Genomic DNA, 114,229 nt, shown 5'->3' with positions numbered 1-114,229 from the left:
GATGATCTTCCTCGCTGTGAGCGGCGCCGCCGGCGCCGGCAAGTCGACCCTTGGACGGGCGCTCGCGCGCCGCCTTCGACTCCCCCTGCTCGACCTCGACACCCTGACCAACCCGCTGCTGGAGGAGGTCGTCACCCCCCACCTCGGCGGCGCGCACTGGAACGATCCCGCGTTGCGCGACACGGTGCGCCCGGCCCGCTATCGCGTGCTCCTGGACGCGCTGGCCGACCAGCGCGAGAGCGGCGTGGGCGCCGTGGCCGTGGCGCCGTTCACGGCCGAACTGGGCGGTGGCGACCACTGGCGCCGGCTCGTGGCAGCGTGCGGTCAGGAGCCGGTGGTGGTGTGGATGACGGGGAGCCGCGAGACGCTCGCGTCCCGCCGCGCCCAGCGTTCGGCCGACCGCGATGCCCACGCGATGGCGGCCCCGGATGAACCGCCCGCGGTGCCGCACGTGCGGATCGACGCCGCTCTCTCCACAGCCCAGCAGGTCACGCGCGTGCTCCGCGCCCTGGGCATCCACCGCGAGGTCGACCGCCATGCTCCGCTGTGGTCGCGCCCGTTCGACGCCGGGCTGTTCGACCTCGACGGCACGCTGATCGACTCCACGCCCGCGGTCCTGCGCTCCTGGAGCATGCTGGCGGCGGAGTACGGCGTCGCCCTCGACCCCCTCGCATCCGGTCACGGTCAGCCGGCGGCGCACCTGATCGCGCAGATGTTCCCGCCCGAGCGAGCGGCCGAGGCACTCGCGCGCATCTCGGCGATTGAGGAGGCGGAGACGGCGGACGTGGTCGCGATTCCCGGGTCGGCGGAGTTCTTCGCCACGACGCCGCACCGCGCCATCGTCACGAGCGGCACCCGTCTCATCGCGGGCAACCGGCTCGAGGCGGCGGGGCTCCCGCGCCCGGACGTCGTGGTGACCTTCGACGACGTGACCCGCGGGAAGCCCGATCCCGAACCCTTCGCCCTCGCCGCCGAGCGCCTGGGCGTCGACCCCCGCCGATGCGTCGCGTTCGAGGACGCACCGGCGGGCATCACGGCCGCCCGCGCAGCCGGCTGCGCGGTGGTCGCGATCACCGGCACGCACGACGCCGCCGAGCTCGCCGATGCCGACGTCGTCGTCGACCGGCTGGACCAGCTCGAAGTCGTGCTCGACGGTGAGGGCTTCCACCTGCGCGTGCGCGACTGACGCCTGCGCGGCGCTGACGCCTGCGCGGGGCTGAGGCCTGCGCGGCGCTGACGCCTGCGCGGCGCTGACGCCTGCGCGGGGCTGAGGCCTGCGCGGCGCTGACGCCTGCGCGGGCGGGACCGACGGCCCGCCCGCGCGGTCGCGTCAGCGTGCGGTGTAGCCGCCGTCGATGGGCAGCGAGACCGCGCTGATCATGCTGGCCGCGTCGCTGAGGAGGAACACGATCGGGCCTGCGATGTCATCCTCGGTCGCCCACCGGCCCAACGGCATCTGCTCCAGGAAGGGCCCCTCGATGTCTGCGCGACCCCAGTACCACGCCGACATCGGGGTCATCACGACCGTCGGGTTGACGCTGTTGACGCGGATGCCGTGACGCCCGAGTTCGAGCGCCGAGACGCGGGTGATGTTGTCCAGCGCGGCCTTGGACGATCCGTAGGACACATGGCCGGTGAGGGCGACCAGGCCGGCCTGGCTGGAGACGTTCACGATCGCGCCCCCGCGACCGATTCGGATCATCTCCCGAGCGGTGTACTTCGTCACCAGCAGCGCTCCGCGGGCGTTCACCGACATCACCTTGTCGAAGATCGCGATGTCGGTGTCTTGCGGCGTGGCGATCTCGCCGCCGAATCCGGCGCAGTTGACCACGCCCCAGACATCCATGCCCTCGAGCGCTTCGCGGACGGAGTCTTCCGACTCCAGGTCGAAGGCCAGCGGGCGCGCGCCGGTCTCCTGGACGATCACCTCGAGCGACTCCGCCGTGCGACCTGCGGCGACGACGTCCGCTCCCTGGGCGACGAGCTGGCGGACGGTTGCGCCGCCGATGCCCCCCGCCGCTCCCGTGACCAGAACGGTTCGACCATCGAAGTCTCCCATTGCGTGTGATTCCTTCCTCGTTAGACTCTCGGCCGTGACCGACTTGAAAAGCTCGACGCTGAGTAACGCAAACGACAACGTTGTCATCCCACCGTACGATCGAGACGGAACTCTATCCGGCATCGTGCACTTCGGTCTAGGCGGGTTCAGCCGAGCCCACCTGGCGATGTACCTGGATACCCTGCTCAGCGAAGGCGGCTCGCGGGAATGGGCGCTGTGCGGCGTCGGCCTCCTCCCCGGCGACGCGCGCATGCGCGATGTCCTCGCCGCGCAGGACCGGCTCTACACCCTCGTGACCCGCGCGCCGGATGCAACGGCGACGGCCCGGGTCATCGGGTCGGTCGCGGAGTACCTGTTCGCACCCGACGACCGCGAGGCCGTGATCGCCAAGCTCGCCTCCCCGGACGTGCGGATCGTTTCGCTGACGGTGACCGAGGCCGGCTACGGGGTGGACGACGTCACGGGAAGATTCGATCTGGACCGCGCAGGCGCCCGCGCCGACACCGTGCCCGGCGCGGTGCCGACCACCGTGTGGGGCTTCCTCGCCGCCGGCCTCGCGCGGCGTCGCGCGCAGGGCGTGCCCCCGTTCACCGTGCTCTCCTGCGACAACATCCAGGGCAACGGCGCGGTCGCGCGCGAGGCGCTCGTCTCGTTCACCACCTCGGTCGACCCAGGGTTGGCCGAGTGGATCGCCGCAGAGGTGTCGTTCCCCAACTCGATGGTCGACCGCATCACGCCGGCGACCACGCCGGGCGACATCGACGCGGTCGAGCAGCTCACGGGGCTTCGCGACGCGTGGCCGGTGAGCTCGGAGGCGTTCGCGCAGTGGGTGATCGAAGACCGCTTTCCCGCCGGCCGGCCCGACCTGGGGGTGGTGGGTGCGCAATTCGTGGACGACGTCGCCCCGTACGAGAAGATGAAGCTCCGTCTCCTCAACGCCTCGCATCAAGCGATGTCCTACGTCGGGCTCCTCGAGGGGTTCTCGTTCGTGCACGACGTGGTCGATGACCCCGACTTCGCGGCGTTCCTCGCGGGCTACATGCGGGAGGAGGCCGCACCGACGCTGGATCCGGTACCCGGCATCGACCTCGCGTCCTACCAGGCCGAGCTCCTCGCTCGATTCTCCAATCGCGCCATCCAGGACACCCTCGCCCGTCAGGTCGTGGACGGCTCCGACCGCATCCCGAAGTTCCTGGTCCCCGTCATCGAGGATCGCCTTGCCGCCGGCGAATCGGTGACGCGGTGCGCGCTCGTGCTGGCCGCGTGGCAGGCATGCCTGGCCCGCGGGGCCCGTGACCACGACCGGCGGCTCATCACCAGCGACGTGCGCCTGGACGCCCTGGAAGCCGCCGCCCTCGCCGACGACGAGCGGCCCGGCGCGTTCCTGACCCTCGTCCCCACCCTCGGCGTGGACGACCCGCGCCTGCACGCGGCGTACGTGCGGGCTCGGGATTTGCTCGCCGAGCGCGGGGCGCGGGGAGCGGTGCGCGCCCTCGCGTGACCCGTCGCGGCGGGCACCGCCGCTACCCCAACGAGCCGGTCGCCTCGATCTCCACGCCCAGCGTCAGGGACGCCCCCGGGGCGAGCGGACGCAGCAGCCCCTCTTCCCGGGCGGCGGTCCGCCCGAGGATGGTGGGAACCAACGCCGGCTCGATGCCGAGGACGACCATCCCCGGCTCGGCCACGCGCCATTGGAACATCCCCGGCAGCTGGGCGGTGTCGAACCGCACCGCGACGCTGAGCCCCCTCGGGTTCGTGACCTCGACGGCGACGGAGCGGCCGGCGGGAAGGTGGTGCGCGAAGACCTGCTCCGGGTACGGATGCTGCGGGGCCGGGAACGTGTCCCACGTGGCGGCGCCGGCCGCGGCATCCGCGTCCCGGGGCTCCACCGCGGTCGCGGGGCTGTGCACCCGGGTGCCCTCATCGATCAGCGGCCAGCCGAAGTTGAGGTGGTAGAGCACCATGGGCTCGACCGGATCGGGACCGCGGTTGGTCAGGATGTCGGCCACCCGGATACTCCGGCGGTGGAGCGGCACGGTGATGCGGCGGCGGAGCTCGAGGTGCTCGCCGAATACCGCGGCCTCCCGCACCACGCCCTCCACGACCACCTCCTCCTCGGTCGCCTCCGCCCGCACGACCGTGGCCGGCAGCGTCGTGTAGCGCCCGTGCATCGGATGATCCGTGCCCCCGTCGCTCGAGGCCGGCCCGACATTCAGCAGACCACAGGTGGTGAGCAGGCCCCCACCGAAGGCGCGTGCCCACCCCTGCCCGTCGGCGTCGTACGCGTTCACCCGGGGGAAACCGGTCGGTGAGATCCACGCCAGCGGGACTCCGCCCACCCGGACCTGGCCGATGTCGAGGCCGCGGTCAGGGAGCAGGTCGACGTCGACGTCTCCGGCGACGAGGCGGATGCGGCGCGTCCCGGCCGCGGGACCGTCGGTGATCAGCGACGACTCCACCGAGGCCGTCTGGGCGAGTGACCCCCGGCGCTCGCGCGCCCGGTCGATCGGCATCCCGAAGAGTTCCGCCGCCATGTTTTCCTCCTCCGTCGATGCGTCACGGTAGCAGCGGGCACGCCGCGCCACGCGCGACCCTGCACTCCCCACCGCCCCGCCGCCCCGCGGCCGGCCCGCGCGGCCCGGGCGCCGCCGCCCCGCCGAACCGTACTCAGTCTGCGCGGCCGGCGCCGTCCCCGACATCCGCGTGAATACGCCGCGCGCGCATCCGGGACTATTCATCGAGACTGAGTTCGGTCCGGGTCGCGCCCGGTACGGCTCGGTTGACAACGTTGTCTCAGCCTGCTCATACTGTGAGGGCCGCCGCATCGGTGCGGCTCCCGCATCCAGCTCTCGGAGAACGACCTCCCATGACGAAGCACCGGCTCAACCGCCTCTTCCACCCGCGATCCGGGCGCGCCCTCGACGTCGCCGTCGACCACGGCGCGTTCCACGAACACGCGTTCCTCTCCGGCATCGAAGACATGCGCGCGACGGTCGCCACCCTCGTCGACGCGGGCCCCGACGCGATCCAGCTGACACTCGGCCAGGCGCCGCTCCTGCAGTCCGTGCCAGGGAAGCACAAGCCCGGGCTGGTGCTGCGCACCGACATCGCGAACGTCTACAACAGCCCGTTGGAGTCGCCGCTGCACAGCATCCACGTGCCCGACGCGATCGAGGTCGCGGTGCGCCTGGACGCCGTCGCAGTGTGCGTGAACCTTCTCGACCTTCCCGGGCACCCCGAGGTGCGCGAGCAGTGCATCCGCTCGATCCTCGCCCTCCGCACCGATGCGGAGCGGTACGGGATGCCGCTCATGATCGAGCCGCTGGTGATGCAGACCAACTCCGACAAGGGGGGCTACACCGTCGACGGCGACACGCGCAAGATCGTCACCCTCGTGCGCCAGGCCCGCGAGCTCGGCGCCGACCTGATCAAGGCCGACCCGACCGACGACATCGACGACTACCACCTCGTCGTGCAGGCCGCCGCCGACACCCCCGTGCTCGTGCGCGGCGGCGGACGGGTGGATGACCGCACACTCCTCGAGCGCACCCAAGCGGTTCTCGCCCAGGGCGCGCGCGGCATCGTCTACGGCCGCAACGTCATCCAGCATCCGCATCCCGCGGGCATCACCGCGGCGCTCATGGCCGTGGTGCACGACGACGTCTCCGTGGACGAGGCGCTCGCGCTGATCGGGGCAGAGCGATGACCGCGGAGCGGCGCGTGAACGTCGGCATCATCGGCGGCGGCCTCATGGGCCGCGAGATCGCGGCGGCACTGCGACGGTGGCCCGCACTCCTGGACCATCCCGCCGATCCGCAGCTGGTGGCGATCTGCGACATCAACCCCGCCGCGATGGAGTGGTTCGACGCCATCGACACCGTGCGTCTGAAGACGACGGACTACCGCGAGCTTCTCGCCGATCCCGACATCGACGTCGTGTACATCGCCGTGCGGCACGACCTGCACGAGCAGCTCTACGTCGACACCATCCGCTCGGGCAAGGCGCTGCTCGCCGAGAAGCCGTTCGGGATCGACGGGGCGGCAGCGGATGCGGTACTCCGCGCGATCGACGAAACCCCGGGGTCGTTCGTCCGCGTCTCGAGCGAGATGCCGTTCTTCCCGGGAGCGCAGGCGGCCGTCGACTACGTCCGCAGCGGCGCACTCGGCCGCGTCATCGAGGCGAAATGCACCTTCCTGCACTCCAGCGACCTCGACACCGCCAAGCCGCTCAACTGGAAGCGGCAGAAGCAGTTCTGCGGCGAGGCCGGCGTCATGAACGACCTGGGGATGCACACGTGGCACGTGCCGCTGCGCCTGGGCTGGGCACCCGACCGGGTCGTCGGCATCCTGCAGGACATCGTCACCGAGCGTCCGGGACCCGACGGCACCCTGCTCCCCTGCGACACCTGGGACAACGCGGTCATCCACAGCTGGACCACCCACGAGGGTGCTCCCTTCGTGCTGTCCACCGAGACCAAGCGCATCGCGCCGGGCGAGAAGAACACGTGGGAGTTCGAAGCGATCGGCATGGACGGCGGGGTGCGGTTCAGCACGAAGAACCCGAAGTCGGTCGAGGTGTTCGCCGTCATCGACGTCCCCGGCGGTGGCCGTGAGCAGAGCTGGCAGCGCATCGACGCCGGCAGCCAGTCGGTGTGGCCGACGGTCACCGGCGCGAACTTTGAATCGGGATTCAGCGATGCCATCCTGCAGATGTGGGCGGCCTTCCTCGCCGAGTACACCGGCGACCTCGGCGACCGGTTCGGGACGGTGCGCCCCGACGAGGCGGCGCTGACCCACCACATCTTCGCCGCGGCGATCGCCTCCTCCGAGCAGGGCGCGCTCGTGCCGGTCATCCGCTGATCCGCGCCGCGGGCGTGGCGGATCCCTAGGATCGATCCGGAACGTCGCAGGAAGGACTGGATGCGCAAGAGCGGTCGACCCACGATGGTGGACGTGGCAGCCGACGCCGGGGTGAGCCTGAAGACCGTCTCCCGCGTGATCAACGGCCAGCCCAACGTCGACGCCGCGCTGATCGAGCGGGTCAACGCATCCATCGCCCACCTCGGCTTCCACCGCAATGCCCTCGCGGCGAGCCTGCGCTCGGGAAGCCGCGACACGATCGGCTTCCTCGCCGCCGACCTGTCCAACACCTTCTACACGACCATCGCCGCGGCGGTGTCGACGATCGCGGTGTCGCGGCGGATGCAGGTGATCATGGCCTCGAGCGAAGAGGATGCCGCGGCCGAACGTACGCTCGCTCTCGACCTGTGCCAGCGCCGCGTCGGCGGGCTCCTCCTCGTTCCCGCCGGCCACGACCAGTCATACCTGGCGGGCGAAGTGGCCGCCGGAACGCCCGTGGTGTTCCTCGACCGCCCGGGCGCGGGCCTGGCCGGAGACGCCGTGCTCATCGACAATCGCGGGGGCGCGCGGGATGCTGTCGCCGAGCTGCTGAACGATGGGCACGAGCGGATCGCCGTGCTGCTGGACTCGCCGTCCATCTTCACGATGGCCGAGCGGAGGGAGGGCGCCCTCGACGCTTTCGCGCGGGCCGGCCGGACGCCCGACCCGGCGCTGGTCGTCACGGGCCTGCACACCCCGGCTGCCGCGCGCGACGCCATGGAGCGCCTCCTCGGCTCCGATCGACCCCCCACGGCCGTCTTCTGCGGCAACAACCGCTCGACCATCGGCGCCCTCGAGGCGATCCTCCCCCGCGATGCGGATGTCGCGATCAGCGGGTTCGACGACTTCGAACTGGCGGAGGTGCTGCCCCGCCGCATCCGCATCGTCGACTACGACGCGGAGCACCTCGGACGGGCCGCGGCCGAGATGCTCTTCGCCCGCATCGACGGCTCCGCCGACTCCGAGCCCTCCCGCTTCCTCCTGCCCACCCGCCTCGTCACGCGCGGCGGCTACGCCCGCTGACCCGCCCGCGCCCGCGCCTGCGCCGCGCCGCGCCGCCCATGCGCGAGAAACGACGAACGGGTTGAGACGCCCCGCGGCGCGGGCTTTCTCGTCCGGGATGTCGTTTCTCGCGAAGGAGCGGGAGGAGCGGGAGGGGCGTGCGGGGGCGTTACGCCTCGCGGGTGATCGTCACCTTCACGCGCAGCTGCGACTTGAACGGGCCGGCGTAGACGCCGCGCAGCGGGGGGACGTCGTTGTAGTCGCGGCCCCGGCCCACCAGCACGTGCCGGTCGCCGATCTCGATGTTGTTGGTCGGATCGAAGCCCTGCCAGTCGCCGGCGAACCATTCGATCCACGCGTGGGACTCCCCGGTCACGGCGACGCCCACCTCGGCGCTGGGGCGCGGATGCAGGTAGCCCGACACATAACGGGCGGGGATGCCGACCTCCCGCAGCGCCCCGAGGGTGATGTGCGCGATGTCCTGACACACGCCCTTGCGCGCCTCCCACGCTTCCGACGCCGTCGAGTGGACGCCGGTGATGCCGTGCATGTACTCCACCGCATCCCCGATCGCCTCGGCGATCGCGTGTGCCGCGCGCCCGGGATGATCGTGCTGCGCCGCGATCGTGCGGGCGATGTCGGCGACCTCGGGGTGGGCCCGCGTGCGCGGGGACTGCACGAGCTGCTCGACCGTGCCCATCGATCGCGCCGCCTCCGTGGCGAGCCCGTCCCATGTGAGGTCGAGATGCTGGATGGGGCGGGGCCGCACCTCGACGAGCGAGCGGGCCGTGATCGCCAGTGACGCGTGCGGGGAGAGCACGTCGAACGCGCTGACGCGCGTGCCGAAGTAGTCCACGTACGTGTTCACCGTCGTGGACGGCTCGATCTCCAGCGCGGAGCTGAGGACGAACTGGCTGTCGGTCGAACCGGGCAGCATCCGGGCCTCGTTGTACGACGCCGAGACATCGCCCTGGTACGAGAAGCCCGTCGAGTGTTCGATGCGGAGTCGCTTCATGCCTGCCACCTGCGCGTACGGGGGTGGACCCCCGCTGGGTGAGAGTGTCGAACCATCACGAGATCTCTCCGATCCAGCTGGGCTCGGCCTGGGCCGGGAAGAACCGCGAGCGGATGGCTTCGGATGCTTCGCGCGTGACCTTCTGCACACGCTGCATGTGCAGCGGCAGCTCACCGAGGATGTCGCTGATCGGCCGGTACTCGAGGTCGTTGCGGATCTGTCCGAGCGCCCGCAGCACCGTGTTGGAGTGACCGACACGATCGGCCCGCGGGTCGATGGCGCTCATGCACTCCTCGGCACGCTGGATCGAGTAGATGATCGAGCGGGGGAAGAGGCGGTCCAGCAGCAGGAACTCCGCCGCATTACGGGCGCTGGGCATGCCGCGGTACGTCCGCAGGTACGCCTCGTACGCGCCGCACGAGCGCAGGATAGTCGTCCACGACGGGCCCGACGCTTGCGTGAGCGAGCGGGTGGCCAGGAGCCGCGCGGTCATGTCGGCGCGCTCGATGCTGCGCCCCAGCGTGAAGAACTGCCACGCCTCATCCCGGCTCGTCGACGAGTCGACGATGCCCACCGCGAGCGCAGAGCGTTCGCGCACCCACCCGAAGAACTCGTGCACCTTGTCGGTCTGCAGGCGCCGCGGCATCCGCGAGTTCGTCGTGTTCAGCGTCTCCCACAGCTCACTGGACACGATCTCGCGGGCACGGCGGGCGTTCTCGCGCGCGGCGGTCAGGGCATACGCGATGCTCGCCGGGTTCATGCGATCCACGGCCAGGCGCTGCAGCACCTCGCCGCGCCGCACCTTGTCGTCGCCTTCGGGGACGACCGACCCCATGACGCTCAGCAGCGAACGGCACGCGGTGTCTTCGTCGATCCAAGGATCTTCGAGCAGCAGCTGCAGGTGGATGTCGAGGATGCGTGCCGTGCCGTCGCTGCGCTCGATGTAGCGCCCGATCCAGAACAAGCTTTCCGCAATGCGGCTCAGCATGAGCCGTCCTCCCTGGTCCCTCGCCCGCGTGTCTCACCTTCCGCAGACCGTGTCTCAGCATCTGCAGAATGGGGCACTGATTCCTGCAGAATGTGAGACACGGTGCGGGCGGGGCGGGCGGGGCGGGCGGCGGGAACTTGACGGGCCTGCTGCTGTTGCTCGTGCTGTGGACCGTGCTCGGATGCGGCCGGCTCGGCCTGTTGCTGCTGCTCCTGCTGCTCCGTGCGGCTGCGGGGGCGGTCGTGCGGCGAGTGCGTCACCTCGGGCTGCCCGTCGTAGACGATCGGGATCGAGGCGGTGATCGTCGCCGCCTGATCGGCCACGAGTCCGGCGAGGCCGATGCCCTGGCCGTACTCGACGTGGGTGGGAGCCGACCCGCCGACGATCCACGTGTCCTTGGATCCGCCGCCCTGGCTGGAGTTGACGACGAGCTGCCCCTCGGGAAGCGCCACGCGCGTGAGCCCGCCGGGAAGCACCCAGACGTCGTCGCCGTCGTTCACGGCGAAGGGGCGCAGATCGGCGTGACGCGGCCGCATCCCGTCTTCCACCAGCGTGGGGATGGTGGACAGCATCACCACCGGCTGAGCGATCCACCCGCGCGGGTCGGCGATCAGGCGCTGCCGGAGCTGTTCCAGCTCCGACGGGGAGGCGTCGGGACCGACGACCAGGCCCTTGCCGCCCGACCCGTCGACGGGTTTGACGACGAGTTCGTCGAGTCGGTCGAGCACCTCTTCCAGCGAACCCGGGTCTTCCAGGCGCCACGTGTCGACGTTGCGGAGGATCGGCTCTTCCGCGAGGTAGTAGCGGATGAGCTCGGGCACGTAGGTGTAGAGGAGCTTGTCATCGGCCACGCCGTTGCCCACGGCGTTGGCGATGGTCACATTGCCCAGACGGGCGGCGAGCATCAATCCCGGGGCACCGAGCATCGAGTCGGCACGGAACTGGAGCGGGTCGAGGAATTCGTCGTCGACCCGGCGGTAGATGACGTCGACGCGCTTGGGTCCGCGCGTCGTGCGCATGAACACCTTGCCCCCCACGCACAGCAGGTCGCGTCCCTCGACCAGTTCCACGCCCATGAGCCGGGCGAGGAGCGTGTGCTCGAAGTATGCGGAGTTGTACACCCCGGGGGTGAGCACGACCACGTTCGGGTCGTCGATCCCGCCCGGGGCGGAGGCGCGGAGCGCGGCGAGAAGCTTGTTCGGGTAGTCGCCGACCGGGCGGACGCGCAGGGAGGTGAACAGCTCGGGCAGGGTCTGCGCCATGACGCGGCGGTTCGAGATGACGTAGCTGACGCCGCTGGGCACGCGCACGTTGTCTTCGAGCACGCGCATCTCGCCGTGCTCGTCGCGGATGAGGTCGATTCCGGCGACCTGGATGCGGACGCCGTTGGCGCTGCGGATGCCGGCCGCGTGGCGGTAGAAGTATTGCGACGACGCGATCAGCTGCGCGGGGACGACGCCGTCGCGCACGCAGTGCTGGCTGCCGTAAGCGTCGTCGAGGAACGCCTCGAGCGCGCGGACGCGCTGCTTGACCCCCGACTCGATCCGCGACCACTCGTCGTAGTCGATGATCCGCGGTACCGCGTCGAGCGGGAAGGGTCGCTCCTCCCCGGCGAAGTCGAAGGTCACACCCTGCGCAAGGTAGGAACTGGCGAGCGACTCGGTGCGTCCGCGCAGCTCGTCCTGCGTCATCTGGGCGAGTGCCCGATAGAGCTCGCGATACGCCTCGCGGGATTCCGTGTGCGCCCCAGGATGCGCCGGATCACCGAACATCTCGTCGAAGGGCGGGATGCCGGACGGGGTCTTGCGTGGGGCCAACGTGGCGCCGTAGCCGTCGAACAGGTCACCCATGTCATGAGCCTATCCGGGGCCGTGTTGCCGAAATGTTTCCGACCCAGGGGCTTGCGCGCCGCCCTCTCGCCGCCCAGGGTTCCCGACCGCTCGCCCCCTCGCGGACCCGGGGTCGACACCCCCTGCCGCAGTCCACTTCCCCCGCGGAGGTGGCGCACGTGCGTCACGGCGCATTTGCGGCACCCGCGGCGCACATCGACTGGCCACACTGAAGGCACCCCCTGGTCACCACACGTTCGGAGACGCATGTCCGCTCGTCCCATCCGCATCCCCTGGCGAGGCACTCTCGCTGCCGCCCTGTCGACCGCGCTCGTCCTGACGGGTGCGACCGCGTCCCTGGGCGCCGCATCCCCGCCTGCGCCGTCGCCCGATCTCGCCGCGTCGGCGGGCGCCGGCGAGAAAAGCGTGACGCTCGTCACCGGCGACGTCGTCACCGTCGGCGACGCGGCCGCGGGACGCAAGACCGTCTCGGTCGCCCCGGCCGAGGGGCGCGAAAGCGTGACCTTCCAGACGACCGAGGTCGACGGAAGGTTCCTCGTCATCCCCAGCGACACCGTTCCCTATCTGGCCGCGTCGCTCCTGGACCGGCGACTGTTCGACATCACCGGGCTCATCGAGGACGGCTACGCCGAGCGTGATGCGCTTCCCCTCATCGCGACCTACGCCGACCCCGAGGCCGTCCGCACCCAGTCCTTCCCGGAGGCGACGGCCACCCGCCCGCTCCCCTCGATCGACGGCACGGCCCTCGAGACGGGAACCGATTCCCTGGCCGAGCTCTGGCGCACCCTGACACCCGGCGAGACCGGAGTGGCCGACACATCCAGCAGCGTCTCCCTCGGCAACGGCATGTCGGGTCTGTGGCTGGACGGGATCGTGCGCCCGACGCTGGAGCAGAGCGTGGGCCAGATCGGCGCACCCGACGGCTGGGCGGCGGGCTACACCGGCGACGGCGTCAAGGTCGCGGTGTTGGACACGGGTGTGGATGCCACGCACCCCGATCTCGCCGACCGGGTGGCGGCGGCGGAGGACTTCTCCGAGAGCGCGACGGGAACCAGCGACCTCTTCGGCCACGGCACTCACGTGGCCTCGACGATCGCAGGAACGGGGGCGGGCAGCGAGGGCCGCGAGCGCGGCGTCGCCTACGATGCCGACCTCCTCATCGGGAAGGTGTTGGCCGACGACGGGTTCGGCCAGTTCTCCTGGGTGATCGCCGGCATGGAGTGGGCAGCGGCCGAAGGCGCCGACATCGTCAACATGAGTCTGGGTGGCGGACCGACGGACGGCACCGACCCGCTGAGCGTCGCGCTCGACCGCCTCGCGGCCGAGACCGGCACGCTGTTCGTCGTCGCTGCCGGGAACGAAGGCGGTGTCGAGACCGTCGGTGCCCCCGGTACCGCGGCCCGTGCACTCACAGTCGCCGCCGTGGACGCCGAGGGCGCGATGGCCGACTTCTCCAGCCGTGGACCGCGCTATGGAGACGGAGCCCTCAAGCCCGACATCTCGGCGCCGGGAGTGGACATCGTCGCCGCCCGAGCGGCGGGCACCGACATGGGCGACGCGGTGAACGACCTCTACACAGCGGCCTCCGGCACCTCGATGGCGACCCCGCACGTCGCCGGGGCAGCAGCGCTTCTGGCCCAGCAGCGGCCCGAACTGACCGGCGCCGAGCTGAAGGAACTGCTGATGAGCTCGGCCACCTCCGCTCCCGACGCGTCGGTGTGGGAGCAGGGCGCGGGCGAGGTCGACGTGACCCGCGCCATCGGCCAGCAGGTGCGCGCCAGCGGGTCGGTCGACTTCGCGCACGTGAGCGAGGATGCACCCGTCACCCGGACGATCAGCTACCGCAATGACTCGTCCGACGCCGTCCGGCTGGCCCTCGCACTGGACGTGCGCAACGCGGATGATCGCAGCGTGACGTCGGACGCGTTCACGGCGCCTGAGAGCGTCGATATCCCCGCCAAGGGGTCGGCGGACGTCACGGTGACCCTCGATTCGGGCCTCCTGCCCCACGCCAACTGGTCGGGCGCCCTGACGGCCACCTCGGCCGACGGCGAAGTCAGCGTGCAGACCGCCGTGGGCGCGATCCGCACCGGGCCCAAGCACCGCGTCACGGTCACCGCCGTCGGTTTCGAGGGTGAGCCGGTGACCGCTCCCGTCGACTTCTTCGGCGAGCGCCTGGGGACCGATGTGTTCGATTGGGTGGGCGAGAACGAGGGGCCACGGCAGATCTTCCTCGAGGAGGGCTCCTACCTCCTCAGCGGTCTCATCACCAACGGAGGCGGACAGCACCCGCGCACGGCGGCGATCGTCGATCCCAACGTGGAGGTCACCGGCGACATGTCGATCGTGCTCGACGCTCGGAAGACGCGTGAGGTGACCGTGCGCACCCCGCAGCTCGCCCAGCAGCAGACGGTGCACAGCTTCTACGCCTACCGGAAATTCGCGAGTGGTCGCGCCGTCAGCGCCGGAGTCCGCGAGTTCGGCGAGACCGGCGTGTGGGTCACCCCCACGAAGGAGGTCACCGACGGCGCGTTCGAATTCTCCTCACGTCGGCAGATGGTGCGCCCCTCCGCCGTCCTCGAGACCCGCGGTTTCGACGGGGTCCCCGTGATGAACCTGATCGCGACGTCTCCCCAGTGGGATCGTCCGCGGACGCTGGGGCTCGTGGCCCCGGGACCCGACTTCGCCGGCGTACGCGGGCGAATCGCCGTCATCGAGGCAACCGACGCCAGCGAGCAGGACGACCTGGTCGCCCGTGCGGCCGCGGCGGGTGCGGCAGCGGTCATCCTCGTCTTCCCCGAGGAATTCTCCATCCGCGACGTCTTCGACCCGAGTGCCGAACGAGATCCCATCCCGGGGATGGTGACGAACGCCCGCGACGGCGAGAAGCTCCTCGCGCTCGCTCGAAAGCGCGGCGCGACGGCGAAGCTCGAGGTCAGTCGGTCGAGCCCCTACCTCTACGACATCCAGCACTCCGTCTCGGGGAGCATCCCGGACGGGATCGAGATCGAGGTGACGAAGGCGAACACTCACCGCGTCCGCACCACCTACTCCGACACCGGCGGCTTCCCGTGGACGGATGAGCAGCGATTCAGCTGGCGGCCGTGGCAAGAGTATGCGCTGAACGACACGTCGCGGATCGTGGCGACACCCTCGACGCGGGAGGAGTGGGTCACGGCGGATGACTCGCTGTGGCAGCACAGAGTCCTCGCATCGCGCTTCGACCTCAACTGGGGGGCTCTGCAGGGCGGGGTGGCGGGGCTGCCCCGGACGTATGAACCCGGACACTCCGAGGAGACCTGGTACGGCACCGTGATGCGCTCAGCCGCCGTGGCGGGCGTGCCCTCCACGCGCACCGACGATGTGATGTCGCTGCGGATCCCGGAGTACGTGGATGCGGAGGGCCACTTCTCGATCGGCGAGACATCGAGCACGGCGGCGCGGCTCTTCCGCGACGACACCCTGGTCGCCGAGACGACCTCGGGCGTGGCAGACGTCGACGTGCCGGGCGGGGCGGGCCGTTACCGGCTCGAGCTCTCGGCACGGCGGGATACCCCCGAGTGGCGCTGGTCGCCCGCGGTCGATACGGCGTGGACCTTCCGCTCGGATCGCCCGGCGGGCGGGAAGACGGTGGAACTGTCGCTCATCCACGTCTCGTACGAGCCTCCGGTCGACGACACCGGAACAGCATCCCGGCGCTCGCACACGCTGCCGATCCGCATCACGGATGCAGCCGGCGCGACGGTCCGCGATGCGAAGGTGGAGGTGTGGCTCTCCTCCGACGCGGGTGCGACGTGGAAGCCCGCACGCGTGAGCGGCCGCAAGGGCGACGTGAAGGTCGAGGTGCCGCGCGGAGACGCGCCCGTGTCCGTCCGGGTCGTCGCGTCCGCCGGCAAGGATCGCCAGGTCGAGCAGACCGTCATCGGCGCCTACGGGCGAGGCTGACACCGGAGGCTTGACACCGGAGGGGCGGGCTCGGATCAGAGCCAGCCCCTCCGTGCCGCCTGATAGGCCAGCGCGGGCCGACTGTCTACACCGGCGAGAGCCATGAGGCGCATGAGGCGGCGCTGGACGGTGCGCCGGCTGATGTCGAGCAGGGTGCTGATCGACTTGTCCGGCATGCCGGCCACGAGAAGCGAGAGAAGAGCCTGATCCTCCTCCGTCACATCCGGAGACTCGGTGCGGTCGTCCTCCGCGGCACCGGCCAGGCGGAGCGGGGTCGCGCCCTCCCACACACTGTCGAAGAGGGCGAGGAGGGCGTCGAGGAGCTGCCCGGGACCGATCACCGCGGCCGTCGGCTCGGCCACCCCGCGGTCGGCGTCCGGAAGCAGAGGGCAGAGCGCGGTGGTGCGGTCAACGATCGCCAGCCGGACGGGGAGGGTAGGCACCACCCGGCTCTCCTCACCCCACCCCATCGCCTGGGCGACCCCGTCCATCTCGCCCGGCATCTCCAGCAGTGCCCGCTCGTACACGGCTCGATAGCGCACGCCGCGCTCCAGGGCCGCACGCTCCTCGCCGTTCTCGGTACCGGCCATCGCCAGCGGGTTGGCCCGGCAGAACCAGAGGATCTCCTGCCGCGCGGAGGACTGCAGCGCGCGCAGGGTCTCGCGCAGCGGCTGCGCGCCCGTGACCACCTCGACCACGAAGCGCGGGTCGCGGCGCCGGTTCGCAGTCCGGTAGGTCTCGCTCAGCGAGGCGACCAGAAGCCGCGACGCATCCAGCGCCTGCTGGTGACGAGCCAGCGGGGCGGCGAAGGCGACATCGGGTGATACGGCCTCGACCGTCCCGTCCGGCGACGCACCGTGGCTGACGAGCCCCCTGTCACGCAGCCGCTCGACCAACCGACGCGCATCGGGCAGCGGCACTCGCATCGCCTCGGCCACGCGCGCGGCGTCGGTCGCCCCCGACCCGAGGATCACCCGGTAGGCGGTCTCCTCGTCAGGGTCGAGCAGACCGCGGTCCGCCGGCCCGTCGCCGTCCCGCGCCTGCGACGCACGCTCCGCCGTGGTGCCCCACGCAGCCCCGCCCGAGGCCGGAGTCGCACCGTGGCCCGGGAACGGTTCACCCATGCAGCGAGAGTAACCGCCCGCATATTGCGGACATGTTTCCCTCCACAGCCTCCGCGTCAGGCCGCCAGGACGATGGTGAGCTGCTCGACGGCCCAGTCGAGTTCGGTCGCGCGGATGACGAGGGGCGGCGCGATGCGGATGGTCTGTCCGTGCGTGTCTTTCACGAGTACGCCGCGCTTCAGAAGCCGCTCGGCCACCTCGCGGCCCGTCCCCACCGCGGGGTCGATGTCTACACCGGCCCAGAGCCCCGCGATGCGCACCGCCGTGACCCCCGATCCCACGAGTTCGGCGAGCTTGTTCTCGAGGTGCTCGCCGAGCGCGGTGGCACGCGTCTGGAATTCTCCGGAGGCGAGCATCTCGACCACCCGCAGACCCACGGCCGTGGCGAGCGGGTTGCCGCCGAAGGTCGACCCGTGTTCGCCCGACCTGATCACGCCCAGCACGTCGCGGTCGGCGACGACGGCCGAGAGGGGCAGGATGCCGCCGCCCAGCGCCTTGCCGAGGAGGTAGACGTCGGGGACGACGCCCTCGCGATCGCACGCGAAGGTCGTGCCCACCCGCCCGAGGCCGGACTGGATCTCATCGGCGATGAACAGCACGTTGTTGGTCGTCGTCATCTCCCGCACGGCGCGGAGGTAGCCCTCGGGCGGGATGATCACACCGCCTTCGCCCTGAATCGGCTCGATCAGCACCGCGGCGGTGTTCTCGTCGATCGCCGCTTCGATCGCGGCCGCATCCCCATAGGGCACCCGGATGAATCCGGGCGCGTAGGGGCCGAAGTCATCGCGGGCGGAGGGGTCGTCGCTGAAGCCGATGATCGTGGTGGTGCGGCCGTGGAAGTTGCCGTCCGCGACGATGATGGTCGCCGCATCCGGGGCGATGCCCTTCACGCGGTAGCCCCACGCGCGGGCCACCTTGATGCCGGTCTCCACCGCCTCGGCGCCGGTGTTCATCGGCAGCACGAGGTCTTTGCCGCAGAGGTCCGCCAGCGCCGCCGCGAAGGGGCCCAGCCGGTCGTTGTGGTACGCGCGGCTCGTGAGAGTGACTCGCGTCAGCTGTTCCTGGGCTGCGGCGAGGATCGCGGGATGCCCGTGGCCGAAGTTCAGTGCCGAGTACGCCGACAGCAGGTCGAGGTACCGCTTGCCCTCCACGTCGGTGACCCAGACGCCTTCGCCGCGCGAGATGACGACGGGAAGGGGCGAGTAGTTGGCGGCGACGTGCTCGGCCTCGCCGGCGATGATCCGCACGGTTCCGGTGTCGAGCGGCGTGCTCACCGGGTGCCTCCGCGGAGCTCCAGCGTGCAGCACTTGATGCCGCCGCCGCCGAGGAGCAGTTCGGACAGGTCCAGGAGAACCGGGGTGTACCCGCGTTCGCGGAGCTGCGCTTCGAACCCGGTCGCCCGCGGCGAGATGATCACGTTGCGTCCGTCGCTGGCGGAATTCAGCCCGAACACGGCGCCGTCGGCATCCGAGACCTGGATGGCGTCGGGGTAGCGTTCGCGCAGGACGCCCTGGCTGCGCTCGTCGAAGGCGCTCGGGAGGTACGCGATGTTCGCGCGCTCCACACCACCGGCCGCTGAGCCTGTCGAGGGGCCCTGGACCGGGTCGAGGACGGAGATCGCGGTGTCGAGGTGGTAGAACCGCGGGTCGGTCAGGGTGAGCGAGACGACCTCGCGGCCGAAGACATCCCCGACCTCGCGGTGGCTGTCGCCGGTGGAGCGGAACCCGGTGCCGGCGAGGATGGTGTCACCCACGAGGAGGAAGTCGCCCTCGCCCTCGTTGACCTCGGCCGGGTCCACGACCTCGAAGCCGTTCTCGCCGAACCACCGCATGAACGCCGGGCCCTCCGGCCCGCGCTCGGCGAAGCGGAACTTCGCACCGTACGCGATGCCGTCGATCACGAAACCGCCGTTGGCGGTGTACACCATGTCGGGGAGGCCCTCGAGGGGGTCGATGAGCTCGACGTCGTGGCCGAGGGCGCGGTACGTGTCGTACAGGCTCTGCCACTGCTGGATGGCGCGCGCCGTGTCGGTGGGCCTCGTGGGCTCCATCCACGGGTTGATGCTGTAGCTGACGGTGAAGTGCTCGGGGCGGCACATGAGGTAGCGCCGGTGCTGCTGGATGGGGTCGGTGCTCGCAGCTGGGGCGATGGATTCGTGCGCGGACATACGGCTCCTCGGATGAAGGTCGGCGGACGCTGTCCACAGGCCCGGTGGAGCTGGGGAAGCCGACGATCCGGGCACGCCGCGACCATTGTGCCACGCGGCATCCGGCAAAGACGAGAGGATGCCTCTCCCCAGCGAGAAACAACACTCCGGGCGAGACGGCACGCGCCGCGCCGTTTCTCGTCCGGAATGCCGTTTCTCGCGGTGGGGGCCGCCGGGGCGCGGGTCAGTCGGCGAGGACGACCACCTTGCCGATGGTGTGCCCGGCGTCCACCGAGGCCAGGGCGGCGCCCGCCTCCGACATCGGCCAGGTCGCCTCGATCTCCGGGGTCAGGCGGCCCGCGGCGGCCAGCTCGAGCAGGTCGGCGGTGACGGCGGGCTTGGTCACGGCGGCGATCGGGCGGAAACGTCCCCGCACGACGAGGGTTCGCAGCATCCGCGGAATCGGGCTGAGGATGCCGCTGCTTCCTCCCACCACCGCGACCGTGCCGCGTGGGCGCAGGAGATCGCGGAGGGTCGGCAGCGGCGGCTCGCCGGCGATGTCGATGATCGCGTCGAAGGACGCCGGCGGGAGCTGGTTGAGCGGGGTGCGGCGGTAGTCGAACGTGCGCGTCGCGCCCAGCCCGCGGAGGGTCTCCTCGGCCCTCGCCCCGCACGTCGCCCACACCTCGGCGCCGCGCCCGGCGGCCAGCTGCACCGTGAAGGTTCCGACTCCCCCGCCGGCGCCGACGACGAGCACGCGGTGGCCGGAGGCGACGCGGCATGCGTCGAGCGCGGCGACGGCGGTGTTCCCCGCGATCGGCAGCGCCGCTGCGACCGTCACGTCGACCGACGGCGGACGGCGAGTGAGGCGAGAGACACGGGCCACGGCGAAGTCGGCGAGCGTTTCGCTGCCGGCGCCCACGACGCTGTCGCCGACGGCGAAGCCCTCGACGCCCGGGCCGAGCGCGAGGACGGTGCCCGCCACGTCCATACCGCGTCCGCGGATGCGAGGGCGGCGGAGCCCCGCAAACAGCCGGATCAGCGGCGGGTCGCCGCGCATCATCCGCACGTCGCCCGAATTGAGCGACACCGCCTCGACGCGCAGCAGCACCTCGCCGCGTCCGGGACGCGGAAGCTCGGCGGTCTCGGCGGCGACGGCGTCGGCCGATCCGTAGGCGTGCTGGCGCCACACGGTCCGGGTGCGGGGCAGGGTTTCGACAGCATCCATGGCTTCATTCCTCGGGGTAGGAGAAGACGTCGTCCAGCGGAACACCGAAGACGCGGGAGATCTGGAACGCGAGCTCGAGCGTGGGCGAGTAGCGCCCCTGCTCGATGGCGATGAGGGTCTGGCGGGTGACGCCGACGCGGCGGGCGAGTTCGGCCTGGGTCATGTCGCCGTGGGCGGCGCGGAGGGCGCGGATCTCGTTGGTGACGCGCGTGGGCTTGACCATCAGACCAGCCCGCGACGGTAGGCGATGACCCGGGCGGTGCCGCCGACGAGGGCGGACAGCGTGAAACCGAAGAACAGCGTGTTGGCGATCCAGAAGCCGTCGGCTTCGACCGCGCACAGCACGATCCCACCGAGGCCTGCGATGACCATGAACGCCTGCCCCACGCGGTCGCCCATCTGGGAGATGTCGCGGTCGCGTTGGTCGGACCGGCCGACCCCGTCGGGGTCCCCCATGCCCGCGAATATCCCCCACAGGATGCTGACGAGGATCGCTCCGACGATCGAGATGCCGATCGTCCAGAGCATGATCGGCGCCCAGTCGACCTCGGTCAGCGGGCCGCCGTCGGCCTGCTGCAGCACGAGGACGACGTAGACGGTCAGAGACACGATCGTCACCACCAGGCTCGACCACGTGTTGCGCTCTTGGTAGACCATGTCATCCTCCGATGTACAGAATTCTTTACATCGGAAGCATGCCACGCGCGCATTCCCATGTCAAGAATTCTTTACACCCAGCGTTCCCGCGTCTCTTCGCCCCCCGCGAGAAACGACGTTCCGGACGAGACGGCACGCGTCGCGCCGTTTCTCGTCCGGATCGTCGTTTCTCACCGGGCCTGCGGGGGGCCGGCGGGGGGCGGGGGCCGGCAGGGGCGGGCGGGCGGGAGGGTCAGATGACGGCGGCAGTCCAGGGGTCGGGGGTGCCGTACCGGTGCGCGGTGATGCTGATCGACTGCTCGTGGAGGAAGGGCAGCAGCTCGATCCGGCCGGCCGTGGTGACCTCGTCGGCGTAGACCGCCAGGTCGGGGTCGCCGTCGACGGCGTGCGCCAGCGCGCGGTGAAGCGCCGCGACGGAGCCGGCCGCGCCGACCAGCCGCACCCGCGGGGCGCGCGGCGGGGATGCTCCGTCCTCGGCCGGCACGCTGGCCCCACCCCCGGCCACCATCCGCTGGATCCACTCCTCGTCGGTCTCGACCGACACGGGCACGCCAAGCTCGCCGAGCGAGCGGCGCACCTCGGCGGGAAGGCCCACCCGGGCGCTGAGGGTGAATCCGGCCCCGGCGCGCACACCGGCCAGGACCACCCGCAGCACGGCCTGCCACGGCGCATCCGCCGTCGCCCGCACCGCGACATCCACCGGCCGATAGCGCAGGAGGTTGCGTTCGATGCCCAGGTGCGACACGTCCTTGACCCGCCCGAAGTCGCGGTCCCACGCGATCGCGTCCGAGAGGGCGCCGCGGCGCAGCCACTCGAACGCGTCGTAGTCCAGCGAGGACTGAGCCGCCTCGATGACCCCGGTGATGCGGGAATCGAGACCCCGCAGATGCAGCGTGGAGGACGGCGGCCCGCCCGCGGTGCCGCGCCACGAGCCGAGCCCCACGAGGTAGTTCGGGCCGCCGACCTTCGCGCCCGGTCCCACCGACGAGCGCTTCCAGCCGCCGAAGGGCTGCCGCTGCACGATGGCGCCGGTGATGCCGCGATTGACGTAGAGGTTGCCCGCCTGCACGCGGTCGAGCCACAGCGCCAGGTCGTCGGGATTCTGCGTATACAGGCCGGCGGTCAGACCGAACTCGACGGCGTTCTGGAACTCGAGCGCCTGCGCGAGCGAGTTCGCGTGCATGACCCCGAGGACGGGGCCGAAGAACTCCTCGCGGTGGAACCGCGAACCGGGGGCGACGCCGGTTCGGATGCCCGGCGTCCAGTAGCGCCCGGCCTCGTCAGGGCCGAAGTCGAGTTCTCGCGGCTGGATGAGCCACCGCTCGCCCTCGCCGAGGGTCGTGAGCGCCCACTGCAGCGTGCCGCGCGGCTCCTCGATGACCGGGCCCACCTCGCTCAGTGGGTCGGAGGCGGGGCCCACGCGGAGCGACGTCGTGGCGTCCACCAGCTGCTGCGCGAAACGGCGCGAACGGGCGACGGGTCCGACGAGGATCGCGAGCGATGCCGCCGAGCACTTCTGCCCGGCGTGCCCGAAGGCGCTGCGGACAAGATCGGATGCGGCCAGGTCGAGGTCGGCGGAAGGCATCACGACGACGGCGTTCTTCCCGCTCGTCTCGGCGAGGAGCGGGAGGTCGGGCCGCCACGAACGGAACAGCTGCGCGGTCTCCCACGATCCCGTCAGCACGACGCGTTCCACGGCGGGGTGCTCGATGAGCGTCCGGCCGAGGGCGTCTTCGTCGAGGTCGACGAGCGCGAGCACATCGCGGGGAACGCCCGCATCCCACAGCGCCTCGGCCACCACGGCGGCGCACCGCCGGGCCTGCGGCGCGGGCTTGAGCACGACCCCGCTGCCGGCGGCGAGTGCGGCGAGCACTCCCCCGGCCGCGATGGCGACGGGGAAGTTCCACGGGGGCGCGACCACGGTCACCCGGGCCGGGGTGAACACCGCTCCCGCGACGCGGTCGAGTTCCCGAGCGGTCGCCGCGTAGTAGTTCGCGAAGTCGATCGCCTCGCTCACCTCGATGTCGGCCTCCGCGAACACCTTGCCCGTCTCGGATGCGGCGACCTCGATGAGGGTTCCGCGGCGGGCGGCGAGCACGCGGGCGGCACGGGCGAGAACCTCGGCCCGTTCTGCCGCGGGGCGCGCGCCCCATCCCGCCGCCGCATCCCGCACGCCCTCGATGACGGCGTCCAGTCCTCCGACGTCGTCCACCCGCGCAGCCTGCACCGCGGCGTCACCGGCGGTCGAGCCGGCGACACGGGCGAGGATCGCCGCCGCCCATTCGCGGTTGGCCGGAAGCGCGGGATCGGAGTCGGCCGCGTTCCGGAATCCCGGAGCGCCCACCGCATCGGCCGTGCCCTCGCGCTCGGAGAACACCGCCGTCTCGACGAACGCCTCCCCGCCGAACAGCACCTGCGCGGGGCCGGTGTCGGCCGAGCGCGCGATCCCGAGGACGGCCTGCGTGAGACCTTCCTCGGCGGCGGGCGGGTCGCGGAGGATGCGGGGCGCATCCAGGTCGGGATCGGACTCGCGCTCCTGTTCGCGGTTCGAGCCGAGCGGCAGGCGCGGGTCGGTGGCGCGCTCGAGAGAGGCGACGTACCGGTCGCGTTCCCGCGAGAGCAGCTCGGGATCCTCCGCGAGGTCGAACGCGGCGGAGAGGAAGTTCTCGCCGGACGCGTTCTCCTCCAACCGGCGAACGAGGTAGCTGATCGCCACGTCGAACTCGTCGGGGCGGACGACCGGCACGTACAGGAGCACGTGCCCGACTTCGCGCGCAACGGCGGCGACCTGACTCTGCGCCATGCCGAGGAGCATCTCGAACTCCACCGCGTCGCGGACGCCCCGCTCCCCGGCGAGCAGCCACGCGTGCGCGATGTCGAACAGGTTGTGCCCGGCGACGCCCACGCGCACGGCTGCGACCGACTCGGGCCGGAGGGCCTCGTCAAGGCAGCGCAGGTAGTTCGCGTCGGTGTCGAGCTTGCTGTCGTAGGTGGCCAGCGCCCACCCGTGGATGACCGCATCCACTCGCTCCATCGCGAGGTTGGCGCCCTTGACGAGGCGGATCTTGATGCCGGCTCCGCCCCCGGCGACGCGCTGCCGCGCCCAGGCGGTGAGCTGGCGGAGCGCGGGGAGCGCGTCGGGGAGGTAGGCCTGCAGCACGATGCCCGCGTCCAGGCTCGTCAGGCGCGGGTCTTCGAGCAGGCGCGTGAACACGGCGATGGTCAGGTCGAGGTCGCGGTACTCCTCCATGTCGAGGTTGACGAAGGTGCCGTCCGCGGCCGCGCTGAGGTACAGCGGCAGGAGGCGCTCGGCGATACGGTCGACCATGTCGTCGAAGGCCCACAGCGACAGATGCGACGCGATCGCCGACACCTTGACCGACACGTAGTCGACGTCGGGGCGTCGGATGAGGTCGTGGATGCCGTCGAGCCGGCGCTTCGCCTCCTCCTCGCCGAGCACGGCTTCGCCGAGGAGATTGAGGTTGAGCCGCGCCCCCCTCTCGCGCAGCTTCGCCAGGGCGGGGCCGAGCTTGTCGGGTCGCGCGTCGACGACGAGGTGGCCGACCATGTCGCGCAGGGCCCGTCGCGCGATCGGCACGACGGGCGCCGGCAGCGCCGGGGCGATGATCCCGCCCAGGTGCACGGCCCCGCGCAGGTACCAGGGCAGGAAGTCGGGGACGAGCGGAGCGATGCGATGCAACTGGGATGCGGCGGCCGCGAGGCTCTCCGGCCGCATGACGCCATCGATGAACCCGACCGTGAACGGCAGCCCCTGCGGGTCGCGGAGCACACCCGCGAGCCGCGCGGCCGACGGATCGACCGGCTCGGCGGCCGCCTCGGCGACCCAGCGCTGGGCGAGCTCGACCGCGCGATCCGCGAGATCCGGAGGCAGCGCGGGCGCAGTCGTGCTCATGCCGATCAGCCTAGGCGCGGTCTCTCGCGCATCCCCGGATTCGGGCGCCGTGGCCGCATTCGGATGCTCGCTGCCGCGCCATCCGAATCCGCGGGTGACCTCCGAATCCGCGGTGTCCGATCACACGTCCCAGACGCTGGGGGCCGGGCGCCGTGTGGAGGGGAGAGCCGACCCTGCAGCCCAGTCGTGCACCCACGGCTCGACATCCGGGAGGCCGTCCGGCTGACCCATGGCGGCGAACAGCTCGTCGTGTGCGACCGTTCCGCCCTCGCGCTTGAGCATGCGCGCACGGATGATCGCGCGGGCGTAGATCTCGCCGCGGACCACCGCGCGGTGCTCGAGGTACAGCGCACGGTCGTCGTGCCCGAGGAGGCGGGTCTCCAGCTCGAACCGCTGCCACAGATTCAGCGACTTGCGGAACGTCACCGTCTCGCTGGACACCACCGGATACCAGCCCTGCTCGCGCATCTTGTCGGAGATGCCGGTGCGAACCATCAGGTCCCACCGGCCGAGGTCGAACAGCGACAGGTACCGGCCGTTGTTCATGTGGCGCAACAGGTCGATGTCGGTGGGCAGCGTCGTGAGGCGGATGCGGCCGACCTCGGTCAGGCCGAGGCGTCCGCCGGGACGGCGGGCGCGACGGCGGGCTCGGGCGAGGACGAGGAGGGTGCGCCAGAGGAGATTCACGATCCGCGATCGTAGCCGCCGGGCGCCAGGATGCCGCATCCGTTGGGCAGCTTCACAGCCCGCACCGACCTCGGCCGCCCCGAGGCTTCACCCGGCACAGGTCAGGAAACCGCGACGTCCAGCTGCACGACGGCCCAGGACAGCGGCGGGAGCGTCGCGCGGAGCACGCCGTCCTCGATCCCGACGGAGCGCAGGGGCACGAGGCCCACCGAATCCGGGGCATCCTGCGTGTTGGCGGTGTGCCGGTCGCCGCCCTCGGGGAGGGTCAGCACCTCCGCGTCGCGCACGCCGGTGACACCGAGTCCGCGCAGCTCCAGTGTCACCGCGGCGTCCTCGTCCATCGACCGGTTCGCGAGGAACAGCGCCACGCGACCGGACTCCTCGTCCCACGTGGCCGCCGCGTCCACCGCATCCACGTCTCCGAACTTCGCCGTCGCGACCTGCGTCGACTCGACGGCCAGGCGCAGGATGCGTCCGCGGGCGAGCTGCGCGATCCGCGCGAACGGCCAGAAGATCGTCTGCCGCCACGCGGGGCCGTTCTCCTCCGAGCGGATGGGCGCGATGACGTTGACCAGCTGCGCCTGGTTGGCGATGCGCACGCGGTCGCCGTGGCGCAGCAGGCTGTGCAGGAAGGTGCCGACCACGACCGCGTCGGTGACGGAGTACGTGTCTTCGATGAGACGCGGATGCTCCCGCCACTGCCGAGCGACCAGGTGCGGCTGATCCTCGCTCTGCAGCCCCTCCTGGTACCAGACGTTCCATTCGTCGAAGGAGATGTTCACCTGCTTGCGGTGCTTGCCGGCGGCCTTGACCGCATCGATGGTGGACACCACGCCCTCGATGAAGGCGTCCATGTCGACGGCTTCGGCGAGGAAGGAGGCGGAGTCCTCGTCGCGCTCCTGGTAGTACGCGTGCATCGAGATGTAATCCACCTCCTCGTACGCGTGGGTGAGCACGGTGTGCTCCCATGAGCCGAAGGTCGGCATCTGCCGGTTCGACGAGCCGACGGCCACCAGTTCCAGGTCGGGGTCGACGAACCGCATCGCCTTCGCCGTCTCCTGCGCGAGCCGGCCGTATTCGTGCGCGGTCTTGTGGCCGATCTGCCACGGTCCGTCCAGCTCGTTCCCGAGGCACCACAGGCGGATGTCGAAGGGTTCGGATGCTCCGTTGCGCCGACGGAGGTCCGACCAGTACGTGCCGCCGGGGTGGTTGGCGTACTCCACGAGCGCCCGGGCCTCCTCGACCCCCCGGGTGCCGAGGTTGACCGCCTCCATCACCTCGACGTTCGCCTCCTTCGCCCAGTCGACGAACTCGTGCAGGCCGAACGCGTTGGTCTCGACGGTGTGCCACGCACCGTCCAGCCGCCGGGGGCGGTCGGCGACGGGACCCACGCCGTCCTCCCACAGGTACCCTGACACGAAGTTGCCCCCCGGATAGCGCACCACCGTGGGACCCATCTCCTTCACGAGCGCGAGCACGTCGCGGCGGAATCCGCGCTCATCCGCTTCGGGATGCCCCGGCTCGAAGATGCCCGTGTACACGCAGCGGCCCATGTGCTCGACGAACGAGCCGAAGAGGCGCCGGGGTACGTCGGCCACGGTGAAGTCGCGGTCGATGACGATGCGGGTGCGGGGCATGGTTCTCCTGTGCGGTGAGCGGAAAGACCTGTGCGGTGAGGGGAAAAAGGGGTCAGGTGCCGCCGAAGCCGGTCGTCGCGACGCCGCGGACGATCTGCTTCTGGAAGATCAGGAACAGGACGATCAGGGGCAGCGAGGCCAGCACCGCCTGCGCCATGATCTGGGCGTACTGCACGCCGTACGCGCTGATCACGGTCTGCAGACCCACGGGGAGGGTCATGAGGTTGGTGTCGTTGATGATGAGGAACGGCCACAGGAAGTTGTTCCACGCCGTGATGAACACGAAGATCGCGACGGCGGCGAGGATGCCGCGGGACAGCGGCAGCACCACCGACCAGAACACCCGGAGCCGCCCCGCGCCGTCGACGCGGGCGGCGTCCTCGAGCTCGATGGGCACCTGGTCGAAGAACTTCTTCAGGATGAAGACCATCGCCGGTGCGACCACCTGCGGGAGGATCAACCCGAGGGGCGTGTCGACGAGGTTGAAGGCGAGCATCTCGTAGAAGAGCGGGATGATCAGCACCTGCGGCGGGACCACGATCGAGGCGATCACCACGCCGTAGAGGAAGCTCTTGCCCCGGAACTCGAGGCGGGAGAACGCGTAGGCCGCCAGGGCCGAGATCGCCAGGGTGATCACCGTCACCGCCGCGGAGGTCCACAGGCTGTTGAACGCCCACACGTAGACGTTCCCCTGCGCGAGGATCGCCTCGTACGCGGCGGTGGTCGGTCCGGACGGGCCGATCCAGCTGCCGCCGGACGCGGCATCCGTCTCCGTCATGAACGACGTGGCCGCCGCCCACAGGAAGGGCAGGAGCCAGCCGATCGCCATGAGGACGAGCGCGATCGAGGCGAGCACGTTGAGGGGCCCGAACCGGGTCCGGCCGGGCGGCCGGGGCCGACGGGGCTCGGTGCCCGCACCTTCCGGAGTAGCGAGAGGGGTTCTGACCTGAGCGGTGGTGGTCATGACTGCTCCCCTCGGCGGCGCAGGGCGAAGGCCTGGATGACTCCGATGATGACGATGATCGCGAAGAAGACGTAGGAGATGGCGGCGGAGTACCCGAAGCGGTAACCCACGAAGCCCGCCTCGTAGATGTACTGCACGATCGAGCGCGTGGTGTCGCTCGCGATGCCACCGAGCATCTGGTACGCCTGGTCGAACAGCTTCAGCGACGCCAGGATCTGCAGGATGACGATGAGCACCGTCACCTGCCCGAGCTGCGGGAGGGTGATCGACCACAGCTGCCGCCAGGGCCCGGCGCCGTCGAGGGCTGCCGCCTCGTACTGCTGGGCGGGGATGTTCTGCAGGGCGGCGAGGTACAGCAGGAAGTTGAAGCCGACGGTCCACCACACCGTGGCGATGACGATGCCGTACATGTTGGTGTCGGGATTCTGCAGCCAGGCCAGGGGTTCGAGGCCGAACCACGCGAGCACCCTGTTCGCGGCGCCGATCTGCGGGTTGAAGATCCACACCCAGATCTGCGAGATCACCGTCGAGGCCAGCAGGAACGGCATGAAGAACGACAACCGCCACAGCCACTGCCCCGGAAGGCCATGGTGCACCAGCAGCGCCATCACGAGCGCGAGCAGCACGAGCGGCACCGTGGACAGCACCGTGAACCAGGCCGTGTTCCCGAGAGAGCGCCACATGACCGGGTCGGTCAGCGCCTCGGCGTAGTTGGCGAAACCGACGAAGGCGCCGCCCGCGCCCGTGAGCGACTGATCGGTGAAGCTGAGGTAGAGACCGTGCAGCAGCGGCCACACCAGGAAGAGGGCGAAGGCGACGAGGAACGGCGCGAGGAACCCCCACGCCACCGCCTGTCCGCGGCGCTCGCCGGCGTGCTTGCCCGTGCTCGCGGCTGCGCGTCCGGTCACGACGGTGGTGGTCGACGTGGCCGGTGCTGTCGCGGTCATGCTGTGCCCCCCTGCGGATTGGCCGGGTTCGGCGTTCTCAGCTGCGTGTCGAGGCGGGAACGGAAGCGGTCGATCGCCGCGGAGGGGTCGTCGCCGCTCAGCAGCACGTTCTGCACGGCCGAGCCGAACTCGGCCTGGAACCGGGAGCCGGAGCCGGTGAACCAGGCCGGCGGGTCGTAGCGGACGTACTCCGCGGCCTCGGCGTAGTGGGCCTGTGGGAGAAGGTCGGCGTACTCCGGGGCCTCGATGACGGGAAGGTAGGCCGGAATATGGCCGGCGCCGGCCCAGTCGGACGAGCCCGTCAGGATGTCGGCGACGAACCGGTAGACGAGGTCTCGGGTCTGCGGGTCGGGCGCGCTCTGGTGGGGCAGGGTGAACGCGTGCGAGTCGGCGTAGACGCTCGGTGTGCCGAACAGCGTCGGGATGACCGTGGCATCCAGAGGCAGGTCCTGCTCCTGGAGCGAACGCAGCTCCCACACGCCCGTGAGGAAGAGGCCGCTTCGCCCGGTGGCGAACTCGGCGATGGCCGACTGGTAGTCGTTCTCCCGGGCGGCGATCTCTCCGTCGAGGAGCTGCTGCATGAAGGTCAGCGAGGCGATCGCCGCGTCATCCTCCATCCCGGCACTCCCGCCCTCGGGAAGCTCGATCTCCAGTCCGTGCTGGGTGTAGAGCGTGTAGAAGAGCCGCCACATCTGCGGCCCGTCGCCCAGGTACCCGTAGGAGAGGCCGTGGCCTTCGGATTCCGCGGCCACCGCGCGTCCGAGTTCGAGGAACTCCTCCGGGGACGACACCGGACGCAGTCGTCCCTGACTGTCGAGCACCCCCGCCCGCTCGCAGATCTCCGTGTTGTACATCAGGACGAAGGGGTGGGAATCCAGCGCGACGCTGTACAGCCGGTCGCCCATGAACCCCTTCTCCCAGATCGCGGTCGAGAAGGTGCTCTCGTCCACGCCGAGTTCGGCGAGCCGGCCGATGTCCCACGAGTCCAGCAGCCCGCCGGGCGCATAGCCGGCGACGCGCGACGCGTGCATGACCGACACGTCGGGCGCCCGCCCGCCCGCCGCAGCCATGGCGAGCTTGGTGTAGTACGGCTCACCCCACGACAGGACGGTCGGGCGAACGGCGTACGTGCTCTGCGCCGCGTTCGCGGCGTCGATGAGGCCCGACATCGTCACGCCGTCCGCTCCGCTGAGCAGGTGCCAGAACTCGAGCGTCCGCGCGCCGGAGCCGGTGACGGCACCCGGGGTGCACGCTGCGAGGGCGGCCGTGCCTGCCAGGGCGGTTGCCATACCGAGGAATTGCCTTCGCGAGAAGGCGGGGGGTGCCGTCATCGCCACTCCTTCGTGACCTGTCCGTGCTGAGGATGACAGCATCCTTACATCGATGTAATGGTCGTGGCAAGAGGAAGTTGCGACTGTCGGCCCTACTCCGGCGCCGGCGTCGTACGGCCGGTCGAGCTCTCCCGCTCGACGACGCGATGCGGGACCGTCACGGCGTGCACAGGGTCGCCCGGGCGCTCGATGCGCTGAGCGAGAAGCCGCAGCGTCTCGTCCGCGAAGATGCGCCGATCGAAACTCACGGTCGTCAGCGACGGTGTCGTGAACCGCGCCATCTCGACATCGTCGAATCCGGCGATCATCACGTCCTCGGGTACCCGCATCCCGACATCCGACAGTTCACGGGCCGCCCCGACCGCGAGCGAGTCGGTGAAGGCGACCACGGCGTCGAAGGCCACCCCGCGGCCGAGGAGCTCCCGCATGGCGATCGCCCCGCCGCCCATGCTCCACGGCAGCACATTGACCTCGAGCGCGGGGTCGCGGGTGACCCCGGCCTCGGCGAGCGCGTCGCGGAACCCGGCCAGGCGCAGGCGACTGGTCGCCGTGGCGTTCCCGCCGCGATCGTCGCCGCCGATGGCGGCGACCGAACGCGCACCTCGAGCGATCAGCGAGAGCGTCACATCCTTGGCCGCCTGTCGGCTGTCGATGAGGACGTGGTCCGTGCGGTGGTGCTCGACCTCGCCGATCAGCACCACCGGCGGGAGGTCGTCGGACCGGTCGATGACGCTGTCTTCGAGACGGATGGGGTTGAGGATGAGACCGTCCACGAGGTGCGCGCGGGCGCGCGAGAGGAGGTCGCGCTCGCGCTGGGGGCGCGCGGCCGTCTCCTCGACGTGCACTGCGAAGCCCCGCTCGTGCGCGGCCTCGACGAGGTAGTGGAGGAGGTCGGCGGAGAAGGCGGTGGCAAGATCCGGGAGGGCGACGGCGATGACCCCCGAGCGGCCGCTGCGCAGCCCCCGCGCGCTGAGGTTGGGAACGAAATCCAGCGCGCTCATGGCCTGCTCGACGCGCGCACGCGTCTCCGGGCGGACGTGCACCGTCCCGGTCAGCACGTTGGATACGGTCTTCGGCGACACGCCGGCGAGCACGGCGACGTCTTTGACGGTCGCCCGGGGCGTACGCATCTGCTCAGGATAGGACCGCGACAGCGACGGGATGCTGCGCACACACGGCCCCCCGTTCACCTCTATGCTGACGCCGTGGACTCGGGGGAGCCTCAGGGCGAGGGCGGCACGTCGCCGTCCTCCGCGCCGGTCGGCCGGTTCCGGTGGGTGCACGCGGCCGCCGACCGCGTGCCCACCCGATGGTTCGGCGGGATGGGGGTGGCGGCGTTCCTCACTGCGAGCGCCGCGTTCGGTGGCCTGGCGACGGTGGCGGCCGAGCCGATCGCGGAGCTCTCCGCCGGGGACGAGCACGTCAACGACCAGCTCGCCCTCACCGTGCAGCGGGCGGTGCTCATCGATGACCTCCCCGAGGCCGGCGTCGACGTCGAACTGTGGGAGCGGGTCCTCGTCGTGGTGGTCTCCGTGGAGAATCGCTGGACCGAGCCGCTCGCCACCGCAGGTGACGCCAGCGTGTCGCAGGCCCTGCGCATCCCGGAGCTCGGCGAGCGTGCACCGGACGCGGTCGTCCGCTTCGACGACACCACGCAGTCGCCCTGGCTGCAGCCCGGAGTGCCGGCCGAGCTCGCCGTCGTCTGGACGGTCTCGGCGGGCCGTGTTGCGGAGGGGGACGAGCTCCTGCTGGACCTCCGCGACGCGAGCTTGCACACCGGCTCGTTCGTCACGGCCGGTCAGTCGTGGATCGATCCGGTCCTGGCCGCGCGCGTATCCGTCCCGGTGACCGACGTCGGCGCCGGCTCATCGGCGGGAGACGGGGAATGAAGCCGTGGCTCGCGTGGGCGATCGGCGTGGCCCTGCTCGCGGCGGCCTGGATCATCACGCTGGTGACACCGCCGGACGACGCGGCCGAAGCCCCCTTCCCCGTCGTGGCGACGATCGGCGAGGAGGTCGCCGCTCGCACGCTCGACGCGACGATCACCCAGGCGCGCGTCGCCGATGGCGTCACGGCAGGCGGGTGGCAGGCGGAGGGGACGTGGCTCGTCGTGGATCTGGAGATCGCCGCGCGCATCGACGAGCAGGGCGCGCGCCTGGGCGGTGCCACGCTCACCATCGACGACCGCACCTTCCGCGCCAGCGAGCGTCCGCCGTCGCTGTTCCAGTCCCCCCTGTCGGTCGGCATCCCCCTCTCCGGCAGCCTCGCGTTCGAGCTGCCCGCGGATGCCGCGGACGAGGTGGCGGTCCTGCGTCTGTCGGAGGATTCGGAAACGCGGCTCGATGCCCTCATCGAGGTGACCCTGGACCTGGCCTCTCTCGAGCACGTTCCCGGCGCCGACCTGCTCCCGACGGGGTGGGCGCGGTCATGACCTCCTCCTGGCTGCGCCGCAATGCGCTGGCCCTGACAGCGGCCGCTGTCCTCGTCCCCGCCAGCGTCCTCGTCATCGGCGGCAACGAGTGGTGGGGGTATTACTCCGGCCGCGAGGTGTTCCCCGTCACGGTCGAATCTGGCGAGACCGCCGACTTCGCCGGAGCGGTCTACGGGCCCGCAATGGTCTCCGAGGTGGCGGAGGAGCCGGACTGGGAGCTGCCTCCGGGGGTGAAGGTCCTGGCCGCCGAGGTTCCGGTGCGACCCGGCGGGGAGCCCGCGCGCTGCGGCATGCCCACGCTGCGCGAGTTGTCCGGCGACGGCCGCCGCTGGCGAGAGGCGACGCGCACCGTTGATCTGCCGGACGATGACGGTGCACGGTGGTCATGCGACCCCGAGCGGACCGGCTCCTACACCGTCACCGTCCCGTTCCTCGTGCCCGACGACGTCTCCGGCCGTCTCGGCCTCGACTTCACGGTCGTGGACGAGCTCCCGCGCTTCCTGCGACTCGTCGTCGACGTGCCCTGACGACACCACCGGCGCGCCGATCAGGGCGCCGACCGTGGCGTCGTAGGCGCTGGCGACCAGGACCGCGCGCAGCGGCTCGATCACCAGCGGCACCGCGAGGAGGACGAGGGTGTCGGCCACGATCCAGAACGAGTAGAAGTCGTGCGGGCCCAGCGCGCGCGTGATCCCCAGCGTCAGGAGCTGCTCGCCCAACAGGAGGACGGTGTACAGCAGGACGTACCCGCCGACGAGGATCGGCCCTCCCCGCCACATCAGCACGAGCGCCCGCCAGATCGGCTGGAACCGCGAACCCAGGCCGGAGCCGATGTCGGCCAGGCGCCGGCGAAGGCGCTGCGGCAGGCTCGTGTACCGCCCGCGCACCTTCTCCACCACGGGCGCCCGGAAGTCGAGTCCCCGCGGTGACACCGCCTGCCCGTAGACCACTCCCGCGATCGTCAGCCATGCCAACGGCAGCAGCACGATGCCGCCGATCTCTCCGATCAGCCACTCGATCCCGTCCCACGCCCACGCGACCGGGGCCACCGCATCCGCCAGCCACCCGCGGATGTCGGCGAGCCACGCCATCGCCTGTCGCGTGTCGATCCATCCGGTCACCCAGCCGATCGCGTCGGACAGGAGGAACAGAGTGAGGAAGACCCACACCGCCTCGAAGTAGACCGCGGCGACCGCGGCCCCCCGCGGGAGGCGGGACGCCCAGCGCTTCCACGCCCATCTCCCCGCGAACGCCAGCACGATGACCGCGAGGGTCCACGGCTCGAACGCCAGTTCGAGCACGGTGCCGCTCGTGTCGATGTCGGCGCCGCCGGCCAGGCCGGTCACGATGATGCGTTCGGACTGCACCTCCAAGGCTCGACTCATATACGCCGTCACGTCCTCCCGCAGGAAACCCCACGCGGCGTAGACGGCGAAGAACGGCAGGATCGACGCCAGCAGAGCGTCGCGGAAGGCGATGCGGCGCGCTGCCCTCTCGGGCGGCACGGGCGCGAGCGCGGCGAGGCGGGCCATCCCGTCGCGCAGCACCAGGAACATGGCGACGAAGCTGATCAGGCGGGCCAGGCTCGCCAGCGGCAGGAGCAGAAAGCCGCCGATCGCGCTGTAGGCGCCGACGAAGCCGGCGACCTCGATCACGAGATAGCGGCCCAGGATGCCGGCGAGGAACCAGGAGATCAGGGCCGGCCAGTGGGCGGCGAGCAGCCGGCCACTCGTCGCCACGACCCTCCGCACGCACTCACAGTAGCGCCCGGCGCACCGGCGTGCGCAGTGTCCGACGGCGTCGAATCATCGGCACTTCCCCCCGCGGCAACTGATTTCGCCCGCCGCAGTCGCGCGCGTAGAGTCTGGCCATGGATGCCGAAATGCAGACCGACATCGTCGTGCGGCCCGTCCGCGACGTGGATGCCGAAGCCCTCGGACGTGTGCACGCCACGTGCTGGCACGAGACGTACGACCATCTGATCAGCAAGGCCGCGCTGGAGAAGATCTCGCCCAAGCGCATGGCCGAACTCTGGACGCACTGGGCCGTCCAAGGACCGGATTTCACGATGCGCGCCGCGCTGGTCGGGGGCGAGATCGTCGGTTTCGCCGGCTCCGGGCCGGCGCGCGACCGGGATGCGCCGCGCAACCGGGAGCTGTACTTCATCTATCTGCTCGACGCGTGGCACGGCACGGGCATCGGTCAGCAGTTGTTCGACGCCGTCGTGGCCAAGGATGAGCCCCTGTACCTGTGGGTCGCGGAAGACAACCCCCGCGCGCACCGGTTCTACGCCCGCAACGGGTTCGTGCTCGACGGTGCGACGCACACCGAGCCCTTCCTCGGCGAGCAGCTCACCGAAGTCCGATTCATCCGCTGACGTGCTGCAGGTCTGGGCCCTGGAGGGCATCGGGGAGATCACGCCGGGGGTGGACCTCGTGTCGGTGATCGCGGCTGCGGCCGGAGGCGAACTCGTCGACGGCGACATCGTCGTGGTGACGAGCAAGATCGTGTCGAAGGCAGAAGGCCGCTTCGTCGTGGCGGATGACCGCGAGAACGCGATCACCGCCGAGACGGTGCGGCTCGTGGCGGCGCGCACCGCGCCGGACGGACAGGTCACCCGGATCGTGGAGAACCGTCTCGGGATGGTCTCCGCCGCGGCGGGGGTCGATGCCAGCAACACCCCCGCGGGAACGGTGCTGCTGCTGCCGGAGGACCCGGATGCGTCGGCGCGCGCACTCGCGGCAGGCCTGCGGGAACGCACCGGCGCTCTCGTGGGCGTTCTCATCTCCGACACCCTCGGCCGCGCGTGGCGCGAGGGGCAGACCGACGCCGCGATCGGGGCGGCCGGGGTCCTCGTGTTCGAAGACCTCCGCGGACACGTCGACGCCGAGGGCCGCCCGCTCGTGGCGACGATGCCGTGCGTCGCCGACGAGCTGGCGTCGGCCGCCGACCTCGTCAAGGGCAAGGCCGCGCGCCTCCCGGTGGCCGTGGTGCGGGGCCGTGGCGACCTCGTCGGCTCCCTCGACCTCCCCGGTGCGCGCTCCATCGTGCGCCCGGCCGAGCGCGACATGTTCCGCCTGGGTGCCGACGAGGCATACGCCGCCGGATTCGCCGACGGCGCCGCATCCCGCTAGATGCCGGCAGCGCGGAGCACTGCGCCGGAGGCGACGAAGTCGGTCGCCGCGGCGATCTCCGGGGCGAGGTAGCGGTCGGGGCCTGGGCCGGGCACGGTCTCACGCAGTGCCCCGACAACGCGGGCGGTCGCGGGAGCCGCCCCCTCGCCGCGCATCTCGATGCCGCGGGCCGCGGTGAGCACCTCGATCGCGAGTACCGTCGTCAGCCCCTCGATCCCCCGGCGGAGCTTCCGGGCCGCGTGCCACCCCATCGACACGTGGTCCTCCTGCATCGCACTGGTCGGGATCGAGTCGACGGATGCGGGCGCCGCGAGCCGTTTGAGTTCGCTGACGATCCCGGCCTGGGTGTACTGCGCGATCATGTGCCCGCTGTCGACGCCCGGGTTATCGGCGAGGAACGGGGGCAGCCCGTGGCTGCGCATGCGGTCGAGGAACCGGTCGGTGCGCCGCTCGCTCATGCTCGCGACATCCGCCGCGGCGATCGCCAGGAAGTCGAGCACGTAGCCGATCGGGGCACCGTGGAAGTTCCCGTTGGACTCGACGCGATCGTCGAGGGTCACGACGGGATTGTCGATGGCGCTGGCGAGCTCACGGTCGGCGACGAGCCGCGCGTGGTCGAGGGTGTCGCGTGCTGCGCCGTGCACCTGCGGAGCACACCGCAGCGAATACGCATCCTGCACGCGGGTGAATCCGGTGGTGCGATGCGCGGCGATGACCGGCGACCCGTCGAGCATCGCGCGCATCACGGCGGCGGAGGCTGCCTGCCCGGGGTGCGGGCGGAGCGCGAGGAGGTCGGCGGCGAAGACGCCGTCGGTGCCCGCGAGGCCCTCGACGCTCATCGCCGCCGCGATGTCGGCGGTGTGGAGGAGCGTGTCGAGATCGGAGATCGCGAGCGCCAGCATCCCCAGCATCCCGTCGGTGCCGTTGACGAGCGCGAGCCCCTCCTTCTCCTGCAGCACCAGTGGGGTGATGCCGGCCTCGGCCAGGACGGATGCGGCGTCCCGGCGAATGCCGGAGGAGTCGTGCACCTCGCCCTCGCCGATGGCGGCCAGGGCGCAATGCGCGAGCGGCGCCAGGTCTCCGGAGCATCCGAGCGAGCCGTACTCGCCGATGATCGGGGTGATCCCGGCGTTCAGCATCGCGGCGTACGTCTCCGCGACGACCGGGCGCACTCCGGTACGGCCGGTGGCCAGGGTCGCCAGCCGCAGGAGCATCGTGCCGCGGACGACCTCCCGCTCGACCTCGGGACCGGCGCTGGCGGCGTGGCTGCGCACCAGGGAACGCTGCAGCTGCCGGCGGTCTTCGGCGGGGATGTGGCTGGTGGCCAGGGCGCCGAACCCGGTCGAGACGCCGTAGTGCGGCAGCGGGTGGCCGGCGAGACGCTCGATGACGGCGCGGGTGTGCCCCATCCGGCCCCGCGCGTCGGGGTCGAGGCGCACCGGCGCCGCGTCGCGCGCCACGGCCACGACATCGGCGATGCGGAGGGCACCCGCGCCCACGGAGACATCCGGCATGCCCTCAGTGAAGCCGCACGATCGCGGCAGCGCATCGGCTGCCGGCGGTATTGTGTCTGAAATCTCAGACACGGAGGAGGGTCGTGGCGCACGTGCCGGCCGCCCGCAGCGCACTGCGGATGCTGCGCCTCCTCGCCGAGCGCACCGGCCCGGTGCCCGCATCCGTCCTCGCGCGGGAGCTCGGCATCCCGCGCTCCTCGCTCTACCAGCTGGCGCGGGCGATGATGGATGAAGGGTTCCTCGTGCACTACCCCGAGGAGCGGGCCTACGGCCTCTCCGCTCTGGTGGCGGAGATCGGCGCCGGATCGCTGCAGACCGACCGGCTCCGGCGAATGGCGCACCCGCTGCTGGAGCGGCTGGTCGGTGCCGCGGCTGTCCCCGTCGTCGGGCACCTCGCGGTGCTGACCGGCGCGGAGGTGACCTACGTCGACCGCGTTTCCGCACCCCGCGCGCCGACGACGGTGTCGAACGTCGGCGTCCGCCTCCCGGCGCACCTGACGGCGACCGGCCGCGCCGCGCTCGCGGTGCTGTCGACCGACCAGGTGCGCGCGCTGTACCCGCACCGCCAGGCGCTGTACCGCCGCGTCGGGCCCGGGCCGTCCACCCTCGGGGAGCTCGACGGGCTGCTGCGCGCCGCTCGTCAGCGCGGCTGGGCCGACGAGGACGGCGACATCACCGCCGGGTATGCCTCGGTCGCGGCCGCTGCGGTGGACCGCAACGGCTACCCCGTCGCATCCGTCGGTGTCACCTTCCGCAGCCTCGCGGACGGGGATGCCGTGGCCCTCCTGGGCGCCGCCGCGCGGCAGGCCGCCGCCGCTCTCACCGCCCGCCTCGCCGGCCACTGACGCGCGCGGAGCCTGGCCGTGAGGTCGGACGATCGCGCCGATGTCGGAGCCTCTGGGGTGGATCCTCCGACGAGGGCGCGATGTTCCGACGGCGCATCGCGCGACGCCGGGGTCGAGCCGGGCTCAGCGGCCGCGGATGTCGCCGAAGAGGCGAGCGATGGGTGCGAGGATCAGCGGGCGCGCCGCCACCCACGCCGCCGCGGTGACGGCGATGGAGGCGATGAAGATCCAGAACCCGGTCCAGTTCACCGCATCCTGCGCCGCGTACATGTGGTTGAGGTTGCGCAGGGCACCGGTCGCGAACACCAGCGCCACGTGGGCGATGATGAACAGGACGAAGTAGATCATCACCGGGAAGTGGATGCGGCGCGCCCACTCGAGCGGGTAGATCCGGTTCAGCGTGGTCGCATTCGCCGGCCAGATGCCGCTCATCCGCACTCCGGTGACGATGGCGAGCGGCGCCGCGAGGAACACGGTCGCGAAGTAGGCCAGCTGCTGCAGCGAGTTGTAGTTGACCCATCCGTTCTCGGTGGGCCAGTTCAGCGACACGTACTGCAGGCCCGCCGAGATGGCGTTGGGGAACACCTCCCATGACGTGGGCACGATGCGCATCCACTGCCCGGTGACGAACAGCAGCACGACGAAGATCACGCCGTTGGCCACCCACAGGATGTCGAGCGACTGGTGGAACCACAGGGCGAGGCTGATCTTGCGCTTGGAGTCGCCGCGCGGAGACCAGAACACCGCGGGGCGCTTGTCTCGGCGCACCTGCAGGCCCGAACGGATGATGAGAACGATCAGGAACGCGTTGAAGAAGTGCTGCCACCCCAGCCACGCCGGGAACCCGACGGGGGCGCCGGAGGGCAGGTGGTACTCGCCGGGGTAGGCCGCGAGGAATCCGGCACCCCACTCGGTCGACAGCAGCCACCGCACGAGCGCGACAGCCATCCCCGCCGCGACCAGCAACCCGCCGCCGGCGACAATGACCGCGCCCGCCCACTGCACGCGGGTGAAAGGTCCGTACCGCTTCGGCTCCGGCCGCGGGGCGCGCGGCCCGGATGCCGCAGCGCCCGGCCACACCGCCGCAGTGAACGGCAGCGGCGGGCGCGGGCTCGCCGGCTCGACCAGGGCGGCGGTCGAGGGGGCCGGGGTGGGCGCGGAGGCCGAAGGGGGCGGGGTGGGGGCCGAAGCGGACGCGGGTGCAGCCGCATCGGTGGTGAACCGCGCAGGTGCGGACGGCGCGGGTGCGGACGGCGCGGCGGCGGCAGCGGTGGTGGACATGGACGGCGCGGGCGCGGCACCGGTCGACGCCGCGGTCACCACGGTGGAGACGGGAGGCCACGCCTCGCCGCCGGGCTCGCGCGGGAGCCCGCGCCGCACCGTCACACCCGCGGCGGGCTCCAGCGCGGCCGCGCCGCGACTCGGGGCGGAATCCGTGCCCTGGGGCGGGATCGTCTCGCCCCGAAGAGCAGAATCCGCTCCAACCCCGACAGCCGGAGCACCCCGAAGCGGCTCCGGCGCAGGCGCCGCGGTAGCCGCGACGGTCGCTGCCGCAGCCGACACGGACGCCGCGGGTGCGGGTGAGGCGGCACCGGCCGCGGGTGCGGGTGAGGCGGCACCCGCGGCCGCTGCGGGAGGCCATGGTTCCCCGCCGGTAACGCGCGGGAGCCCGCGCCGCAGCATCGGCCTCGCCGCCGACGGCCTATCGGGGTGTGGGGCGGACCCGCCCGAACCTGCCGAACCCGCAGGCCCCGCCGACACCTCAGTCCCTTGCGAACCCGGCGAACCCGGAGTACCCGGGGAGCTCGCCGGGACCGGAACCGCAGGCTCACCCACAGGCGCGGCACCGACGGCACCGGTGACACCGGCGACACCCCCGGGCGCGGACTCCCCCGCCGCGGCACCGGTGACATCAGCGGCACCACCGGGTACGGGGATATCCGCGGGCGGCCACGGCTCGCCGCCGCGGACGCGCGGCAGCCCACGACGAAGGGCGCGGGTCTCACTCACAGGCGGCCTATCCCTTGCGCTGCTCGAGCGCGGCGATCAGCTGCGGCACGACGGTGAAGACGTCGCCCACGACGCCGAAGTCGGCGATGGAGAAGATCGGGGCATCCCCGTCCTTGTTGATCGCGATGATGGTCTTGGCCGTCTGCATCCCCGCGCGGTGCTGGATGGCGCCGGAGATCCCCAGCGCGACGTACAGCTGCGGCGACACCGACACCCCGGTCTGTCCGACCTGCGCCGAGTACGGGATGTACCCGGCGTCGACGGCGGCGCGGGATGCTCCGACCGCGGCGCCGAGCGCATCGGCGAGCTGCTCGACCAGGACGAACTTCTCCGCCGATCCCAGCCCGCGGCCCCCGGACACGACCTTGACCGCACCCCGCAGCTCCGGGCGGGACGATGTCGCCACGGCGGCCTCGTACCCGTGGACGGATGCGGCGGGCACGCCGGATGCGGGCACCTCCAGCCGTTCGATCAGCGGCTCTGCCACGGCCTCGGCCCTGGCGTCGATCGCGCCCTGCCGTACCGTCACCACGAGCGTGCCGAAGGTGGTGGCCGACTCGGTCGTGTAGGCACCACCGTAGACGGAGTGCTGCGCGAGAACGCCCTGCTCGTCACGGGTCACCCCGACCGCGTCCGCGGCGATCGCGAGCCGCAGGCGGGCGGCCAGGCGGCCGGCGATGTCGCGGCCCTCGATCGAGTTGGCCACGAGCACCGCGTCCGGTTGCATCGCGGTGACGGCCGCGGCGAGGGCGTCCACCACCGGCACCGTCAACTGCGAGGAAGCCGTGTCGAGTTCGGCGACGAGCACCCGCCCGGCGCCGAGGGAGGACGCCTCCTGCGCGGCCGCGTCCCCGGAACCGGGGCCGGTCACGACCACGGCGACGGGGTCGCCGACCGCTGCCGCAGCGCCGAGGAGGCCCGCAGCGGTGGAGACGACCGTGCCGTCGGGGGTGGTCTCGATCAGGACGAGGATCGGGTTCGAAGTCATGTGCGTCTCCTCACGCGAGCCGGTTGGAGATGAGGAACTCGGCCAGCTGCGTGCCCGCGTCACCCTCATCGACGATCTTCATGCCCGCCGCCCGCGCCGGTCGCTCGGCGACGGTCACCAGGATCGACCGGGGCACCGAGAAGTCCTCGGGGTCCACCCCGAGATCCGTCACCGTCACCGTCTCGTACGGTTTCTTCTTCGCCGCCATGATTCCCTTGAAGTTCGGGAAGCGCGCATCCGGGAGGGCCTCGGTGATCGAGATCACCGCCGGAAGAGGCGCTGACACCGACACCGCCCCGGCATCGGAGGCCCGGGTCCCCGACACGGATGCGTCGGCGATCTCGACACCGGTCAACGCCGTCAGTTGCGGCATCCCGAGGTGCTCCGCGAGCATGGCCGGGATCACCCCGCCGGTGCCGTCGGTCGAGAGGTTTCCGGTGATCACCAGATCCGGTTCGGCACGGCGCACCGCCGCCGCGAGCACTTCCGCGGTCAGGGACATGTCCGCGCCCCGCAGCGCGTCATCCGTGACATGCACCGCCGACGTCGCCCCCATCGCGAGACCCTTGCGCACCGTGGTCACCGCCGATGCCGGCGCCATGGTCACGAGGATGACCTCGGTTCCGGCATGCGCGTCGGCGTAGGTCAGCGCGACCTCGAGAGCACGTTCCCCGATCTCGTCCAGGACCGCGTCACTCGCGCCGCGATCGGCCAATCCCGTCTCCAGGTCGAGCTTGCGATCCCCGTACGTGTCGGGAACCTCCTTCACGAGCACCACGATTCTCATCGGTTCCGCTCCTCACGTCGGGTCGAGTCTAGGCGGCGCGCCCCCCGCGCCTTCGGCTCGCCCACCACGGACGGATACCGTGGCGGGGAGGGAGGCGTGATGCCCAGACGATTGCAGATGGACCCCATTGCCGAGGCCAAGCGGCAGTGGCATGCGCACGGGTGGGACGACGCGGCGGACGGGATGACCGCGGTCCTCTCCCTCATCCGCGCGCAGCAGTTGGTGATGGCGCGCATCGACGCGACGCTGCGCCCCCTCGGCCTCACGTTCGCCCGGTTCGAGCTGCTGCGCCTCCTCGCGTTCACGCACGAGGGGCGGATGCCGATGGGAAGCGCCGTGGCCCGGTTGCAGGTGCACGCCACCAGCGTCACCAACACGGTGGAGCGCCTGGCGCGCGACGGGTACGTCGTGCGCGAACCGCACCCCACCGACGGGCGCGCGGCGCTTCTCGTCCTGACCGACACCGGTCGCACCCACGTGGAGGAGGCCACCCGCGCGCTCAACGCGGTGTTCGCCGATCTGGGGTTCTCGGCCGACGACCAGGTCGAACTCGCGCGACTCATCGCGCGGTTCCGCAAGAACTCGGGAGACTTCTCCGACCCGGCGCCGCAGCCCGAGCCCCTCTGATCGGCGTCACCGGCCCGTGAACTCGGGGGCACGTTTCTCGCGGAAGGCCGCCATGCCCTCCTTCTGATCGTGCGTGGAGAACAGCGCCGAGAACGCGGCGCTCTCGTAGCGCAGGCCCTCACTGAGCGTGGTCTCCAGCGCAGCATCCAACGCCGCCTTCGCGGCGTAGAGCGACGGCAGCGACCTCGCCGCGATCGTGCCGGCGACCTCCTCCGCGACCGCGAGGAGGTCCCCCGCCGGGACGACGCGTGAGACGAGCCCCGCCCGCTCCGCCTCCTCCGCGGGCATCCGGCGCCCGGTGAGGACGAGGTCGGCGGCCTTGTAGTACCCGAGTGCGCGGACGAGCCGCTGCGTTCCGCCCATCCCGGGGATCACGCCGAGGCCGATCTCCGGCTGACCGAAGGCGGCCGTGTCGGCGGCGAGGATGACGTCGCACATCAACGCCAGTTCGCATCCACCCCCGAGCGCATAACCGGAGACCGCGGCGATGACGGGCGTGCGCACGTCGGCGAACCGGCGCCAGGCACCGAAGTGGTCATCGAGCACCATGTCGACGGAGGTCTTCCCCTCCATCTCCTTGATGTCGGCGCCGGCGGCGAACGCGCGTTCCGACCCGGTCACCACGATGGCTCCCACGCCGGGGTCGGCGTCGAACGCCTCGGCGGCTGCCACCACGTCCCGCATCGCCTGGGTGTTCAGCGCGTTGAGCGCGTCGGGGCGGTTCAGGGTGATCCATCCGACCCTTCCGCGCTGCTCAGTGAGGATGGTGTCGTAGCTGGTCACATCGGGCTCCTTACGGTGCACTGCCGGACGGATCGAGGGGATGATCCCGGGGAAATCCTGCCCGGGATCATCGCCCTCTGCGAACTCTTTGGAGATTTCCCGCTCATGCTGCCGTCCCCAGGACGCTGCGTCCGACGACGAGGCGCATGATCTCGTTGGTGCCCTCGAGGATCTGATGCACCCGCAGGTCGCGCACGATCTTCTCGATGCCGTACTCGCTGAGATACCCGTATCCGCCGTGCAACTGCAGCGCCTCGTTGGCGCGGCTCGCTCCTCGTCGCTGATGGCGACCGGTTCGAGCACCGGGACAGGGGTGGCGTCCATGGCTCTCCTTCGTGCGGCGGCGTCGCTGCACACGACAGCTTAGTAGGGCTTCCTACTATTTCGATGGGCGTGCATGAATTGCTGCCCTCCGTCCCGCGTCCCTGCCTTGCACCGGCGCGCACGGGTCAGGCCCACGCTCCGCAGGAGTATGCGCGAGGCGTGGCCGTGTCAGCCGTCCCAGCGGCGGAGCAGCGCCGCCAGCGCCTGGCCCCCGCCGATGCACATCGTCACGACGGCGTACTCCAGGTCGCGTCGGTGCAGATCCATCGCCGCACGCAGAGTGAGGATCGCGGCCGTCGCGCCGACCGGGTGCCCGAGGGCGATGGCGCCGCCGTAGGGATTCGTCTTCGCCGGGTCCAACCCGGCATCGCGGATGACGGCGACCGCCTGGGACGCGAAGGCTTCGTTGAGCTCGATCGTGTCCACGTCGCTCGGCGACAACCCCGTCTGCTGCCACAGTCGCTCGAGCGCGATCACGGGGGCATAGCCCATGATCTCCGGCTCGATGCCCGCCGTCACGACCGCCTCGATCGTCACCAGCCCCTTCAGCCCGCGCTCGCGGACATCGGACTCGCGCATGAGCACGGTTGCCGCGGCTCCGTCGTTGATGCCGGAGGAGTTACCGGCCGTGACGCTGCCGCCCTCCGCGAACGCCGCCCGCAGTCCCGCGAGCACCTCCACCGTCGTGCCGGGGCGGGGATGCTCGTCGAGCGAGACCTCGATCGGCTTCCGGCCCCCGGTGGTGACCGGCGCGATCTCCTCCGCGAACGCCGCCCGCGCCGCATCCGATGTCGCCCGGCGCTGGCTCTCGGCCGCGAACTCGTCCTGAGCCTCCCGGCTCACGCCGTAGCGCGTGGCCACCGTTTCGGCGGTCGTGCCCATGTGCCGACCGGTGAACGGATCGGTGAGGATCGCGAGCGTGCCGTCCAGGAGCTTCCGGTCGCCCAGACGCGGGTTGGACCGCGCCTGGAAATCGAGGAAGGGCGTCCGCGACATGCTCTCGTCGCCGCCGGCGACCACGACGTCCACACCGCCCCACAGCAGCTCCTGCGCGCCTGACCAGATGGCCTGCAGGCCCGAGCCGCACAGGCGGTTGACCGTGAACGCGGGGATGCGGGGATGCAGCCCGGCCGCGAGCGCCACCCGCCGCGCGTTGTACGCGTCGGGGCCGTTCTGGGCGATGCATCCCATGACGACCTCCCCCACGTCGTCCCCGGAGACGCCGGCCCGCGCGAGCGCCGCGGTGACCGCGGTCGCGCCGAGCTCGTGTGCGGGGACGCTCGACAGCGACCCGGCGAAGCTGCCCACCGGCGTCCGCGCACCGGCGAGGAGCACGACCTTCTCGGACATCACCCCGCCGCCTCCTCCGGGCGCTCGGCCACGTCGAGCACCGCGGTGTCGGGCACATAGCCGGGGATGTGCCGCTCGTCCGGACCGTTGTACTCCGACAGCGGGCGGATGAGGGCATTGGATGCCTGCTGCTCCATGATGTGCGCGGTCCACCCGGTGATGCGGGCAGCGACGAACAGCGGCGTGAAGGTGAGGACGTCGAACCCGATGAGGTCGTACGCCGGCCCCGACGGGTAGTCGAGGTTCGGGTAGATGCCCTTGCGCTCCACGAACTCGCTCTCGAGGGTGTTGTAGAGCTCCGCGACGTCGGGCCGGTCGTAGTGGGCGACGAGGGTGTCCAGGGCGGCTTTCATCGTCGGCACGCGCGAGTCGCCACGCTTGTACACGCGGTGACCGAAGCCCATGATCTTGCGCTTCTCGGCGAGCGCCGTATCCAGCCACGGCCCGACGTTCTCGGCCGAACCGATCTCCTCGAAGATGTGCAGCACGGCCTCGTTCGCGCCGCCGTGCAGCGGCCCCTTCAAGGCTCCGATCGCCCCGACCACGGCCGAGTAGATGTCGCTGAGGGTCGAGGTGATGACGCGGGCGGTGAAGGTCGAGGCGTTGAAGGAGTGCTCGGCGTAGAGGATCATCGAGCGGTTGAACGCGTCGATGACCACCGGGTCGAGCGCGTCAGCGAAGGTCTGCCACAGGAAGTTCGCGGCGTAGTCCAGGTCGTCCCGGGGCTCGACGAGCTCCAGGCCCCGGCGACGGCGCTGCCCGTAGGCCACGATCGCCGGCAGCTGCGCGAAGAGGCGGATGCTGCGCTCGAGGTTCTCCTCGGGGGTGCCCACCGCATCCATGACGTTCGCGATCCCGGCGGTGTCCTGGGCGCCGATGACGCTCACGGCCGTTCGGACCTCGTCCATCGGGTGTGCGCTGGTGGGCAGGATGTCGATCGCCGCCTTCACGTCCGGATGCAGCGCCCGGTGCTGCCGCTCCGTGGCGCGCAGCTCCGCGAGCTGCTCCTCGGTGGGCAGCTCGCCGTGCCACAGGAGGTACGCGACGGCTTCGAACGGCTGGGTCGCCGCCAGCTCGTGCACGGGGTACCCGCGGTAGAGCAGGCTGTTGGTCTCCGGGTTGACCTTGCTGACGGCCGTGTAGTCCACGACGACGCCGGCGAGGCCCTTCTTGATGTCGGTGTCGGTCATTTCTCTCCTTCGAGTACTCCATGTCTCACTTTCCGCAGGTTTTGCTGATATTCCTGCGGAAAGTGAGACATGGATGGCGGGAACTGAGACATGGAGCGCGCGTCAGCGGTCGATCTGGAAGTTGAAAACGCTCGTGTCGAAGTGGTTGTAGCCTTCGTAGTCCATCAGGTCATAGAGGTCTGCGCGATGCTGCATCTCGCCGAGTTTCGAGGTGAGGTGCCCCTCTTCGACGAGAGTGTCGAGCGCACGCCCGGCCGCGCCCATCGCCATGCGCAGCAGGGAGACGGGCCAGATGACGATGTTCACCCCGACGTCGCGGAGCGAGTCGACGCTGAACAGGTCGCTCTTGCCGAACTCGGTCATGTTCGCCAGGATCGGCACGTCGACGGCTGCCCGCACGGCGGCGAACTCCTCCAGGGAGCGCATCGCTTCGGGGAAGATGGCGTCGGCCCCCGCATCCACGAGCGCCTTGGCGCGGTCGATCGCCGCATCCATACCGTCGATGGCACGGATGTCGGTGCGCGCCATGATGAGGAAGTTCGGGTCGCGGCGCGCGTCGACGGCGGCGCGGATGCGCTGGATGGCGGTGTCGGCATCCACGACCTGCTTGCCGTCCAGGTGACCGCACCGCTTCGGGTTGACCTGGTCTTCGATGTGGGTGCCGGCAAGCCCCGCATCCTCGAGGGTCTGGATGGTGCGGGCGACGTTCATCGGCTCGCCGAAGCCGGTGTCGGCGTCGATGATCGCCGGCAGCTCCGTCATCCGCGCGATCTGCTGCCCGCGGCCGGCAACCTCCGTGAGGGTCGTGAGGCCGATGTCGGGCAGGCCGAGGTCGGCCGACAGCACGGCACCGGAGATGTAGACGCCCTCGAAGCCCTTGCGCTCGATGAGCCGGGCCGACAGCGGGTTGAAAGCTCCGGGAAAGCGCAGCAGCTCGCCCGAGGCGAGGCGCTCGCGGAACAGGCGGCGCTTCTCGGCCGCGGGAGTCTTGGCGTACAGCATCAGAGTTCCCTCTTCCTCTCCGGTTCAGAATTCAGGAGACACGCCGCGTCGGCGCCGCTCCGGAGCATCCATCGGCCGGTTTGTCCTGAGTTTTGAACACCCCGGGCCATCAGAACAGGCCCTTCGGGGCGGGGGCCATCGCCAGAACGCCGGGCTTCGCGGTGATGTTCAGCTGCAGCACCTCGGCGGCTGTCAGGTCGGGCAGGCGCTGGGCCAGGTCGAGGAACCGCTCGATCTCCTCCGGCAGCAGCACCGGCTCGGCGAGCAGGCGGAACTTGCGGATGTAGTCCTCCCGCGCGAACGGCCGCGCCCCCAGCGGGTGGGCGTCGGCGACGGCGATCTCGTCCTCGATCGTGGAGCCGTCGGTCAGCGTGATCACGACGCGACCGCCGAAGGCCTTCTCGTTCGGGTCCTCCGAGTGGTAGCGGCGGGTCCACTCGGCGTCCTCGGCCGTGGTGACCTTGCGCCACAGCTCCACCGTGTCGGGCCGGCCGGCCCGTTCGGGCGTGTACGACTCCACGTGGTGCCATGCGCCGTCCTGCAGGGCGACGGTGAAGATGTACGGAATCGAGTGGTCGAGCGTCTCGCGCGACGCGGTCGGGTCGTACTTCTGCGGGTCGCCGGCGCCCGAGCCGATGACGTAGTGCGTGTGGTGGCTCGTGTGCAGCACGACGGATGCGACGTTGTGCGGGTCGCGAAGGGCGGGATGCTGCGCCCCGAGCCGGCGCGCGAGGTCGATCCAGGCCTGGGCCTGGTACTCGGCGGAGTGCTCCTTCGTGTACGAGTCGAGGATGCCGCGCTTGGACTCCCCCTCGCCCGGAAGCGGCACGTCGTACGCGGCATCCTTGCCGTCCAGCAGCCACGCGATCACGCCGTCTTCGCCCTCGTAGATCGGGGACGGGCTGGTCTCGCCGCGCATCGCGCGGTCCACGGCCTCGACGGCCATCTTCCCCGCGAACGCGGGAGCGTGCGCCTTCCACGTGGAGATCTCGCCCTTGCGGGACTGCCGGGTGGCCGTGGTGGTGTGCAGCGCCTGGCCGATGGCCTGGTAGATCGTCTCGGTGTCGAGGCCCAGGAGCGTGCCGATCCCGGCCGCGGCCGAGGGGCCGAGGTGGGCGACGTGGTCGATCTTGTGCTTGTGGAGCGAGACGGCGCGCACCAGGTCGATCTGGATCTCGTAGCCGGTGGCAAGGCCTCGCAGCAGAGCCGCGCCGTCGCGCCCCGTGTGCTGGGCGACGGCGAGGATCGGCGGGATGTTGTCGCCCGGGTGGGAGTACTCGGCGGCGAGGAACGTGTCGTGGTAGTCGAGCTCGCGGACGGCGACCCCGTTGGCCCACGCCGCCCACTCCGGGCTCGAGCGCCGCTCCAGCGCGCACCCGAACACCGTCGCCCCGACGCCACCGATCGACACGGCGTGGTCCAGCGCCTGCTGGCGCGCGGCGCTGACCGGGCGGCGGGTGAGGGATGCGGCGGCCACGGCCGCGTTGTCGATGACGCGGTTGATGATCATGTCGGCGACGTCGGGATCGACGGGGACCGGGTCGGCGGCCACGCGCGCGATGGCCCAGGCCAGCTGCCCTTCCCGGGGGAGGTTCTCGTCGCTGCGGTGCACGCGGACGTGGTGGGTGATGGTCATGGCTGTTCCTCCGGGAGGGACTCGAGGATGGTCGTGAGGGCGTTGTACAGGTGCACGTGGGTGGCGTGCGCGGCGAGCTCGGCGTCGCCGCCGGCGATCGCGCGGGCGATCAGTTCGTGCTCCCGCGCGGACTGTTCCAGCCGCACGGGATTGTCACGCGCCATTCGGCGTACCCGCACGAGGTGCGTACGGACAGTGCGCAGAGCGGACGTCAGGTAGTCGTTGCCGAGAGCAGCGTCGGTGGCCGCGTCGAAGCGCGCGATCAGCGCGTAGTAGGCGTCCGAACCGTCGGCCACGTCCGGGTCTGCCCGGGAGAACTCTTCGGCGAGGGCAGCGAAGGCGTCGGCGTCGCCCCGCTCGGCGGCGATCCGGGATGCGGTCTCCTCGAGCGCGCGTCGGAGTTCGAAGAGCGCCCGGATGTCATCCGCGTCGATGTCGCTCACCACCGTGACGCGCGGGGACAGCTGGGAGACCAGTCCGTCGCCGGCGAGACGGCTCAGCGCTTCGCGCAGCGGTGTGCGGCTCACGCCGAGGCGGGTGGCCTGCTCCACCTCGCCGAGAACGGCTCCGGGACGGAGGGCCCCATCCTGGATCTCGCGGAGGAGGGTCGCGTAGGCGCGATCACTGGCTCGCATCCTTCACCTCCTCGTGGTTCCCCTTATTGTATACATAGATTGGCAATGGCGGCATAATCTCCGGCATTGCGTCGCTTGTGGTATACATCCGGCGGAGCCGCAGAAGGGTACTGCGGCCACACCGTCATCGGCGTAGCGTCCCGCCTATGGAAGCTGTCATCCGTACCCGGGGGCTGCAAAAGCGCTACGGCCGCGTGCGGGCGCTCGATGGCCTCGACCTCGACGTGGCGCCCGGCGAGATCCACGGGTTTCTCGGTCCGAACGGCGCCGGGAAGTCGACGACGGTCCGGATCCTCCTGGGGCTCGCGCGCGTCGGCGGCGGCGAAGCATCCGTGCTCGGCGGCGATCCGTGGCGCGACGCGGTCCGGCTGCATCGCCGCATCGCGTCCGTGCCGGGCGACGTGAACGTCTGGCCGAACCTGTCCGGCGGCGAAGCGATCGACCTCCTCTGCCGCCTTCGCGGGGGCGGGCGTTCCGCCGCCTATCGCGACGAACGGGCGCGGCTCCAAGCGGCGTTCCAGTTCGATCCTCGCAAGAAGGGCCGTGCGTACTCCAAGGGCAATCGGCAGAAGGTCGCGCTCATCGCCGCGTTCGCCGTCCCCGCCGACCTGTACATCCTCGACGAACCGACGAGCGGGCTGGACCCACTGATGGAGGTCGTGTTCCAGCGCGAGCTGATGCGCGTGCGGGCGGCCGGAAGTTCCGTGTTGCTGTCGAGCCACATCCTGTCGGAGGTCGAGCAGCTGTGCGACCGGGTCAGCATCATCCGCGCCGGCCGTGTGGTGGAAAGCGGCACCCTGCGCGAGCTGCGCCACCTCACCCGCACGGACGTCTCGTTCGCCGAGCTCGACGGGGGCGTGCTCCCTCCCCTGCCAGAGGCTCACGACGTGGTCGTCAGCAACGGACGGGTGCGCTTCACCGTCGACAGCGATCGCGTGGCAGCCCTGCTGCCCGCTCTGGCCGATGCCCACGTTTCGGGGCTGCGCATCGAGCCACCCTCACTCGAGGAGCTCTTCCTCCGTCACTACGGTGACGACGTGACGGACCCCGAGGCGCTGCCGTGACGGGATTCCTCCTGCTCGTGCGGCACCGCGCGCGGCGCGACGTGATTCAGCTGGCGCTGTGGATTCTCGGCACGGCAGCCCTTGCTGCCGCCGCCTACGCCGGCGTGCGCGAGACGCTCGGGACCGAGCAGGATCGCACCGCGTTGCTCGCGACCGCGATCGCCAATCCGGTCATCCTGCTCTTTCGCGGGCTGCCGTCGGGTTCCGCGGAGGGGTCGTTCATCGCCTTTGTCATCCTGCCGTTCCTCGCGCTTCTGGCAGCGTTGATGAGCAGCTTTCTGGCGGTGCGCCACACGCGAGCGGATGAGGAGTCCGACCGAGCGGAGCTCGTCGCGGCCACGCCCGCCGGACGCGTCGTTCCACTGGTCGCGACGGCGGCCCACGGCGTCGTGGCCAACCTGGTCCTCGCAGCCCTCGTGTGGGTCGTGCTGGTCGCGCTGGGCCTCGGCGCGAAGGGAAGCCTGCTCGTCGGCGCGGCCAGCGGCGTCACCGGCATCGCCTTTCTGGGCGTCGCGCTTCTTGCGGCGCAGCTCGTGCGCACTGCCCGCTCGGCAAACGCCCTGGGGGTGTGGGCGATCCTCCTCACCTATCTGCTCTGCGGCTTCGGCAACGCCGTCGGAACGCCCAGCGCCGACCTGCAGCGAGTGACGAGCGCACCACTCGCGTGGTTCTCGCCGTTCGGGTGGGCCGAGAACACGCGGCCCTTCGACGCCGACGATCCGCGCCCGCTGGTGCTCGGCGCGCTGCTCGCGGTGGTGTGCGCCGCTGTGGCCGTCGCGGTGCAGGCGGGGCGCGACCTCGGTGGCAGCCTGCTGCCCGAGGGGCGGGGCCGCTCCACCGCCACCGTCGCCCTCTCCGGCCCGTGGGGACTGACCTGGCGATTGTCCCGGGGTGCCATCCTGGGGTGGGCCGTGGGCGGGCTGGTCGTCGGGGTACTGTCGACGCGCCTTTCCGATGCCATCTCGCAGATCGGTGACAGCATCCCGTCGGTGGACGCCCTCCTCGCCTCACTCGGCGCCGGTGGGAGCCTCGAGGAGGACACCGTGACGATCTTCTTCACCCTGGCGGGCGTCCTCGCCGCGTGCGCTGGGGTCCAGACGGTCGTCCGCGCACGCCACGAAGAAGTTCGTGGCACGGCGGAACCGGTGCGTGCGTCCGCCGTCGGCCCGGTGCGGTGGCTGGCGGGCTACCTTGCCATCGCGGGGGTCGGGATGCTGGCCACCCTGGTCAGCGCGATCGTCGGGGCGATCCTCGGCCTGTGGTCGCTGCCGGACCCGGATTGGTCGCTGGTGGACGTGACCCTCGTCGCGGGAGTCGGTCAGTTGGCTGCCGCGGCGGTCTTCCTGACGGCGGCGGCGGTGATCTTCGTCGTCGCGCCCCGCCTGACCATCGCCGCAGGATGGACGCTGATCGCGCTCGGGACCACCCTCGGCCTGTTCGGGCCGCTCTTCGGCTTTCCCGACGCCGTCGTGAACCTGTCGCCGATCGCCGTGACACCGACCCTGTCGGGGGGCGACATCGACCCCCGGGGGCTCTGGTGGCTGGTGCTGACCACCGGCGTCGGAATCGGCGTAACCCTCGCTCTCATGCGGCGACGGGAGCTGGCCCCCGCCGAGTGACCCGCCCCGCCCGGTCGACTCGCCACAAACCGTCGCGGTACGCGCCGAAACACAACGGTTTGTGGCGAGTCGACGGCGTTTAGAGGGCCGTGAGGTGCGAGACGAGGGCGTCCAGGGCGGGGCGCTGGCCCTTCACGAGTCGCTCGCGCGCCTCGTCGGGCGTGCACCACTCGACCCGGTCCACCTCGGGGAAGCGCACGGTGTTCCCCGAGCGGGGCGGCCACTCCAGGTCGAACTCGCCGAAGCCGAACTCCGTCTCCGTGAACGCCGCGCCGTCGCCGACGAACACGACGATCTTCTTGCCCGACGAGTACGGAAAGGTGCCGAGCTCGGCGTAGTCGACCTCGGGCGCGTCCACTCCGAGCTCCTCGCGGAACTCACGGCGCGCCGCATCCAGTGCCCCCTCGGTATCGGGGTCGTACTCGCCCTTCGGGATCGACCACGCGCCGACGTCCTTCGACGCCCAGTACGGTCCGCCCATGTGGGCGAGAAGCACCTGCACCTCCCCGGCGCCGTCGAGGCGGTAGAGCAGGATGCCGGCGCTCCTCGCCGCCATGTCAGGCCGGCCGACTCTTCGGCGACACGGAGTACGTGTCCTCCGGGTCTCGCTGCACGGCGTCACCGAGCGCGGCGTCGATGGCCGTCAGGGTGTCGGCATCCAGCGTCACCCCCGAGGCCTTGACCGTATCGGCCAACTGCTCGGGGCGGGATGCTCCCACCAGCGCCGCGGCGACGTTGGGATTCTGCAGCACCCACGCGATCGCCAGCTGCGGCATCGTCAGCCCCGCCTGCTCCGCGATCGGCTTCAGACGCTGGACAGCCGTAAGCACGTCGTCCTCCATGAACCGGCGGATGAAGCGTGCGCCGCTCTTCTCGTCCGTCGCCCGCGAGCCCTCCGGGAACGGCTGCCCCGGCAGGTACTTGCCGCTGAGCACGCCCTGCGCCATCGGCGACCACACGATCTGAGAGATGCCGAGCTCCTCGCTGGCCGGGACCACCTTGCCCTCGATGACGCGCCACAGCATCGAGTACTGCGGCTGGTTCGAGATGAGCTGGATGCCGAGATCCTTCGCGAGAGCGGAACCCTCCCGCAACTGCTCTGCGGTCCATTCGGAGACCCCGATGTAGAGCACCTTTCCCTGGCGCACCAGGTCGGCGAACGTCTGGAAGGTCTCTTCGAGCGGCGTCTCGTAGTCGAAACGGTGCGCCTGATAGAGGTCGACGTAGTCGGTACCGAGCCGCTTCAGCGACCCGTGGATCGACTCGACGATGTGCTTGCGGCTGAGGCCGCCGTCGTTGGGGCCCTTGGGCCCCGTGGGGAAGTAGACCTTGGTGAAGATCTCCAGCGACTCGCGGCGCTGGCCCTCCAGCGCCTTACCGAGGATGACCTCGGCGGCGGTGTTCGCGTACGTGTCAGCGGTGTCGAAGGTCGTGATCCCCGCATCCAGGGCCGCATGCACCGTCTTCACTGCCGCATCGTCCTCCACCTGCGAGGCGTGCGTGACCCAGTTGCCGTACGTGATCTCCGAGATCTTGAAACCACTGTTTCCGAGGTATCGATAGTTCACCATGCCTCGACGCTAGCGGGGCGCGGGGACCCTCGGCCGGGGGTTGCGCACGCCTCACCCGTCGCCGACGGTGGCTACTCCGGCGGATCGTCGACGGTCACCACGTGGTTCTGGTACGCCCACACGGCCGCCTGCAGTCGCGAGTGCACGCCCAGCTTGGGGAGCAGCCGCGCCAGGTGGGACTTCACCGTGGCGACCTCCACCACCAACTCGGCGGCGATGTCCTCGTTGGACATCCCCTGCGCGAGAAGCAGAAGGATGTCACGCTCACGTGCGGTGAGGATGTCCAGTGCCCGCCCCGCGGTGACGGGCTGAAGCCGGCGGCGCTGCACATACTCGTCGACGATCCGACGCGTCAGGGTGCGGTCCAGCGTTCCGTGGCCCTCGGCGATGCTCCGGATGGCCCGGATGATCTCGTCGGGATCGGAGTCTTTGAGAACGAAGCCGGCGATCCCGGCCTCTAGAGCGCGGAACACGTAGTCGTCGATGTCGAACGTGGTGAGGATGAGAACGGGGATGGGCAGGTCCGCGCCCGGACCACTGATCCGGACGGCGACGTCGATGCCGTCCATCTCCGGCATCCGGATGTCGAGGCACGCCACATCCGGAACCAGTTCCCGGGCGAGCCGCAGGGCCTCCGCCCCGTCGCTCGCCACTCCGACGACCTCGATGTCGTTCTCCGCGCCCAGCAGAGCGGACAGCCCCGCACGCACGAGCGGCTGATCATCGGCAAGGAGAACCCGGATCACGACGACTCCTGCCTCTCTGGCCGCCCGCCCCCGTCTCGGGGGATGCTCATGCTGGCCTCCCATCCGCCGTCACCGACGGGTCCGGCGTCGAAGAATCCCCCGATCAGGGTTGCACGTTCCTTCATCCCGAGGATGCCGAAGCCGCTGCCGCCGGGAGCGGCCTGCGCGTCTGGCGGGGGGCGATCATTGCGAACGGCGACACGGATCCGCTGGGGGTCGGTGTCATCGATGACGACGGTGCACGCCGCGCCGGGCGCGTAGCGCGCGGCGTTGGTCAGCGCTTCTTGCACCAGGCGGTAGGCGGCGAGCTGCCCCAGCGGAGTGATGCTGTCACCGAGCCGGCCCGATGCCGCTGGCCGCACCTCGAGATGCACGAGCGCGCCGGTGAACTGCATCGACTCCACGAGAGCCGGGATGGTTGCGAGTGTCTTGACCTCCTGATCGCCGCCGTCTGCGTCCCGCAGCAGGCCCACCAGCCGGCGTAGGTCGTCCAGAACGGTCTTGCTCTGCTCGCGGACTTGTCTCGCACCCACCCGAGCCGCGTCGGGGTCGGAGACGACCTGGCGTTCGATCGCGGACGCCATGAGGGAGATCCCGGACAGATGGTGGGCGGCGATGTCGTGGAGTTCGCGGGCCATCGCGATCCTCTCCTGTGCGATCACCTCGCCGATCTGCGCGTCGCGTTCGCGCGTCAAGGCGTCGAGCGTCTCCTGTTGAGCGACGCGTGCGGCGCGCTGGGCGGCGATCGCGGTGGCCGGCAGCAGAGGAACGCCGACCACGACGGCCGCCTGCGCGAGCGATTCGAAGGAGACGGCGACCACGTCGGCGCCTCCCTCGCCGAGAGCATTCACGAATTCTCCCGCAGCGACCAGTGCGCCGGCCGACAGCGCCCACCACCGCACATGACGCAAGTTCCCGTACAGGCCGGCAAGGAACGACACCACCAGCACGGGAAAGGCGGTGACGCTGAAGAGCACCCCGGGGGCGGTGAAGGCGAGAAGGAGGGGGAGTCCGGCGGTGACCAGGAGAACGACGTCCGCGACCCGTCCTTGCCAGAGCTGGGCCAGCGACTGCAGGACGAGCACCACCCCGGTCGCCCACCAGACCGCGGCAGGCGGGACCTGCTCTCCCGCGGCGGGTTCGGCGACCAGCAGCAGCGCGGCGATACCGAGGATGCCGACCGCCGCGGCCGCTGTGCCCAGTGCCGTCGCCACGGATACGGCATGCGTGGGTCGCTCCGCCGGTGCCACACCCTGATGGTAGTGCGGGGCACCGGCGGAGCGACCGGTCGGATCTGAGCGATGTGTCATTACGTGGGGGCCGACGTGGGGACGGCGCGCACGGAGTCGGGTGGGGCGTAGCCGAGGCGACCGCGTGTGGCGAGCGCGATCACGACGGCGGCGATCACCGCACCCGTGCTCATCGCCAGCCACGGAAGTTCACCATCGAGCATGGGGAAGAACTCCAGCCACATCAACGATGCGAACGTGTTGACCCCCACGTGCATGAGCATCGAGAGGGGCAGGCTCTGTCCGGTGCGATTGAACACCCACGACATGACGACGTTGAACGCGATGCAGAACACGATGAAGACGAGGGGGCGCGTCCACGGGATGTCGGGGTAGCCGCTCCAGTCGGTGAGGAACAGCGGCAGGTGCCACACCGCCCACATCGGGCCGAGGATGAACGCGGCACGCAGGGGCGTGAATCGGTCCTGCAGCCGGGGCAGCGCGAAGTCGCGCCATCCAGGCTCCTCCGCCAGGCCGGTCGTCACCATCTGGAACAGCAGCAAGGGAACGAAGGCGATCAGCGCCGCCACGGACGGGGCCGCGATCTGCCCGCCCGAGAACGCCAAGCCCATCACCAGCATGCCGGCCGGAACGCCGAGCAGCGTGATCGCGTACCACCGGGGCGCGACCTTCCACCGCAACAGTCGCCCCACCCAGGCGCGAAGGCCCCGGCGCCCATCCACGAGCGCGGTGATCAGGAACGCCGCCGTGATGGGCCCGAGGTAGGCGCCCGGGAGCACCCCGAAGAGCTGACCGCTCCCGCTCCCCGCGACCTCGGGGAAGCGGAACGCCCACACACCCAGGCCGTTCTGTGACAGCACGTAGGGAAGCCAGGCTCCCCAGCTCAGCCCATTCGCGAGCGTGAAGAAGGCCAGCAGCGGATGGGATCGGATGAGCGCACGCAGGCCGCCGCGCGCGCCGGCCGGCCGGATCGAGGGCGACGGACTTTCGGTTCTGGGGTCTCGTGAAGTAACCATGCCGCCACGCTACGAATGCGCCGCAGCGGCCCTCTACGGCCCGATGACCGCACTCCCGCGATGCATCCGAAAGGTGCAAGAGCCCCGCGGCCGGCGGAAAAGCGCTGCCCCGGCGATGCCTGCTCAGCTGACCGGGGTCTCCTCCGGGTCGTGGGCTACCGGTGACCCCGCGGCAGCCTCCTCATCCGGGTCTGCGGCGGCCTGCTGGAACTGGGCCGTGTACAGCCGGTAGTAGGCGCCCTTCGCGGCGATCAGCTGCTCGTGCGTGCCCTGCTCGACGATCGCGCCGTCCTCCATGACGAGGATGAGGTCGGCGTCGCGGATGGTGGACAGGCGGTGCGCGATCACGAACGACGTGCGTCCCTCCCGCAGGGCCGCCATGGCACCTTGCAGCAGCAGCTCGGTGCGGGTGTCGACGGAACTCGTGGCCTCATCCAGGATCAGCACGCTCGGCTGCGCCACGAACGCGCGGGCGATCGTGATCAGCTGCTTCTCGCCGGCGGAGATGTTGGAGGCGTCCTCATCCAGCAGCGTGTCGTACCCGTCGGGAAGCGAGTGCACGAAGCGGTCGACGTACGTCGCGCGGGCGGCATGCAGGATCTCGTCGTCCGTCGCGTCGGCCCGGCCGTAGCGGATGTTCTCGCGAATGGTCCCGGCGAACAGCCACGGGTCTTGCAGCACCATCCCGGTCTTCGCGCGGATGTCACGCCGGGTGAGCTCCGCGATGCTCTGGCCGTTGAGCAGGATGCGGCCGCCGTCGAGCTCATAGAAGCGCATGATGAGGTTCACCAGCGTTGTCTTGCCAGCGCCCGTCGGGCCGACGATGGCGACGGTCTGCCCCGGTTCGACGCGGAACGAGAGGTCGGTGATGAGGGGTCGCTCGGGCGAGTAGGAGAACGACACCGAGTCGAACTCGATCGTGCCGTCGCCGTCCACCGGCGCCGGGGCATCCTCGGCGTCGGGTTCCTGCTCGGGTTCGTCGAGCAGCTGGAACACGCGCTCGGCCGATGCCGTGCCGGACTGCACGACGGCGGCCATCCCGCCCAGCTCCGACAGCGGCTGGGTGAACTGCTGCGAATACTGGATGAAGGCCTGCACGTCGCCGAGCCGCAGCTGACCGCCCGCGACCATCAACGCGCCGAAGACCGCGATGCCCACGTAGGTGAGGTTTCCGATGAACATCATCGCCGGCATCATGATGTTCGACAGGAATTGCGCCTTGAACGCAGCCCGGTACAGCTCCTCGTTCTCCTCGCGGAACGCGTCGCGCGAACTCTGCTCGCGGCCGAACACCTTCACCAGCGCGTGCCCGGAGAACGACTCCTCGACGCGGGCGTTGAGGCGGCCGACCTTGCGCCACTGGATGCCGAACGCCTTCTGCGAACGCGGCCCGATGACGCCGAACAGCACCGCCATCAGCGGGAAACTGATCAGCACCACGAGGGTCAGCTGCCACGAGATCGACAGCATCATGACCAGCACGCCGACGACCGTGAGGACGCTGGTGATCGCCTGCGACAGCGACTGCTGCATCATCTGCGTGATGTTGTCGATGTCGTTCGTCACTCGCGAGATCAGCTCGCCGCGCTGGACGCGGTCGAAGTAGGCCAGCGGGAGAGCGTTGATCTTCTCCTCGACGCGCTCACGCAGCCGCCACATCGTGCGCACCATGATGATGTTGATCACGAACCCCTGCAGCCACGCGAGCACGGATGCGGCGATGTACAGCGCCATCACCCCCGCCAGCACCTGGCCGAGGCGCGAGAAGTCGACACCCGCCCCGGGCTGGAAGTTCTGCATCGCCGCGACGATGTTCGCCAGATCGTGCTCACCCGAGGCGACGAGCCCGTCGATCACCTGCTGCTTGGTCGCGCCGGCGGGTGCCATCTGCGACACGACGCCCTCGAACAGGACGTTCGTGGCCTCGCCGAGCACCCGGGGCGCGAGCACCGCGAGCAGCACGCCGACCGCACCCATCAGCGACACGAAGACGAAGGCGAGGGCATTCGGACGGAGCAACCCGATCAGCCGGCGGAACGACGGACCGAATCGGGCGGGCTTTCCCGGCGCCACCGCGCCGCTCCAATCGTCCGCGCCCACGCGAGCCTCTTCGGCCCGCTCGAGCTCCCTCTTCTCCTCGTCCGTGAGTTCGGTGTCGCCGCGCATCACGTGACCTCCGCCCCGAGCTGCGACTCCACGATCTCCCGGTAGGTGCGGCTCGCCGCCAGGAGTTCGGCGTGCCTGCCCAGCCCCACCACCCGGCCCTCCTCCAGCACGACGATGCGGTCGGCGTCGGTGATCGTGGAGATGCGCTGCGCGACGACGATCTTCGTCACGTGCGGCAATTCCCGCCACAGCGCGGCGCGCAACCGCGCATCCGTGGCGAGGTCGAGGGCGGAGAACGAGTCGTCGAACACCAGCACCTCGGGCCGGTGGACGATCGCGCGCGCGATCGCGAGCCGCTGGCGCTGGCCGCCGGAGACGTTCGTGCCGCCCTGGGCGATCCGCGCGTCGAGGCCACCCTCCATCTGGGCGACGAAGTCGCTCGCCTGGGCGATGTCCAGGGCGTGCCACAGCTCGGGATCGGTGGCCTCCTCGCGCCCGAAGCGGAGGTTGGACGCCACCGTGCCGCTGAACAGGAACGGCCGTTGCGGCACGAGTCCGATGGCGCCCCACAGCGTGTCGAGGTCGACCTTCCGCACGTCCACCCCGCCCACCAGGACCGCGCCGCCGGTGACGTCGAACAGGCGCGGGAGGAGGGAGATGAGCGTCGTCTTGCCGGCGCCGGTGGATCCCACGATCGCGACGGTCTCGCCGCGCTCGGCGGTGAAGGAGATGTCGGCGAGGATCGCCTCCTCGGCGCCCGGGTACGTGAAGGAGGCCTTGCGCACCTCGACCCTTCCCGGCGCGGGGAGCACGCGCTCGCCGTCGACCGGCCGCTCGAACGATGGCCGCGTCTCGATCACCTCACCGATGCGCTCGGCCGAGACCGCGGCGCGCGGGATCATCATCGTCATGAAGCTGGCCATCATGACCCCGGTCAGGATGATCATCACGTATTGCATGAACGCGAACAGCGTGCCGATCTGCACGTCGCCGCTGTCGACCTGCATCCCCCCGAACCAGATCACCCCGACGACGGTGAGGTTGAGGATCAGCATGACCGCCGGGAACAGCAGCACGAACAGCGACCCGACCTTGCGGCCGACGACCATGATGTCGGTGTTGGCGTCGCGGAAGCGCTGCTCCTCGATCGGCTCGCGCACGAATGCGCGGATGACGCGGATGCCGGTGAGCTGTTCGCGCATGATCCGGTTCACCGCATCCAGCTTCACCTGGAAGCTCCGGAACAGCGGCACCATGCGGCTGATCACGATCACGGCCACCAGGAGCAGGACGGGGACGGACACCGCGATGATCCACGACAGGCTGATGCTCTGCTGCAGCGCCAGCACGATGCCGCCGATGGCCAGGAGCGGTGCGGTCACCAGGAACGTCGCCGCCATCATGGCCAGCATCTGCACCTGCTGCACATCGTTCGTGTTGCGGGTGATGAGCGACCCGGCGCCGAAGCCGGTGACCTCGCGCTCGGAGAACGCCGATACGCGCTCGAAGATGTCGTCACGCAGGTCGCGGCCCAGCCTCATCGCGGCTCGGGCGGCGAAGTAGGTGGCGACGATGGACGCCAGGATCTGGCCGAGCGACACGGCGAGCATGAATGCGCCGGTGCGCCAGATGAAGGCAGTGTCACCGCGGGAGACGCCCTCGTCGATGATGTCGGCGTTCAGGCTCGGCAGGTACAGCGACGCCAGAGCCGACACGAACTGGAACACGAGCACGCCGACGAGGAGCCAGCGGGACGGCTTGAGATAGCGGATGAGGAGGGTGACGAGCACGGTTCGTCCGAACTGTGGGGGGCGCGATGATGCGTCCCACCCTGCCACGGACCGCTGACATCGGCACGGGGGTCGGCGACCACCGCGCGGCCGCGCGGGCCCGGCAGAGCCTGGTCAGCCCACGGGGGTCGCCGCGGCGGCGACTTCGTCCTCTGCGGTGGCCACCAGCTGACCGCAGGCGCCGTCGATCTCCTTGCCGCGGGTGTCGCGCAGGGTCGTGGGGATGCCGGCGGCGTTGAGCCGGCGGACGAACTCGTTCTGCACCGGCACCTCGGACGCCGTCCAGATCGACCCCGGGGTGGGGTTGAGCGGAATCGGGTTGACGTGCACCCAGCCGCGGCCGCGGGCGTTGAGCTTGTCGGCGAGCAGGTCGGCACGCCAGGCGTGGTCGTTCATGTCCTTGATGAGCGCGTACTCGATCGACACGCGGCGGCCCGTCTTCTCGAAGTAGTCCCGCGCTGCATCGAGCGCCTCATCGACCTTCCAGCGGGAGTTGACCGGAATGAGTTCGTCGCGCAGCCCGTCGTCGGGGGCATGCAGCGACAGCGCGAACGTGACGGGGATGTCCTCGTTCGCGAGCTTGGTGATGGCCGGGACCAGACCGACCGTGGAGACCGTGATGCCCCGCGCGCTCATCCCGAGCCCGTGCTCCTTGTCGACCATCACGCGCACGGCGTGCATGACCCTCGCGTAATTGGCGAGGGGCTCGCCCATGCCCATGAAGACGATGTTCGACACGCGCTCGGGCGTCTGTCCCGGACCGTCGGCCTGCCGCCGGGTCTTGCCGCCCAGACCGCCGGAGGCGATGAGCCGGTTGGCGCGCACGATCTGCTCGATGATTTCGGCCGCCGACATGTTGCGGGTCAGGCCCGCCTGCCCGGTCGCGCAGAACGGGCAGTTCATGCCGCATCCCGCCTGGCTCGACACGCACAGGGTGATGCGCCCGGGGTAGCGCATGAGTACGGATTCGACCAGTGCGCCGTCGTGGAGCTTCCACAGGAACTTGATCGTGTCGCCGCTGTCGGTCTCGAGGCGACGCACCTCGGTGAGCAGCGGCGGCAGCATCCCGGCGACCAGCTCCTCGCGACCCTCGGCGGGGAGGTCGGTCATCTCGGCCGGGTCGGAGGTGTAGTGCGTGAAGTAGTGCTTCTCGAGCTGCTTGGCGCGGAAGCCGGGGAGGCCCAGTTCTTTCACCTTGGCGACCCGCTCAGCGGCGGTGAGATCGGCGAGGTGAACGGGGGGCTTCCCGCGCTTGGGGCTGGCGAACTGCAACAGCGGACGCCCCGCGTCATCCTTCTTCTGCGCCCAGCCCTCTGTTCGAGGCCGCACCTGCGGCGCGGCGGAGGCCGCAGGCGCCGTTCGAGGCCGCACCTGCGGCGCGGCGGAGGCCGCAGGCGCCGTTCGAGGCCGCCCCTGCGGCGCGGCGGAGGCCGCAGGCGGCGTTCGAGGCCGCCCCTGCGGCGCGGCGGAGGCCGCAGGCGCCGTTCGAGGCCGCCCCTGCGGCGCGGCGGAGGCCGCAGGCGCCGTCGCCGGGCGCACCTGACGGGGCTGGGTGGTGCGCACGGGGGGCTGATCGGTCATGGATTCCAGGGTACCCGGGTGCGGCTGCGCGGGAGCTGGCCGCGTCGGGTCCGCCCCGCCGAAGCCGCGAGACCGCAGCGTGTCGACGAGACCGCGGCATAATGCGGGGGTCTCGTCGACAGCGTGAAGTCTCGCGCGTCGAGGGACCGGGTCGGGGATCGCGGGGGCGCCGGTCACGCGGATGCGGGGGCGCCCAGGTAGAGGGGGTTGCCGTCGGGGTCGCGGACCCGTGCGACCCGTTCGCCCCACGGCATGTCTCCCGGCGGCTCCTCGGAGGCTCCCCCGGCTTCCAGCACCGCGCGGTAGCTGTCGTCGACGTCGTCGACGTACAGCCAGATGGCCACGCGCTCGGAGGCGGCGACATCCGGTTCCACGCCGATGGCGATCACTCCCGAACCGACATCCAGGGCGACGTACACGTCGTCGTACCGGTAGCGCTCGATCGCGCCGAACACCCGCTCGTAGAACGATCGAAGGCTCTCCAGATCGGGCGTGCGCAGGATGGGGAACAGCGACTGCACCGTCATGCGCGACAGGGTACGCCTCCTCCCCCCAGCCGGACACCCCTCCCGCCGGGCCGGCGCGGGCGTTCGCATCAGCGATACTCGGCCGGCATCCAGACATGTTTCTTAGCATTCCGCGTGCTTTCCTATCGACGAACCGCCACCGGCGTGCTCGGCGGCCTTGTCGGTCTCCTTTCCCTGAGCGCGATCGCCGGTCTTCTCGTGGCCGCCGCTGTCACACCTGCGATCGCTCTCTCGGCGCGCGCGGCGACGGATGCGGTCACCCTCTTCGATCGCATGCCGAGCTATCTCGAGATCGACCCCCTCATGCTTCCCACGACCATCTATGCCCGTGACCCGGAGAACGGGCAGGACATCGAACTCGCGTCGTTCTACGACCAGAACCGCTCACCCGTGGAGTTCGAGCAGATCTCCCCCACGGTCTTCGACGCCATCCTCTCCTCGGAAGACCCGCGGTATTACCGCCACGGAGGGATCGACCTCATCGGCACGACCCGGGCCCTGCTCAGCAACGTCCAGGGCGGGGTCACGCAGGGCGGATCCTCCATCAGCCAGCAGTACGTCAAGAACGTCCTCATCCAGCGCTGCGAGCAGGACGCCGTCGCCTCCGAGACTCAGACGCGCGACGAAGTGCTGCAGAGCTGCTGGCTCGAGGCCACCAACGCCACGGGAGTGGAGGGCTACGAGCGCAAGCTGCAGGAGATGCGGTACGCCATCCAGCTCGAGCGGGAGTACTCCAAGCAGCAGATCCTCGTCGGCTACCTCAACATCGCGAACTTCGGTGGCACCACGTACGGGATCGAAGCGGCCGCGCAGTACTACTACGGCACGTCGGCCGCACAGCTGTCCGTCGCTCAGGCGGCGACGCTGGCCGGTGTCGTGCAGAACCCCAACACCTTCCGTTTCGACCGGCCGGGCGGCTCGATCGTGGACGCCGAGGGCGTCGCCTACAACAGGGCGCCCGATGGGGCCATCGACGACGTGACGCCGGGCACCCTCGACGGGCTCGACGAGCTCCTGGCGGAGGGGCTCATCACGGACGAGCAGTACCTCGCCGCGGCCGACGGATACAGCGCGACGAAGGGACGCCAGCTCTACGTGCTCGATCGCATGCGGGAAGAAGGGCGCATCACCCAGGAGCAGCACCTGCAGGCCGCTCTGGAGCCCATCACTCCTGCGGTGCATCCACAGCAGACGGGATGCTCCGTGTCCGTTGCGCCGTTCTTCTGCCAGTACGTCGTCAACACCGTCCGCAACGACCCCGCCTACGCCGATGCGTTCGGCGCGACCCCCGAGGATCGCCAGCGCGCTCTGTCGCGCGGCGGTCTGCGCATCTACACGACCCTGGATCCCCGCCTGCAGGAGGCGTCTCAAGCGGCCATGAACAGGTACGCGCCGGAGACGGTGGCCGGGATGGACTTCGGATCGGCGGCCGTGAACATCGAGGCGACGACGGGGAGGATCCTCGCTATCGCGCAGAACAACCGCTTCACCGAAGACGCCGATGTGGCCGCTTCCGACCCGGCCTACACGTCGCTCGTCTACGCGGGCGACCGGGCGCACGGGGCGGCGAGCGGGTTCGCGACGGGCTCCACCTTCAAGCTGTTCACCCTGATCGACTGGCTCGAACAGGGCCACTCCGTCTACGAGAACCTCGACGGGACGGTGCGCCCGATCCCGCGCCTGGAGCACAGCTGCGACGGGCCGTGGATCAACTACGGGGACGACACGGTGCTCAACTTCGGTGGCACCCCCGGCGGTCGCGGCACGCCCATGGACTTCGCCGCGCAGTCGTTGAACAGCGGCTTCCTCGCGATGGCGGAGCAGCTCGACCTCTGCGACATCGAGCAGGTCGCCACCCGCATGGGCGTGCACCGCGGCACCGGCGAGCCCGTCGAGGTGAACACGGCGTCCTCCGTCATCGGCACGAACAACATCGCCCCCGTGACGATGGCGTCGGCCTACGCGACCGTCGCCAACAACGGCATCTCCTGCGCACCGCACGCGATCGACCGCGTGCTCGACGCGGAGGGCGCCGAACTGCCGGTGCCGGGCAACGTGTGCGAGCAGGTCATCAGCCCCGAGGTCGCCGCGGCGGCTGCGCACGTCCTGTCGGGGGTCATGCGCCCCGGGGGCACCGGTGCCACGGGGAACCCGAACGACGGCACGCCGCTCCTCGGCAAGACCGGCACGCACGAGTCCTGGCAGACGTGGCTCGTGGAATCCAGCACGAGCGTGGCGACCGCCGTCTGGGTGGGCAACTCCATCGGCGAGGGCGACGTCTTCCGCGCCCGCCACAACGGGATGCAGCTGTCGAACGTCCGCACGCCCATGGCCCGTGACATCCAGCGCGCTGCCAACGAGCTGTACCCCGGTGCGTCGTTCGCGCAGCCCCCGGAGGAGCTCCTGCGTCGTCCGGCGCCGCCTGTCCCGCCGAGCCCGGACGCCGGCGGCGGATCGCCGGAGCAGGCCGGCGGCGGATCGCCGGATCAGGGCGGCGGGCAAGGCCAGGGCCAGGGCGGCGGCCAGGGCGGCGGCGGCGAGGGCCCCGGCCAGGGCGGGCAAGGCCAGGGCCAGGGCGGCGGGCGGGGTCCCGGCGGCGGATCGCCGGAGCAGGGCGGCGGCGGCCCCGGCGGCGGCCAGGGCCAGGGCGGCTAGCTAGCCCTCGCCGCCTTCCATGTCGCAGTTTCTGCAGGATCGGCACCCGATTTCTGCGGAAACTGCGACACGCCTTGCGGGGATTGCGACATGCGGCCCGGGCGGGTCAGTCGAGGAAGATGTCCGGGAACAGCGCCTCGTCGGGCGTGCCGGAAACCGCGGCATAGCGCGCGAAATCGGTGACGCCCGCCTCGGCGAGCACGTCCTCCACGATGAGCGTCTGCCCCGTCCTCTCCCCAGAGGGAGTCGTGAGCACGGCGTACGCGGCGTCGGCGTAGATCTCCGGGGTACGGCTGGCGGCCATGATGCGGTCGCCGCCGAGGATGTTCTGCACCGCCGCCGTCGCGATCGTCGTCCGTGGCCACAGGGCGTTGGCGGCGATGCCGGAAGCGGCGAACTCCTCCGCCAGCCCGAGCGTGACCATCGTCATCCCGAACTTCGCGAGGCTGTAGCCGGTGTGCGCGCCGAGCCACCGCGGCGTGATGTTCAGTGGCGGCGAGAGCGTCAGGATGTGCGGGTTCTCCGCCTCCTTCAGCATCGGCACGGCCGCGCGCGAGAGCAGGAACGTCCCGCGGACGTTGACGTCCTGCATGAGGTCGTACTTCTTCGTCGTGAGGTCGAGCGAGCCCGACAGGTCGATGACGCTGGCATTGTTCACGATGATGTCGATGCCGCCGAACTCACCCTGGGTCGTCAATACCGCCCCGGTGATGTCGTCTTCGTTCCGCACGTCGCCCACGATCGGCAGCGCCTTGCCGCCCGCCTCGCTGATCGCCGCCGCAGCGGTGTGCACGGTGCCTTCCAGACGCGGATGCGGCGTGTCGGTCTTCGCGAGGATCGCGATGTTCGCGCCATCCCGCGCCGCCCGCACCGCGATGGCGAGCCCGATGCCGCGGCTCCCGCCCGACATGAGGATCGTCTTCCCGGCCAGGGTGTTGTCGGTCATGAGCTTCCCTTTCCCCGTGATGTCCCCCAAGTGCAGGTTTCCCGCGGCCGGAACCTGCGTGTGCGGGACATCACATGCGTTTCTTCGAGGATGCGGCGGCGAAGGCGGCCACGCGGGCCTTCGCGTCGGGCGTGTCGAATGCCGCCCCGATCGTGCGTGCCTCATCGTCGAGGTTCTCCGGGAAGGTGCGCGTGGCGCCCGTGCGGATGAGGCGCGAGGCCTCACCGAACGCCGCGGCGGCGCCCTCGAGCCAGAAGCGTGCGACCTCGGCTGAGCGTGCGGCGACCTGGTCGGCGGGGACGACCTCGGCCACCAGGCCCCACTCGAGCGCCTCGGCCGCGGAGAGCGACCGGTCCTGCAGGAGCAGCTGCAGCGCCCGGCGCTGCCCGATCGCGGCCGGCAGGAGCGTCGTCACCCCGAGGTCGGGGGTCAGACCGATGTTGGCGTACTTGCTGACGAAGCGCGCCTCGGCGGAGGCCACGACGTAGTCGGCGGTGAGCATCAGCCCGAGCCCTCCCCCGGCGACGGCGCCCTGCACCGCCGCGACCACGGGGACCGGCGCCTCCACGAGCGTGCGGATGCCCTCGTGGATGACGTGCGCGGTGGCGGTTAGATCGGCGCCGGATGCCCCGGAGGTGGCCATCGCGAGCACGTCGCCACCCGCGCAGAACGCCGGCCCGGCAGCATCCAGGATCACCGCCCGCACGCCCGGAGCCGTGGCCGCGCGTGCGGCGTCGCGCCACCGCTCGGCCATGTCGAAGTCCATCGCGTTCAGCGATGCGGGTCGGTTCAGCGTCACGCGGGCAAGGCCCCCGTCCACCGAGACCAGGATGCTGTCGCTCACGCGCGCCCTCTTCTTTCCGTCGTGTGCTGCCGGGTCATTTCGGCGCCATCCTGATGGCGCCGTCGAGGCGGATCGTCTCGCCGTTGAGGTAGCCGTTGTCGATGATCGCGAGCACGAGGCGCGCGTACTCGTCCGCGACGCCGAGGCGGGCGGGGTACGGCACCTGCTGCCCGAGGGAGTCCTGCGCGGCCTGCGGCAGGCTGCGCAGCATCGGAGTCTCCATGATGCCGGGCGCGATCGTCGCCACGCGGATCGCGTACCGCGCGAGCTCGCGGGCGACGGGCAGCGTCATGGCGTGCACGCCCCCCTTGCTCGCCGAGTACGCCGGCTGGCCGATCTGCCCGTCGAACGCCGCCACGCTCGCGGTGGTCACGATCACGCCGCGGTCGCCGCTTTCGGCCTCCGGCTCGTTGCGAGCCATGACGGCCGCAGCCTGGCCGATGACGTTGTACGTGCCGATGAGGTTCACCCGCACGATCCGCTCGAAGGCATCCAGCGGCGCCGGGGTGCCGTCGCGGTCGAGGACCTTCCCCGGCGGCGCGATCCCGGCGCAGTGGACGACCACGCGCAGCGGGCCGGCCTCGGCCGCGGCGGCCGCAGCGGAGGCGATCTGGCCGGGATCGGTGACGTCTGCCGCGGCGAACCGTCCGCCGATCTCGGCGGCGACCTCGGCTCCGGACGAGGACGGCAGGTCGACAATCGTGACGGCGGCACCGGATGCTGCCAGCCGGCGGGCGGTCGCAAGCCCCAAGCCGCTGGCGCCGCCGGTGACGAGGGCGCTTGCTCCCGTGATGTCCATCCGCTGTCCGTTCGCCGTCGAATCAGAAATCCGGTCCCACCCTAACCGGGACTCAGATCCGCTCGCGCCGCCGCCCGGCATGATCCGTGCCACCACCCTGCCCCGCCGGCGGCAGGATGGGAAGGTGGGTGTGCACATCATTGACGTCGATCTGGACGATCCGCGCGGCCTCGCGCTGCGGGGCGAACTGGATGAGGAGCTCGGCGCCCGGTACGCCTTCCTCACCGCCGACGAGCCGCCCGAGGTGACGGCCGAGCGCGATGAGGCCCTGCGGGTGCATCCCGCCGATGTCGTGGCCACGCTGCTGGCCGTCGACGACGACGGCACGACCCTGGGGCATGTCATGCTGCGGCGGCTCGGCGACGAGTGGGAGCTCAAACGCCTCATCGTTCCTGCCGTCGCCCGCCGTCGCGGCATCGGCCGCGCGCTGACCGCCGCCGTGGTCGAGCGGGCACAGGCCGCCGGCGCCCACCGCGTCATCCTGCAGACCGGCGCACCGCAGCCGGAGGCGCTGCAGCTGTACACCGCAGCCGGGTTCCGCCCGATCCCGGTCTACGAGCCGTATGCCCGCTCGATGCCGAACTCGCTCTGCTTCGAGCTCGTCCTCTGAGCAGCATCCGAACCGTGCATCATGTCCCAGGTGCGCAGGAAATCCGGGCCGGAAAGCTGCAGAACCCGGACATGACCCCGGCGGGACGCAACCCGGGCCCGGCGAGCGGGCGGGGGATGATGGGGGGATGAGCCGGAGCGGGTCCGAGATGTGGGGGCCGGTGAACGTGCCGCCGGCCGGAACCCCGGTGCCGGCTCGCGTGCGCGACCTCGCCGAGGGCGCGACCCTCGAACCGGTGTGGGAGAACGAGATCGGCGGACTGACGTTCCGCGCGAGCGCGGTCGACGGCATCCGGTACATCAAGTACGGTCCGCGCAACGAAGAGACCTCGATGGCGGGCGAGGCGGCCCGTCTGTCCTGGGCCGGAGACTTCACGCCCGTCCCCGCCGTGGTGACCTTCGGCGCGGACGCGACGCACGAGTGGCTGGTCACCGAAGCGGTGGAGGGCGAGAGCGCCGTCTCACCGCGTGGGCTCGCCGACCCGGCGACGGCGGTGCGGGCGATCGGCGAGGGCCTGCGGGCGCTGCACGACGCCCTCCCCGTCGCGGACTGCCCCTTCGACTGGCGCGTGCCGGCCCGCATCGCGAACGCCGAGGGGCGCGGCATCCACCTGCCGGCGGCGCTGCGCGAACCGCCTCCGATCGACCGGCTCGTGGTCTGCCACGGCGACGCGTGCGCGCCCAACACGCTCATCGGGCCCGACGGGCGCTGGCGCGCACACGTCGACCTCGGCGCCCTCGGAATCGCCGACCGGTGGGCCGACATCGCGGTGGCCGCGATGAGCACCGAGTGGAACTACGGCCCCGGCTGGCAGGACGCCGTGGTCGAGGCCTACGGCATCCGCCCCGACCCGGTGCGGATGGCGTTCTACCGCGCCCTGTGGAACGCCACCTAGTCCCCCAGCGAAGGCTCAGGGGACGGAATTCGTCGGGTCAGCCCCGCTCGAGCCGGCGGATGCTGTCCCCTGAGCCCCCAGCGGATACCCGGGTCAGGAGGGCCCGAGGATGAAGTTCCACGTGCCGAGAGCCGCCGCGGCCACGATGGCGGCGGTGGAGATGGCGGCGCCGATGAGCAGGAGCACGATATCGCCCCCGTGGAAGCGGGACGGCCGGGCCCAGGTCCGCTCCCCGGGCGCTCCGAACCCCCGCGCCTCCATCGCCGTGGCGAGCTTCGAGCCGCGCCGGATGGAGAGCACCAGTAGTGCGAAGGCCATGCCGACGAATCTCCTGACCCGCCCGCGGTCGGCGACACCGCGCGCCCGGCGTGCGAGCTCGAGGGCACGCCAGTCGTCCAGGAACAGCCCGACCATGCGCAGGCCCGCGAGCGCGCCGAGGACGAATCGGGCCGGGATGCGGGCGATCTGGCCCAGCGCGTCGGCCAGATCCGTCGGGTCCACCGTGACGAAGAGCACGACGGAGGGGAGTGCGATGGCCAGCACGCGGAAGAAGGTGGCCAGCGCCAGCTCGAGCGATCCATCGCTCACCCGCACCAGGAGCCACTCGACGTACACATGCCCGGATGCTTCGCCATAGAGCGCGATCGTGACCGCCGTCAGCGGCGCCGCCAGCCACACCGGCCACGTGCGCAGCCAGAACTCCCGCCACGTGAGACCGGCGAAGGGGAAGAGGAGGCACTCCAGCACGAGCGCCACCGCCGCCGAGACCGGATCGAGCGTGAGCACCAGGGGCAGAGCGATGAGAGCGCTGGCCGCCAGCTTCGCGAGCGGGTTGAGGCCGGCGACCGCGCCGGTGCGCGCACGGCTCTCCAGCAGCGTCATCCTGCAACTCCCGTGAGGACGTAGGGACGTGCGCGCAGCGCCCGCACGACGTCGGCGTCGTGGGTGATCGCCACGACAGCGACCCCGTCGTCGCGGATCTCGGCGAGAAGGGCCACGAGCTCTGCCCACGTGCGCGCATCCTGTCCGAACGTCGGCTCGTCCAGGACGAGCACCCGGGGCCGGGTCGCGAGTGCGGCGGCGACCGTGAGGCGGCGCTTCTCACCCCCCGAGAGCGTGTACGGGTTGGCCGCGGCGAGGTGGTCGAGCCGCAGGCGGGCCAGCAACTCGTCGATCCGCTGCCGATCCACCGCTCCCAGAGCCTTCGGACCCACCTCCAGCTCGTCGCGCACGGTGCGCGTGAGCAGCTGGTGCTCGGGGTCTTGGAAGACCGTGCCGACCCGCGGGAGCAGGTCACGGGACGACCACCGGATGGGCTCCGGCCCCGCCCCCGCGGCGAGCTCGTCCGACGCGGACAGCTCGCCCGCTGCCGGGCGGAGGAGGCCCGCGAGCGTGAGCCCCAGGGTCGACTTCCCCGACCCGTTCGGGCCGGTGACGGCCAGAGCCTCGCCGACGCGTACGGTGAGGTCGATCCCGGTGGCCACCGGTTGGTCCCGCACGCGCTGGACGGACAGGTCGCGCGCCTCCAGAAGCGCGGGGCCCGGCTCGGAGCGCGGGGCGGAGGGGTGGGCCGGGGGGATCCCGGGCACCCACACCCCCTCACGGGCCAGCCGCGCACCCGCATCGCGCAGCACCGTCGCCGGGTCACCGTCGGCGAGCACCCCCTCCTCACCGAGCACGATCACCCGGTCGACGATGGGGAGCCAGACGTCCACCCGGTGCTCGACGACGACGAGGGTCGTGCCCTGCGCCTCCACGCTGCGGAGCACCGACGCACGCACTTCCGCCACCCCCGCGGGGTCGAGGTTCGCGGTCGGCTCGTCCAGGAGGAGGAGCCCCGGCTGCATGGCGAGGACCCCCGCCAGCGCGAGGCGCTGCTTCTGCCCGCCCGACAGCGCCTTGGTCTGGCGGTCCAGCGGCACCTCGAGGCCGACCGCATCCAGTGCCGCACGCACGCGCCGCCAGATCTCGTCGCGAGGTACGCCCAGGTTCTCGCACCCGAAGGCGACGTCGTCACCGACGCGAGCGAGGATGACCTGCGAATCCGGGTCCTGCAGGACGAGGCCTGCGCGCCCCCGGACGTGCGCCGTCGGCACGCCGTCCAGCAGGAGGTCGCCGGCGGATTCGCCCTCCTCCTCGCCGCCGAGCACGCCGGCAAGGCCCGCCAGGAGCGTCGACTTGCCCGAGCCGGAGGCGCCCAGGAGCAGCACCCGCTCCCCCGGCGCGATGCGCAGTGACACGTCGCGCAGCGCCCACGCGCGGCGCGACGCGTGCCGCCACCCCCAGCCGCGGGCGACGACCTCCGCAGGCCTCTCCACGCGTCAGACGCGAGCGCGCACGGAGCGCCCCGACGCGAAGCGGTCGAGAGCCCCGGTTGCGGCGAGCCCGCGCGCGATCAGCCACGCGGCCAGGCCCGCCAGCACCGCGCCCGAGGCGGCGGTGCTGATGAGGTAGACGACGGTGAAGGCGGTGTCGGCGCCGGCGTACCACAGCACGAGGTTGTTGATTCCGCCGGCCAGGGCCGCACCGATGCCGGCGAGCACGGCGACGCCGACGTTCCAGCGGCGGTAGAAGAAGAGCAGGAAGACCAGTTCGGCTCCCAGGCCCTGAACCAGGCCCGCTTCGAGGGTGAGGAACCCGCCCCACTGGTTGCCCACGAGGGCCGAGACCACGGCGGCCAGGGTCTCGGTGTAGATCGCCGCACCGGGCTTGCGGATGATGAGGGCTCCGAGCACACCGGCGAACAGCCACGGTCCGTCCAGGAGCCCCTGCAGGCCGGGGAGCAGCGGCTCGAGCAGCGTCTTCGGCCCCAGGTACGCGACGTTCCACAACAGGAAGATCAGCCCGGCCGCGACGCCGATCACGCTCGCGACGACGATATCGACGACCCGCCACCGGAAGCGGCGGGTTCCCGCCGTGACGGGCGCGGATGTGGACGTGGAAATAGTCATTTCTCTCCTCCCTGCGCTGGCATGACCCAGATCAGGTTCGACGGTCGAAGCGTGGATCGCTTCCTCTCAGCCCGGCTCACCGGACTCCCGTGGTTGTCGCGGATGAGTATATCGCCGCGTGGAGGTACGTTAGGCGGGTGACCCCGGATGCGTCTCCGCCCACGCGGCGCGACCAGCGCGACGGGGAAGACGGCTCCGGCGAACACCCCGTGCCGGACGGGGACACGCCATCCCCCGACCCGGATGCCCCCGGCACTCTCGTCATGCAGCAGCCGGCCGACCCGCCGATGACGGTCGCCGCCTCCGGCCCCGTGGCGCTGGCCTGGGTGGATGAAACCCGCTTCCCCATTCCGGCGCCTCCGACCATCCACTCGGATGAGTCACCCCGGCCCGCCCCCGACCTTCTCACCGGCGCCCGCCGGCGCTCCCCGTGGCGGCCGGCCGCCCTCATCCCGGCCGGCCTGCTCGTCCTGGTCATCGCCGTGTACACCGCCACGATGCTCCGGTGGCCGCTGCACGCCGTCGCGCCCCGCATCGAGCCGGTCGCCGTCCAGACGATTCCGGCGCCGGCCTCAGCGCCGGCGTGGCCCGCGGAGGGAAGCGCAGCCGTCACCGTCGCGGGGGTCCCGGGTGCGCTGGCCTCCTCGGGCGAACCGTCGTCGATCGCGAGCATCGCGAAAGTGGTGACGGCGCTGCTCGTGCTGGATCGGATGCCGCTGGCCGTCGGCGAGAGCGGGCCCGAGTATCGCTTCGCCGCAGCCGACCGCACGCTGTACTGGCAGTACCGCACCAACGGGGAATCCGCGTTGGACGTCCCCGTGGGCGGCTCCCTCACGCAGTATCAGCTGCTCGAGGGGATGCTGATCGGCTCGGCGAACAACTACGCCGACCGCCTGGTCGACGATCTGTGGCCCTCCGACGCGGTCTACGCGGCCGCGGCGCGCTCGTGGCTGGATGCGCACGGAGTGGCCGGCATCACGATCGTCGACCCCTCCGGAATCGGGTCGGGCAACGCCGCCAGCCCGGAAGCGCTGCTCGCCCTCGCCGAGCGCGCGATGGCCCATCCCGTGATCTCCGAGATCGTGCGCAAGACCTCGACCGAGCTGCCCGGCGCGGGAACCGTGGAGAATTCCAACCCGCTCCTCGCCGACCCGGGGATGGTGGGAATCAAGACGGGGACGCTCGACAGGTACAACCTGCTCACCGCGAAGGACGTCGCCCTGGGTGAAACGTCGGTGCGGGTGTACGTCGCGGTGCTCGGACAGCCCGATTCCGCCGCACGCGACACCGCGACGCGGGCCCTGTTCGACCGGACCGAGCAGGAGCTGCAGCCGCAGACGGCGGTGGCCGGCCGCACGCTCGCCGGACGGGTCGTGACCCGGTGGGGCGAACCCGTCGACGTCGTCACCGCCGAGGAGGCCTCGGTCATCGGATGGAACGGGGCCGCCGGAAGCGCGACATCCGAGTTCTCCCTGCGCGACGACCCGGCCGAGGGGGACGTGGTCGGCACCCTCGCCGTGACGGGACCGCTCGACAGCGCGAGCGTGGACCTCGAGCTGGCGGAAGACCTCGGGGGCCCGAGCGCCTGGTGGCGCCTGACGCACCCCCTCGCCCTCCTGGGCCTCGGCGGCTGACCCGGCGTCAGAAGGGCCACACCAGCGGGACGTAGCCGACCGCGAAGGCGATGAAGACCACCGCCGGGGGCGCCCCGAGTCGCCAGTAGTCACCGAAGCGATAACCGCCCGGCTCCATCACCATGAGGTTCGCCGGGGTGGCGATCGGTGTGAGGAAGGAGGCGGCGCCGACGACCGTGATGGCGAGGATGAACGGCACGACGCCGGTGACCAGGGAGGCCGTCGCGCCTCAGACGTGGGTGACGCGCTGCTGCAGCCGGCTGCGGATGTCGAACAGCTCGGTGCCGCCGATCTCCCGCGCGCCGGCCACGCCCTGGCGCAGCAGCGTCGACAGAGAACTCTGGGATGCCACCGCGACGGGTGTGCCGCGCACCTTCCCCAGCTGCGTGATCGCGTCGAGGGTGTCGCCGTCGGGAAGAACGACGATGGCGCCGCTGAAGCGCACCCCGGCCGCGCGGGCGATCACCCGGAGCCGTCCGACGAGCTGGGACACGGGCGATCCGATGACGTGGGGGCCGACGACCTCCCCGCGGCGGAAGCCGACGGGCCCGCCGAAGTCCTCCGACAAAACCGCGTACAGGCCGCTCGGCCCCAGCACGACGTGGTCGACCTTCTCGTCCGGGCTGCCGTCGCGTGACGCGGCCACATCGTGCCACACGGTGTATCCCATGCCGAGGTCGGCGACGATGCGGGCGGTGGCCTCCTCGGCGAGCGCATCGGCCAGCAGCCGCCGCAGCTCGTGGGGGGCCGAGCGCACCAGCGACGGCTCGTACGGGTCGGGAATCTCCACGCCTCGGCCGACCCATTCCCGGATGAGCGTGAGGTACCGCTCCCGCCGCCACCCGCCCGGCTGTCCATACGTGCGGGCGCGGGGACGCGTGTCGGGACGAGCGCTGGCGGTCGGAGGTCCTGACCATTCGGGCGCCGACGAGCCGCGGCCGCGGTCGTACGCGGCGCGGGCCTCCGGGGTGCCGATGAGCTCCCATGCCCGCTGCACCTGGATGAACACGGCCGCATCGCCCCCGGCATCGGGATGCGTCTGCCTCAGCCGCAGGCGGTAGGCGCGCCGAAGCGTCTCGTCGTCGGCGGCAGGCTCCACGCCGAGCACCTCGTACGCCGATGCGGACACCGGGCTGTCGAACACGAATCCTCCCCCGCGCGCCAGGGGGCGCAGCATCCTCAGGCTAATCGGCCCGCGATGGGTGAGGGCTGCCGTTCGCTGTGGGCTACGCCCGGAACTGCGGTGAACCCAGCACGCGCTCGACGGTGATCTCCAGGACGACGCGCTCGGGGTTCGCGGAGGGCTGCCGATACCGGGCGGTGTACAGCGCGACGGCATGCGCGACGGCGGCGGGGTCCTCGTTCACGCGCGCCCGGCCTTCGAAGCTGATCCACCGGCGGCCGTCGACCGTGTTGACGCTGGCGCGGCCCGTGCGCTGCACGTTGACGAATTTCTGCGAGCCGCGGCTGCCGATCACCCGCACGACGCCGTTCTCGTACGTGACGCCCACCGGCACCGAATGGATGCGGCCTTCCCGGCCCAGGGTCGACAGCGTGGCCAGGTGGTATTCGCCGAGGAAGGACAGCGCTTCGGGGGTGATCACTCATTCCTCCCACAGCGGCAGGGGCGGGGAGAAGACGAACGCCTCGTCCACGATCCCGGCTGCGACATCGGACGCCCAGCGGGGGGAGCGGTCCTTGTCGATCACCTGTGCGCGGATGCCCTCGACCAGATCGGGCTGCGACGTGACGAACCACATCACCAGCCCGTACTCCTGGGCGAGAGCCGCCTTCAGATCCGGTAGCGTCCGCGCGCGGCGTACGGCCTCGAGGGTCACCGCGAGCGACGTGGGAGAGAGGGACCCGAGCGTGTCGGCGGCCTCGGATGCCTCGGGCTCGCGTCGCGCGCGCAGCCGGTCGATGATGTCGCCCACGGTGGCGCCGGAGAAGGCGTCGTCGATCCAGACGCGGGCCTCTGCCAGGCGCGAGGGTGCAGGCGTGTCGTCGAAGAGGAGCACGAGTTCGGCCGGGGCGGTGGGGGCGGTGCGCCCGGACAGCGCGTCGCGCAGCGCGTCGAGCCGGTTCACCGGCACGAGGTGGTCGGCGAACCCGGCGTAGATGGCGTCGCCGGAATCCATGGATGCGCCGGTGAGCGCCAGGTATTCGCCCAGCCGCCCGGGCGCCCGGGCCAGCAGCCATGACCCTCCGACGTCGGGGGTGAACCCGATGCGCGTCTCGGGCATCGCCAGGCGCGAGCGCTCGGTCACCACCCGGATGGCGGCGTGCCCGGCCAATCCGATTCCGCCGCCCATCGTGATTCCGTCGGCCAGGACCACCAGGGGTATCGCCGAGGATGCGATGGCGGCGTTCATCCGGTACTCGTCGCGGAAGAACCTTGCGGTGCCGGCCGTATCGCCGCCGACGATCTGCTCGTAGAGCTGGCGGATGTCGCCGCCCGCGCAGAAACCGCGCTCTCCCGCGGCGTCGAGCAGGATCACGTCGACGCCCGGTCCGGACTGCCACGCCTCGAGCGCGGAGGCCAGCTGGGTGATCATCCCGTGACTGAGCGCATTGAGCATGCGAGGACGATTGAGGGTGAGCCGCCCGAGGCTTCCGGCAACCCGTACGAGTACGTCCGCGTCCGCCGCATCCACCGTCTTGGCCACGACGCCACGTTACCGCCGACGCACCCGGGGACGGCGACCTCCCGTCCAAACCAGGGGAATCCGGGAAGATAGGGGGAATCGCACAACGATGAGAGGTTCGGCATGCCCGAAGGACAGGTGCTGGAATTCTCCGGCGTCACCAAACGCTTCGGCTCCGTCACCGCCGTGTCCGATCTGACCGCCCGGGTCGAACCCGGCCAGGTGACGGGCTTCCTCGGCCCCAATGGGGCGGGGAAGACGACGACCCTGCGCATCCTGCTGGGCCTCGTGCGCCCGACGGAGGGGACGGCCACCATAGGCGGCGTCGCCTACGAGAAGCTCCGCCGACCGCTGCAGTCGGTGGGCGCGGTCCTGGAGGCCTCGAGCTTCCACCCTGGCCGCACGGCGGCGAACCACCTGTCGGTGTACGCACAGGCGGCGGGCATCGCACGCTCGCGCGTGGACGAGGTGCTGGGGCTGGTCGGTCTCGCCGATGCGGCCGGCCGCAAGGTCGGCGGGTTCTCCCTCGGGATGCGCCAGCGCCTCGGGCTGGCCTACGCGCTCCTGGGCGACCCCGGTGTGCTCGTGCTGGACGAGCCGTCCAACGGGCTCGATCCCGAGGGCATCCGGTGGATGCGCGGGCTCCTGCGCAGTCTCGCCGGCGAGGGCCGCACGGTTCTCGTGTCGTCGCACATGCTCAGCGAGGTGCAGCAGACCGTGGACGGGCTGCTGATCATCGCGCGCGGGCAGCTGGTATTCCAGGGTGGGATCGAGGATCTGGCCGAGGCATCCGATCACGCGACCGTCGTGGACGCGCCCGACCGCGCGGCGCTGGAGGAGGCGCTGACGGCGGCGGGGCATCCGTTCGAGGTGCTGCGCAACGGCCTGACCGTACGCACGGCCGAGCCCGTCGACGTGGGCGCGCTGGCCGCCTCCGCCGGCATCGCCCTCTCAAGTCTCCAGCGTCGCGGCGCGACGCTGGAGGACGTCTTCCTCGAGCTCGTCAGCGGCGAGCGGGTGCACCTCGGCGCGGCCCCCGCCGCCGGCCCCGCGGAGGCGGAGTCGGAGCCGGGAGAGTCGCCCGCGGCGGAGCCCGCAGAGTCGCCCGGGTCGGAGCTGGAGACTGTGCCCGCGGCGGAGCCCGAGCCGCGGGTCGCGCCGGAGCGGGAGCCGGCCGCGGTCACCGCATCCTTCGCCGTCGCCTCCACCGGCGTGATCGACATCGTGGTCCCCCCCGACCGGCACACACCCGGCGATGCCCCGCATGCAGAGGAGGGTGACCAGCGATGAGCCTTGTCGCCGCCAGCCGTTCCGAACTGACCAAGCAGTTCACCACCGCGGTCTGGTGGATCCTCGGTCTCGTCCTCGTCCTGTACATCGGCGTGACCGCGACCGGGTTCGGCTTCCTCCTCGCCTCGCTGGCCACCGGCGCCCTCGGCCCGACCGCCGAAGGGCCCCAGGTGCCACCGGAGACGCTGCCGCCGGTCATCTACAGCATCGCGACCTCGTTCGGCTACGTCTTCCCGCTGCTCGTGGGCACGCTGATGGTGACCACGGAGTTCCGCCACAAGACCCTCACTCCGACGTTCCTCGCGACTCCGCGCCGCGGCGTCGCGCTCGCGGGCAAGGTCGTCATCGGCGTGCTCATGGGGCTGCTGTTCGGCGCGTTCGGCCTCATCGCAGCCGTCGTGCCGGGTGCGATCATCCTGTCCGCCAGCGGCCTGGAAACGGGGCTCGACTCCTCCGACACTTGGGCGCTGGCCGGGCGGATGCTCCTGGCCTTCGTGCTGTGGACCCTCATCGGCATCGGGGTGGGCTCTGTCGTGCGCAACCAGGTCGTCGCGATCGTGCTGGTGCTCGCGTTCACCCAGTTCATCGAACCCATCGCCCGCGTCGCCGGCGGGTTCGTGGAGGCCCTGGAGCCGGTCGTGCGAGTGCTCCCGGGGGCGGCCAGCGATGCCCTCGTCGGGGCGAGCGCCTTCTCGATCAGCATGCCCATGGCGACCGATCCCCTCGCATGGTGGGTCGGCGGGCTCGTTCTGCTGGGCTACGCGGTCGTGTTCCTCGTGATCGGGCAGTTCACCAGCTGGCGCCGCGACGTCAACTGACCGCCCCGCATCCGGGGCCGCATCCGCGGGTCGAGGGCATCTCGCTAATCGAGGACATCCCGCGGATCGAGGACGTCTCGCGAATCGAGGACATCTCGCTAATCGAGGACATCTCGCGGATCGAGGACGTAACCGCGCCGCTCGCTCCTCGATAGAGCGGATCTCCTCGATCGCGGCGTCACCTGACGGCCCGAGCGCCCGTGTCCCCGGTGTCAGCCGATACCGGGCACCACGACCGGCCGCTTGGGCCGGAGCTTCTGCCGGCCGGGCCGGGCCAGGACGGCGACATCCTCCGCCTCATCGGCGACCTCGAGCCTCAGTGCCTGCAGCAGCGCGACGCCGTGGCGGGTCGTGAGGACGAGCCGCTCGAACTCGTCGTGACCCGACAGGTCGATGACGACGCTCGGGCGGCGACGCCGGATGACCGCGAAGTCGTTGCCGGACGCCGATTTCCACGTGCCCATCGCCACCGCCGCCGGCACGTACGTTCCGGGGCTGGGGACGCCTCGCAGCCACGTCCACGCGTCATCCGTCAACTGGGCTCGGACGATCTGCTCGCGCGGGACGAGCACGTTGCGCCGACGGAAGGACAGGGTGCGCTCAACGGGCGAAAGCACGACCTCCAGCTGCGTCGAGTCGAGCAGCAGGGTCACCATAGACATAGTCTGCCAGCGGCATGCAACCGTCATGCCCCCGATTGCTCACAGGTCCGCAACGATCCGCCCGTGTCGGCGCCGCCGGAGATCCGCCGCCATCGTCTTGCCCGCAGCGAGCCCCGGTGCCGTGGGCGGGGGATAGCCTGAGGGCATGACGACCGGCAGCGCCATGCCGCAGGTGAGGCCGGGGAGCCTCTCGACCCGGCAGGTTTCCGACGTGCTCGCTCGGTCGGCGGCGGGTGCCCGGCTGGACGCCGAGGACGCGCACGCCCTTCTGACCGCGACGGGCGACGACCTCGATGCGCTCCTCCACGCCGCCGGAGCGCTGCGCGACGTCGGCCTGGCCGAGGCCGGCCGGCCGGGAGTCCTCACCTACTCGCGCAAGGTGTTCGTGCCGCTGACCACCCTGTGCCGCGACCGCTGCCACTACTGCGTCTTCGTCGATACCCCCGGGCAGCTGTTCAAGAAGAACAAGCCGGCGTTCATGTCGCCCGAGCAGGTCCTTGCCGTCGTGCGGCAGGGCCAGGCCCTCGGGTGCAAGGAGGCGCTGCTGACGCTGGGCGACCGGCCCGAAGACCGCTGGCCCGAGGCGCGCGCGTGGCTGGACGAGCACGGGTACGCCTCCACGCTCGAGTACGTCGGCGCCATCGCGCGCCTCATCACCGCCGAGACCGGGATGCTCGCGCACCTGAACCCCGGCGTCATGAGCGCCGACGAACTGCGGATGCTGCGCCCCACGGCCCCCTCGATGGGCATGATGCTCGAGACGACCTCGACCCGCCTGTTCCTCGAGCCCGGCCAGGTGCACTTCGGCTCCCCCGACAAAGACCCGGCCCTGCGCCTCGCGGTGATCGAAGACGCCGGCCGCGCCCGCATCCCCTTCACCACCGGCATCCTCGTCGGCATCGGCGAGACGCTCCTCGACCGCGCCGAGTCGCTGATCGTGCTGCGCGACCTGCACGAACGGTACGGGCACGTGCAGGAGGTGATCGTGCAGAATTTCCGCGCGAAGCCGCACACCGCGATGCAGGGGGCGCCCGACGCCGACCTCCTCGAATACGTCGCTGCGGTCGCCACCGCGCGGCTCGTGTTCGGGCCGGGCATGCGCATCCAGGTTCCGCCGAACCTGTCGGATCCGGCCGAGTTCTCCCTGCTCATCCGCGCGGGCGCCGACGACTGGGGCGGGGTTTCGCCCTTGACCGCCGACCACGTCAACCCCGAGCGGCCGTGGCCGCACCTCGACGACCTCACGCGGTTCACCGCCGAGTCGGGCTTCGAGCTGCGCGAGCGGCTCACGGCGCATCCGGAGTTCGTCCGCGAACCCGGCGCGTGGATCGACCCGGCGCTGCACGCCGCCGTCGCGGTGCTGGCCGACCCCGACGGCCTGGCCGCCGATGCGCATCCGGCAGCGCCTCCCCGTGTTCAAAACTCAGGAGACACGCCGAGTCCGGGGGCCGCCAACGCCTCCGGGGGCCCGGATCTCCTGAATTCTGCGCACACGACGGAGGTGCAGCGACTGGTCGAGCGGGCAGCCGGGGATCCGCTCACCCTCGACGACGCCGAGTGGGAGACGCTGCTGCGGGCCACCGGCCCCGACCTCGACCGCCTGACCGCCACCGCGGACGACGTCCGCCGCTACACGGTGGGCGAGACCGTCAGCCTCGTCGTCAACCGCAACCTCACCTCCACCGGGTACCGCGCCGGCGGACGGGATGCCGCGGGCACCTTCGGCCTCACCGATGTCGCCGTCATCGCCGCGGACGCTGCGGACCTGGGCGCCACCGAGCTGTGCATCCAGGGGCGACTCGCCGACCCGGAGGACCCCCGGGCGTACCTCGACATCGTGCGCGCCGCGACCGCGTCGGCGCCGGGCCTCCACATCCACGCCTACCGTCCGCAGGATGTGTGGGACCTCGCCGAGCGCGGCGGCCTGGGGCTGGACGGCGCCCTCGACGCCCTCCGCGACGCCGGCGTCGACACGGTGCCGGGCACCGGCGTCAAGGTGCTGAGCGAACGGGTGCGCGAGCTCGTCGCCCCGGGCGATCTCGACATCGACCGGTGGACGGAGGGCATCACCGCCGCCCACCGCGCCGGTTTCCGCTCGACGTCGGTGCTGTTCTACGGGCACGTCGAGACCGCGCGCGAGCGCGTCGCGCACCTCCGCGCCCTCCGCGGCATCCAGGACGCGACGGGCGGCTTCACCGAGTTCGTCCCCATTCCGCTCCCCGGCCACGGCACGCCCCTGGTCGCCGGCCGCGCGCCGCTGGACGAGCACCGCGCCATGGTCGCGGTGTCGCGGCTCCTGCTGTCGGGCAGCATCTCGCACATCCAAATCCCGTGGACGCGCGTGGGAAGGGATGCTGCCGCCGTGCTGCTGCGCGCCGGGGGCGACGACCTCGGCGGCGCTCTCCTGGACGGCCGCGTGCTCCCCGACACCGGCATCGAGCACGGGCGGGAACTCCCGGTCGCCGACGCCGAGCGCATGGCGGCCCGCCTGTTCCGCCCGTTCCGCCGGCGCACCACCGACTACCGCACCCTTCGACCGGCTCAGGGGCCGGGACGATGATCCGCACGTCGGTCGCCATCGTCGGAGCTGGGTTCGCCGGGCTCGGGATGGCGATGGCCCTGCGCCGCGCCGGCCGCGACGACTTCGTCATCCTCGAGCGCGGAGCATCCGTCGGGGGCACCTGGCGCGACAACACCTATCCCGGCGTCGCGTGCGACGTGCCGTCGCACCTGTACGGCTTCGCCGCGCATCCCAACCCGCGGTGGTCGTCGGTGTTCGCGCCGGGCCCGGAGATCCACCGCTACCTCGCCGAGGTCGCCGAGCGCGAGGACCTCGGCGACCGGCTGCGCCTGCGCACCCCCATGCTGGGCGCCGACTGGGATGCCGCCGCAGCGGTGTGGCGCATCGACACGGGCGGCCGGCCCGTGATCGCCGACGCCCTCGTGCTCGGCTGCGGTCGCCTCACCGAGCCCAACGTCCCCGCCATCGCGGGGCTGGAGACCTTCCCGGGCCCCATCTTCCACTCCGCCCGCTGGGACCACGACGTGCCGCTGGAGGGCGCGCGCGTCGCCGTGGTGGGCACGGGCGCGAGCGCCGTGCAGATGGTGCCGGAGCTGGCCCGCGTGGCGGAGCACGTCACGCTCTTCCAGCGCACGCCCGCGTGGATCGTGCCGCGCGGCGGCGCGCGCTACAGCGCCGAGCAGCAGCGCCGCTTCGCCGAGCACCCCGGAGAGCTCGCCCGGCTGCGCGCCGAGTTGTACGCCGATGGCGAGGCGCGCTTCGCGTCGCGGTCGGGGGATGCCGCAGCCTCCGCCGACGCTCGCGACGTGGCCTCCGCACACCTGGCGGCGCAGATCGACGACCCCGCGCTGCGTGCCGCGCTCACCCCGGACTACTCCTTCGGTTGCAAGCGCGTGCTCCTCTCGGACGACTTCTACCCGGCCGTCGCCTCGGAGACGGTCACCCTGGAGCCGTCGGCGCTCGCAGCGGTCGAGGGGTCGACCCTCGTCTCGGCCGGCGGTGCACGGTTCGATGCGGACGTGCTCGTGCTGGCCACCGGATTCGCCGCATCCCGCCAGCCGTACGCCGATCTGGTCCGCGGCGAGGGTGGCGTGAGTCTCGGCGAGCACTGGTCGACCGGGATGAGCGCGTTCGCCTCCACGGTGGTCGCGGGCTTCCCGAACCTCTTCGTCCTGAACGGCCCCAACGCGAGTCTCGGTCACAACTCGTCCGTGCTGATGATCGAGGAGCAGGCCGCGTACGTCGTCCGCTCCCTCGCCCGGCGCGACCGGCAGCCCGGTGCGGTACTGCACGTGCGGCCCGAGGCCGAGCGGGCCTACACCGACGAGATCGCCCGGGCCGCCGCATCCACGCCGTGGATGACCGGCGGATGCAGCAACTGGTACGTCGACCAGCGGTCAGGGCGGCTCACGCTGCTGTGGCCCGGAACGGTGCAGGCCTTCCGTGAGCGGCTGGCCGCCGCGGACGGCTCGGAGTTCGTGTGCGTGCCCGCCCCCGTCCGGGGCGGGCGAACAGGAGGAGAGACATGACCGTTCCGCAGGATCAGGGATCCGGGATCCGCTTCGGGTACAAGGCGTCGAGCGAGCAGTTCGGTCCGACCGAGCTGCTGGACTTCGCCGTGCTCGCGGAGGAGATGGGGTTCGACTCGGTCTTCCTCTCCGACCACCTGCAGCCGTGGATGCACGAGGGCGGCCACGCGCCCGCCGCACTGCCGTGGATGGGCGCGCTCGGACAGCGCACCTCGCGCATCCTCATGGGCACGTCCGTCCTCACCCCCACGTTCCGTTACCACCCCGCCATGGTCGCGCAGGCCTTCGCGACGCTCGGGGTGATGTACCCCGGCCGGGTCATCCTCGGGGTGGGTACCGGGGAGGCGCTCAACGAAGTGACCCTCGGGCTGACATGGCCCGACCCGCCGGAGCGGTTCCAGCGGCTCAAGGAGGCGATCACCCTCATCGAGAAGCTGTGGGACGGGGAGCGGGTCACCTTCGACGGCACGTACTACTCCGTCAAGGACGCCACGATCTACGACCGCCCGTCGGCCGAACACCGGGTGCCGATCTACATCGGAGCGTCGGGTCCGGCCGCCACCCGCCTGGCGGGGCGCATCGCCGACGGGTACATCACCACCAGCGGCAAGGCGCCCGAGCTGTACACCGACACGCTCCTCCCCGCACTGAAGGACGGTCTGCAGAAGGCCGGCCGCGGAGATGACGCCGTCGACACGATGATCGAGGTGAAGGTCTCCTACCATCCCGACGCGGACACGGCCCTGGAGAAGACCCGCTTCTGGGCGCCGCTGGCCCTGTCGGCGGAGGAGAAGATGGGCGTCCACGACCCCATCGAGATGCAACGCCTCGCCAACGAGCTGCCCATCGAGCGCGCCGCATCCCGGTTCATCGTGTCGACCGACCCCGACGAGCACGTCGAGAAGATCGCGCGGTACGTCGAGCTCGGCTTCCGCCACCTCGTCTTCCACGATCCCGGCGCGGACCAGGCCGAGTTCCTCCGGATGTACGGCGCGGAGATCCTCCCGCGCCTGCGCGCGCGCTTCTCCTGAGCACCCTCGTCCGCGACGCCGCGTGCAGGGCGGACTGTAGTCCCCCTCCGCCCCCCGCCGTCTCCGCCCACCCTTCGCGCACAACTCCTGCAGAATTGGTTGCCATGACCCCGCCACGCCACCCGGAACCGGTTCCGCCCTCCCACATGCAGGAGTTGCGCACGGATGGATGGACCGTGATCGTCCCGGTCAAGGGGGCGGACACCGGCAAGTCCCGCTTGACCGACGCCGGCGGCGACCGGGCGGCGCTGGCCCGCGCGATCGCCCTCGACACGATCGCCGCCGCCACCGGTGCCGCGCACGTCGCGCGCGTGATCGTGGTCACCGACGACGCCGAGGTCGCCGCCGCCGCCGCGCGCATGCGGGCCGTGGAGGTGGTGCGCGAAGGCGGCAGCGAGGGTCTGGACGCCGCCGTCGCCCTCGGGGCTCAGGCGGCGGGCACGGCGGTGCCACGTGCCGCGCTCCTCGGCGACCTCCCGGCCCTCCGTACGGCCGAACTGGATGCCGCGCTCGAGACGGCCGCGACCCTGGAACGCGGGCTCGTCACCGATGCCGAGGGCACCGGCTCGACGCTCGTCACCGCGCGGGCGGGCGCGGTGTGGACCTCCGCGTTCGGCGAGGGCTCGGCCGAGCGCCACCGGCTCCTCGGCTGCACCGACATCGACCTACCGGAGGACTCGTCGCTGCGGCGCGATGTCGACACGTCCGCGCAACTGGACGCCGCGGCATCCATGGGTCTGGGGCCGCGCACGGCCGCTTTGCTGTCCGCCCCCTCCGTCGCCTGACCCGCGGTCAGGCGACGGAGGCGAGGGCGGCGTCGACGATCGCCGCGGACGCGGCCTCGTCGGTCATCCACAGCGGCGCGACCACGGGCCGGACGCCGGACGCCTGGACCGACACGGCGGCGGCGGCATCCTCCTCGGCGAGCAGCCACGCGTCCAGCACTCCCCCGGCGCTGCGCGCCCCGTAGAGGGCGGCCACCGCGGCGGCGGAGGTCTCGACCCCGATCGCGGTGAGGCAGACATCGGCCATTCCCCGCACGACGCGCCCGCCGATGATCGGTGAGACCCCCACGACGGCGGATGCTGCCGCCAGCGCCGCGCGGATCCCGGGGACGGCGAGGATCGGTCCGATCGACACGACGGGGTTCGACGGCGCGAGGAGCACGACGTCGGCCTCCGCGATCGCCTCGACGACGCCCGGCGCGGGGGCGGCCTCGGCGATGCCCGGATTGTCGAAGCGCAGCGGGGTGAGCGCGGCGCGGTGGCGCGTCCACCACTCCTGGAAGTGCATGCGGCGCTCGGCGCCGTCGTCGTCCTGCACGGTGACGATGGTGTCGACCTCGGCGTCGGTCATCGGCAGCAGTCGCGCGCCGAGGGGCCAGCGCCGAGCCATCCGCTCGAGCACCTGCGTGGGGGTGAGGCCCTCGCGGAGCCACCCCGTGCGGGCCACGTGCGTGCCGAGGTCGAGATCGCCGAGTGTGAACCACGGCCAGCCCGCGCCCCACGCCTGCAGCTCCTCGTTCACGCGCTCGGTGTCTCCGGCGCGTCCCCACCCGCGCTGCGTGTCGTTGACGCCGGCGAGCGCGTACGTGATCGAGTCGACGTCGGGTTGCAGGCGCACGCCCGACAGCCACAGGTCATCGCCGGTGTTGACCACCACGGTGGCCTCCGGCGCACCGCGGGCGGCGAGGGCTGCACGCACGCCGAGCGTGAACTTCGCTCCGCCCACTCCGCCGGCCAGCACCACGACGCGCGGCCCGCTCATGCGGCGTCCCCGCCCGGCTGCCGCACGCTCACGGCGCGACCGCGGATGCGGCGGCCCGCGCCGCGGCGGGGAGGGCATCCAGCACGCGGCCCACGGCGTCGTCATCGTGGGCGGCGGTGAGGAACCAGGCCTCGTACACGCTCGGCGGCAGCGAGACTCCCGCATCGAGCATCGCGTGGAAGAAGGGCGGGTACCGCCACGACTCCTGCGTGAGCGCCGTGGCGTAGTCGTGCGGCACCTCGGGGAGGAACGCCACGCCGAACAGCGATCCCGCCCGCGGCACGGCGTGGACGACGCCGGCCCGGGTGAGGGCGTCCGACAGCGCATCGGCGACCGTGGATGCCGCGGCATCCACCCGCGCGTACACCTCGGGTGTCGCGAGACGGAGGGTGGCGAGGCCGGCCGCCACCGACAGCGGATTGCCCGACAGGGTGCCCGCCTGATACACCGGGCCGGCGGGGGCGAGAGCATCCATCACGTCCGCCCGGCCGCCGAGGGCCGCCAGCGGCATCCCGCCGCCCACGACCTTGCCGAAGGTGAAGAGGTCGGGCGCATACTGCTCCCCCGCTGCCGCCTGCAGTCCCCAGAAGCCGGCGGGGTGCACCCGGAAGCCGGTGAGCACCTCGTCGAGGATCATCAGCGCGCCGTGGGCGTGGGCGATGTCGGCCAGCGCGGCGTTGTAGCCCGGCAGCGGCGGGACCACGCCCATGTTCGCCGACGCGGCCTCGACGATGATCGCCGCGATCTGGTCGCCATACGTGGCGAAGGCCTCCCGCACGGCATCGAGGTCGTTGTACGGCAGGACGAGGGTCTGCGCCGCGATGGGCGCGGGGACGCCCGCCGATCCCGGCAGCGCGAGGGTGGCGACGCCGGAGCCGGCGGCGGCGAGGAGCCCGTCGGAGTGGCCGTGGTAGTGGCCGGCGAACTTCACGAGCAGGTCGCGGCCGGTGACGCCCCGCGCCAGGCGGATGGCGGTCATGGTCGCCTCGGTGCCCGTGGACACCAGCCGCACCTTCTCCACCGGGCGGGTGCTCCCGGACACCACGCGTGAGGCGATGAGGTCGGCGAGTTCGACCTCGGCCGACGTGGGCGCACCGAACGACAGGCCGCGGGATGCGGCATCCTGCACCGCCGCGACGACCTCCGGATGCGCGTGCCCCAGGAGGGCCGGACCCCACGAGGCGACGAGGTCGACATAGGTGCGGCCCGCCTCGTCCGTCACGGTGGCCCCGCGGGCCGAGGCGACGAACCGCGGCGTGCCGCCGACGGACCCGTACGCGCGCACAGGCGAGTTCACGCCACCCGGGATCACGGCGCGGGCTCTGTCGAACCACTCATCGTTCCGGTCAGTCATCCGGTCATCCTCTTCTCACCATGTCTCACTTTCGGCGCCCCGTGTCTCACTTTCGGCGCACCATGTCTCACGAACTGCAACAAACGGGGCCCAAACTTGCCGAAAGTGAGACATGCGAGGGCTGGTTGGGCGGAGCTGGCCGGGCTGGCTGGCTGGGCTGGCCAGCCGGCCAGGGCTGGCTGGGCTGGCCGGCCGGGGCTGGCCAGGTCGGCACGGGCGGAGCTGACTGGCACGAGGGGTCAGGATGCGGCGCGCAACCAGCGCGCGGCCTCGGCGGCCCAGTAGGTCAGGATGGCGTCGGCTCCGGCACGGCGGATCGACAGCAGGCTCTCTTCGATGGCGCGGCGCCGGTCGATCCAGCCGTTCGCCGCGGCGGCCTCGACCATCGCGTACTCGCCCGACACCTGATAGGCCCACACCGGCACGTCCACGGCGGCGCGCACATCGGCCAGCACGTCGAGGTACGGCAGGGCCGGCTTGACCATGACGACGTCGGCCCCCTCGTCGACGTCGAGCAGCGCCTCGCGCACGCCCTCACGGCCGTTCCCCGGGTCGAGCTGGTAGCTGCGACGGTCTCCGGTCAGCTGGGAATCGACGGCCTCGCGGAACGGTCCGTAGAACGCTCCGGCGTACTTGGCCGAGTACGCCAGCAGCAGCGTGTCGGTGAAGCCTTCGGCATCCAGCGCCGCGCGCACGTAGGCGACCTGGCCGTCCATCATCCCGGACAGCCCCAACATCACGGAGCCGGCGCGGGCCTGCGCAAGCCCCATGTCGGCGTACCGCTCCAGCGTCGCGTCGTTGTCGACGCGCCCGCGCCCGTCGAGCACCCCGCAATGGCCGTGGTCGGTGAATTCGTCCAGACACAGGTCGGTCTGCACGACCAGCGCGTCGCCCACTTCCGCGACAACGGCCTCGGTGGCGACGTTGAGGATGCCCCGGGGGTCATCTGCGCCGGAACCCCGGGCGTCGCGCACCGCCGGCACACCGAACAGCATCACTCCGCCCACGCCGGCCTCCGCCGCATCCGCAGCCGTGCGGCGCAGCGAGTCGAGCGTGTGCTGGTCGACGCCGGGCATCGAGGAGATCGGTGCGGGCTCGCCGATGCCCTCGCGCACGAACAGCGGAAGAACCAGTTGCGAGGGAACGAGGTGCGTCTCGCGCGCCAGGCGCCGGACCGCGGGGGTCTGGCGGAGACGCCGGGGGCGATGCTGAGGGAAGCTCACGGCTGCAGTTCGTCGGCGGCGTGCGGAAGGGGGAAGCGCGAGACGGCGTCGATGAGCGCGTCGACGGTCTGCTGGTCGGCGATCACGTCGACGCTCAGCCCCGTGCGGCGGGCGTCCTTGGCCGTCCGCGGCCCGATCGCGGCGATCACGGTCGAGTCGGGGATCGAGGGGAACTGCGCGTGCACCTGCTCGGCGACCGAACCGCTCGTGACCAGGATGGCGTTGATACGGCCCGATGCGACGTCCAGCGCGATCCGCTCGGTCACCGGCACACCGACCGTGCGGTACGCCACGACGCTGCGAACGCGATGTCCGGCCTCGCCCAGTAGACGCGTCAGCACGGGTTTGGCGATCTCGCTGCGGAGGGTGAGCACGTCGCGCGTCTCCGCCTCGCGCGCGATCATCTCCTCGGCCAGCCCGGCCGCGGAGTTGTCACGCTCGGGAACGAGATCGACGCGGTACCCGACCGCCTGCAGCGCCGCGGCTGTGGTCTCACCGACGGCGGCCACCTTGGTGCGGGTGGGGATGACGGCGCGGTAGGCGTAGAGCACGTCGACCGTCGTCGCGCTGGTGACGGTGAGCCAGTCGAAGACCCCGGCGGCCAATTCGGCCAGCGCCTGCTCGAGCGCTGCCTGATCGTTGGTGGGTGCGAAATTGATCAGCGGCGCGATGACCGGCACCGCGCCCTGCTGGCGAAGCGTGGCGGCCACCCCGTCACCCCACGGTCCTCCACGCGGCACGAGCACCCGCCAGCCCGCAAGGGGCTTCTCGGATGTCGCCGTGTGCCGGGAGGTGTGATTCATGGGGTCGACTCTCGTGGTACCAGGTCGGCCGCCCCACGTTCGAGCAGCCGACGTGCAATGTCGTCCCCGGTGCGCGTGGCTCGCGCGATCGGGTCCGCGCCGTCGGCAGCATTCGCACCATCGCCGCTGCCTACAATTCCACCATACTCCCGGTCGGCCCGCAGAAGGGGCTCCAACCGCACGGTGCGGTCCACGCCGACCCGGTGCGCTCCGTCCAACGCATACACGATCGCGCGAACCCGCAGGTCTCCCCCGACCACCTCGGCGTGCGCGCCCACGGGGGCCGAGCAGCCCGCATCCAGACCCGACAGCACGCGGCGTTCCGCCGTGACCGCGATGCGGGTCTGCAGGTCGTCCAGGGCCGCCAGCGCCGCCAGCAGCCCGGCGTCGGCGTCCGTCCGCGTCTCCACGGCCAGTGCCCCCTGGCCCGGTGCCGTCGGCCAGTCGGCGAGTCCGAGGGGTTCGGCGTGCAGAGACCCCAGATCGCCGCCCAGCCGCGACAGCCCGGCCGCAGCGAGGATCACGGCATCCAGTTCGCCGTCGCGCACGCGACCGAGGCGCGAATCGACGTTGCCGCGCAGATCCTGCACGCGCACCCTCGGGTTGCGTCGCCGCACCTGCGCGATGCGTCGTGGCGACCCCGTCCCCACGACCGCACCCTCCGCGAGTTCGAGCAGGGGCGTGCCCGTGCCCGTGATGACGACGTCCCGCGCGTCCTCACGGGCCGGCGTGGCAGCGAGGAGGAACTCGGCAGGCTGGGCCGTGGGCAGATCCTTCAGCGAGTGCACCAGCAGGTCGCAGCGGCCGGCGAGCAGGGCGTCGCGCAGGGTCGTCGCGAAGACGCCGCGGCCACCGATCTCCGAGAGCGACGCGCGCGACACATCGCCTTCGCTGACGATGGGCACCAGCTCGACGTCCTCGCCGGATGCGGTGGCAAGCGCGTCGGCGACCCGCTGCGACTGGGCGAGGGCCAGAGCGCTGCGCCGGGTTCCCAGACGGAGAGTCATCGGCGGCTCACTGAAGCACCTCGGGCACCTCGTGCGGATGGATGCGTCGCCCGGTGAAGAACGGGACCTCTTCGCGGACGTGGCGCCGGGCCTCGGTGTAGCGGAGTTCGCGCATCACGTCGACGAGATCGGTGAGGACGTCGGCCTCCATCGGCAGCAGCCATTCGTAGTCGCCCAGTGCGAACGAGGCGACGGTGTTGGCGGTCACCCCCGTGAACGCGGCGCCCTTGCGGCCGTGGTCGGCGAGCATCGCGCGGCGTTCCTCATCGGGCAGCAGATACCACTCGTAGCTGCGGACGAACGGGTACACCGTGAGCCAGGACTTCGCGGGCACCCCGCGCAGGAACCCCGGCACGTGGGCCCGGTTGAACTCCGCATCGCGGTGCACGCCCATGGCGTTCCACACCGGCAGCAGCGGCCGCAGCAACTCTGTCCGCCGGAGGCGCCGGAGGTCGCGCTGAAGGACCTCGGCGTCTGTCCCGTGCATCCAGATCATCAGGTCGGCGTCGGCGCGGAGGCCACTGACGTCGTAGAAACCGCGGATGGTCACCCCGCCACCCTCGATCAGAGCGACGATGTCGGCCAACTCGGTGGCGTCCGGTTCCGCGACGGGGTTCTCCGGGTCGCGGCGGAACACGGCCCAGAGAGTGAACACGGATGCAGGGGACTCCTCGGACATACCCCCAGTCTCCCCCGACGGCCGCGCGCGGCCAAACGCGCTCAGCGCGTGTAGGCCCGCACGGCGAGCCAGACGAGGCCGCCGACCGTGGCCGCCACCCCGACGACGGCGGCAGCCGCCCCGGTGGGGTTGGTCCGGCGGAACTCGCGCGCTCGCGCGACCGCACGATCGACCCCGTGACCCAGGCGGCGGGGCACATTGGCCTTGATCTCGATGGCGGCCAGCGTCGCCTTCAGCTCGGCGCGTGCCTTCTCCACCGGGTCGGAGATGCCCAGGGCGATCCCCGTACGGGGGACGGGGATCGGACGATCAACGCTCATCGCCAGCCTCCTTCACGATCCGGATGTCTTCGGCCACGGCTTGACCGGGGTTCTCTCCCGAGCTGAGCTTGCGGAAGCGCATGATCCCGAGCACCGCGAGAATCGCGACGATCACCAGCATCACGCCGAACACGACGAGTGCCGAGAGCCATACCGGCCACCACGACGAGAGCCCGGCGATCACGAACGCGAAGAACACCGGCAGGGACCAGAAGAGCACGAAGAGCGCTCCGACGAACCAGCCGGCGCCGATTCCGGCGTCTTTCGCGGTCTTGGCCAGCCACTTCTTGGCGGCGTTGATCTCCGCGACGACGAGATTGCGCACGAGGTCGGGGATGTCCCCGACCAGGGTGAACAGGCTCTCGTCGGCGCGGTCGCGGAAACCGCGCGGCGTCGTCATGTCATCAGCTCCCGGCGCTGGCGGCGCCCTTGTTGTCGCCGGAACCGTTCGTGGCGCCGTTGGAAGCGCTCTTGGACGCGCCGGAGGCCTGATCGGCTTCCTCGAGCGAGTCGCCGACAGCGTCCGCGACGTCCTTCGCGGCCGACTTCGCGGAGGCGGCGGCGCGCTGCGCCTTCTCCTGCACGGTGCCCGAGCCGCTCGCGGCGCTGGTGACGCGCTTGGCGCCGTCCCACAGGGCGCCGGGGACGACCTTGGCGGCCGAAGACCCGAAGGCCTTGGCCTTGTCGACCTGCTTCTGAACCGGGTCGGTGTTCCACACCTTCGCGGCCTGTTCCTTGATCTGCTCGTAACGGTCGTGCCCTGCGCGACTGCCGAGTACGTATCCGGCGGCGAGGCCGATGACGATTCCTACTTTGCCCTTCATGGGGCGCTCCTCACGATCGATGATGGGAGGTACGATTCCGTCCAGAGTAGCCCTGTATTCCGTCCGCGGCATTCGCCCTTGACATCGCCGCGCGGGCGGGGCAGGGGTCAGGCCCCCGGAAGCTCCGACCGCCAGAGCAGGGCCGAACGGATGCGGTCGGCCTCCGCTCGCGCGTCGGGGACGACCTGCGCGAGGCCGGTACCCGACAGCCACGCGCCGACGGCGCCCAGGCCCGGCACCGCGGAGATCGCCCCCCGCGCCGCGGCGGTCGCGGCCGCACGCCCGATGGTGGCGGCCGGCTGCGCCTGGGCGAAGCGCTCGCGCCGCGCACCCCGGAGGTGCGCAGCATCCAAGGTCACCCCCAGCAGCGCGGAGGCCTCGTCCAGAGCGAGCAGCGCCGCGGCCGCATCATCCAGCGTCGCCGTGGCGGGTTCCTCTCCCTGGGCACCGAACGACACCCGCAGGACGTGGCGGCCGGGGCCCGCCGCGCGCGCAACCCAGTCCCACTTCGCCGTGGAGTGCGTGAGCGCCTTCGCCGCGTACGCCCCCGGGACGGTGAGCACCCCGGACCCGCGCGGGAAGGCGTCCAGCTCGGCGCTCTGGACGACGAGCGTGACCACCTCCACGACCGGGGCCTCCGCCGTATCGCGCTCCATCGTCGGCACCACCGGAGCCAGCAACGCCCGGGCGACACGTTCGGGCGCCGCCACCAGAACCGCGTCGGAGCGGACCTCCTCCTCGCCCGGCTCCTCGCCCGGTGCGTCCAGGAGCACGGTCCACGCGCCGTCCTCCGCGCGCAGCCCGGTCACGCCGACACCTGTGCGCACCTCGCCGCCGAACTCGCGCACCCGGGCGGCGAGCGCATCCACGAGGGTCGCCATGCCGCCCACGAGCCCCTCCACCGCCCCACCGGGGGCCGAGGTGCGGCCTCCCCGGAGGTCGGCGACGGCGCCGCTGAGCGAGCCGGTGCGGGTGAGGGCGGCGTTGAGCCCGGGCGCCGCCAGATCCACGTCGATGTCGTCGGGCCGCGCGGAGTACACCCCTGCGGTGACCGGTGCGACCAGTCGCTCCAGAACCTTGGCGCCCATGCGGGTGCGGACGAGGGCACCGAGGCTGTGCCGGTGGCCGATCGTCAGGGGCGGGCGCACCCGATCGAGGTAGGCGCGCCACGCACCCGCCCAGCCGATGACGCGGCGCACCTCGGGCGCCCAGGGGTTGTCGGGGATGCCCAGGACGCCGCCGCGAGGAAGCGGCGCCGCGGCACCTCCCGGGAGGCCGGCGACCCACGCCCCGCCCTGGTTGGGCGCGGTGACGGCCTCGCCCAGCCCGAGTTCGTCGATGAGCGCACGCACCGTTCCGCCGCGGGTGGCGTAGCTCTCGGCACCGACGTCGAGCACGAGGCCGTCGATCTCGGCCGACCGCACGACGCCGCCGGGGCGCTCGTCCTGTTCGAGCACCGTGACGCGCACGCCGACCTTGGCGAACTCCAGAGCCGCGACCAGGCCGGCGATGCCGCCGCCCACGATGGCGACGTGCGCCCGGCTCGCCTGCGCTGCGAGTCGGTCCAGATCCGGTTCGCTCACGCCGCTTCTCCGTGGGCTGCCGCCACGATGCGGGTGAGCACGCCCGGGTCGGTGTCGGGCGGGACGCCGTGACCGAGGTTGAGGACGTGCGCGCGCGCCGCGCGGCCGCGGGCGAGGACGTCGTTCACGTGAGCGAGGAGCACATCCTCGGGCGCTGTCAGCAGCGCCGGGTCGATGTTTCCCTGCACGGTGGTGTCGGGACCGAGGATGGCTGCCGCCTCGTCCAGGGGAAGGCGCCAGTCGACCCCGACCGCGTCGGCGATGCCCCCGAGGCGCATGTCGGCGAGGAACGGTCCGGTTCCGACGCCGAAGTGGATGCGGGGCGCCTCGATGCCCTCGAGCGCCGCGCGGGCGTGCGGGGCGGCGAACGCGCGGTAGTCGGCGGCCGAGAGCGACCCGGCCCACGAGTCGAACAGCTGGACCGCTGCAGCCCCGGCCTCGGTCTGGGCCCGCAGGAACGCCGCTGACACCGCCGCCAGCCATCCGGCCAGTCGATGCCACGACGCGGGGTCGGCATGCATCATGGCGCGCGCCCGCAGGTGCTCTTTCGACGGGCCGCCCTCGACGAGGTAGGCGGCGAGGGTGAAGGGGGCCCCGGCGAACCCGATGAGCGGGGTGTCGCCGAGTTCGGCGGTGACGATCCGGACGGCCTCGCGCACCGGACCTGCCGCCTCGGCGACGGCGGACGGATCGATCGCCGTGACGCGCTCGACATCGGATGCGGTGCGCACCGGATCGGCGAACACCGGACCGCGCCCTGGTTCGATCTCCACCTCGACGCCGGCGAGACGGAGGGGGATCACGATGTCGCTGAAGAAGATGCCGGCGTCCACGCCGTGCCGGCGCACCGGCTGCAGCGTGATCTCCGCCGCGAGATCCGGCGTGAGGCAGGCGTCCAGCATCCGCGTTCCCACGCGCAGCTCGCGGTACTCCGGAAGCGACCGGCCGGCCTGCCGCATGAACCACACCGGGGTGCGCTCGGGGCGATCGCCACGGAGGGCGCGGAGGAGGGGTGCGTCATGAGAAGCCACGGTTCCCATCCTCCCACCCGCCGTCCGGACGCCCGCTGGGTGGCCGTGCGGGCCGGACTACGCTTCCCGCGGGGGCAGGGCGAGGCCCTCGACGACTTCGGCATGCGGCAGCGCGGCCAACACCGCCCCGGGAAGGAACAGCTTGGCGCCGCGGGCGCCGGCTCCCACCACCACGTCCGGTGAAGCGGCGACCGCCGCATCCACGAAGACCGGCCAGTCCGACGGCAGCCCCAGCGGGGTGATGCCGCCGTACTCCATTCCCGTGAGCTCGACCGCCTCGGCCATCGGCGCGAAGGAGGCGCTCCGCACATCCAGGCGCCGTCGCACCGTGCCGTTGACGTCGGCGCGTGTCGTGGCGAGCACGACGCACGCGGCATAGCGGATGTCGCCTCCCCGCTTGCCCTTGATCACGACGCAGTTCGCGCTCTGGTCCAGCGGCGAGCCGTACCGCGCGCAGAACGCGGCCGTGTCGGCGAGCTCGGGATCGATCTCGGCTACGCCGACCAGCGGCGCGAGGTCCGGGTCCAGAGCGATGAGGGCCGCTCCCACCGGATGCGGCAGCAGATCGAGTCGATCGAGGGCGGGAACGGGCTCGAGCGAGCCGGCGGAAGACCACTGCACGGCCCCAGTTTACGAAGGCGCGGCGGCCGGTTCGCTCGCCGTCGAGGCAACTCGCCAAGGCGCCGCACACCACCGGTAGAATCTTGTCTCGTGCTGCTGTGCGTCTCCGCGAGTCATAAGACCGCCTCCTTCGAGCTTCTGGAGCGCCTCAGCGTCCCCTCCACCCCCATCGCCCCCCTGATCGCCGCACATGCGGAGGGGGTGCAGGGCGCCGTCGTGGTTGCCACCTGCAACCGTTTCGAGGCGTACGTCGACATGGACGAGCCGGTCACCACCGTCGGCGTGGAGGCGACCCTCGCCGCGATCGAGGCCGCCACCGGCGTCCCGGCCGGCGAGCTCACGGGGTCGTATGAGGTGCTGGGCGGCGACGAGGTCGCCGAGCATCTGTTCGCCGTCGCATCCGGTCTCGAGTCCGTCGTCGTCGGCGAAGGCGAGATCGCCGGACAGGTGCGCCGATCGCTCACGGAGTCCCGCCGACTCGGCACCACGTCGGGTGATCTGGAGCGGCTGTTCCAGCGGGCCTCCGAGGCGCAGCGCGGAGTCAAGAACGCCACGGCGCTCGGCCGGGCCGGGCGGTCGCTCGTGCGTCTGGCCCTCGACCTGGCCGGCAGCCGCATCATCGACTGGTCGGCGCAGCGTGTGCTGCTGGTGGGAACGGGCTCCTACGCCGCAGCCACCGTCGCCGCCCTGCGCGACCAGGGCGCCGAGGACATCTCGGTCTATTCGCCGTCCGGCCGCGCCGCGAAGTTCGCGACGAAGCACGGGCTGCACCCGATCGCCGCCGAGCGCTTTCCCTCCGTCGCCGCGCAGGCTGACCTCATCATCACCTGCACGACCGCAGAGCACGCCGTCCTCAGCGCCGCGACGTTCACCGCCGGCGCCTGGGAACCCACTCCCTCCGCCAGGCGACGGATGGTGATCGATCTCGGTCTGCCCCGCAACGTCGACCCCGACGTCGGGACCGTCGCCGGTGTCCAGCTCCTCGACCTCGAGACCATCCGCCTGCACGCACCGCTCGAGGAGCTGCAGGCCACGGATGCGGCGCGCGAGGTCGTGCGCGACGCCGCACGCCGTTTCGCCGTGCGCGGCGAGCGACGCAACGTGACACCGGGGGTCGTGGCGCTGCGCACCCGCGCCTTCGCCGCCCTCGATGCGGAGATCGCCCGCGCGCGCGCCCGCGGTGACGACGACGGGCGCACCGAGCAGGCGCTGCGTCACCTCGTCGGCGTCATCCTCCACACGCCCACGGCGCGCGCGCACGAACTGGCCGAACTCGGCCGCGGCGACGAGTACCTGGCCGCCCTGACGACGCTGTTCGGAATCGAGGTGGCCGAGGAGGACCTCCGGGCCACCGACGCGGACTCCGGCGTGGCCTGAGGTCTTTCCCCCGCCGGAACGTCGGCGCGGGGCCCGGGCTCAGTTCCCGGGTGCCCCGGGTCCGGGAGAGAACGCCTTCGGCGCTCCCACGATCACCGGGCCGAGGTAGAACCGCGCCCACGACACCAGGCCGTCCTCGTCTGTGCGCCAGATCACCGTGCCGGCCAGCGTGTCCGGCCCGCCATCGCTCGCCGTGCCGGACATCCTCCACTCCGACCAGACCTCGTCATCCTGCACCGCCCAACGCAGCAGCTCGGCGTTCAGGTCGGGCAGTCGCCCGAGGATCGCCTGCCAGTTCCGCTCGACCTGCGCGCGACCGGTGAAGGCCAGGTCGGGATCCCTCGGAGTCTCGACGGAGTAGTCCTCCGCGAAGTTGGCCGCGATCCGGGTCGCCTCGTGGGCGTTGATGGCATCGCGGAGGCGGTGGAGAGCACGGAGATGGTCCATGCTCCCAGCCTAAGTCGCGGTCTCGCACCCACGGCGGTGGACCTCGGGTGCGAGGCCCGCCCCCGGTGCTCGGCGGGGGCGGGTGGGAGGATGTCGGCATGACTCTGCACATCACCGACGACCCCGAGGCCGACGCGTTGCTGGGCGACGACCCGCTGGCGCTGTTGATCGGGATGCTGCTGGACCAGCAGATCGCGATGGAGACCGCGTTCACCGGCCCCCTCAAGATCCGCGACCGCGTCGGCTCGCTGGACGCCGGCGCCCTCGCGCACTACGACACCGACGCGTTCGCCGAGGCGTTCCGGACGCCGCCGGCCGTGCACCGCTACCCCGGGTCGATGGCCGGCCGCGTCCAGGCGCTCTGCGCGGCAGTCGAGCAGGAGTGGGGCGGCGACGCATCCGCGATCTGGACACGCGACGCCCCCACGGGACCGGAGGTGCTCAAGCGCCTGAAGGCGCTCCCCGGCTTCGGCGAGCAGAAGGCGAAGATCTTCCTCGCGCTCCTGGGCAAGCAGCGCGGCTTCGACGGGGAGGGCTGGCGCGAAGCATCCGCCCCCTACGGCGAGGACGGATCGTTCCGCTCGGTCGCCGACATCACGAGCCCGGAGTCGCTCGCGAAGGTCCGCGAGCACAAGCGCGCAATGAAGGCCGCCGCCAAGGAGAAGTGACGTGAACATTCCCGCCGATGTGCAGGCATTCCTCGACCGGGTGGAGCCGGCCACGCGCCGGCGCGACGCGGAGACGCTCCTCGAGCTGTGCGCCCGCGTGACCGGCGAGGACCCGACCCTGTGGGGGTCGATCATCGGATTCGGCTCGCACCACTACACATACGACAGCGGGCGCGAGGGCGACACCGCCGCGGTCGGCTTCGCCCCGCGGAAGGCGGCCACGACCGTCTACCTGGTCGACGGCGTCGACGCCCACGCCGCCGAGCTGGAACGGCTCGGCCCGCACACGACCGGTGTCGGGTGCCTGTACGTGAAGGATGCCTCCACCGTCGACCTGGACGTGCTGGCGCAGATCATCGGCGACTCCTACCGCGCCACCACCCGCTGACCCCCGCCCGCTCGCCCCGGGGAGTCAAGAGATCCGCCGGAATCACGACCGAACCGCAGCCGAGCGGCCTGAGTCCGGCGAATCTTCTGATTCGCGGGCCCGGCGCCGGGCGCGGCATCCCGTTGGCCGCGTGTATCCCGCCCGTGCACAACGGCGGATATCGCCTCCGACACGCCGGGCAACGGCCCCAACGCCCGGCGTGTCACCCAGGATCTCCGCCGTTGTGCACCCCGCGGGGCGGCCGGGATGCTGCGGGGCGGCTCAGGCGCCGGATGCCGGGCCGGCGCCGGGGGCGCGTGCCGGGCGCTGGGCGCCGCATCCCGCCCGTGCACAACGGCGGATATCGCCTCCGACACGCCGGGCAAGGGCCCCAACGCCCGGCGTGTCACCCAGGATCTCCGCCGTTGTGCACCCCGCGGGGCGGCCGGGATGCTGCGGAGCGGCTCAGGCGCCCCGGAGCCGGTCGGCCAGGTAGGTGTGCAGGGCGTCGAGAGGCACCCGCTCCTGGGCCATGGTGTCGCGGTCGCGAACGGTCACGGCGTGGTCGTCGAGCGAGTCGAAGTCGACGGTGACGCAGAACGGCGTGCCGATCTCGTCCTGGCGGCGGTAGCGGCGGCCGATCGCACCGGCGTCATCGAAGTCGACGTTCCACAGGCCGCGGAGACCGTCGGCGACCTCCCGCGCGAGCGGGGAGAGCCGCTCGTTGCGCGAGAGCGGCAGCACCGCGACCTTGACGGGAGCCAGGCGCGGATCGAGCCGCAGCACCGTGCGCTTGTCGGTGCCGCCCTTGGCGTTGGGCACCTCCTCCTCCTCGTACGCGTCGACGAGGAACGCCATCATGGCGCGCGTCAGGCCGAAGGAGGGCTCGATGACGAACGGGGTGTACTTCTCCCCGGAGGCCTGGTCGAAGAACGTCAGGCTCTGACCGGATGCCTCGGAGTGGCTCGTGAGGTCGTAGTCGGTGCGGTTGGCGACACCCATGAGCTCGCCCCACTCCTTGCCGGGGAATCCGAAGCGGTACTCGACGTCGATGGTGCCGGCGGAATAGTGCGCGCGGTCCTCGACGGGGACGTCGTAGCGGCGCATGTTCGCGGGGTCGACGCCGAGGTCGATGAACCAGTTCCAGCACGCCTCGACCCAGTGGCGGAACCACTCGTCCGCCTCGGCGGGGGGCGTGAAGAACTCGATCTCCATCTGCTCGAACTCGCGGGTGCGGAAGATGAAGTTTCCGGGCGTGATCTCGTTGCGGAACGCCTTGCCGACCTGGCCCACGCCGAACGGAGGCTTGCGGCGCGACGCCGTGAGCACGTTGCTGAAGTTCACGAAGATGCCCTGCGCCGTCTCGGGCCGCAGGTAGTACAGGCCACTCTCGTCGTCGACGACGCCGAGGTAGGTCTTCACGAGACCGGAGAACGCCTTCGGTTCGGTGTACTGGCCCTTCGTGCCGCAGTTGGGGCACGGGATGTCGGCAAGCCCGTTCTCGGCGGGGCGGCCCTTGCGCGCCTCGTAGTCCTCGATCAGCGTGTCGGCGCGGAATCGCTTGTGGCAGTGCAGGCACTCCACGAGCGGATCGGTGAACGTCGCGACGTGACCGGATGCCTCCCACACGCGCTTGGGCAGGATGATCGACGAGTCCAAGCCCACCATGTCGCCACGCCCGCGGACGAACGTCTGCCACCACTGGCGACGGATGTTCTCCTTCAGTTCGGTGCCGAGGGGGCCGTAGTCCCATGCCGAGCGAGAGCCGCCGTAGATCTCGCCCGCCTGGAAGACGAACCCGCGGTGGCGGGCGAGGGCGATGACCTTATCAAGGCGGGACTGTTCGGCCACGGTGGCTCCAATGGTCGGAAAGAGGGCGGGATGCCGCGGAAATCGCGGTACCTCGATTCTATCGAGCGGCGCCGGCGGCCCGGCTCACGCGCCCGCCGGCCGCCGCCGCGCGGGAAAGGCCCGGCTCACGCCCCCGTGTCGCGGAGGGCCGACGGTCCGACCTCGGAGACCGCCGTAAAACCGGCCAGCCCCAGGGTGATGTCGAGCTCGGCGAGGACGTTTCGGACCACCTCGCGCACGCCTGCCTGCCCGGCGACCGCCAGCGCGTACGCGTAAGGCCGCCCAACCGCGACCGCCGTCGCGCCGAGTGCGAGGGCGGTGAAGACGTCAGACCCCTGCCGCACACCCGAGTCGAAGATCACCGGAACCGCCCCGCCGACACGGTCGACAACGGCGGGAAGAGCGTCCAGCGTCGGCACCGACAGGTCGATCTGCCGGCCGCCGTGGTTCGACACCCACACCCCGTCTGCGCCGGCATCCATCGCGCGGGAGGCGTCGTCGGGATGGACGATGCCCTTCAGCACGATCGGCAGAGAGGTCCACTCGCGCGCGCGGGCGAGGTCATCCAGGGTGAGAGAGGGAGTCGAGAAGACGTCGAGGAACGTCTCCACGGCCGCGCGGGGCAGGGGCGAGCGCAGACCTTCCCGGACCCCGCCTCCGGTCAGCGCCGAGCCCTTGCGGGCGATCGTGATCCCCGCGGCGATGGCCTTCGGGGTGATGCGCACGCCGGGCGCGTCGGCGGCGTGCCGGGTGCCGGCACGTTCGGCGACCATCCGCCGGAACACCGGATCGGAGGTGTACTGCGCGATGCCGAGCCCACGCGTGAAGGGCAGGTAGGCGAGGTCGAGGTCGCGCGTGCGCCATCCCAGCAGATGGGTGTCGAGCGTCACCACGATGGCGGAGCATCCCGACTCCTCTGCCCGGCGGAGCAGCGACGCGTTCAACTCATCGGACGACGACCAGTACAGCTGGAACAACCGCGGGGCGCCCGGCGTCGCGGCAGCGACGGCCTCCATCGCGACGGATGCCTGATTGCTGAGCGTGTACGGCACGCCCAGTTCCGCCGCGGCGCGGGCCACCGCCAGATCGGCCTCGCGATGGGCCAACTCCATCACACCGAGCGGCGCGAGAAGGAGCGGCGTCGGCAGGCGCCGGCCGAACAGCTCGACAGATAGATCGCGCGTGGCGACATCGCGAAGCGGCCGCGGCCACACCTGCCACCGCTCGAACGCCGCGCGGTTCGCCGCGACGGTGCGCTCCGCCCCCGCGCCACCGGCGAGATAGGCGAAGGCGGCGGCGCTCAGCCGGCGTCGCGCAGCATCCTCCAGCGCCGTCGCGTCCACCGGCACCTGCGGCCGGGTTCCGCTGATCCCGGCGCGGTAGATGTCCGACTGCGTGAGCCGGGAAATACCCCGCGCGGCGGCGGCCGGGTCGAGCGGAGCGATGTTCCCCTGGTCCATGGCGACAGCGTACGGATGCGTCCGCGCCGCGTCAGCCGTGCGCGCCGAACCGGCACCACCCACTCACGAGGGCATCCGCGCTTTCATGGGCGCCGGCGCGGCCCGACGCTGCGGGGTCCCGTCGGCGAGGATCACGGCCCCGCGCTGATGCGAATCGGGAACGCTAACGCCGTGATGAGCGGATGTAAAGGGTGTCTGCGCGATGTCCCGATGCTCGTACCGTCGAGCCATGAACACCGATGACTTCTCCCCCCGTCACGCGATCGTCACCGGCTCCGACTCGGGCATCGGCGCCGCGTGCGCCGTCGCCCTGGCCGAAGCCGGCATGGACGTGGGCATCACGTGGCACTCCGACCAGGAGGGCGCGCAGCGCACCGCCGAGGCCGTTCGCGCCCGCGGCGGGCGCGCGGTCGTGAGCCACTTCGATGCGACCGACCTGGAGACCGCCGGGGGCGTCCTCGACGCCCTGGCCGAGGAGCTCGGCGGGGTGGACGTGTTCATCAACAACGCCGGCGGTGGCGCAGGCGGTCACGTGCTCGATCTCGACCTGGCCGGCTGGCGCCAGGACGTCGGGCTCAATCTGGACGCCGCCTTCGTCGGCATGCAGGCCGCCGCGCGGCGGATGGCCGCCGCCGGCGCGGGCGGCCGGATCATCGCGATCTCGAGCGTGCACGAGCACCAGCCGCGCGTGGGGAGCGCCGCGTACGTCGCTGCCAAGCACGGCCTCGGGGGCCTCGTGAAGACCATGGCCCAGGAGCTCGGCGCGCAGGGCATCACGGTCAACGCCGTCGCCCCCGGCGAGATCGCCACGCCACTGAACGACATGGATCCCGAGGAGGCCGAGAAGACGCATCGCCCCGGAATCCCCCTCGGCCGTCCCGGACGCCCGGAAGAGATCGCGGCCGTCGTCGCGTTCCTCGCCTCCCCGGCGGCGTCGTACGTCACGGGCGCGAGCTGGGTCGTAGATGGTGGGATGCTGCAGATGGGACCTCAGGCCGGATCGCACCTCACCAGCGACGAGTGGCGCACCGCCTGACCCGAACCCGACCCTTGGAGATGCCATGAGCGACCCCCAGACCGACGACGAGAAGCGCACCGATCAGCTGACGGCGGCGCCCGATGCGACCGAGGCGGACGCGGCGCCGCGCATCAACGTCACGCACCGTGCGGGCGTGACGCGGGTCGACATCCGCGATGACGCCGCCGTGCGCCCCGGCCCGGGCCAGGGCGACCCCGCCGCCGAACACGAGTAGCGCGCCTAACTCAGGGTGAAAGCGGCGCGACACCGGTGTCTTTCCCGACCAGGGCGCGCTCAGGCTGAGTTAGGCACGCTCGGGCGGCCTCAACGCGGCAAACCCACGCGCCAGCTCCGGGCCCGCCCGTACGGCCAACATCCCGCAGCCGGATCCCCGCCCTCCCCTCCCCGCCCCGCCCCAACGCGACCCCGCCGCCAGCCGCACCGCGACCCGGCCGCCGAAGCCGCCGCCGCCGGCGCCGCGCAGCGTGACCGCCGCATGCCGCAGCCTGATCCCGCCGCGTAACACGGTGTAGCGGGCCTAACTCAGCAAGAACCCGCCCCGACACCGGTGTCTTCCCCCACCCGGGCCGATTTGGGCTGAGTTAGGCACACTCCGGGGACAGCCTCCGAGTTGGGCACGCCCGAGTGTGCTCAGTTCGGCACGCCCGAGGGTGCCACCTGGGCACGCTCGAGTGTGCCAGTTGGGCACGCCCGAGTGTCCTCAGTTCGGCCGGCCGAGTGTGCTCAGTTCGAGCACTGGGGCGGGGCAAGTGCGTGTGCGCGGCGAACGCGCGCACGGGGAACGTGCCGAAGCCCCTCGACGGCGGGGGGAGCCGCGGCGTCTCGTCACGGCTCGGGCGACCGCCATCGCCCGCACGATTCCCGCCGATGCCGCGGAGTGGGTCAGGTGGTTGCCACCGGAGCGAGGTGGTTGGCGATCACGTGGCGGGCGATGGCGATCGAGCTGGTCGCCGCGGGTGACGGGGCGTTCCGCAGCAGCGTCACGGCCCCAACCTGGTCGACCTTGAAGTCGTCCAGCAGTTCGCCCGCGCTACCCCACGCCTGCGCGCGGACACCTGCCGCGGTTTTGTGGGTGAGGTCCGCCATCCGCAACTCCGGAACGAACCGGCGAGCCTTGCGATAGTAGAGCGGCTTCAGAAGCGATCCGCTGATCTCGTCGACGCCCATCCGCCAATGCTGCTTGGCGAGCGGCCACGCTCCCGGCCACTTCAGCGACTCCCACGTGTCACGTGCCGACACCTGGAGCCACGTGTATCCCTCGCGGGCCAGAGCGGGCACGGCGTTCGGACCGACGTGGACGTTGTCGTAAACCCCCCGCGTGAAGTGCACGCCCAGGAAGGGGAACCGCGGGTCGGGGACGGGATAAATCATGCCTCGCACGAGGTCCGTGCGCTCGGGCGCGAGCTCCCAGTACTCACCTCGGAAGGGCAGAATCTTGGGCGCCGGGTCGGCGCCGACGAAGCGCGCGACGACGTCGGACTGGAGACCGGCGCACACGATGACGCGGTCGAACACGTCCTCGGAAACATTCGTGAGGACGCGCACCGTGGCGCCTTCCGCGCGGATGCCGGTGACCTCGTGCCCGAGCCGGATGATGCCGCCGCCCGCCCGGACGTCCTGCGCCATCGCCTCGGTGATCGCGGCGTAATCGACGATCGCGGTGTGCGGCGAGTGCACGGCCGCGACTCCAGCGACGTGCGGTTCGATGTCGCGCATCCGGGATTCGTCATCGATGCGGGCGAGGTCGGGTACACCGTTCGCGATCGCCCGGCGCTCGATCTCTGCGAGGGCTGGCAGCTCACTCTCATCCACGGCGACGACGAGCTTGCCCACTTCGCGGTAGGGCAGCCCCTTCTCCTCGCAGAATTCCCGCATAGACACGCGGCCCGCTGCGCACAGCTGAGCCTTCAGCGACCCCGGCGTGTAGTAGAGCCCCGCGTGAACGACTCCCGAGTTGCGCCCGGTCTGGTGCTGGGCGAGCCGCTTCTCCTTCTCCAGGACCGTCACCTGGTCGCCCCGTGCGCTCAACTCGCGCGCGAGCGCGACGCCGACGATGCCTCCACCGACGATCCCTACGCGGTCACCCATGGGCGTGAACCGTCGCGCCGGTTCCCGATGCTCGCGCCGTGAGCGGCGCGCGGCATCTGGCTGATGCGGACAGAACTGTGTTCATGAACTCCCCCAAGTTGCGCGTGTCTGCAGCGGTCCCACCCGCGTCGCGCTCTCCCAGCATCGCCGGGGAACCGTCTATCCGCAAGCTGCGTCAGTCGCCGGCGACGAGGAGGTAGCCCCGCTCGTCGTCGAAGCCGCCGATGCGGAGACCGTCGTCGAGGTGGCGGAGAAGGGTGCCGCGCACGACGGTCCGCCAGGCCGCTGCGGCGGCAGGGGTCTCCCGCCGGATCGCCTCGATATCGGCGGGGATCATCACCTCCGCCTCGACCGCCGCCCCGTCGGGGGTGCCCGCGGGCGGCTCAGCGAGGTCCCACGACACCAGCAACCGGTCGGAGGCGACGGCCCGACCGGCCTCGTCGTTGATCGGGCCGTACTGGTCCACCAGGTACGCCGTGGTGCGCGCGCCGAGAACCCGCAGGTTGAAGTGGGCGTTACGGGCGATCAGCGGGTCGAACGTCCACGTGATGTGGCCCACCCCGTGTGCGAAGGCCCAGTCACGCTGATGCTGTTTGAGGGCACGCCCCACCCCGCGGCTCTGATACTCCGGCACGACGCCGGTGATGTGCGAATGCAGCGTCCGCGCCGAAGGGGACCCGAACCACGCGGCGGATGCTCCCACCATCCGCTCGTCGGCGTAGACCCCGACGACGTAGTTGCCGGAGTACTGCAGAGCACGCAGCGCATTCGCGGGCATGGCCTGCCGGTCACCCGGCCACACCGTGGCCAGCAGGGCCGCGCCCTCGTGCACCTGATCGGTGCCGGTCAGTTCGCGGATCTCGATGCCGGGCGGCTCGTCACTCACCCCCTCAGTCTCGCACCGACCACGCCCTCATGACCCGGGTGCCTTCCCCGCGGCGATAGCCTGAGATGGTGGCGGTGAAGGACGGCAGGAAGCGCCTGACCCGCATCCCCCCGCCCATGCTCGTCGTCGCGGTGCTCGCGCTCGCCGGTTTGAGTTCGTCGTTCATGTTCACGCTGGTGGTGCCGATCCAGGCGCAACTGCCGGAACTGCTGGATGCTCCCCGCGAAGACACCGCGTGGGTGGTGACGGCCACGCTGCTCTCGGCCGCCGCAACGACGCCTATCGCCGGGCGCCTGGGCGACATGTACGGCAAACGCCGCATCGTGCTGGTGCTGCTGGCGCTGATGGTGATCGGCTCGGTCATCGCCGCGCTGTCCACCGACATCGTGGGAGTGATCGTCGGTCGCGCCTTCCAGGGCGCGGTCACCGGTGTCGTGCCCCTGGGCATCTCGATCCTGCGGGATGTGCTCCCCGAAGAGCGCATCGACGCCGCCATCGCGCTCATCAGCGCGACGCTCGGCGTCGGCGGCGCCCTGGGCCTGCCCATCAGCGCGGTGATCGCCGACCGGGCCGATTGGCACCTGCTCTTCTGGATCTCCGCCGCTCTGGGCGTCGCGGTCTTCGCGCTCGTGCTCTGGATCGTGCCCGTCAGTGTGCTGCGCACGGCCGGCCGATTCGATTTCGTCGGTGCCGCGGGCCTGGCCGCGGGACTGCTGTGCGTGCTGCTCGCCATCTCGCGCGGAAGCGATTGGGGGTGGACGTCGCCGCTCACCCTGGGTCTCGCAGCCGGCGGGGTCGTCGTGCTGGTCGCATGGGGATTCTTCGAATTGCGCGTGCGTGACCCGCTCCTGGATCTGCGCGTGGCCGCCCGCCGTCCTGTTCTTCTCACGAACCTGGCCTCGGTGGCGATGGGCTTCGCACTGTTCAGCTCGCAGATCTCGTACCCGCAGATGCTGGAGCTGCCGGTGTCCACGGGCGTCGGGTTCGGGCTCTCGCTGTTGGCCGCGAGCCTCGTGATCATGCCGTCCGGCCTCATCATGATGGTGCTCTCGCCCCTCTCCGGACGCCTGGCACGCGTCGTCGGCCCCCGCGCCCTGCTGGTCGCCGGGGCGGTGTCGCTCGCGCTCGCGTACGGTTTCTCCCTCGTGTGGGCGAGCGAGGTCTGGCACCTCGTGGTGGCGAACATCCTCATCGGCTTCGGGATCGGCTTCGGCTACGCCAGCATGCCGATGCTGATCATGCGCAACGTGCCGCCCAGCGAGACCGGCGCATCCAACGGCCTGAACGCGCTGTCCCGCTCGCTCGGAACCAGCACCGCCGGCGCCGTCATCGGGGCGGTGCTCGCCGGGATGTCGACCTCACGCGAGGGGGTTCAGACTCCCACGGCCGGCGCTTTCCAGATGTCTTTCGCGCTGGGGATCGGAGCCGCCCTCGTGGCGCTGGTGCTCGCGCTGTTCCTCCCGTCGCGTCCGAGCCCGCGCGAAGGGCGCCCCTCCCTCCCGGACGTGCCGCGCCGCTAGCGACCGGACCGCGGCCGCCGCGGGCGTTCCAGCCCGAGATGGATGCGGGTGCGCTTGCGCTCGATCACGATCATCGTCGCGCCCAGGAGCCACAACGGCACCTGCGTGAGGAAGGCCACACGGAAGGCGTCGAGCGTGTAGGTGCCGGGCGTGCCGGCGCCCTGCACGTCCATCGCGACGCCGATGAAGAGGATCGCCAGCAGCCCCGCGAGGAACCCGCCGCCGTTCACGATTCCCGTCGCGGTGCTCAGGCGGTGGCTGGGGTTGTAGGCGCGGGCGTGATCGAAGGCGATCATGGATGCCGGTCCCCCGGTGCCCAGGGCGAAGGCCAGGAGGAGCAGCAGCCACAGCGGTGCCGGCCCGGGCCACGCGATCACCGCGAGCCACGCCGCCGCCTGGACGCCGATGGCCGGCAGCACCAGCAGGCGCGAGCGTCGCATCGGGTTCCGTGCCGACAGTGCACCGATGATCGGCCCCATCACGATCAGGGAGAGGATGAACGAGGTCACCACCAGCGAGGCCGTCGCCGGGCTCAGCCCCTCCCCCGCGGTGAGGAAGGGGAATCCCCACAGCAGCCCGAACGCGGTACCCGCGAACGGTGTGGCGAAGTGCGACCAGAAGGCCAGGCGCGTCGCGGGGTGCGCCCACGAGTCGCGGAATCCCTCTCGGAGATCTGCGGCCGAGCGCACGACCTGGATCGCCCCGGTGTCGGTGTCGACCGCCACATCCATCGTCCGCCCCGGTGGCCGGCTGCGGATCACCGCGAACACGAGGACGGCGAAGAGGGCCCCGAGCCCCGCCAGGCTTCCGAATGCGATCGACCACGACGTCGCGTGCAGCAGCAGCGCCAACGGGATCACCGACAGGATCTGCCCGAACTGGCCGATCGTCGAGGTGAGCTGGACGAGCACGGGAGCGCGTTGCGCCGGGAACCACAGGGCGATCACCCGCAGCACGCTGGGAAACACCGCGGCATCCCCCGCTCCGATCAGGATGCGGGCGAGGAGGCCGATCCCGACATCGGAGGCCATCGCCATGACGCCCTGTCCGACGGCCATGAGCACCATCCCGATCGTGACCATCGGTCGGGCGCCGTACCGGTCGAGCAACAGCCCGACCGGAATCTGCAGGCCGCCGTAGACGGCCAGCTGCACGACGGCGAACATCGACAGGGCGGATGCGTCGGCGTCGAAGCGCACCGCCGCATCCACGCCGACGGCCGAGAGCGAGCTGCGGTTGGTGACCGACAGCATGTACGCACCGACCCCCACGGCCCACACGAGCCACGTGCGCCAGCCAGGTGCAGAGACAGGCGCGGCGAGGGTCACGGCATTCCGGGGTCGAGGACCGAGCGGCGCGGGTCGGCCGTCGCGTCCAGCGTAGCCGGGCGCGCGAAGCCCCCGAGGGTTAGCCTGGTCGCATGCCGGACTCACCCCCCGCCGGCGCCGACCCCCTGGGCGCCGCGCCGCCCGCGCAAACGGGCGACGCCGACACGCGATTTTTCGGGCAGCCGTGGGCGCTCGCGCACGTGTTCGGCGTGGAGATGTGGGAGCGATTCAGCTTCTACGGCATGCAGGGGATCCTGCTCATCTACATGTACTTCACCGTCACCGAGGGCGGCCTGGGCATCGACCGGGCCGTGGCCACCGGGATCGTCGGCGCATACGGCGGAACGGTGTACCTCTCCACGATCCTCGGCGCATGGATCGCCGACCGCCTGCTCGGCTCGGAGCGGGTGCTGTTCTCCAGCGCGATCGTCATCATGGCGGGTCACGTCGCCCTCGCGCTCCTCCCCGGCTTCTGGGGCCTGGGCGTGGGCCTGGTCCTCGTCGCCGTCGGCTCCGGCGGCTTGAAGGCGAACGCGACCTCGGTCGTGGGGACCCTCTACACCGCCGACGATCCGCGCCGCGACGCCGGGTTCTCGCTCTTCTACCTCGGGATCAACCTGGGCGCGTTCTTCGGCCCGATCGTGACCGGCGCCCTGCAGTCGACCGTCGGGTTCCACTGGGGGTTCGGGGCCGCCGCGGTGGGGATGGCGTTGGGGCTGCTGCAGTACAGCTTCGGCCGCAAGCAGCTGCCCGCATCCGCCCGCGCCGTTCCCCATCCGCTGCCCGCGAACCGGCGCATCCTCGTGATCGGCGTCGCGCTGGCGGGAATCGTGCTCATCGTCGTGCTCGTCCTGGCCGGGGTGATCCGCCCGGAGAACCTCGCCGTCGTGGTCATCCTGGTGACCGTCGTCGCCGCCATCGCGTACTTCGTCGTGATCGTCGCCTCGAAAGCGGTCAGCCCGGACGAACGCTCGAGGGTCTTCGGGTTCATCCCGTTGTTCGTGGTCAACGTGGGCTTCTGGTCGCTGTACCAGCAGCAGTTCACGGTGCTCACGATCTACTCCGACCAACGATTGAACCGCGACATCTTCGGGTGGGTGATGCCGGTCTCGTGGGTCAACTCGATCAACCCGATCTTCGTCATCATCCTCTCCGGCGTCTTCGCGGCCGTCTGGACGAAGCTCGGGCGACGCCAGCCGTCGACACCGGTGAAGTTCTCCCTGGGCGCGATGATCATGGGCGTCGCGTTCCTGCTCTTCCTGGTGTGGGCCAACGGCGGGGCCAACTCCACCCCGTTGCTCGGGATCGTCGGCATCCTGCTGGTGTTCACCATCGCCGAGCTGTTCATCTCACCCGTCGGGCTCTCGGCAACCACCAAGCTCGCGCCGCGCCGCTTCCACACGCAGATGGTGGCTCTGTACTTCCTTTCGGTGGCGCTGGGAACGGCGATCGCGGGGTGGGCTGCGGAGTTCTACGACCCCCGCAACGAAGTCCCGTACTTCGCGATCCTGGGTGCCATCGCGATCCTGCTGGGCATCGCCCTCCTCCTCGCGGTCAAGCCGGTGCTCGCCCTCATGCGGGGCGTGCGCTGACCGTTCGCGGCAGGGGTGCAGGCCGCCACGCCCGTCCTTTCATGACGCACCGTGTCATGCGAATGCGCGGCCGTCGCGGACGACCGATAGGTTCTCGGTGGCATCCCCGAACCGCAGGAGTAGCGCGCATGACTGAGATCCAGACGACCACCGCCGGCAGCCTCCCCCGCACCGACGCCCTCATCGCCGCCAACGCGGCGCGCCGCTTCGCGGAGGACGGGTTCACCTTCGTGCCCGATCCCGCCGTGGAGGCGCTCACCGACGAGGCCGTGGCCGACGTCGTGCGCCGCCAGCGCGAGGCGGGGATCACCCAGCCGGGCGACGGCGAGTTCGGCAAGGCCATGTCCAACGCGGTGGATTACGGCGCGTGGTGGTCGTACTCGTTCCAGCGCGTGAGCGGCCTCTCGCTGACCGAGGTCAACGCCTTCAACGAGCCTCCCGTGCGCTCCGAGCCCGGGGCCGTGCGGCTCACATCGTTCCTCGACCGCCGTGACCGCACGATCTTCGCCGAGGCCTATGCCGATCCCGACAGCGGGATCGCCACCGGAAAGAACGCCACGGCCTTCCCCAGCACCACCGGCCCGATCATCTACCGCGGGCAGGATGCCGTGGCCGCGGACATCCGCCACCTCACGGGCGCGCTCGGCGAGGGCCGGACCGGGTTCCTCACCGCGATCGCGCCGGGAAGCGCCGCCCGGGTGCGCAACGAGTACTACGCCACCGACGAGGAGCACCTGTGGGCGTGGGCCGAGGCCCTCCGCGAGGAGTACCGCGCGATCGTCGAGTCAGGCCTCATCCTGCAGCTCGACGACCCCTCGCTCGCGGAGAGCTGGGACCAGATCAACCCCGAGCCGTCCGTGGCCGACTACCAGGCCTTCACCCGCATCCGCATCGAGGCGCTCAACCATGCGCTGGAGGGGCTTCCGCGCGACCGCGTGCGCCTGCACCTGTGCTGGGGGTCGTGGCACGGCCCGCACACCACCGACATCGAGCTGCGCGACATCCTTCCCGCTGTGCTCGAGGCCAACGTCGGACAGATCTCGTTCGAGGCCGCCAACGTCCGCCACGAACACGAGTGGGCGGTGTGGCGGGATGCCCCGATCCCCGACGACCTCGTCCTCGTGCCCGGAGTGGTCAGCCACGCGACGAACGTCGTCGAGCATCCCGACCTCGTCGCCGAGCGGATCGCCCGCTTCGCCGCGATCGTCGGGCCCGAACGCGTGACGGCCGCAACCGACTGCGGGCTCGGCGGCCGCGTGCATCCCCAGATCGCGTGGGCGAAGCTCGAGTCGCTCGGCGAGGGCGCACGCCGGGCCGCATCCCTGGTCTGAGCGGCTGCCGACCGGCGCTCTGCGGGGCCGACGGCCCCGCGGAGCCGGTCGGCCCGTCGAACGGAGCATCCACGGCACGGCAGAATGAAGGGATGGCCGCGCACAGCCCTCATCTGCATCCCGACCACGCCTGTCTGATCGTGCACGGGCGTGACCAGCCGGGGATCATCGCCGCCGTGTCGGCACTGATCACGCGCAACGGCGGCAACATCGTCGCGTTCGACCAGTACTCCGACGACCCGCGCGGCGGTGCGTATTTCCAGCGCGTCGTGTTCTACCGGGCCGACCTGGCCGCCGCGATCCCGGCGATCGAGGCCGACCTCGCGCAGACGCTGGGCGGCGGGTTCGACCTGGAGTGGTCGATCACCGACCAGTCGGTGCCCAAGCGCATGGCGATCCTCGCATCCAAGCAGGACCACTGCCTGCTCGACCTGCTGTGGCGCCACCGCCGCGGCGACCTGCCGGTCACCGTGCCCATGGTCGTGTCGAACCACACCACGTCGGCCGACGACGTGCGCTCCTTCGGTGTCCCGTTCTTCCACGTGCCCTCCACCCCTGGACCGGACAAGAGTGCATCCGAGGCGAAGATCCTCGAGCTGCTCGTGGGCAACGTCGACTTCGTCGTGCTCGCGCGCTACATGCAGATCCTCTCCGGCGACTTCCTCCAGAAGCTCGGCGTTCCCGTCATCAACATCCACCACTCCTTCCTGCCGGCCTTCATCGGCGCCGAGCCGTACAAGAAGGCCAAGGAGCGCGGGGTCAAGCTGATCGGTGCGACCTCGCACTACGTCACCGACGATCTCGACGAGGGCCCCATCATCGAGCAGGACACCGTGCGGGTCACCCACGGCGATTCCCTCGAGGAGCTGGTGCGCCGGGGTGCCGACGTGGAGCGCCAGGTGCTCTCCCGCGCCGTGCAATGGCACGCCCAGGACCGCGTCATCCGCAACGGCAACCACACGATCGTCTTCTGAGACCCGGTCGCGCTCGGGCGGCGCGCCGGACGCTTCGACAAGCCCAGCGACCGGGGCCGGGCGGGCCGCTCAGCGACCGGGGCTTGGCGGAGCTCAGAAGACGTACTCCATGAGCTCGAGGCCGAGCACGCGGAAGGCGTCGTGGGCGCGCAGCCGGTGCGCGATCGACAGGTCGTCGAAGTTGACGATGAGCGCGTACGACACTCCCGCGCGCGGCCCGGCCAGCACTCCGGCCTCGGCCCGTACCCCGTTGGCGCGCCCCGTCTTGTTGATGAAGAGCAGTCCGTGGTCGTCGTTGTCGTGCGCGAACGGGTCGAGTCCGGTGGCAGAGGCGACGAGGCTCAGGTCGGTGTTGAGGCTCAGCCATTCCGCGACCTGCGCGCTCACCCGCGCATCCACGGCCCGCGAGTTCACCAGCGCCGAGAGCAGCGTCGACAGCTCGCGCGCCGAGGCCAGCGCCACCTGAGGCGCATCGTCGGGGCCGCGGCGGTCGCGGAAGCGATCGAGGAGCGCCGAGCGCTGCAACCCGAGCGCCTCGATGCGTGCCCGCACCGCGGGCAGGCCCACGCGCGCGAGCAGGGCGTTGGCGGCGAGCGCGTCGCCGGTGGATGCGGCGAGCGCCGCGAGGTCGATGAGCGGCAGAGCAGGCGCCTTCATCTGGTGCCACACACCGGAGACCGTCACGGCGTCCAGGCCGGATCGGTCGATGATGTCGAGCGGATTCAAGCGCCCGTCCTCGAATCCCGCCGCCACCTCGATGAGCAACGGGACGATGCCGACGCCCCCCACAGGAAGCATGTCGTTGTCGTCGCCGGCGAGCACCGTCGTCCCGCGGTCGAGGTCGTCCACATGCACGGCGACGCGAGCGCCGGAGGCCGCCAGCTCGTCGAGCGATCGCAGGGTCGAGGTGAACGAGCGCCGGCCGGCCCCGGTGCGCCGCGGCGGGCGGCGACTCCCCGAGCGACCCGCGCCCCGCAGCGGGGCGGTGTCACGGGGGGTGTCGGGGAACGTACCCACGGCGATGCTCCTCGGAGGTTCAGGCGCTCAGTCGAGCACGTCCGGGTGACCGATCGGGAACTACCAGATGGTCACGCGCTGACCGGGATCCAGCCACAGGCCATCGGATGAGGTCACCCCGAACGCGTCGTAGAACGCGTCGATGTTGCGGACGATCTGGTTGCAGCGGAACTCGTTGGGCGCGTGCGGATCGATGGTGAGGAGGCGGATGGTCTCGGCATCCCGGCCCTTCTGCTGCCAGACCTGCGCCCAGCTCAGCAGCAGACGCTGGATGCCGGTGAACCCGTCGATCACCGGGGCGTCGGCGCCGCGCAGCGACAGCCG

102 protein-coding genes, 1 pseudogene and 1 riboswitch (1 of these 104 running past the window's edge) are annotated in these 114,229 nt (G+C 71.3%); of the genes and pseudogenes, 33 read left to right on the top strand and 70 right to left on the bottom strand.

What is annotated here, in order from left to right; translation table 11 throughout:
• The first annotated feature begins 1 nt into the window (after position 1).
• Positions 2-1,186 carry an HAD-IA family hydrolase gene (locus AC2DFQ_RS13485; RefSeq protein ID WP_484534249.1) on the top strand — a complete coding sequence of 395 codons (1,185 nt, stop codon included), beginning with the start codon at positions 2-4 and terminating at the stop codon, positions 1,184-1,186.
• A gap of 144 nt (positions 1,187-1,330) precedes the next feature.
• Here the strand turns inward: AC2DFQ_RS13485 and AC2DFQ_RS13480 are convergent, their stop codons facing one another.
• Positions 1,331-2,059 carry an SDR family oxidoreductase gene (locus AC2DFQ_RS13480; RefSeq protein ID WP_484534248.1) on the bottom strand — a complete coding sequence of 243 codons (729 nt, stop codon included), beginning with the start codon at positions 2,057-2,059 and terminating at the stop codon, positions 1,331-1,333.
• A gap of 124 nt (positions 2,060-2,183) precedes the next feature.
• Between AC2DFQ_RS13480 and AC2DFQ_RS13475 the strand changes: the two genes are divergently transcribed.
• The gene (locus AC2DFQ_RS13475) at positions 2,184-3,560 is read left to right on the top strand and encodes a mannitol dehydrogenase family protein (RefSeq protein WP_484534247.1); all 1,377 of its coding nucleotides are present in this window, start codon (positions 2,184-2,186) and stop codon (positions 3,558-3,560) included.
• Positions 3,561-3,582: 22 nt separating this feature from the next.
• On the opposite strand, the gene AC2DFQ_RS13470 is transcribed toward AC2DFQ_RS13475, so the two are convergent.
• Complete coding sequence (locus tag AC2DFQ_RS13470) at positions 3,583-4,593, bottom strand: aldose 1-epimerase family protein (RefSeq protein ID WP_484534246.1); 1,011 nt, start codon at positions 4,591-4,593, stop codon at positions 3,583-3,585.
• Positions 4,594-4,925: 332 nt separating this feature from the next.
• Between AC2DFQ_RS13470 and AC2DFQ_RS13465 the strand changes: the two genes are divergently transcribed.
• From AC2DFQ_RS13465 to AC2DFQ_RS13455, 3 genes are read left to right on the top strand one after another with little or no spacing between them, the layout of a single operon-like run.
• Positions 4,926-5,765, top strand: coding sequence for a class I fructose-bisphosphate aldolase (locus tag AC2DFQ_RS13465; RefSeq protein ID WP_484507863.1), 840 nt, complete (start codon positions 4,926-4,928; stop codon positions 5,763-5,765).
• Positions 5,762-6,919, top strand: coding sequence for a Gfo/Idh/MocA family protein (locus AC2DFQ_RS13460; protein WP_484534245.1), 1,158 nt, complete (start codon positions 5,762-5,764; stop codon positions 6,917-6,919). Before AC2DFQ_RS13465 ends, AC2DFQ_RS13460 begins: the two co-directional genes overlap by 4 nt.
• 60 nt (positions 6,920-6,979) lie before the next feature.
• Positions 6,980-7,981: a LacI family DNA-binding transcriptional regulator gene (locus AC2DFQ_RS13455; RefSeq protein ID WP_484534244.1), complete on the top strand. Its 1,002-nt coding sequence runs from the start codon at positions 6,980-6,982 to the stop codon at positions 7,979-7,981.
• A 148-nt stretch (positions 7,982-8,129) separates the two neighbouring features.
• On the opposite strand, the gene AC2DFQ_RS13450 is transcribed toward AC2DFQ_RS13455, so the two are convergent.
• The 3 genes from AC2DFQ_RS13450 to AC2DFQ_RS13440 are packed head-to-tail and all read right to left on the bottom strand — an operon-like array spanning position 8,130 to position 11,813.
• Entirely contained in the window at positions 8,130-8,975 is an 846-nt protein-coding gene (locus AC2DFQ_RS13450) for a transglutaminase family protein (RefSeq protein ID WP_484507860.1), read from the bottom strand.
• Positions 8,976-9,030: 55 nt separating this feature from the next.
• Positions 9,031-9,963 carry an alpha-E domain-containing protein gene (locus AC2DFQ_RS13445; RefSeq protein WP_484507859.1) on the bottom strand — a complete coding sequence of 311 codons (933 nt, stop codon included), beginning with the start codon at positions 9,961-9,963 and terminating at the stop codon, positions 9,031-9,033.
• On the bottom strand, positions 9,957-11,813 hold the full coding sequence (locus AC2DFQ_RS13440; RefSeq protein WP_484507858.1) for a circularly permuted type 2 ATP-grasp protein: 1,857 nt from the start codon (positions 11,811-11,813) through the stop codon (positions 9,957-9,959). The genes AC2DFQ_RS13445 and AC2DFQ_RS13440 overlap by 7 nt, the downstream gene beginning before the upstream one ends.
• 246 nt (positions 11,814-12,059) lie before the next feature.
• Here AC2DFQ_RS13440 and AC2DFQ_RS13435 point away from each other — a divergent pair, with 246 nt between their 5' ends.
• Entirely contained in the window at positions 12,060-15,758 is a 3,699-nt protein-coding gene (locus AC2DFQ_RS13435) for a S8 family serine peptidase (RefSeq protein WP_484534243.1), read from the top strand.
• Between the two features lie 35 nt (positions 15,759-15,793).
• On the opposite strand, the gene AC2DFQ_RS13430 is transcribed toward AC2DFQ_RS13435, so the two are convergent.
• The 13 genes from AC2DFQ_RS13430 to AC2DFQ_RS13370 form a co-directional block, all read right to left on the bottom strand.
• On the bottom strand, positions 15,794-16,882 hold the full coding sequence (locus AC2DFQ_RS13430) for a hypothetical protein (RefSeq protein ID WP_484534242.1): 1,089 nt from the start codon (positions 16,880-16,882) through the stop codon (positions 15,794-15,796).
• Positions 16,883-16,938: 56 nt separating this feature from the next.
• Positions 16,939-18,156, bottom strand: a complete 1,218-nt coding sequence (gene rocD / locus AC2DFQ_RS13425; protein WP_484534241.1) for an ornithine--oxo-acid transaminase — start codon at positions 18,154-18,156, stop codon at positions 16,939-16,941.
• Positions 18,153-19,049 carry a dimethylargininase gene (gene ddaH, locus AC2DFQ_RS13420; protein ID WP_484534240.1) on the bottom strand — a complete coding sequence of 299 codons (897 nt, stop codon included), beginning with the start codon at positions 19,047-19,049 and terminating at the stop codon, positions 18,153-18,155. Before ddaH ends, rocD begins: the two co-directional genes overlap by 4 nt.
• A 223-nt stretch (positions 19,050-19,272) precedes the next feature.
• Positions 19,273-20,256 carry an NAD(P)-dependent alcohol dehydrogenase gene (locus AC2DFQ_RS13415; RefSeq protein WP_484534239.1) on the bottom strand — a complete coding sequence of 328 codons (984 nt, stop codon included), beginning with the start codon at positions 20,254-20,256 and terminating at the stop codon, positions 19,273-19,275.
• Positions 20,257-20,260: 4 nt separating this feature from the next.
• Positions 20,261-20,479 (bottom strand): helix-turn-helix transcriptional regulator, encoded by a 219-nt coding sequence (locus AC2DFQ_RS13410; RefSeq protein WP_484507852.1) that lies wholly within the window; start codon positions 20,477-20,479, stop codon positions 20,261-20,263.
• On the bottom strand, positions 20,479-20,913 hold the full coding sequence (locus AC2DFQ_RS13405; protein ID WP_484534238.1) for a hypothetical protein: 435 nt from the start codon (positions 20,911-20,913) through the stop codon (positions 20,479-20,481). Before AC2DFQ_RS13405 ends, AC2DFQ_RS13410 begins: the two co-directional genes overlap by 1 nt.
• Positions 20,914-21,145: 232 nt before the next feature.
• Entirely contained in the window at positions 21,146-24,826 is a 3,681-nt protein-coding gene (locus AC2DFQ_RS13400; protein WP_484534237.1) for a proline dehydrogenase family protein, read from the bottom strand.
• Positions 24,827-24,946: 120 nt separating this feature from the next.
• Complete coding sequence (locus AC2DFQ_RS13395) at positions 24,947-25,513, bottom strand: acyl-CoA thioesterase (protein WP_484507849.1); 567 nt, start codon at positions 25,511-25,513, stop codon at positions 24,947-24,949.
• Positions 25,514-25,614: 101 nt separating this feature from the next.
• Positions 25,615-27,150, bottom strand: a complete 1,536-nt coding sequence (gene arfA, locus AC2DFQ_RS13390) for an arabinosylfuranosidase ArfA (protein WP_484534236.1) — start codon at positions 27,148-27,150, stop codon at positions 25,615-25,617.
• A gap of 52 nt (positions 27,151-27,202) precedes the next feature.
• Entirely contained in the window at positions 27,203-28,114 is a 912-nt protein-coding gene (locus AC2DFQ_RS13385) for a carbohydrate ABC transporter permease (protein ID WP_484507847.1), read from the bottom strand.
• Positions 28,111-29,061: a carbohydrate ABC transporter permease gene (locus tag AC2DFQ_RS13380; protein ID WP_484534235.1), complete on the bottom strand. Its 951-nt coding sequence runs from the start codon at positions 29,059-29,061 to the stop codon at positions 28,111-28,113. The genes AC2DFQ_RS13385 and AC2DFQ_RS13380 overlap by 4 nt, the downstream gene beginning before the upstream one ends.
• Entirely contained in the window at positions 29,058-30,392 is a 1,335-nt protein-coding gene (locus tag AC2DFQ_RS13375) for an extracellular solute-binding protein (RefSeq protein WP_484507845.1), read from the bottom strand. Before AC2DFQ_RS13375 ends, AC2DFQ_RS13380 begins: the two co-directional genes overlap by 4 nt.
• Before the next feature lie 92 nt (positions 30,393-30,484).
• The gene (locus tag AC2DFQ_RS13370) at positions 30,485-31,522 is read right to left on the bottom strand and encodes a LacI family DNA-binding transcriptional regulator (protein WP_484534234.1); all 1,038 of its coding nucleotides are present in this window, start codon (positions 31,520-31,522) and stop codon (positions 30,485-30,487) included.
• Between the two features lie 75 nt (positions 31,523-31,597).
• Between AC2DFQ_RS13370 and AC2DFQ_RS13365 the strand changes: the two genes are divergently transcribed.
• Both AC2DFQ_RS13365 and AC2DFQ_RS13360 read left to right on the top strand, forming a co-directional pair.
• A complete protein-coding gene (locus tag AC2DFQ_RS13365) occupies positions 31,598-32,281 on the top strand; it encodes a hypothetical protein (protein ID WP_484534233.1) in 684 nt (227 codons plus the stop codon).
• Entirely contained in the window at positions 32,278-32,823 is a 546-nt protein-coding gene (locus tag AC2DFQ_RS13360; protein ID WP_484507842.1) for a hypothetical protein, read from the top strand. Before AC2DFQ_RS13365 ends, AC2DFQ_RS13360 begins: the two co-directional genes overlap by 4 nt.
• Before the next feature lie 383 nt (positions 32,824-33,206).
• Here the strand turns inward: AC2DFQ_RS13360 and AC2DFQ_RS13355 are convergent, their stop codons facing one another.
• Positions 33,207-34,574: a hypothetical protein gene (locus AC2DFQ_RS13355; RefSeq protein WP_484534232.1), complete on the bottom strand. Its 1,368-nt coding sequence runs from the start codon at positions 34,572-34,574 to the stop codon at positions 33,207-33,209.
• A gap of 119 nt (positions 34,575-34,693) precedes the next feature.
• Between AC2DFQ_RS13355 and AC2DFQ_RS13350 the strand changes: the two genes are divergently transcribed.
• Both AC2DFQ_RS13350 and cofE read left to right on the top strand, forming a co-directional pair.
• Positions 34,694-35,200 (top strand): GNAT family N-acetyltransferase, encoded by a 507-nt coding sequence (locus tag AC2DFQ_RS13350; protein ID WP_484507840.1) that lies wholly within the window; start codon positions 34,694-34,696, stop codon positions 35,198-35,200.
• A 1-nt stretch (position 35,201) separates the two neighbouring features.
• Positions 35,202-35,957, top strand: coding sequence for a coenzyme F420-0:L-glutamate ligase (gene cofE, locus AC2DFQ_RS13345; protein ID WP_484507839.1), 756 nt, complete (start codon positions 35,202-35,204; stop codon positions 35,955-35,957).
• Here cofE and hutH read toward each other — a convergent pair.
• Complete coding sequence (hutH, locus tag AC2DFQ_RS13340) at positions 35,954-37,471, bottom strand: histidine ammonia-lyase (RefSeq protein WP_484534231.1); 1,518 nt, start codon at positions 37,469-37,471, stop codon at positions 35,954-35,956. The two genes, cofE and hutH, sit on opposite strands and share 4 nt — an antisense overlap.
• Positions 37,472-37,554: 83 nt before the next feature.
• Between hutH and AC2DFQ_RS13335 the strand changes: the two genes are divergently transcribed.
• Positions 37,555-38,316 carry an IclR family transcriptional regulator gene (locus tag AC2DFQ_RS13335; protein ID WP_484534230.1) on the top strand — a complete coding sequence of 254 codons (762 nt, stop codon included), beginning with the start codon at positions 37,555-37,557 and terminating at the stop codon, positions 38,314-38,316.
• 123 nt (positions 38,317-38,439) lie between these two features.
• Here the strand turns inward: AC2DFQ_RS13335 and AC2DFQ_RS13330 are convergent, their stop codons facing one another.
• The 3 genes from AC2DFQ_RS13330 to AC2DFQ_RS13320 all read right to left on the bottom strand — a co-directional run bounded on the left by AC2DFQ_RS13330 (position 38,440) and on the right by AC2DFQ_RS13320 (position 42,101).
• Positions 38,440-39,696, bottom strand: coding sequence for a cytochrome b/b6 domain-containing protein (locus AC2DFQ_RS13330; RefSeq protein ID WP_484534229.1), 1,257 nt, complete (start codon positions 39,694-39,696; stop codon positions 38,440-38,442).
• Between the two features lie 637 nt (positions 39,697-40,333).
• On the bottom strand, positions 40,334-41,314 hold the full coding sequence (locus AC2DFQ_RS13325; RefSeq protein WP_484507835.1) for an electron transfer flavoprotein subunit alpha/FixB family protein: 981 nt from the start codon (positions 41,312-41,314) through the stop codon (positions 40,334-40,336).
• A 10-nt stretch (positions 41,315-41,324) separates the two neighbouring features.
• Entirely contained in the window at positions 41,325-42,101 is a 777-nt protein-coding gene (locus AC2DFQ_RS13320) for an electron transfer flavoprotein subunit beta/FixA family protein (RefSeq protein WP_484534228.1), read from the bottom strand.
• Between the two features lie 117 nt (positions 42,102-42,218).
• Here AC2DFQ_RS13320 and AC2DFQ_RS13315 point away from each other — a divergent pair, with 117 nt between their 5' ends.
• Positions 42,219-42,728 carry a MarR family winged helix-turn-helix transcriptional regulator gene (locus AC2DFQ_RS13315; RefSeq protein WP_484507833.1) on the top strand — a complete coding sequence of 170 codons (510 nt, stop codon included), beginning with the start codon at positions 42,219-42,221 and terminating at the stop codon, positions 42,726-42,728.
• Positions 42,729-42,734: 6 nt separating this feature from the next.
• Here AC2DFQ_RS13315 and AC2DFQ_RS13310 read toward each other — a convergent pair whose 3' ends face one another.
• The 7 genes and pseudogenes from AC2DFQ_RS13310 to AC2DFQ_RS13280 form a co-directional block, all read right to left on the bottom strand.
• Entirely contained in the window at positions 42,735-43,511 is a 777-nt protein-coding gene (locus AC2DFQ_RS13310) for an enoyl-CoA hydratase-related protein (RefSeq protein WP_484507832.1), read from the bottom strand.
• Between the two features lie 103 nt (positions 43,512-43,614).
• Positions 43,615-43,785 (bottom strand): annotated as a pseudogene (locus AC2DFQ_RS13305) (acyl-CoA dehydrogenase family protein); the annotation flags it as partial.
• A 218-nt stretch (positions 43,786-44,003) separates the two neighbouring features.
• Positions 44,004-45,185 (bottom strand): thiolase family protein, encoded by a 1,182-nt coding sequence (locus tag AC2DFQ_RS13300; RefSeq protein WP_484534227.1) that lies wholly within the window; start codon positions 45,183-45,185, stop codon positions 44,004-44,006.
• The gene (locus AC2DFQ_RS13295; RefSeq protein WP_484534226.1) at positions 45,185-46,375 is read right to left on the bottom strand and encodes a bifunctional 2-methylcitrate synthase/citrate synthase; all 1,191 of its coding nucleotides are present in this window, start codon (positions 46,373-46,375) and stop codon (positions 45,185-45,187) included. Before AC2DFQ_RS13295 ends, AC2DFQ_RS13300 begins: the two co-directional genes overlap by 1 nt.
• 102 nt (positions 46,376-46,477) lie before the next feature.
• Positions 46,478-47,377: a methylisocitrate lyase gene (gene prpB, locus AC2DFQ_RS13290; RefSeq protein ID WP_484534225.1), complete on the bottom strand. Its 900-nt coding sequence runs from the start codon at positions 47,375-47,377 to the stop codon at positions 46,478-46,480.
• Positions 47,378-47,486: 109 nt separating this feature from the next.
• Positions 47,487-49,013, bottom strand: coding sequence for an MmgE/PrpD family protein (locus AC2DFQ_RS13285; protein ID WP_484534224.1), 1,527 nt, complete (start codon positions 49,011-49,013; stop codon positions 47,487-47,489).
• Complete coding sequence (locus AC2DFQ_RS13280) at positions 49,010-49,648, bottom strand: GntR family transcriptional regulator (RefSeq protein ID WP_484534223.1); 639 nt, start codon at positions 49,646-49,648, stop codon at positions 49,010-49,012. Before AC2DFQ_RS13280 ends, AC2DFQ_RS13285 begins: the two co-directional genes overlap by 4 nt.
• Before the next feature lie 146 nt (positions 49,649-49,794).
• On the opposite strand from AC2DFQ_RS13280, the gene AC2DFQ_RS13275 reads away from it, so the two are divergent.
• Together AC2DFQ_RS13275 and AC2DFQ_RS13270 are read left to right on the top strand one after the other, a co-directional pair.
• The gene (locus AC2DFQ_RS13275) at positions 49,795-50,712 is read left to right on the top strand and encodes an ABC transporter ATP-binding protein (protein ID WP_484507826.1); all 918 of its coding nucleotides are present in this window, start codon (positions 49,795-49,797) and stop codon (positions 50,710-50,712) included.
• The gene (locus AC2DFQ_RS13270) at positions 50,709-52,331 is read left to right on the top strand and encodes an ABC transporter permease (RefSeq protein WP_484534222.1); all 1,623 of its coding nucleotides are present in this window, start codon (positions 50,709-50,711) and stop codon (positions 52,329-52,331) included. The genes AC2DFQ_RS13275 and AC2DFQ_RS13270 overlap by 4 nt, the downstream gene beginning before the upstream one ends.
• Positions 52,332-52,410: 79 nt before the next feature.
• On the opposite strand, the gene AC2DFQ_RS13265 is transcribed toward AC2DFQ_RS13270, so the two are convergent.
• From AC2DFQ_RS13265 to AC2DFQ_RS13225, 9 genes are all read right to left on the bottom strand, one after another.
• A complete protein-coding gene (locus AC2DFQ_RS13265) occupies positions 52,411-52,887 on the bottom strand; it encodes an NUDIX hydrolase (RefSeq protein WP_484534221.1) in 477 nt (158 codons plus the stop codon).
• A 1-nt stretch (position 52,888) separates the two neighbouring features.
• A complete protein-coding gene (locus AC2DFQ_RS13260) occupies positions 52,889-53,902 on the bottom strand; it encodes an aldo/keto reductase family protein (protein ID WP_484534220.1) in 1,014 nt (337 codons plus the stop codon).
• Positions 53,903-53,973: 71 nt separating this feature from the next.
• On the bottom strand, positions 53,974-54,648 hold the full coding sequence (locus AC2DFQ_RS13255; RefSeq protein ID WP_484534219.1) for a response regulator: 675 nt from the start codon (positions 54,646-54,648) through the stop codon (positions 53,974-53,976).
• Positions 54,645-55,898, bottom strand: a complete 1,254-nt coding sequence (locus AC2DFQ_RS13250) for a sensor histidine kinase (protein ID WP_484534218.1) — start codon at positions 55,896-55,898, stop codon at positions 54,645-54,647. Before AC2DFQ_RS13250 ends, AC2DFQ_RS13255 begins: the two co-directional genes overlap by 4 nt.
• A gap of 59 nt (positions 55,899-55,957) precedes the next feature.
• The gene (locus AC2DFQ_RS13245) at positions 55,958-56,914 is read right to left on the bottom strand and encodes a CPBP family intramembrane glutamic endopeptidase (protein WP_484534217.1); all 957 of its coding nucleotides are present in this window, start codon (positions 56,912-56,914) and stop codon (positions 55,958-55,960) included.
• A 123-nt stretch (positions 56,915-57,037) separates the two neighbouring features.
• On the bottom strand, positions 57,038-59,080 hold the full coding sequence (locus AC2DFQ_RS13240) for an ABC transporter ATP-binding protein (protein ID WP_484534216.1): 2,043 nt from the start codon (positions 59,078-59,080) through the stop codon (positions 57,038-57,040).
• Positions 59,080-60,810, bottom strand: coding sequence for an ABC transporter ATP-binding protein (locus AC2DFQ_RS13235; RefSeq protein ID WP_484534215.1), 1,731 nt, complete (start codon positions 60,808-60,810; stop codon positions 59,080-59,082). The genes AC2DFQ_RS13240 and AC2DFQ_RS13235 overlap by 1 nt, the downstream gene beginning before the upstream one ends.
• A 114-nt stretch (positions 60,811-60,924) precedes the next feature.
• Positions 60,925-62,391 (bottom strand): dual-specificity RNA methyltransferase RlmN, encoded by a 1,467-nt coding sequence (gene rlmN, locus AC2DFQ_RS13230; RefSeq protein WP_484534214.1) that lies wholly within the window; start codon positions 62,389-62,391, stop codon positions 60,925-60,927.
• A 173-nt stretch (positions 62,392-62,564) separates the two neighbouring features.
• On the bottom strand, positions 62,565-62,918 hold the full coding sequence (locus AC2DFQ_RS13225; protein WP_484534213.1) for a VOC family protein: 354 nt from the start codon (positions 62,916-62,918) through the stop codon (positions 62,565-62,567).
• Between the two features lie 114 nt (positions 62,919-63,032).
• Between AC2DFQ_RS13225 and AC2DFQ_RS13220 the strand changes: the two genes are divergently transcribed.
• Positions 63,033-65,573, top strand: coding sequence for a transglycosylase domain-containing protein (locus AC2DFQ_RS13220; RefSeq protein WP_484534212.1), 2,541 nt, complete (start codon positions 63,033-63,035; stop codon positions 65,571-65,573).
• A 106-nt stretch (positions 65,574-65,679) separates the two neighbouring features.
• Here the strand turns inward: AC2DFQ_RS13220 and AC2DFQ_RS13215 are convergent, their stop codons facing one another.
• From AC2DFQ_RS13215 to AC2DFQ_RS13205, 3 genes are all read right to left on the bottom strand, one after another.
• Positions 65,680-66,519, bottom strand: a complete 840-nt coding sequence (locus AC2DFQ_RS13215) for an SDR family oxidoreductase (RefSeq protein WP_484534211.1) — start codon at positions 66,517-66,519, stop codon at positions 65,680-65,682.
• 70 nt (positions 66,520-66,589) lie between these two features.
• Positions 66,590-67,363: an enoyl-CoA hydratase/isomerase family protein gene (locus tag AC2DFQ_RS13210; RefSeq protein ID WP_484534210.1), complete on the bottom strand. Its 774-nt coding sequence runs from the start codon at positions 67,361-67,363 to the stop codon at positions 66,590-66,592.
• Between the two features lie 34 nt (positions 67,364-67,397).
• A complete protein-coding gene (locus AC2DFQ_RS13205; RefSeq protein WP_484534209.1) occupies positions 67,398-68,162 on the bottom strand; it encodes an SDR family NAD(P)-dependent oxidoreductase in 765 nt (254 codons plus the stop codon).
• A 124-nt stretch (positions 68,163-68,286) separates the two neighbouring features.
• Here AC2DFQ_RS13205 and AC2DFQ_RS13200 point away from each other — a divergent pair, with 124 nt between their 5' ends.
• Together AC2DFQ_RS13200 and AC2DFQ_RS13195 are read left to right on the top strand one after the other, a co-directional pair.
• A complete protein-coding gene (locus AC2DFQ_RS13200; RefSeq protein WP_484534208.1) occupies positions 68,287-68,772 on the top strand; it encodes a GNAT family N-acetyltransferase in 486 nt (161 codons plus the stop codon).
• Between the two features lie 127 nt (positions 68,773-68,899).
• The gene (locus tag AC2DFQ_RS13195; protein WP_484534207.1) at positions 68,900-69,667 is read left to right on the top strand and encodes a phosphotransferase; all 768 of its coding nucleotides are present in this window, start codon (positions 68,900-68,902) and stop codon (positions 69,665-69,667) included.
• Positions 69,668-69,760: 93 nt separating this feature from the next.
• On the opposite strand, the gene AC2DFQ_RS13190 is transcribed toward AC2DFQ_RS13195, so the two are convergent.
• The 3 genes from AC2DFQ_RS13190 to AC2DFQ_RS13180 form a co-directional block, all read right to left on the bottom strand.
• Positions 69,761-70,549 (bottom strand): energy-coupling factor transporter transmembrane component T family protein, encoded by a 789-nt coding sequence (locus AC2DFQ_RS13190; protein WP_484507812.1) that lies wholly within the window; start codon positions 70,547-70,549, stop codon positions 69,761-69,763.
• Positions 70,546-71,916 carry an ABC transporter ATP-binding protein gene (locus AC2DFQ_RS13185; protein WP_484509958.1) on the bottom strand — a complete coding sequence of 457 codons (1,371 nt, stop codon included), beginning with the start codon at positions 71,914-71,916 and terminating at the stop codon, positions 70,546-70,548. The genes AC2DFQ_RS13190 and AC2DFQ_RS13185 overlap by 4 nt, the downstream gene beginning before the upstream one ends.
• Before the next feature lie 72 nt (positions 71,917-71,988).
• Positions 71,989-72,618, bottom strand: a complete 630-nt coding sequence (locus AC2DFQ_RS13180; RefSeq protein WP_484507811.1) for an ECF transporter S component — start codon at positions 72,616-72,618, stop codon at positions 71,989-71,991.
• Positions 72,610-72,719: riboswitch (TPP riboswitch) on the bottom strand. (Overlaps the previous gene by 9 nt.)
• Before the next feature lie 36 nt (positions 72,720-72,755).
• Between AC2DFQ_RS13180 and AC2DFQ_RS13175 the strand changes: the two genes are divergently transcribed.
• The gene (locus AC2DFQ_RS13175) at positions 72,756-74,252 is read left to right on the top strand and encodes a D-alanyl-D-alanine carboxypeptidase family protein (protein ID WP_484534206.1); all 1,497 of its coding nucleotides are present in this window, start codon (positions 72,756-72,758) and stop codon (positions 74,250-74,252) included.
• A gap of 7 nt (positions 74,253-74,259) precedes the next feature.
• On the opposite strand, the gene AC2DFQ_RS13170 is transcribed toward AC2DFQ_RS13175, so the two are convergent.
• The 4 genes from AC2DFQ_RS13170 to AC2DFQ_RS13155 all read right to left on the bottom strand — a co-directional run bounded on the left by AC2DFQ_RS13170 (position 74,260) and on the right by AC2DFQ_RS13155 (position 76,918).
• Positions 74,260-74,451 (bottom strand): hypothetical protein, encoded by a 192-nt coding sequence (locus AC2DFQ_RS13170; RefSeq protein WP_484534205.1) that lies wholly within the window; start codon positions 74,449-74,451, stop codon positions 74,260-74,262.
• Positions 74,452-74,481: 30 nt separating this feature from the next.
• Positions 74,482-75,396: a DnaJ domain-containing protein gene (locus AC2DFQ_RS13165; protein ID WP_484509957.1), complete on the bottom strand. Its 915-nt coding sequence runs from the start codon at positions 75,394-75,396 to the stop codon at positions 74,482-74,484.
• Positions 75,397-75,478: 82 nt separating this feature from the next.
• Positions 75,479-75,856, bottom strand: coding sequence for a PPOX class F420-dependent oxidoreductase (locus tag AC2DFQ_RS13160; protein WP_484507808.1), 378 nt, complete (start codon positions 75,854-75,856; stop codon positions 75,479-75,481).
• The gene (locus AC2DFQ_RS13155; RefSeq protein WP_484534204.1) at positions 75,857-76,918 is read right to left on the bottom strand and encodes an enoyl-CoA hydratase/isomerase family protein; all 1,062 of its coding nucleotides are present in this window, start codon (positions 76,916-76,918) and stop codon (positions 75,857-75,859) included.
• 102 nt (positions 76,919-77,020) lie between these two features.
• Here AC2DFQ_RS13155 and AC2DFQ_RS13150 point away from each other — a divergent pair, with 102 nt between their 5' ends.
• Positions 77,021-78,187 (top strand): ABC transporter ATP-binding protein, encoded by a 1,167-nt coding sequence (locus tag AC2DFQ_RS13150; protein WP_484534203.1) that lies wholly within the window; start codon positions 77,021-77,023, stop codon positions 78,185-78,187.
• Positions 78,184-79,005: an ABC transporter permease gene (locus AC2DFQ_RS13145; protein ID WP_484534202.1), complete on the top strand. Its 822-nt coding sequence runs from the start codon at positions 78,184-78,186 to the stop codon at positions 79,003-79,005. The genes AC2DFQ_RS13150 and AC2DFQ_RS13145 overlap by 4 nt, the downstream gene beginning before the upstream one ends.
• A gap of 212 nt (positions 79,006-79,217) precedes the next feature.
• On the opposite strand, the gene AC2DFQ_RS13140 is transcribed toward AC2DFQ_RS13145, so the two are convergent.
• Positions 79,218-79,661 carry a hypothetical protein gene (locus AC2DFQ_RS13140; RefSeq protein WP_484507804.1) on the bottom strand — a complete coding sequence of 148 codons (444 nt, stop codon included), beginning with the start codon at positions 79,659-79,661 and terminating at the stop codon, positions 79,218-79,220.
• A 151-nt stretch (positions 79,662-79,812) separates the two neighbouring features.
• Between AC2DFQ_RS13140 and cofG the strand changes: the two genes are divergently transcribed.
• From cofG to cofC, 4 genes are all read left to right on the top strand, one after another.
• Positions 79,813-82,227, top strand: coding sequence for a 7,8-didemethyl-8-hydroxy-5-deazariboflavin synthase CofG (gene cofG / locus AC2DFQ_RS13135; RefSeq protein WP_484534201.1), 2,415 nt, complete (start codon positions 79,813-79,815; stop codon positions 82,225-82,227).
• A complete protein-coding gene (locus AC2DFQ_RS13130; RefSeq protein ID WP_484534200.1) occupies positions 82,224-83,717 on the top strand; it encodes a flavin-containing monooxygenase in 1,494 nt (497 codons plus the stop codon). The genes cofG and AC2DFQ_RS13130 overlap by 4 nt, the downstream gene beginning before the upstream one ends.
• Positions 83,714-84,748: a glucose-6-phosphate dehydrogenase (coenzyme-F420) gene (fgd, locus tag AC2DFQ_RS13125; RefSeq protein WP_484507801.1), complete on the top strand. Its 1,035-nt coding sequence runs from the start codon at positions 83,714-83,716 to the stop codon at positions 84,746-84,748. The genes AC2DFQ_RS13130 and fgd overlap by 4 nt, the downstream gene beginning before the upstream one ends.
• Positions 84,749-84,852: 104 nt before the next feature.
• Complete coding sequence (gene cofC / locus AC2DFQ_RS13120) at positions 84,853-85,533, top strand: 2-phospho-L-lactate guanylyltransferase (RefSeq protein ID WP_484534199.1); 681 nt, start codon at positions 84,853-84,855, stop codon at positions 85,531-85,533.
• A gap of 7 nt (positions 85,534-85,540) precedes the next feature.
• Here the strand turns inward: cofC and cofD are convergent, their stop codons facing one another.
• From cofD to AC2DFQ_RS13060, 12 genes are all read right to left on the bottom strand, one after another.
• On the bottom strand, positions 85,541-86,515 hold the full coding sequence (cofD, locus tag AC2DFQ_RS13115) for a 2-phospho-L-lactate transferase (RefSeq protein WP_484534198.1): 975 nt from the start codon (positions 86,513-86,515) through the stop codon (positions 85,541-85,543).
• Positions 86,516-86,543: 28 nt separating this feature from the next.
• Positions 86,544-87,869 (bottom strand): glutamate-1-semialdehyde 2,1-aminomutase, encoded by a 1,326-nt coding sequence (gene hemL, locus AC2DFQ_RS13110; RefSeq protein ID WP_484534197.1) that lies wholly within the window; start codon positions 87,867-87,869, stop codon positions 86,544-86,546.
• Between the two features lie 239 nt (positions 87,870-88,108).
• Positions 88,109-89,092: a porphobilinogen synthase gene (gene hemB / locus AC2DFQ_RS13105; protein ID WP_484507797.1), complete on the bottom strand. Its 984-nt coding sequence runs from the start codon at positions 89,090-89,092 to the stop codon at positions 88,109-88,111.
• Entirely contained in the window at positions 89,089-89,895 is an 807-nt protein-coding gene (locus tag AC2DFQ_RS13100; RefSeq protein ID WP_484507796.1) for a uroporphyrinogen-III synthase, read from the bottom strand. Before AC2DFQ_RS13100 ends, hemB begins: the two co-directional genes overlap by 4 nt.
• Positions 89,892-90,902: a hydroxymethylbilane synthase gene (hemC, locus tag AC2DFQ_RS13095; RefSeq protein WP_484534196.1), complete on the bottom strand. Its 1,011-nt coding sequence runs from the start codon at positions 90,900-90,902 to the stop codon at positions 89,892-89,894. The genes AC2DFQ_RS13100 and hemC overlap by 4 nt, the downstream gene beginning before the upstream one ends.
• Before the next feature lie 7 nt (positions 90,903-90,909).
• Positions 90,910-91,581 (bottom strand): hydrogen peroxide-dependent heme synthase, encoded by a 672-nt coding sequence (hemQ, locus tag AC2DFQ_RS13090; RefSeq protein ID WP_484507794.1) that lies wholly within the window; start codon positions 91,579-91,581, stop codon positions 90,910-90,912.
• Between the two features lie 41 nt (positions 91,582-91,622).
• The gene (locus AC2DFQ_RS13085) at positions 91,623-91,901 is read right to left on the bottom strand and encodes a hypothetical protein (protein ID WP_484507793.1); all 279 of its coding nucleotides are present in this window, start codon (positions 91,899-91,901) and stop codon (positions 91,623-91,625) included.
• On the bottom strand, positions 91,891-92,301 hold the full coding sequence (locus tag AC2DFQ_RS13080; protein WP_484507792.1) for a phage holin family protein: 411 nt from the start codon (positions 92,299-92,301) through the stop codon (positions 91,891-91,893). The genes AC2DFQ_RS13085 and AC2DFQ_RS13080 overlap by 11 nt, the downstream gene beginning before the upstream one ends.
• Before the next feature lie 4 nt (positions 92,302-92,305).
• Positions 92,306-92,725: a hypothetical protein gene (locus AC2DFQ_RS13075; protein ID WP_484507791.1), complete on the bottom strand. Its 420-nt coding sequence runs from the start codon at positions 92,723-92,725 to the stop codon at positions 92,306-92,308.
• Positions 92,726-92,832: 107 nt separating this feature from the next.
• Positions 92,833-94,308: a protoporphyrinogen oxidase gene (gene hemG / locus AC2DFQ_RS13070; protein WP_484534195.1), complete on the bottom strand. Its 1,476-nt coding sequence runs from the start codon at positions 94,306-94,308 to the stop codon at positions 92,833-92,835.
• On the bottom strand, positions 94,305-95,348 hold the full coding sequence (gene hemE / locus AC2DFQ_RS13065; RefSeq protein ID WP_484534194.1) for a uroporphyrinogen decarboxylase: 1,044 nt from the start codon (positions 95,346-95,348) through the stop codon (positions 94,305-94,307). The genes hemG and hemE overlap by 4 nt, the downstream gene beginning before the upstream one ends.
• Positions 95,349-95,396: 48 nt before the next feature.
• Complete coding sequence (locus tag AC2DFQ_RS13060; RefSeq protein WP_484534193.1) at positions 95,397-95,960, bottom strand: YbaK/EbsC family protein; 564 nt, start codon at positions 95,958-95,960, stop codon at positions 95,397-95,399.
• Positions 95,961-96,050: 90 nt separating this feature from the next.
• On the opposite strand from AC2DFQ_RS13060, the gene AC2DFQ_RS13055 reads away from it, so the two are divergent.
• Entirely contained in the window at positions 96,051-97,337 is a 1,287-nt protein-coding gene (locus tag AC2DFQ_RS13055; protein WP_484507787.1) for a glutamyl-tRNA reductase, read from the top strand.
• A gap of 39 nt (positions 97,338-97,376) precedes the next feature.
• Here the strand turns inward: AC2DFQ_RS13055 and AC2DFQ_RS13050 are convergent, their stop codons facing one another.
• Entirely contained in the window at positions 97,377-97,784 is a 408-nt protein-coding gene (locus tag AC2DFQ_RS13050; protein ID WP_484507786.1) for a nuclear transport factor 2 family protein, read from the bottom strand.
• A 98-nt stretch (positions 97,785-97,882) separates the two neighbouring features.
• On the opposite strand from AC2DFQ_RS13050, the gene AC2DFQ_RS13045 reads away from it, so the two are divergent.
• Positions 97,883-98,452, top strand: coding sequence for an HhH-GPD-type base excision DNA repair protein (locus AC2DFQ_RS13045; RefSeq protein WP_484534192.1), 570 nt, complete (start codon positions 97,883-97,885; stop codon positions 98,450-98,452).
• Position 98,453: 1 nt separating this feature from the next.
• The gene (locus tag AC2DFQ_RS13040; RefSeq protein WP_484507784.1) at positions 98,454-98,840 is read left to right on the top strand and encodes a DUF1801 domain-containing protein; all 387 of its coding nucleotides are present in this window, start codon (positions 98,454-98,456) and stop codon (positions 98,838-98,840) included.
• Positions 98,841-99,284: 444 nt separating this feature from the next.
• Here the strand turns inward: AC2DFQ_RS13040 and AC2DFQ_RS13035 are convergent, their stop codons facing one another.
• Positions 99,285-100,670, bottom strand: coding sequence for a glycine--tRNA ligase (locus AC2DFQ_RS13035; protein WP_484534191.1), 1,386 nt, complete (start codon positions 100,668-100,670; stop codon positions 99,285-99,287).
• Positions 100,671-100,795: 125 nt separating this feature from the next.
• Positions 100,796-102,130 (bottom strand): alpha-hydroxy-acid oxidizing protein, encoded by a 1,335-nt coding sequence (locus AC2DFQ_RS13030; protein WP_484534190.1) that lies wholly within the window; start codon positions 102,128-102,130, stop codon positions 100,796-100,798.
• Positions 102,131-102,359: 229 nt separating this feature from the next.
• Here AC2DFQ_RS13030 and AC2DFQ_RS13025 point away from each other — a divergent pair, with 229 nt between their 5' ends.
• Together AC2DFQ_RS13025 and AC2DFQ_RS13020 are read left to right on the top strand one after the other, a co-directional pair.
• Complete coding sequence (locus AC2DFQ_RS13025) at positions 102,360-103,166, top strand: SDR family oxidoreductase (RefSeq protein ID WP_484534189.1); 807 nt, start codon at positions 102,360-102,362, stop codon at positions 103,164-103,166.
• A gap of 25 nt (positions 103,167-103,191) precedes the next feature.
• Complete coding sequence (locus AC2DFQ_RS13020) at positions 103,192-103,383, top strand: multidrug transporter (RefSeq protein WP_484507780.1); 192 nt, start codon at positions 103,192-103,194, stop codon at positions 103,381-103,383.
• A gap of 668 nt (positions 103,384-104,051) precedes the next feature.
• Here the strand turns inward: AC2DFQ_RS13020 and lhgO are convergent.
• Together lhgO and AC2DFQ_RS13010 are read right to left on the bottom strand one after the other, a co-directional pair.
• A complete protein-coding gene (gene lhgO / locus AC2DFQ_RS13015; RefSeq protein WP_484507779.1) occupies positions 104,052-105,257 on the bottom strand; it encodes an L-2-hydroxyglutarate oxidase in 1,206 nt (401 codons plus the stop codon).
• A gap of 175 nt (positions 105,258-105,432) precedes the next feature.
• On the bottom strand, positions 105,433-106,143 hold the full coding sequence (locus AC2DFQ_RS13010; RefSeq protein ID WP_484534188.1) for a GNAT family N-acetyltransferase: 711 nt from the start codon (positions 106,141-106,143) through the stop codon (positions 105,433-105,435).
• 116 nt (positions 106,144-106,259) lie between these two features.
• On the opposite strand from AC2DFQ_RS13010, the gene AC2DFQ_RS13005 reads away from it, so the two are divergent.
• Complete coding sequence (locus AC2DFQ_RS13005) at positions 106,260-107,663, top strand: MFS transporter (RefSeq protein ID WP_484534350.1); 1,404 nt, start codon at positions 106,260-106,262, stop codon at positions 107,661-107,663.
• On the opposite strand, the gene AC2DFQ_RS13000 is transcribed toward AC2DFQ_RS13005, so the two are convergent.
• Complete coding sequence (locus AC2DFQ_RS13000; protein WP_484507777.1) at positions 107,660-108,991, bottom strand: MFS transporter; 1,332 nt, start codon at positions 108,989-108,991, stop codon at positions 107,660-107,662. The genes AC2DFQ_RS13005 and AC2DFQ_RS13000 overlap by 4 nt on opposite strands.
• Positions 108,992-109,083: 92 nt before the next feature.
• On the opposite strand from AC2DFQ_RS13000, the gene AC2DFQ_RS12995 reads away from it, so the two are divergent.
• From AC2DFQ_RS12995 to purU, 3 genes are all read left to right on the top strand, one after another.
• On the top strand, positions 109,084-110,583 hold the full coding sequence (locus AC2DFQ_RS12995) for a peptide MFS transporter (protein ID WP_484534187.1): 1,500 nt from the start codon (positions 109,084-109,086) through the stop codon (positions 110,581-110,583).
• 128 nt (positions 110,584-110,711) lie between these two features.
• A complete protein-coding gene (locus AC2DFQ_RS12990) occupies positions 110,712-111,914 on the top strand; it encodes a cobalamin-independent methionine synthase II family protein (RefSeq protein WP_484507775.1) in 1,203 nt (400 codons plus the stop codon).
• Positions 111,915-112,006: 92 nt separating this feature from the next.
• Entirely contained in the window at positions 112,007-112,888 is an 882-nt protein-coding gene (gene purU / locus AC2DFQ_RS12985; RefSeq protein WP_484534186.1) for a formyltetrahydrofolate deformylase, read from the top strand.
• Between the two features lie 93 nt (positions 112,889-112,981).
• Here purU and AC2DFQ_RS12980 read toward each other — a convergent pair whose 3' ends face one another.
• Both AC2DFQ_RS12980 and AC2DFQ_RS12975 read right to left on the bottom strand, forming a co-directional pair.
• On the bottom strand, positions 112,982-113,905 hold the full coding sequence (locus AC2DFQ_RS12980) for a serine hydrolase (protein ID WP_484507773.1): 924 nt from the start codon (positions 113,903-113,905) through the stop codon (positions 112,982-112,984).
• A gap of 60 nt (positions 113,906-113,965) precedes the next feature.
• On the bottom strand, positions 113,966-114,229 hold the 3' end of the coding sequence (locus AC2DFQ_RS12975) for a M13 family metallopeptidase (protein ID WP_484534185.1). It continues 1,701 nt past the right edge of the window; 264 of the gene's 1,965 nt are visible here — the last part of the coding sequence; its start codon lies beyond the right edge, outside the window; its stop codon occupies positions 113,966-113,968.

The organism is Microbacterium sp. Z11_20 (assembly GCF_057197605.1).
This window is presented reverse-complemented; position numbering and strand designations above follow the sequence as displayed.

Bases quoted from the DNA above. Each gene is read 5' to 3' on its own strand.
- AC2DFQ_RS13405 (WP_484534238.1), bottom strand. From the start codon at position 20,913: ATGGTCTACCAAGAGCGCAACACGTGGTCGAGCCTGGTGGTGACGATC.
- cofD (WP_484534198.1), bottom strand. From the start codon at position 86,515: ATGAGCGGGCCGCGCGTCGTGGTGCTGGCCGGCGGAGTGGGCGGAGCG.
- AC2DFQ_RS12995 (WP_484534187.1), top strand. From the start codon at position 109,084: ATGCCGGACTCACCCCCCGCCGGCGCCGACCCCCTGGGCGCCGCGCCG.
- AC2DFQ_RS13205 (WP_484534209.1), bottom strand. From the start codon at position 68,162: ATGGACATCACGGGAGCAAGCGCCCTCGTCACCGGCGGCGCCAGCGGC.
- arfA (WP_484534236.1), bottom strand. From the start codon at position 27,150: ATGCCCCGCACCCGCATCGTCATCGACCGCGACTTCACCGTGGCCGAC.
- AC2DFQ_RS13485 (WP_484534249.1), top strand. From the start codon at position 2: ATGATCTTCCTCGCTGTGAGCGGCGCCGCCGGCGCCGGCAAGTCGACC.
- AC2DFQ_RS13275 (WP_484507826.1), top strand. From the start codon at position 49,795: ATGGAAGCTGTCATCCGTACCCGGGGGCTGCAAAAGCGCTACGGCCGC.
- AC2DFQ_RS13350 (WP_484507840.1), top strand. From the start codon at position 34,694: ATGGATGCCGAAATGCAGACCGACATCGTCGTGCGGCCCGTCCGCGAC.
- AC2DFQ_RS13240 (WP_484534216.1), bottom strand. From the start codon at position 59,080: ATGCGCGGCGACACCGAACTCACGGACGAGGAGAAGAGGGAGCTCGAG.
- AC2DFQ_RS13400 (WP_484534237.1), bottom strand. From the start codon at position 24,826: ATGAGCACGACTGCGCCCGCGCTGCCTCCGGATCTCGCGGATCGCGCG.
- AC2DFQ_RS13180 (WP_484507811.1), bottom strand. From the start codon at position 72,618: ATGACTATTTCCACGTCCACATCCGCGCCCGTCACGGCGGGAACCCGC.
- AC2DFQ_RS13295 (WP_484534226.1), bottom strand. From the start codon at position 46,375: ATGACCGACACCGACATCAAGAAGGGCCTCGCCGGCGTCGTCGTGGAC.
- fgd (WP_484507801.1), top strand. From the start codon at position 83,714: ATGACCGTTCCGCAGGATCAGGGATCCGGGATCCGCTTCGGGTACAAG.
- cofG (WP_484534201.1), top strand. From the start codon at position 79,813: ATGACGACCGGCAGCGCCATGCCGCAGGTGAGGCCGGGGAGCCTCTCG.
- AC2DFQ_RS13050 (WP_484507786.1), bottom strand. From the start codon at position 97,784: ATGGACCATCTCCGTGCTCTCCACCGCCTCCGCGATGCCATCAACGCC.
- AC2DFQ_RS12990 (WP_484507775.1), top strand. From the start codon at position 110,712: ATGACTGAGATCCAGACGACCACCGCCGGCAGCCTCCCCCGCACCGAC.
- prpB (WP_484534225.1), bottom strand. From the start codon at position 47,377: ATGCTGTACGCCAAGACTCCCGCGGCCGAGAAGCGCCGCCTGTTCCGC.
- AC2DFQ_RS13285 (WP_484534224.1), bottom strand. From the start codon at position 49,013: ATGACCATCACCCACCACGTCCGCGTGCACCGCAGCGACGAGAACCTC.
- hemE (WP_484534194.1), bottom strand. From the start codon at position 95,348: ATGGGAACCGTGGCTTCTCATGACGCACCCCTCCTCCGCGCCCTCCGT.
- hemC (WP_484534196.1), bottom strand. From the start codon at position 90,902: ATGACTCTCCGTCTGGGAACCCGGCGCAGCGCTCTGGCCCTCGCCCAG.
- AC2DFQ_RS13375 (WP_484507845.1), bottom strand. From the start codon at position 30,392: ATGACGGCACCCCCCGCCTTCTCGCGAAGGCAATTCCTCGGTATGGCA.
- AC2DFQ_RS13045 (WP_484534192.1), top strand. From the start codon at position 97,883: ATGACTCTGCACATCACCGACGACCCCGAGGCCGACGCGTTGCTGGGC.
- AC2DFQ_RS13410 (WP_484507852.1), bottom strand. From the start codon at position 20,479: ATGGTCAAGCCCACGCGCGTCACCAACGAGATCCGCGCCCTCCGCGCC.
- AC2DFQ_RS13215 (WP_484534211.1), bottom strand. From the start codon at position 66,519: ATGACCGACAACACCCTGGCCGGGAAGACGATCCTCATGTCGGGCGGG.
- AC2DFQ_RS13465 (WP_484507863.1), top strand. From the start codon at position 4,926: ATGACGAAGCACCGGCTCAACCGCCTCTTCCACCCGCGATCCGGGCGC.
- hemL (WP_484534197.1), bottom strand. From the start codon at position 87,869: ATGACTGACCGGAACGATGAGTGGTTCGACAGAGCCCGCGCCGTGATC.
- AC2DFQ_RS13360 (WP_484507842.1), top strand. From the start codon at position 32,278: ATGAAGCCGTGGCTCGCGTGGGCGATCGGCGTGGCCCTGCTCGCGGCG.
- AC2DFQ_RS13470 (WP_484534246.1), bottom strand. From the start codon at position 4,593: ATGGCGGCGGAACTCTTCGGGATGCCGATCGACCGGGCGCGCGAGCGC.
- AC2DFQ_RS13455 (WP_484534244.1), top strand. From the start codon at position 6,980: ATGCGCAAGAGCGGTCGACCCACGATGGTGGACGTGGCAGCCGACGCC.
- AC2DFQ_RS13300 (WP_484534227.1), bottom strand. From the start codon at position 45,185: ATGTCCGAGAAGGTCGTGCTCCTCGCCGGTGCGCGGACGCCGGTGGGC.
- AC2DFQ_RS13265 (WP_484534221.1), bottom strand. From the start codon at position 52,887: ATGGCGGCGAGGAGCGCCGGCATCCTGCTCTACCGCCTCGACGGCGCC.
- AC2DFQ_RS13460 (WP_484534245.1), top strand. From the start codon at position 5,762: ATGACCGCGGAGCGGCGCGTGAACGTCGGCATCATCGGCGGCGGCCTC.
- ddaH (WP_484534240.1), bottom strand. From the start codon at position 19,049: ATGTCCGCGCACGAATCCATCGCCCCAGCTGCGAGCACCGACCCCATC.
- AC2DFQ_RS13085 (WP_484507793.1), bottom strand. From the start codon at position 91,901: ATGAGCGTTGATCGTCCGATCCCCGTCCCCCGTACGGGGATCGCCCTG.
- AC2DFQ_RS13380 (WP_484534235.1), bottom strand. From the start codon at position 29,061: ATGACCGCGACAGCACCGGCCACGTCGACCACCACCGTCGTGACCGGA.
- AC2DFQ_RS13190 (WP_484507812.1), bottom strand. From the start codon at position 70,549: ATGACGCTGCTGGAGAGCCGTGCGCGCACCGGCGCGGTCGCCGGCCTC.
- cofC (WP_484534199.1), top strand. From the start codon at position 84,853: ATGACCCCGCCACGCCACCCGGAACCGGTTCCGCCCTCCCACATGCAG.
- AC2DFQ_RS13430 (WP_484534242.1), bottom strand. From the start codon at position 16,882: ATGGGTGAACCGTTCCCGGGCCACGGTGCGACTCCGGCCTCGGGCGGG.
- hutH (WP_484534231.1), bottom strand. From the start codon at position 37,471: ATGCCGGATGTCTCCGTGGGCGCGGGTGCCCTCCGCATCGCCGATGTC.
- purU (WP_484534186.1), top strand. From the start codon at position 112,007: ATGGCCGCGCACAGCCCTCATCTGCATCCCGACCACGCCTGTCTGATC.
- AC2DFQ_RS13450 (WP_484507860.1), bottom strand. From the start codon at position 8,975: ATGAAGCGACTCCGCATCGAACACTCGACGGGCTTCTCGTACCAGGGC.
- AC2DFQ_RS13280 (WP_484534223.1), bottom strand. From the start codon at position 49,648: ATGCGAGCCAGTGATCGCGCCTACGCGACCCTCCTCCGCGAGATCCAG.
- AC2DFQ_RS13225 (WP_484534213.1), bottom strand. From the start codon at position 62,918: ATGACGGTGCAGTCGCTGTTCCCCATCCTGCGCACGCCCGATCTGGAG.
- AC2DFQ_RS13245 (WP_484534217.1), bottom strand. From the start codon at position 56,914: ATGGTTACTTCACGAGACCCCAGAACCGAAAGTCCGTCGCCCTCGATC.
- lhgO (WP_484507779.1), bottom strand. From the start codon at position 105,257: ATGGGTGACCGCGTAGGGATCGTCGGTGGAGGCATCGTCGGCGTCGCG.
- AC2DFQ_RS13445 (WP_484507859.1), bottom strand. From the start codon at position 9,963: ATGCTGAGCCGCATTGCGGAAAGCTTGTTCTGGATCGGGCGCTACATC.
- AC2DFQ_RS13005 (WP_484534350.1), top strand. From the start codon at position 106,260: ATGCTCGTCGTCGCGGTGCTCGCGCTCGCCGGTTTGAGTTCGTCGTTC.
- AC2DFQ_RS13370 (WP_484534234.1), bottom strand. From the start codon at position 31,522: ATGCGTACGCCCCGGGCGACCGTCAAAGACGTCGCCGTGCTCGCCGGC.
- AC2DFQ_RS13100 (WP_484507796.1), bottom strand. From the start codon at position 89,895: ATGAATCACACCTCCCGGCACACGGCGACATCCGAGAAGCCCCTTGCG.
- AC2DFQ_RS13325 (WP_484507835.1), bottom strand. From the start codon at position 41,314: ATGACTTCGAACCCGATCCTCGTCCTGATCGAGACCACCCCCGACGGC.
- AC2DFQ_RS13480 (WP_484534248.1), bottom strand. From the start codon at position 2,059: ATGGGAGACTTCGATGGTCGAACCGTTCTGGTCACGGGAGCGGCGGGG.
- AC2DFQ_RS13020 (WP_484507780.1), top strand. From the start codon at position 103,192: ATGAGCGACCCCCAGACCGACGACGAGAAGCGCACCGATCAGCTGACG.
- AC2DFQ_RS13140 (WP_484507804.1), bottom strand. From the start codon at position 79,661: ATGGTGACCCTGCTGCTCGACTCGACGCAGCTGGAGGTCGTGCTTTCG.
- AC2DFQ_RS13415 (WP_484534239.1), bottom strand. From the start codon at position 20,256: ATGGATGCTGTCGAAACCCTGCCCCGCACCCGGACCGTGTGGCGCCAG.
- AC2DFQ_RS13260 (WP_484534220.1), bottom strand. From the start codon at position 53,902: ATGGTGAACTATCGATACCTCGGAAACAGTGGTTTCAAGATCTCGGAG.
- AC2DFQ_RS13195 (WP_484534207.1), top strand. From the start codon at position 68,900: ATGAGCCGGAGCGGGTCCGAGATGTGGGGGCCGGTGAACGTGCCGCCG.
- hemQ (WP_484507794.1), bottom strand. From the start codon at position 91,581: ATGTCCGAGGAGTCCCCTGCATCCGTGTTCACTCTCTGGGCCGTGTTC.
- AC2DFQ_RS13130 (WP_484534200.1), top strand. From the start codon at position 82,224: ATGATCCGCACGTCGGTCGCCATCGTCGGAGCTGGGTTCGCCGGGCTC.
- AC2DFQ_RS13435 (WP_484534243.1), top strand. From the start codon at position 12,060: ATGTCCGCTCGTCCCATCCGCATCCCCTGGCGAGGCACTCTCGCTGCC.
- AC2DFQ_RS13145 (WP_484534202.1), top strand. From the start codon at position 78,184: ATGAGCCTTGTCGCCGCCAGCCGTTCCGAACTGACCAAGCAGTTCACC.
- AC2DFQ_RS13030 (WP_484534190.1), bottom strand. From the start codon at position 102,130: ATGGACCAGGGGAACATCGCTCCGCTCGACCCGGCCGCCGCCGCGCGG.
- AC2DFQ_RS13320 (WP_484534228.1), bottom strand. From the start codon at position 42,101: ATGAGAATCGTGGTGCTCGTGAAGGAGGTTCCCGACACGTACGGGGAT.
- AC2DFQ_RS13150 (WP_484534203.1), top strand. From the start codon at position 77,021: ATGCCCGAAGGACAGGTGCTGGAATTCTCCGGCGTCACCAAACGCTTC.
- AC2DFQ_RS13025 (WP_484534189.1), top strand. From the start codon at position 102,360: ATGAACACCGATGACTTCTCCCCCCGTCACGCGATCGTCACCGGCTCC.
- AC2DFQ_RS13385 (WP_484507847.1), bottom strand. From the start codon at position 28,114: ATGACCACCACCGCTCAGGTCAGAACCCCTCTCGCTACTCCGGAAGGT.
- rlmN (WP_484534214.1), bottom strand. From the start codon at position 62,391: ATGACCGATCAGCCCCCCGTGCGCACCACCCAGCCCCGTCAGGTGCGC.
- AC2DFQ_RS13440 (WP_484507858.1), bottom strand. From the start codon at position 11,813: ATGGGTGACCTGTTCGACGGCTACGGCGCCACGTTGGCCCCACGCAAG.
- AC2DFQ_RS13075 (WP_484507791.1), bottom strand. From the start codon at position 92,725: ATGAAGGGCAAAGTAGGAATCGTCATCGGCCTCGCCGCCGGATACGTA.
- AC2DFQ_RS13315 (WP_484507833.1), top strand. From the start codon at position 42,219: ATGGACCCCATTGCCGAGGCCAAGCGGCAGTGGCATGCGCACGGGTGG.
- AC2DFQ_RS13080 (WP_484507792.1), bottom strand. From the start codon at position 92,301: ATGACGACGCCGCGCGGTTTCCGCGACCGCGCCGACGAGAGCCTGTTC.